Source organism: Pelagerythrobacter marinus (assembly GCF_034375205.1).
In the GTDB taxonomy this organism is placed as follows: Bacteria; Pseudomonadota; Alphaproteobacteria; order Sphingomonadales; family Sphingomonadaceae; genus Pelagerythrobacter; species Pelagerythrobacter marinus.
This window is the reverse complement of record NZ_CP139719.1, coordinates 1,234,713-1,345,102: the sequence shown is the minus strand read 5'-3', so window position 1 is coordinate 1,345,102 and position 110,390 is coordinate 1,234,713. Positions and strand designations below refer to the sequence as shown.

The 110,390-nt window shown below is 69.0% G+C and carries 109 protein-coding genes, 5 tRNA genes and 1 other RNA gene (2 of these 115 cut by a window edge); 31 read left to right on the top strand and 84 right to left on the bottom strand.

What is annotated here, in order from left to right:
* Positions 1–849: the 3' portion of a mechanosensitive ion channel family protein gene (locus T8T98_RS06505; protein WP_322295902.1), read on the top strand. Its footprint begins 15 nt before the window's first position; 849 of the gene's 864 nt are visible here — the last part of the coding sequence; the start codon falls outside the window, past its left edge; the stop codon is at positions 847–849.
* 62 nt (positions 850–911) lie between these two features.
* Here T8T98_RS06505 and T8T98_RS06500 read toward each other — a convergent pair.
* Positions 912–988 (bottom strand) — tRNA-Arg (locus tag T8T98_RS06500).
* 46 nt (positions 989–1,034) lie between these two features.
* Positions 1,035–1,469: a (deoxy)nucleoside triphosphate pyrophosphohydrolase gene (locus T8T98_RS06495; protein ID WP_251105711.1), complete on the bottom strand. Its 435-nt coding sequence runs from the start codon at positions 1,467–1,469 to the stop codon at positions 1,035–1,037.
* 76 nt (positions 1,470–1,545) lie between these two features.
* Between T8T98_RS06495 and T8T98_RS06490 the strand changes: the two genes are divergently transcribed.
* Both T8T98_RS06490 and T8T98_RS06485 read left to right on the top strand, forming a co-directional pair.
* Positions 1,546–1,728: a Flp family type IVb pilin gene (locus T8T98_RS06490; protein ID WP_160732815.1), complete on the top strand. Its 183-nt coding sequence runs from the start codon at positions 1,546–1,548 to the stop codon at positions 1,726–1,728.
* Between the two features lie 121 nt (positions 1,729–1,849).
* Positions 1,850–2,017: a Flp family type IVb pilin gene (locus tag T8T98_RS06485; RefSeq protein ID WP_160732814.1), complete on the top strand. Its 168-nt coding sequence runs from the start codon at positions 1,850–1,852 to the stop codon at positions 2,015–2,017.
* Between the two features lie 82 nt (positions 2,018–2,099).
* Here the strand turns inward: T8T98_RS06485 and T8T98_RS06480 are convergent, their stop codons facing one another.
* The 5 genes from T8T98_RS06480 to T8T98_RS06460 all read right to left on the bottom strand — a co-directional run bounded on the left by T8T98_RS06480 (position 2,100) and on the right by T8T98_RS06460 (position 7,511).
* Positions 2,100–3,575 (bottom strand): M48 family metalloprotease, encoded by a 1,476-nt coding sequence (locus tag T8T98_RS06480; RefSeq protein WP_251105712.1) that lies wholly within the window; start codon positions 3,573–3,575, stop codon positions 2,100–2,102.
* A 103-nt stretch (positions 3,576–3,678) separates the two neighbouring features.
* Positions 3,679–4,626: an acetyl-CoA carboxylase carboxyltransferase subunit alpha gene (locus T8T98_RS06475; RefSeq protein ID WP_160732812.1), complete on the bottom strand. Its 948-nt coding sequence runs from the start codon at positions 4,624–4,626 to the stop codon at positions 3,679–3,681.
* Between the two features lie 10 nt (positions 4,627–4,636).
* Positions 4,637–5,518, bottom strand: coding sequence for a tyrosine recombinase (locus T8T98_RS06470; RefSeq protein ID WP_251105713.1), 882 nt, complete (start codon positions 5,516–5,518; stop codon positions 4,637–4,639).
* Positions 5,518–7,380, bottom strand: coding sequence for a hypothetical protein (locus T8T98_RS06465; protein WP_251105714.1), 1,863 nt, complete (start codon positions 7,378–7,380; stop codon positions 5,518–5,520). Before T8T98_RS06465 ends, T8T98_RS06470 begins: the two co-directional genes overlap by 1 nt.
* On the bottom strand, positions 7,377–7,511 hold the full coding sequence (locus T8T98_RS06460) for a hypothetical protein (RefSeq protein ID WP_272916368.1): 135 nt from the start codon (positions 7,509–7,511) through the stop codon (positions 7,377–7,379). The genes T8T98_RS06465 and T8T98_RS06460 overlap by 4 nt, the downstream gene beginning before the upstream one ends.
* 75 nt (positions 7,512–7,586) lie before the next feature.
* Between T8T98_RS06460 and T8T98_RS06455 the strand changes: the two genes are divergently transcribed.
* Positions 7,587–8,156, top strand: a complete 570-nt coding sequence (locus T8T98_RS06455; protein ID WP_160732809.1) for a shikimate kinase — start codon at positions 7,587–7,589, stop codon at positions 8,154–8,156.
* On the top strand, positions 8,147–9,256 hold the full coding sequence (gene aroB / locus T8T98_RS06450; RefSeq protein ID WP_251105715.1) for a 3-dehydroquinate synthase: 1,110 nt from the start codon (positions 8,147–8,149) through the stop codon (positions 9,254–9,256). The genes T8T98_RS06455 and aroB overlap by 10 nt, the downstream gene beginning before the upstream one ends.
* Here aroB and T8T98_RS06445 read toward each other — a convergent pair.
* The 16 genes from T8T98_RS06445 to pgi form a co-directional block, all read right to left on the bottom strand.
* The gene (locus T8T98_RS06445; RefSeq protein ID WP_251105716.1) at positions 9,242–9,694 is read right to left on the bottom strand and encodes a DUF488 domain-containing protein; all 453 of its coding nucleotides are present in this window, start codon (positions 9,692–9,694) and stop codon (positions 9,242–9,244) included. The two genes, aroB and T8T98_RS06445, sit on opposite strands and share 15 nt — an antisense overlap.
* A complete protein-coding gene (locus tag T8T98_RS06440; RefSeq protein ID WP_251105717.1) occupies positions 9,694–10,065 on the bottom strand; it encodes a tRNA-binding protein in 372 nt (123 codons plus the stop codon). Before T8T98_RS06440 ends, T8T98_RS06445 begins: the two co-directional genes overlap by 1 nt.
* 4 nt (positions 10,066–10,069) lie before the next feature.
* Complete coding sequence (locus tag T8T98_RS06435) at positions 10,070–12,124, bottom strand: acetyl-CoA carboxylase biotin carboxylase subunit (RefSeq protein WP_251105718.1); 2,055 nt, start codon at positions 12,122–12,124, stop codon at positions 10,070–10,072.
* A gap of 19 nt (positions 12,125–12,143) precedes the next feature.
* Positions 12,144–13,430 (bottom strand): O-acetylhomoserine aminocarboxypropyltransferase, encoded by a 1,287-nt coding sequence (locus T8T98_RS06430; protein ID WP_251105719.1) that lies wholly within the window; start codon positions 13,428–13,430, stop codon positions 12,144–12,146.
* Positions 13,431–13,443: 13 nt separating this feature from the next.
* On the bottom strand, positions 13,444–14,463 hold the full coding sequence (gene bioB / locus T8T98_RS06425) for a biotin synthase BioB (RefSeq protein ID WP_251105720.1): 1,020 nt from the start codon (positions 14,461–14,463) through the stop codon (positions 13,444–13,446).
* On the bottom strand, positions 14,460–14,921 hold the full coding sequence (locus tag T8T98_RS06420) for a DMT family transporter (protein WP_237486798.1): 462 nt from the start codon (positions 14,919–14,921) through the stop codon (positions 14,460–14,462). Before T8T98_RS06420 ends, bioB begins: the two co-directional genes overlap by 4 nt.
* A complete protein-coding gene (locus T8T98_RS06415; RefSeq protein ID WP_322295871.1) occupies positions 14,918–15,049 on the bottom strand; it encodes a hypothetical protein in 132 nt (43 codons plus the stop codon). The genes T8T98_RS06420 and T8T98_RS06415 overlap by 4 nt, the downstream gene beginning before the upstream one ends.
* Positions 15,046–17,199 carry a methylmalonyl-CoA mutase gene (gene scpA, locus T8T98_RS06410; RefSeq protein ID WP_251105721.1) on the bottom strand — a complete coding sequence of 718 codons (2,154 nt, stop codon included), beginning with the start codon at positions 17,197–17,199 and terminating at the stop codon, positions 15,046–15,048. Before scpA ends, T8T98_RS06415 begins: the two co-directional genes overlap by 4 nt.
* An 82-nt stretch (positions 17,200–17,281) precedes the next feature.
* The gene (locus tag T8T98_RS06405) at positions 17,282–18,067 is read right to left on the bottom strand and encodes an enoyl-CoA hydratase-related protein (RefSeq protein ID WP_251105722.1); all 786 of its coding nucleotides are present in this window, start codon (positions 18,065–18,067) and stop codon (positions 17,282–17,284) included.
* A 109-nt stretch (positions 18,068–18,176) separates the two neighbouring features.
* Positions 18,177–18,623, bottom strand: coding sequence for a methylmalonyl-CoA epimerase (mce, locus tag T8T98_RS06400; RefSeq protein ID WP_251105723.1), 447 nt, complete (start codon positions 18,621–18,623; stop codon positions 18,177–18,179).
* Between the two features lie 69 nt (positions 18,624–18,692).
* Positions 18,693–18,986 carry a hypothetical protein gene (locus T8T98_RS06395; protein ID WP_251105724.1) on the bottom strand — a complete coding sequence of 98 codons (294 nt, stop codon included), beginning with the start codon at positions 18,984–18,986 and terminating at the stop codon, positions 18,693–18,695.
* Positions 18,983–20,515 carry an acyl-CoA carboxylase subunit beta gene (locus tag T8T98_RS06390; RefSeq protein ID WP_160732798.1) on the bottom strand — a complete coding sequence of 511 codons (1,533 nt, stop codon included), beginning with the start codon at positions 20,513–20,515 and terminating at the stop codon, positions 18,983–18,985. Before T8T98_RS06390 ends, T8T98_RS06395 begins: the two co-directional genes overlap by 4 nt.
* A gap of 138 nt (positions 20,516–20,653) precedes the next feature.
* Positions 20,654–22,018, bottom strand: a complete 1,365-nt coding sequence (gene gor, locus T8T98_RS06385; protein ID WP_160732797.1) for a glutathione-disulfide reductase — start codon at positions 22,016–22,018, stop codon at positions 20,654–20,656.
* A gap of 71 nt (positions 22,019–22,089) precedes the next feature.
* A complete protein-coding gene (locus T8T98_RS06380) occupies positions 22,090–23,526 on the bottom strand; it encodes a DEAD/DEAH box helicase (RefSeq protein ID WP_251105725.1) in 1,437 nt (478 codons plus the stop codon).
* 195 nt (positions 23,527–23,721) lie between these two features.
* Positions 23,722–25,110 (bottom strand): PAS domain S-box protein, encoded by a 1,389-nt coding sequence (locus tag T8T98_RS06375; protein ID WP_251105726.1) that lies wholly within the window; start codon positions 25,108–25,110, stop codon positions 23,722–23,724.
* A gap of 122 nt (positions 25,111–25,232) precedes the next feature.
* A complete protein-coding gene (pgi, locus tag T8T98_RS06370; RefSeq protein ID WP_251105727.1) occupies positions 25,233–26,759 on the bottom strand; it encodes a glucose-6-phosphate isomerase in 1,527 nt (508 codons plus the stop codon).
* A 207-nt stretch (positions 26,760–26,966) separates the two neighbouring features.
* Here pgi and lepB point away from each other — a divergent pair, with 207 nt between their 5' ends.
* The 4 genes from lepB to T8T98_RS06350 all read left to right on the top strand — a co-directional run bounded on the left by lepB (position 26,967) and on the right by T8T98_RS06350 (position 29,924).
* Entirely contained in the window at positions 26,967–27,809 is an 843-nt protein-coding gene (gene lepB / locus T8T98_RS06365) for a signal peptidase I (protein ID WP_160732794.1), read from the top strand.
* Complete coding sequence (rnc, locus tag T8T98_RS06360; protein ID WP_251105728.1) at positions 27,806–28,477, top strand: ribonuclease III; 672 nt, start codon at positions 27,806–27,808, stop codon at positions 28,475–28,477. Before lepB ends, rnc begins: the two co-directional genes overlap by 4 nt.
* Positions 28,474–29,394 (top strand): GTPase Era, encoded by a 921-nt coding sequence (gene era / locus T8T98_RS06355; protein ID WP_251105729.1) that lies wholly within the window; start codon positions 28,474–28,476, stop codon positions 29,392–29,394. The genes rnc and era overlap by 4 nt, the downstream gene beginning before the upstream one ends.
* 110 nt (positions 29,395–29,504) lie before the next feature.
* Positions 29,505–29,924, top strand: coding sequence for a hypothetical protein (locus tag T8T98_RS06350; protein ID WP_251105730.1), 420 nt, complete (start codon positions 29,505–29,507; stop codon positions 29,922–29,924).
* Here T8T98_RS06350 and T8T98_RS06345 read toward each other — a convergent pair whose 3' ends face one another.
* The 4 genes from T8T98_RS06345 to plsY all read right to left on the bottom strand — a co-directional run bounded on the left by T8T98_RS06345 (position 29,925) and on the right by plsY (position 35,542).
* Positions 29,925–31,085, bottom strand: a complete 1,161-nt coding sequence (locus T8T98_RS06345) for an alpha/beta fold hydrolase (RefSeq protein WP_251105731.1) — start codon at positions 31,083–31,085, stop codon at positions 29,925–29,927. It lies immediately after the preceding gene.
* A 38-nt stretch (positions 31,086–31,123) separates the two neighbouring features.
* Entirely contained in the window at positions 31,124–33,712 is a 2,589-nt protein-coding gene (gene topA, locus T8T98_RS06340; RefSeq protein ID WP_251105732.1) for a type I DNA topoisomerase, read from the bottom strand.
* A 106-nt stretch (positions 33,713–33,818) separates the two neighbouring features.
* The gene (dprA, locus tag T8T98_RS06335) at positions 33,819–34,916 is read right to left on the bottom strand and encodes a DNA-processing protein DprA (RefSeq protein ID WP_251105733.1); all 1,098 of its coding nucleotides are present in this window, start codon (positions 34,914–34,916) and stop codon (positions 33,819–33,821) included.
* The gene (gene plsY / locus T8T98_RS06330) at positions 34,913–35,542 is read right to left on the bottom strand and encodes a glycerol-3-phosphate 1-O-acyltransferase PlsY (RefSeq protein WP_251105734.1); all 630 of its coding nucleotides are present in this window, start codon (positions 35,540–35,542) and stop codon (positions 34,913–34,915) included. Before plsY ends, dprA begins: the two co-directional genes overlap by 4 nt.
* 113 nt (positions 35,543–35,655) lie before the next feature.
* Between plsY and murI the strand changes: the two genes are divergently transcribed.
* Entirely contained in the window at positions 35,656–36,450 is a 795-nt protein-coding gene (murI, locus tag T8T98_RS06325; protein WP_251105978.1) for a glutamate racemase, read from the top strand.
* Between the two features lie 101 nt (positions 36,451–36,551).
* Entirely contained in the window at positions 36,552–37,772 is a 1,221-nt protein-coding gene (gene hemA, locus T8T98_RS06320) for a 5-aminolevulinate synthase (RefSeq protein WP_160732787.1), read from the top strand.
* A 19-nt stretch (positions 37,773–37,791) separates the two neighbouring features.
* Here the strand turns inward: hemA and T8T98_RS06315 are convergent, their stop codons facing one another.
* From T8T98_RS06315 to T8T98_RS06305, 3 genes are all read right to left on the bottom strand, one after another.
* On the bottom strand, positions 37,792–38,526 hold the full coding sequence (locus tag T8T98_RS06315; RefSeq protein WP_251105735.1) for an extensin-like domain-containing protein: 735 nt from the start codon (positions 38,524–38,526) through the stop codon (positions 37,792–37,794).
* A 51-nt stretch (positions 38,527–38,577) separates the two neighbouring features.
* Positions 38,578–39,207, bottom strand: a complete 630-nt coding sequence (locus T8T98_RS06310; RefSeq protein ID WP_322295870.1) for a UdgX family uracil-DNA binding protein — start codon at positions 39,205–39,207, stop codon at positions 38,578–38,580.
* A gap of 178 nt (positions 39,208–39,385) precedes the next feature.
* Complete coding sequence (locus tag T8T98_RS06305; protein WP_251105736.1) at positions 39,386–40,819, bottom strand: sodium-dependent transporter; 1,434 nt, start codon at positions 40,817–40,819, stop codon at positions 39,386–39,388.
* 115 nt (positions 40,820–40,934) lie between these two features.
* On the opposite strand from T8T98_RS06305, the gene panB reads away from it, so the two are divergent.
* Together panB and T8T98_RS06295 are read left to right on the top strand one after the other, a co-directional pair.
* Positions 40,935–41,804, top strand: a complete 870-nt coding sequence (panB, locus tag T8T98_RS06300) for a 3-methyl-2-oxobutanoate hydroxymethyltransferase (RefSeq protein WP_251105737.1) — start codon at positions 40,935–40,937, stop codon at positions 41,802–41,804.
* Between the two features lie 97 nt (positions 41,805–41,901).
* Entirely contained in the window at positions 41,902–42,981 is a 1,080-nt protein-coding gene (locus tag T8T98_RS06295; protein WP_160732783.1) for a DUF475 domain-containing protein, read from the top strand.
* Here the strand turns inward: T8T98_RS06295 and T8T98_RS06290 are convergent.
* The 6 genes from T8T98_RS06290 to T8T98_RS06265 form a co-directional block, all read right to left on the bottom strand.
* Positions 42,944–43,930: a bile acid:sodium symporter gene (locus T8T98_RS06290; RefSeq protein ID WP_251105738.1), complete on the bottom strand. Its 987-nt coding sequence runs from the start codon at positions 43,928–43,930 to the stop codon at positions 42,944–42,946. The genes T8T98_RS06295 and T8T98_RS06290 overlap by 38 nt on opposite strands.
* Before the next feature lie 54 nt (positions 43,931–43,984).
* Positions 43,985–45,730 carry a tetratricopeptide repeat protein gene (locus tag T8T98_RS06285; protein ID WP_251105739.1) on the bottom strand — a complete coding sequence of 582 codons (1,746 nt, stop codon included), beginning with the start codon at positions 45,728–45,730 and terminating at the stop codon, positions 43,985–43,987.
* 4 nt (positions 45,731–45,734) lie between these two features.
* Entirely contained in the window at positions 45,735–47,099 is a 1,365-nt protein-coding gene (gene prsR, locus T8T98_RS06280; protein WP_160732780.1) for a PEP-CTERM-box response regulator transcription factor, read from the bottom strand.
* Positions 47,099–49,228, bottom strand: coding sequence for an XrtA/PEP-CTERM system histidine kinase PrsK (prsK, locus tag T8T98_RS06275; RefSeq protein ID WP_251105740.1), 2,130 nt, complete (start codon positions 49,226–49,228; stop codon positions 47,099–47,101). The genes prsR and prsK overlap by 1 nt, the downstream gene beginning before the upstream one ends.
* The gene (locus T8T98_RS06270) at positions 49,225–50,610 is read right to left on the bottom strand and encodes a TIGR03013 family XrtA/PEP-CTERM system glycosyltransferase (RefSeq protein ID WP_251105741.1); all 1,386 of its coding nucleotides are present in this window, start codon (positions 50,608–50,610) and stop codon (positions 49,225–49,227) included. Before T8T98_RS06270 ends, prsK begins: the two co-directional genes overlap by 4 nt.
* A gap of 93 nt (positions 50,611–50,703) precedes the next feature.
* Positions 50,704–52,119 (bottom strand): helix-turn-helix domain-containing protein, encoded by a 1,416-nt coding sequence (locus T8T98_RS06265; RefSeq protein ID WP_251105742.1) that lies wholly within the window; start codon positions 52,117–52,119, stop codon positions 50,704–50,706.
* 147 nt (positions 52,120–52,266) lie between these two features.
* On the opposite strand from T8T98_RS06265, the gene T8T98_RS06260 reads away from it, so the two are divergent.
* The 3 genes from T8T98_RS06260 to T8T98_RS06250 all read left to right on the top strand — a co-directional run bounded on the left by T8T98_RS06260 (position 52,267) and on the right by T8T98_RS06250 (position 54,779).
* On the top strand, positions 52,267–53,865 hold the full coding sequence (locus tag T8T98_RS06260) for an isocitrate lyase (RefSeq protein WP_160732776.1): 1,599 nt from the start codon (positions 52,267–52,269) through the stop codon (positions 53,863–53,865).
* Between the two features lie 70 nt (positions 53,866–53,935).
* Complete coding sequence (locus tag T8T98_RS06255; RefSeq protein ID WP_202388934.1) at positions 53,936–54,109, top strand: hypothetical protein; 174 nt, start codon at positions 53,936–53,938, stop codon at positions 54,107–54,109.
* Positions 54,110–54,245: 136 nt separating this feature from the next.
* Positions 54,246–54,779: a hypothetical protein gene (locus T8T98_RS06250; protein WP_251105743.1), complete on the top strand. Its 534-nt coding sequence runs from the start codon at positions 54,246–54,248 to the stop codon at positions 54,777–54,779.
* Positions 54,780–54,798: 19 nt separating this feature from the next.
* Here the strand turns inward: T8T98_RS06250 and T8T98_RS06245 are convergent, their stop codons facing one another.
* The 8 genes from T8T98_RS06245 to efp all read right to left on the bottom strand — a co-directional run bounded on the left by T8T98_RS06245 (position 54,799) and on the right by efp (position 61,399).
* On the bottom strand, positions 54,799–56,088 hold the full coding sequence (locus T8T98_RS06245; protein ID WP_237486795.1) for an amidohydrolase: 1,290 nt from the start codon (positions 56,086–56,088) through the stop codon (positions 54,799–54,801).
* Positions 56,089–56,323: 235 nt separating this feature from the next.
* Complete coding sequence (locus T8T98_RS06240) at positions 56,324–58,087, bottom strand: SLC13 family permease (RefSeq protein ID WP_160732773.1); 1,764 nt, start codon at positions 58,085–58,087, stop codon at positions 56,324–56,326.
* Positions 58,088–58,215: 128 nt separating this feature from the next.
* A complete protein-coding gene (locus T8T98_RS06235) occupies positions 58,216–58,797 on the bottom strand; it encodes a TetR family transcriptional regulator (protein ID WP_251105745.1) in 582 nt (193 codons plus the stop codon).
* Positions 58,798–59,241, bottom strand: a complete 444-nt coding sequence (locus T8T98_RS06230) for a methyltransferase family protein (RefSeq protein WP_251105746.1) — start codon at positions 59,239–59,241, stop codon at positions 58,798–58,800. It lies immediately after the preceding gene.
* Between the two features lie 202 nt (positions 59,242–59,443).
* Positions 59,444–59,528: transfer RNA gene (locus T8T98_RS06225), tRNA-Leu, on the bottom strand.
* Between the two features lie 102 nt (positions 59,529–59,630).
* Positions 59,631–60,464, bottom strand: coding sequence for an inositol monophosphatase family protein (locus T8T98_RS06220; RefSeq protein ID WP_251105747.1), 834 nt, complete (start codon positions 60,462–60,464; stop codon positions 59,631–59,633).
* 16 nt (positions 60,465–60,480) lie between these two features.
* Complete coding sequence (locus T8T98_RS06215) at positions 60,481–60,834, bottom strand: hypothetical protein (RefSeq protein ID WP_251105748.1); 354 nt, start codon at positions 60,832–60,834, stop codon at positions 60,481–60,483.
* A 1-nt stretch (position 60,835) separates the two neighbouring features.
* Positions 60,836–61,399: an elongation factor P gene (gene efp / locus T8T98_RS06210; protein WP_160732769.1), complete on the bottom strand. Its 564-nt coding sequence runs from the start codon at positions 61,397–61,399 to the stop codon at positions 60,836–60,838.
* A gap of 128 nt (positions 61,400–61,527) precedes the next feature.
* On the opposite strand from efp, the gene T8T98_RS06205 reads away from it, so the two are divergent.
* A complete protein-coding gene (locus T8T98_RS06205) occupies positions 61,528–61,929 on the top strand; it encodes an elongation factor P (protein ID WP_251105749.1) in 402 nt (133 codons plus the stop codon).
* A gap of 8 nt (positions 61,930–61,937) precedes the next feature.
* Here the strand turns inward: T8T98_RS06205 and T8T98_RS06200 are convergent, their stop codons facing one another.
* Positions 61,938–62,636, bottom strand: coding sequence for a M23 family metallopeptidase (locus T8T98_RS06200; protein ID WP_251105750.1), 699 nt, complete (start codon positions 62,634–62,636; stop codon positions 61,938–61,940).
* Positions 62,637–62,703: 67 nt separating this feature from the next.
* Entirely contained in the window at positions 62,704–63,345 is a 642-nt protein-coding gene (gene thiE, locus T8T98_RS06195; RefSeq protein WP_251105751.1) for a thiamine phosphate synthase, read from the bottom strand.
* Positions 63,346–63,424: 79 nt separating this feature from the next.
* On the opposite strand from thiE, the gene T8T98_RS06190 reads away from it, so the two are divergent.
* Positions 63,425–63,835 carry a hypothetical protein gene (locus tag T8T98_RS06190; protein WP_251105752.1) on the top strand — a complete coding sequence of 137 codons (411 nt, stop codon included), beginning with the start codon at positions 63,425–63,427 and terminating at the stop codon, positions 63,833–63,835.
* Between the two features lie 10 nt (positions 63,836–63,845).
* Here T8T98_RS06190 and T8T98_RS06185 read toward each other — a convergent pair whose 3' ends face one another.
* From T8T98_RS06185 to tkt, 5 genes are all read right to left on the bottom strand, one after another.
* Positions 63,846–64,748 carry a fructose bisphosphate aldolase gene (locus T8T98_RS06185; protein ID WP_407675103.1) on the bottom strand — a complete coding sequence of 301 codons (903 nt, stop codon included), beginning with the start codon at positions 64,746–64,748 and terminating at the stop codon, positions 63,846–63,848.
* An 85-nt stretch (positions 64,749–64,833) separates the two neighbouring features.
* Positions 64,834–65,295 (bottom strand): PaaI family thioesterase, encoded by a 462-nt coding sequence (locus T8T98_RS06180; protein WP_251105753.1) that lies wholly within the window; start codon positions 65,293–65,295, stop codon positions 64,834–64,836.
* A gap of 19 nt (positions 65,296–65,314) precedes the next feature.
* Positions 65,315–66,514: a phosphoglycerate kinase gene (locus T8T98_RS06175; RefSeq protein WP_251105754.1), complete on the bottom strand. Its 1,200-nt coding sequence runs from the start codon at positions 66,512–66,514 to the stop codon at positions 65,315–65,317.
* Between the two features lie 157 nt (positions 66,515–66,671).
* Positions 66,672–67,679, bottom strand: coding sequence for a type I glyceraldehyde-3-phosphate dehydrogenase (gene gap, locus T8T98_RS06170; protein WP_160732762.1), 1,008 nt, complete (start codon positions 67,677–67,679; stop codon positions 66,672–66,674).
* Positions 67,680–67,693: 14 nt separating this feature from the next.
* Complete coding sequence (gene tkt / locus T8T98_RS06165) at positions 67,694–69,679, bottom strand: transketolase (protein ID WP_251105755.1); 1,986 nt, start codon at positions 69,677–69,679, stop codon at positions 67,694–67,696.
* 213 nt (positions 69,680–69,892) lie between these two features.
* Here tkt and T8T98_RS06160 point away from each other — a divergent pair, with 213 nt between their 5' ends.
* The 5 genes from T8T98_RS06160 to T8T98_RS06140 all read left to right on the top strand — a co-directional run bounded on the left by T8T98_RS06160 (position 69,893) and on the right by T8T98_RS06140 (position 71,581).
* Positions 69,893–70,117 carry a hypothetical protein gene (locus T8T98_RS06160; RefSeq protein ID WP_251105756.1) on the top strand — a complete coding sequence of 75 codons (225 nt, stop codon included), beginning with the start codon at positions 69,893–69,895 and terminating at the stop codon, positions 70,115–70,117.
* Complete coding sequence (locus tag T8T98_RS06155; protein WP_251105757.1) at positions 70,114–70,587, top strand: cell division protein ZapA; 474 nt, start codon at positions 70,114–70,116, stop codon at positions 70,585–70,587. Before T8T98_RS06160 ends, T8T98_RS06155 begins: the two co-directional genes overlap by 4 nt.
* A 10-nt stretch (positions 70,588–70,597) precedes the next feature.
* Positions 70,598–70,768: non-coding RNA, 6S RNA (ssrS, locus tag T8T98_RS06150), on the top strand.
* A gap of 28 nt (positions 70,769–70,796) precedes the next feature.
* Entirely contained in the window at positions 70,797–71,366 is a 570-nt protein-coding gene (locus T8T98_RS06145; protein ID WP_251105758.1) for a 5-formyltetrahydrofolate cyclo-ligase, read from the top strand.
* Positions 71,366–71,581: a DUF2842 domain-containing protein gene (locus T8T98_RS06140; protein ID WP_251105759.1), complete on the top strand. Its 216-nt coding sequence runs from the start codon at positions 71,366–71,368 to the stop codon at positions 71,579–71,581. The genes T8T98_RS06145 and T8T98_RS06140 overlap by 1 nt, the downstream gene beginning before the upstream one ends.
* 158 nt (positions 71,582–71,739) lie before the next feature.
* Here T8T98_RS06140 and T8T98_RS06135 read toward each other — a convergent pair.
* Positions 71,740–71,816, bottom strand: a tRNA-Asp gene (locus tag T8T98_RS06135).
* A 249-nt stretch (positions 71,817–72,065) separates the two neighbouring features.
* Positions 72,066–72,461 (bottom strand): EVE domain-containing protein, encoded by a 396-nt coding sequence (locus T8T98_RS06130; protein WP_251105760.1) that lies wholly within the window; start codon positions 72,459–72,461, stop codon positions 72,066–72,068.
* Positions 72,462–72,666: 205 nt separating this feature from the next.
* On the opposite strand from T8T98_RS06130, the gene T8T98_RS06125 reads away from it, so the two are divergent.
* The 5 genes from T8T98_RS06125 to T8T98_RS06105 are packed head-to-tail and all read left to right on the top strand — an operon-like array spanning position 72,667 to position 77,917.
* Positions 72,667–74,322, top strand: coding sequence for a putative bifunctional diguanylate cyclase/phosphodiesterase (locus tag T8T98_RS06125; protein WP_160732755.1), 1,656 nt, complete (start codon positions 72,667–72,669; stop codon positions 74,320–74,322).
* Between the two features lie 52 nt (positions 74,323–74,374).
* Positions 74,375–75,184 (top strand): diaminopimelate epimerase, encoded by an 810-nt coding sequence (dapF, locus tag T8T98_RS06120; RefSeq protein WP_251105761.1) that lies wholly within the window; start codon positions 74,375–74,377, stop codon positions 75,182–75,184.
* Positions 75,166–76,359: a MiaB/RimO family radical SAM methylthiotransferase gene (locus T8T98_RS06115; protein WP_251105762.1), complete on the top strand. Its 1,194-nt coding sequence runs from the start codon at positions 75,166–75,168 to the stop codon at positions 76,357–76,359. Before dapF ends, T8T98_RS06115 begins: the two co-directional genes overlap by 19 nt.
* Positions 76,356–77,279, top strand: a complete 924-nt coding sequence (ftsY, locus tag T8T98_RS06110; protein ID WP_160732752.1) for a signal recognition particle-docking protein FtsY — start codon at positions 76,356–76,358, stop codon at positions 77,277–77,279. The genes T8T98_RS06115 and ftsY overlap by 4 nt, the downstream gene beginning before the upstream one ends.
* Positions 77,279–77,917: an inner membrane-spanning protein YciB gene (locus T8T98_RS06105; protein WP_160732751.1), complete on the top strand. Its 639-nt coding sequence runs from the start codon at positions 77,279–77,281 to the stop codon at positions 77,915–77,917. Before ftsY ends, T8T98_RS06105 begins: the two co-directional genes overlap by 1 nt.
* A gap of 64 nt (positions 77,918–77,981) precedes the next feature.
* Here T8T98_RS06105 and T8T98_RS06100 read toward each other — a convergent pair whose 3' ends face one another.
* The 24 genes from T8T98_RS06100 to T8T98_RS05985 all read right to left on the bottom strand — a co-directional run bounded on the left by T8T98_RS06100 (position 77,982) and on the right by T8T98_RS05985 (position 100,063).
* Positions 77,982–79,919, bottom strand: coding sequence for a potassium transporter Kup (locus T8T98_RS06100; RefSeq protein WP_160732750.1), 1,938 nt, complete (start codon positions 79,917–79,919; stop codon positions 77,982–77,984).
* A 108-nt stretch (positions 79,920–80,027) separates the two neighbouring features.
* Positions 80,028–80,660: a tetratricopeptide repeat protein gene (locus tag T8T98_RS06095; protein WP_160732749.1), complete on the bottom strand. Its 633-nt coding sequence runs from the start codon at positions 80,658–80,660 to the stop codon at positions 80,028–80,030.
* Entirely contained in the window at positions 80,657–81,082 is a 426-nt protein-coding gene (locus tag T8T98_RS06090; protein WP_251105763.1) for a cytochrome c-type biogenesis protein, read from the bottom strand. Before T8T98_RS06090 ends, T8T98_RS06095 begins: the two co-directional genes overlap by 4 nt.
* Positions 81,079–81,603 (bottom strand): DsbE family thiol:disulfide interchange protein, encoded by a 525-nt coding sequence (locus T8T98_RS06085; RefSeq protein ID WP_160732747.1) that lies wholly within the window; start codon positions 81,601–81,603, stop codon positions 81,079–81,081. The genes T8T98_RS06090 and T8T98_RS06085 overlap by 4 nt, the downstream gene beginning before the upstream one ends.
* Positions 81,603–83,573: a heme lyase CcmF/NrfE family subunit gene (locus tag T8T98_RS06080; RefSeq protein WP_251105764.1), complete on the bottom strand. Its 1,971-nt coding sequence runs from the start codon at positions 83,571–83,573 to the stop codon at positions 81,603–81,605. The genes T8T98_RS06085 and T8T98_RS06080 overlap by 1 nt, the downstream gene beginning before the upstream one ends.
* Complete coding sequence (gene ccmE / locus T8T98_RS06075) at positions 83,570–84,046, bottom strand: cytochrome c maturation protein CcmE (RefSeq protein WP_251105765.1); 477 nt, start codon at positions 84,044–84,046, stop codon at positions 83,570–83,572. The genes T8T98_RS06080 and ccmE overlap by 4 nt, the downstream gene beginning before the upstream one ends.
* A complete protein-coding gene (locus T8T98_RS06070) occupies positions 84,043–84,183 on the bottom strand; it encodes a hypothetical protein (RefSeq protein WP_251105766.1) in 141 nt (46 codons plus the stop codon). Before T8T98_RS06070 ends, ccmE begins: the two co-directional genes overlap by 4 nt.
* Positions 84,183–84,905 carry a heme ABC transporter permease CcmC gene (gene ccmC / locus T8T98_RS06065; protein ID WP_251105767.1) on the bottom strand — a complete coding sequence of 241 codons (723 nt, stop codon included), beginning with the start codon at positions 84,903–84,905 and terminating at the stop codon, positions 84,183–84,185. Before ccmC ends, T8T98_RS06070 begins: the two co-directional genes overlap by 1 nt.
* Positions 84,906–85,003: 98 nt before the next feature.
* Positions 85,004–86,071: a Leu/Phe/Val dehydrogenase gene (locus tag T8T98_RS06060; protein ID WP_251105768.1), complete on the bottom strand. Its 1,068-nt coding sequence runs from the start codon at positions 86,069–86,071 to the stop codon at positions 85,004–85,006.
* Between the two features lie 47 nt (positions 86,072–86,118).
* Positions 86,119–86,195: transfer RNA gene (locus T8T98_RS06055), tRNA-His, on the bottom strand.
* Between the two features lie 333 nt (positions 86,196–86,528).
* The gene (rpmE, locus tag T8T98_RS06050) at positions 86,529–86,756 is read right to left on the bottom strand and encodes a 50S ribosomal protein L31 (protein WP_047805932.1); all 228 of its coding nucleotides are present in this window, start codon (positions 86,754–86,756) and stop codon (positions 86,529–86,531) included.
* Between the two features lie 144 nt (positions 86,757–86,900).
* A complete protein-coding gene (gene fabZ / locus T8T98_RS06045; RefSeq protein ID WP_251105769.1) occupies positions 86,901–87,371 on the bottom strand; it encodes a 3-hydroxyacyl-ACP dehydratase FabZ in 471 nt (156 codons plus the stop codon).
* Positions 87,372–87,409: 38 nt separating this feature from the next.
* Positions 87,410–88,090, bottom strand: a complete 681-nt coding sequence (locus T8T98_RS06040; protein ID WP_160732741.1) for an OmpH family outer membrane protein — start codon at positions 88,088–88,090, stop codon at positions 87,410–87,412.
* On the bottom strand, positions 88,090–90,780 hold the full coding sequence (gene bamA / locus T8T98_RS06035) for an outer membrane protein assembly factor BamA (RefSeq protein WP_407675116.1): 2,691 nt from the start codon (positions 90,778–90,780) through the stop codon (positions 88,090–88,092). The genes T8T98_RS06040 and bamA overlap by 1 nt, the downstream gene beginning before the upstream one ends.
* Positions 90,781–90,935: 155 nt before the next feature.
* Positions 90,936–92,075 (bottom strand): RIP metalloprotease RseP, encoded by a 1,140-nt coding sequence (rseP, locus tag T8T98_RS06030; RefSeq protein ID WP_251105770.1) that lies wholly within the window; start codon positions 92,073–92,075, stop codon positions 90,936–90,938.
* Positions 92,065–93,231, bottom strand: a complete 1,167-nt coding sequence (locus T8T98_RS06025; RefSeq protein WP_251105771.1) for a 1-deoxy-D-xylulose-5-phosphate reductoisomerase — start codon at positions 93,229–93,231, stop codon at positions 92,065–92,067. The genes rseP and T8T98_RS06025 overlap by 11 nt, the downstream gene beginning before the upstream one ends.
* On the bottom strand, positions 93,228–93,965 hold the full coding sequence (locus T8T98_RS06020) for a phosphatidate cytidylyltransferase (RefSeq protein ID WP_251105772.1): 738 nt from the start codon (positions 93,963–93,965) through the stop codon (positions 93,228–93,230). Before T8T98_RS06020 ends, T8T98_RS06025 begins: the two co-directional genes overlap by 4 nt.
* Complete coding sequence (gene uppS / locus T8T98_RS06015) at positions 93,952–94,623, bottom strand: polyprenyl diphosphate synthase (protein ID WP_251105773.1); 672 nt, start codon at positions 94,621–94,623, stop codon at positions 93,952–93,954. Before uppS ends, T8T98_RS06020 begins: the two co-directional genes overlap by 14 nt.
* Positions 94,624–94,711: 88 nt before the next feature.
* A complete protein-coding gene (gene frr / locus T8T98_RS06010) occupies positions 94,712–95,269 on the bottom strand; it encodes a ribosome recycling factor (RefSeq protein ID WP_160732737.1) in 558 nt (185 codons plus the stop codon).
* Between the two features lie 2 nt (positions 95,270–95,271).
* Complete coding sequence (gene pyrH / locus T8T98_RS06005; protein ID WP_160732736.1) at positions 95,272–95,994, bottom strand: UMP kinase; 723 nt, start codon at positions 95,992–95,994, stop codon at positions 95,272–95,274.
* Positions 95,995–96,147: 153 nt separating this feature from the next.
* Positions 96,148–97,074, bottom strand: a complete 927-nt coding sequence (gene tsf / locus T8T98_RS06000; protein WP_160732735.1) for a translation elongation factor Ts — start codon at positions 97,072–97,074, stop codon at positions 96,148–96,150.
* Between the two features lie 84 nt (positions 97,075–97,158).
* Positions 97,159–97,908 (bottom strand): 30S ribosomal protein S2, encoded by a 750-nt coding sequence (gene rpsB, locus T8T98_RS05995; RefSeq protein ID WP_160732734.1) that lies wholly within the window; start codon positions 97,906–97,908, stop codon positions 97,159–97,161.
* Positions 97,909–98,459: 551 nt separating this feature from the next.
* A complete protein-coding gene (locus tag T8T98_RS05990) occupies positions 98,460–99,317 on the bottom strand; it encodes a CDP-alcohol phosphatidyltransferase family protein (RefSeq protein WP_160732733.1) in 858 nt (285 codons plus the stop codon).
* Positions 99,314–100,063 (bottom strand): phosphatidylserine decarboxylase, encoded by a 750-nt coding sequence (locus T8T98_RS05985; RefSeq protein ID WP_251105981.1) that lies wholly within the window; start codon positions 100,061–100,063, stop codon positions 99,314–99,316. The genes T8T98_RS05990 and T8T98_RS05985 overlap by 4 nt, the downstream gene beginning before the upstream one ends.
* Positions 100,064–100,161: 98 nt before the next feature.
* Here T8T98_RS05985 and T8T98_RS05980 point away from each other — a divergent pair, with 98 nt between their 5' ends.
* Positions 100,162–101,244, top strand: coding sequence for a phosphatase PAP2 family protein (locus T8T98_RS05980; RefSeq protein ID WP_251105774.1), 1,083 nt, complete (start codon positions 100,162–100,164; stop codon positions 101,242–101,244).
* On the opposite strand, the gene T8T98_RS05975 is transcribed toward T8T98_RS05980, so the two are convergent.
* Entirely contained in the window at positions 101,205–102,335 is a 1,131-nt protein-coding gene (locus tag T8T98_RS05975) for a beta-ketoacyl-ACP synthase III (RefSeq protein ID WP_251105775.1), read from the bottom strand. The two genes, T8T98_RS05980 and T8T98_RS05975, sit on opposite strands and share 40 nt — an antisense overlap.
* A 76-nt stretch (positions 102,336–102,411) precedes the next feature.
* Positions 102,412–102,497: transfer RNA gene (locus tag T8T98_RS05970), tRNA-Tyr, on the bottom strand.
* A gap of 150 nt (positions 102,498–102,647) precedes the next feature.
* Between T8T98_RS05970 and rlmB the strand changes: the two genes are divergently transcribed.
* Together rlmB and T8T98_RS05960 are read left to right on the top strand one after the other, a co-directional pair.
* A complete protein-coding gene (gene rlmB / locus T8T98_RS05965; protein WP_322295869.1) occupies positions 102,648–103,436 on the top strand; it encodes a 23S rRNA (guanosine(2251)-2'-O)-methyltransferase RlmB in 789 nt (262 codons plus the stop codon).
* A 31-nt stretch (positions 103,437–103,467) separates the two neighbouring features.
* A complete protein-coding gene (locus tag T8T98_RS05960; protein ID WP_322295868.1) occupies positions 103,468–104,343 on the top strand; it encodes a hypothetical protein in 876 nt (291 codons plus the stop codon).
* A 135-nt stretch (positions 104,344–104,478) separates the two neighbouring features.
* Here the strand turns inward: T8T98_RS05960 and T8T98_RS05955 are convergent, their stop codons facing one another.
* The 5 genes from T8T98_RS05955 to T8T98_RS05935 form a co-directional block, all read right to left on the bottom strand.
* Positions 104,479–104,751 carry an HU family DNA-binding protein gene (locus T8T98_RS05955; protein WP_160732729.1) on the bottom strand — a complete coding sequence of 91 codons (273 nt, stop codon included), beginning with the start codon at positions 104,749–104,751 and terminating at the stop codon, positions 104,479–104,481.
* 202 nt (positions 104,752–104,953) lie between these two features.
* Positions 104,954–107,380 carry an endopeptidase La gene (gene lon, locus T8T98_RS05950; RefSeq protein WP_251105778.1) on the bottom strand — a complete coding sequence of 809 codons (2,427 nt, stop codon included), beginning with the start codon at positions 107,378–107,380 and terminating at the stop codon, positions 104,954–104,956.
* 383 nt (positions 107,381–107,763) lie between these two features.
* Positions 107,764–108,546: a class II aldolase/adducin family protein gene (locus T8T98_RS05945; protein WP_237486790.1), complete on the bottom strand. Its 783-nt coding sequence runs from the start codon at positions 108,544–108,546 to the stop codon at positions 107,764–107,766.
* Between the two features lie 99 nt (positions 108,547–108,645).
* Positions 108,646–108,987, bottom strand: coding sequence for a YbaB/EbfC family nucleoid-associated protein (locus tag T8T98_RS05940; RefSeq protein ID WP_160732726.1), 342 nt, complete (start codon positions 108,985–108,987; stop codon positions 108,646–108,648).
* A gap of 28 nt (positions 108,988–109,015) precedes the next feature.
* A protein-coding gene (locus tag T8T98_RS05935; RefSeq protein ID WP_251105779.1) for a DNA polymerase III subunit gamma/tau crosses the window boundary here: on the bottom strand, positions 109,016–110,390 show its 3' portion. 446 nt of this gene lie beyond the right edge of the window; only the last 1,375 of its 1,821 coding nucleotides appear in the window; its start codon lies beyond the right edge, outside the window; the stop codon is at positions 109,016–109,018.

The window sequence follows — 110,390 nt, the reverse complement described above, 5'->3', positions numbered from 1 at the left end:
GACGAACTGCAGGAAATGGCCCGGGGCGCGGTCGAACTTCTGCCAAACCTGGCCATCGCGGCCGTCGTCCTGGTGGCGACGGCCTTTCTCGCCCGCCTGGCGGTTTCGATCAGCCGGCGGATCGCCGAGCGGTCCAGCGTCCGCAACGACCTGAAGGAGCTGCTCAAGACGCTGAGCAAGCTCGCCGTGTGGATCGTCGGCATACTGCTTGCGCTGACGATCCTGGTACCGGGCTTCACCTTCGGGGGCGTGGTAGCCGGCCTGGGGATCGGCGCCGTCGCGATCGGCTTCGCCTTCCAGGACATCTTCGAGAATTTCCTTGCCGGCGTGCTGATCATGCTGCGCGAGAAAATGCAGCTGGGCGACACGATCGAGGCCGAAGGTATCAGTGGCACGGTGGAGAAGATCACCCTGCGCGAAACCCACGTTCGCCAGTTCTCGGGCGAGCTGACCATCCTGCCCAACTCGATGATCTTCAAGAACGCGGTGAAGATCTTCACCGATCAGGCCCAGCGCCGGTTCGATCTCACGGTCGGCGTCTCCTACGACAGCGACCTCGCCGCCGTGCAGGACATTCTCACCCGGGCCGTGTCGACGGTCGAAGGGATCGATCGCGAGCGCGGGGCCGAAGTCTATGCCCGCGAGTTCGGCGGCAGCTCGATCGACTTCCTCGTCCGCTGGTGGATCGACACGACCGAGCACAGCCTGTTCGCGGTCCACAACGACGTCGTCTTCACGATCAAGAAGGCGCTGGACGAAGCCGGGGTCGAAATCCCCTACCCCCATGTCACGCACACTTTCGCAGAGCCGGTCCCCCTGCCCGCCGGCGGAAAGGACAGCGGCGCGTGAATCGCCCGGCGACGGCGTCCGTGACGGGCGCCGCTGCTGCGATCCTTGGCGAAAAGGGAAAATGGCGCGCCCGAAAGGATTCGAACCTCTGACCCCCAGATTCGTAGTCTGGTGCTCTATCCAGCTGAGCTACGGGCGCGCTTGGAGGGCGCCACATAGGGGCGGCATTCGGCCTTGGCAATCCCCTATTGTCGGGAAAGTTCGGTTCCCGGGGAAAAGAGCCTGTCGCAAAGCGCCACGTCGAGCGGGGGGCGATCGAGCATCGCGATTTCCCCTGCCGCGAACCAGGCGACCTCGCCGCCTTCCAGAGCCGCCGGCTCCCCGCGCCAGCGCTTGGCGGTGTAAAGAAGAATGACAATGGCCGGCCCGGCCCCGCCGGCCGGGCCCTGGGCGAAGGCGGCAGGGGCCAGCGCAGCCCGATCGACCGCGATGCCCAGCTCCTCGCGAATCTCGCGCACGAGGGCGGCGTCGGGCATCTCGCCGGGTTCGACCTTGCCCCCCGGGAATTCCCACAGGCCGCCGTGGTGCTTGTCGGCCGGGCGCCGGTGCATCAGCCAGCGCCCGTCGTCCCGCTGCAGGGCAAGCGCGGCGACCGCGATCCATGTCGGGGAATTTTCCATCTCGGGCCCGCCTGAAAACCTTTTCTTAACACCTGGGGCCCAAAAGCCCTTCCAGGGACCGTATCGGGGGCGACCAATGCAGTCGAAGCATTTTCTGACACGCATCGGTCGCGACACCCGCGGGGCGACCGCAGTTGAATACGGCCTGATCGTGACCTTGATCGTCGTCGCCTGCATCGGCGCGTTCACGACCGTTGCCGATGAAAGCATCGCGTTGTGGAGCACGGTTTCGACCGAAGTCACGAAGGAAAGAGGCTAGGAGAATATCGGGCCCGCCAGCCCTTAGCATTTTGTCAATTCTCCCCGCGTATTTCCAACAATTGCTCGTTCCGCGTTTTGGAAAGAGTTCGGGTATCGAAGACTGGACCAGGAGACTATACATGAAGTTCATCAACAAGCTGCTCCGCGACGAGCAGGGCGCCACCGCCATCGAATACGGCCTGATCGCCGCCCTGATCGCGGTTGCCGCGATCACCGCCATGTCGACGCTGGGCGACAACCTCTCGGCCACTTTCTCGGCCGTTTCGGACGACCTCGTCGCGGCCTGATCGGCGACGAACCTAGACACGCGAAGGGCGGCGGGAGCGATCCCGCCGCCCTTTTCGCGTCGGCTTGCGGCGCGGCGCGAGGTCAGGTGCCGCGAACGACGATCTTGACCTTCTGCCCGGCACGCAGCGTATCGCGCGAGCCGAGGCCGTTCAGGACGCGGAAGCGCTGTTCCTTCGCGTTGTCGTAGGCCATGCGGTTCGCCAGCGACGCCACCGTCTCGCCGGGGCGCACGGTCACCACGTCGATCCGCCGCGGAACGACCCGGCTTGCCTCGGCCTGGCTGATTCGCCGCATCGAGTTGAACATCGGCGTGAACACGCCCGACCGGCCCGCCTGGCTGATCGTGGCGAAGTGATAGGCCTGGCCGTTCGAGAACTCGTAAGCGAAGACGACCACGTCGACCTGGCCATTGCCGCTGTTGACCCGCGCCGTGCCATAGGCGGCCGGCAGGCCGTTCACGGTCGTGCGCTGCAGGCTCGCCGGGGCCAGGGCCTGGCCGCTGCCGCCCAGCGCGCGGAAGACGTTCCGGACGTAGTTGGAAAGGTTCCCGTCATAGGGCCCGGTGCTCAGCTGGCCCTGCCCGCTCTGGCCGTTGATCGACACCGCGCGCGTGCCGTTGACCATGTAGAAGCCCTGCGGCGCGGTGAATGCCAGCCGCAGCTCGGGATGGATGAACTGCCGGCCCTCGATAATGCCCTGTTCCGGGTCGTCGCCATAGACCAGCCCGTCGATCCGCGCGAGGAAGGTGTCGCGGTTGGTCACGCCGGTGCGGTCGCCCGCCATCTGCCGCGCGGTCTGCACCCGGCTGGCCGGGTCGGGGTGGGTCGAAGCCCATTCGGGCAAAGTCGCGTCTCCGCGCCCTTGCAGCGAGGCATCGAGAGCGTTCTGGGCCGCGAGGCTCTGCAGCACCGTCGCCATTGCGTGCGGATCGTAGCCGGCCCGGGTCAGGTAGGTTACGCCGAGCTGGTCGGCCTCCAGCTCCTGGCTGCGCGAGAAGCGCAGCGTGAGGAGTTGCGAACCCTGAAGGAACCCGCGCGAGAGCTGCTGCCCGATCCCGCTGTCGCCCAGGAAAATGCCCGAGAGGATCGCGCCTGCCGCGCCGAGCAGCGTGTTGCGCTGCGCGCGCGCCTGGCGCCGCTGCGAATGGCGCGCGGCGACATGGCCGACCTCGTGCCCGAGCACGCCGGCCAGTTCCGCCTCGTTGTTCATCAGCGTGACCAGCTGGCGCGTCGTGTAGACATAGCCGCCCGGAATCGCGAAGGCGTTGTTCACCGAGCTGTTGAGCAGGGTGACGGTGAAATCGGATGCCGCGTTGCCGAGGCCGGACTGGACCGCGATGTTGCGCCCGACCTGCTGGACGTATTGCGCGTGCGAGCCGGTCATCGCGCCGCCGAATTCGGCGAGGAGCTTGGGATGCGCCTCGGCCCCGGTCTGGGCTTCGGACTGGGTGATCGGCGTCGATGCGCTGGGGATATTGCCCCCCGCCCCCATGCAGGAGGCCAGGACGAGCGGCAGGGCCGCGGTGCAACCGAGTGCGATCTTCTTCAGGCGGGGCATGGGATCTCGTCTCCTCCGGGCAGGCGCGGCATGCTTGCGGCCGCTGCAATCCATCCTGCGGAACGAACCCCTTCGGCGAGCCCTTGGTTCCCGCCTGCCCCGATCAGGCGCCGCCGATCCGCAGGAAGCGTTCCTCGCGCGCGCGGCGCAGCTCGTCGGCGGAGCGGCCGGCCAGGGCGTCGAGTTCCTCGCCGATCGCCTGCGCCAGGCTGCCCGCAGCGGTCGCGGGATCGCGGTGCGCGCCGCCGACAGGCTCGGGCACGATGCGATCGATCACGCCCAGCTTCTCGAGGTGCTGCGCGGTCACTTTCATCGCTTCGGCCGCGTCGGGCGCCTTTTCCGCCGTGCGCCAGAGGATCGACGCGCAGCCTTCGGGCGAAATGACCGAGTAGATCGCGTGCTCGAACATCAGGACCCGCTCGGCACTGGCGAGCGCGACCGCGCCGCCCGATCCGCCTTCGCCGACGATCGTCGCGACCATCGGCACCGGAAGCGCGAGGCACGCCTCGGTCGAGCGGGCAATGGCCTCCGCCTGGCCGCGCTCCTCCGCCTCGACCCCGGGAAAGGCGCCCGAGGTATCGACCAGCGTCACGACCGGCAGGCCGAAGCGCCCGGCCATTTCCATCAGGCGGATCGCCTTGCGGTAACCTTCGGGCTTGCCCATGCCGAAGTTGTGCCGCAGCCGGCTCTCGGTATCGTTGCCCTTCTCGTGCCCGATCAGCATGACGCGCCGGCCGCCGAGACGGGCAAACCCGCCCAGGATCGCTTCGTCCTCGCCGTAATAACGGTCGCCGCCGAGCGGGATGAACTCGTCGAACGCGTGGTGGACGAGGTCGCGGAAATGCGGCCGCGCCGGATGACGGGCGACTTGCGTCTTCTGCCACGGCGTCAGCGCGGCATACGTGCTGGCGAGCAGGTCGGCGCTCTTGCGCTCGAGCCGCCGGAGCTCGGCCGAGATATCGACGTCGTCGCCTTCGGCTGCGGATCGAAGCTCGGCAATGCGTGCTTCCAGCTGCGCGACAGGCTTCTCGAATTCGAGGTAGGAAATCATGGCTCTGCGCCTAGTCGCGGCGGCCGCGATCGGCAAGGGGATGGCGCTGGTTTACCAGCGCGACCAGGCGCGCGCTGTCGACGTGGGTATAGATCTGCGTCGTCGCGATATCGGCGTGCCCGAGCAGCGACTGGAGAACCCGGAGGTCCGCCCCACCCTCCAGCAAGTGGGTGGCGAAGGCATGCCGCAGGACATGGGGGCTGACCTTTTCCGGGGCCAGGCCGGCGCGGGCGGCGAGGGCCTTCAGGATCTGGAACAGCCGGACCCGCGTCAGGTGCGCGCCCCCTCGCGAGGGGAAGAGGTAACGCCCGCCCGCCGGGCGCAGGGCCAGCCAGCGCGACAGCGCCTGCCGCGCCCGGCCGCCGACCGGCACCATGCGCGCCTGCCCCCCCTTGCCGCTCACGGTCAGGAACGGCGCATCGCGCGGAACGGCCGCCAGCGGCAGCGACACGAGCTCGCTGGCCCGCAGGCCGGAGCCGTAGAGCAGCTCGAGCAGGGCCAGCTGGCGGACGGCGAGCGGCTCGTCGCCGGAAGCTTCCTCCTCCGCGCGCCGGAACAGCGCCTCCACCTCGCCATGGTCGAGAACCCTGGGCAGCGGGCGGCGCGTCGCAGGGCGCGGCAGCGCGGGCGAGGGATCGTCTTCGCGCAGGCCCTCGTCCACCAGGAAGCCGTAGAACTGGCGCAGGGCCGATACCTTGCGCGCGACCGTGGACGGCGCGAGGTCCGCCCAGATCCGGCCCAGGCGGGCGAGATCGTCGCGCCTGGCGCTGTCGAGCGGGCCGACGGCCTCGCTTGCCCCTTCGAGATCGCGCCGATAGGCGGCCAGGGTATTGGCGGCCGCGCCCCGCTGGGCCGCGAGCATGGCGAGGAAATCCTCGACCGCGGCGGTCATCAGGCCCGCGCCACGGCCTCCGCCGCGATCATGCGCGCCTCCGCCGAGAGGCCGACGCGGTTGAGCGAATCGACGATGCGGAACAGGTGGCGCGCGGTCATCCGGTCCCACCCGTCGCCCTGCATCCCCAGGCCCGCGAGCAGCGCGACGAGCGCGGCATTGTCCACTTCGGCCGCGCGGTCGATCGTGCGGGTCCAGCGAGTATGGCGATCGAGGTCGAGCGCGAGGCGATCGGCGAACGATCGCCGCGTGTCGCCATCGATCCGGCCCAGCCCGGCGAGCGCGGCGACGAGAAAGCGCGACTTGCGCTGGCCCGCGCTGTCGTCGTCATCGACGAAGGCGTCGAGCGCACCGCTCGAGACCGCGCTTTCGCCCGGTTCCGCGAGGGCGAGAAGGGCCCAGGCCTGGCTGCCTTCCTCGACCACGCCCGACCATTCCATCGCGTCGCGATCGAGCCCGGCGGTGAGCATCGAGGCGATCAGCGCCGGTGCATCCGCGGCCCACTGGCTCGACGGCGCGAGCCGCGCGGCGGCATAGGCGGTCAGGACCTGCAGGCCGTGATCGCCCTCGTCCATGCCCCAGATCGTCCGCATTGCCTCGACCCGTTCGGCGGCCGTCGGCGCGGCATAGGCCGTGCGCAGGGTGGCGGCCGTTTCCGCGGCCTCGCCCTCGGCGCCGTCGGCCAGGACCTGACTGTAGAGGCTGACGATCGCGGAAGCGGACAGGATGCCCTCCCCCGCGGCCACCCGCGCGCCGGGTGCCCGCTGCGCGGGTGCCAGCATCGGCGAGATCGCGGAGACGCGCTGGTAATAGGGCGCCGGTTCGGCCAGCAGCGATTCGGGGATCTCGGCACCGACGGCCGTGGCCAGCGCGTAACGCCAGGGGGTGATGTCCTCCACCTCGTCCCATTCGAGGTGAACCGCCCGCCGCCCGGCCCCGGCCGCGCCGGCATGGCGCTGGGCCAGGAGCACGTCGATCGCAGGCGCCGTCCCGCGCGAGAGCGCGCGGCTCAGCTCGGTGCCGGCGCGCACCCCCTGCCCGGCGTAGGCGGAACAGATCGAGCGCCAGAGCTGCCATTGCCCGTCCTCGCGCGCATTGCCCTGCAGCTGGATCGCCGGGCAGGCGCCGACGATGTCGGCCGTGGCGATATAGGCATCCAGCGCGGCATCGGTCAGCGCATCGTTCCAGTTGGCCGTGTCGATATCCTGCACGATCGCGCGCGCGGCGGTGTATTCGCCCAGCGCATTGAGCGTCGCGGCCCTCAGCGCGGCGAACTCCACCGGGTCCATCCCCCCGGGCGCGGCGAGGCGGCTGGCGAGGGCCCGGCGCACGAGGATATGGCCCCAGCGCGAAACCAGCGGGCCGCGCGTCCCGGCCAGGACCGCGCGCACCAGCGATTCGGGCTGCGCCGCGAGCGAGGCGGTCGCGAAGCCGCCTTCGCGCGGGCCGATCACGCCGATCCTTTCGAGCGAGCGGCGCGCGGCAGGCGGGATGTCGAACCGCGGCTTCAGCCCCAGCAGCTCGTCGAGCGCATCGGTGTCCATCGCCTCCAGTTCCTCCAGCGAGGGGAGTTCCTCGGGCAGGTCGATCGACGGCGCGGGGGCCGGTGCGGAAGGGCCGTCCTGCGGCAGGGGCTGGACGACCGGCGAACTCGTGCCGGGCGCCGAAGGCGTCGGGGCGGCGGTGGGGGTTGCCGTCGGGCGCGCGGTCGGGGTCGGGCTTGGCTGGGCTGGGCTTGGCTGGGCCGGGGGCGGAGGGTCGTCGAACCCGGGCGGCAGCAGCGATTCCGGCGCGTCCTGTGCCAGGACGAGCGTGGAGCTGAGCGCCAGCAGGGCCGCGCCTGTCGCGAGCGCGCCCTTCATCGCGCAGCCCCGGGCAACGCGACCGGCTGTGCAATGGGGCGCAGCGGCTCTTCCCCGCCGTCGATCCATGCATAGAGCACCAGCGCGGCAACCAGCACCACGATCGCCCCCACGGCACGCCTACCCGTCATTGCCAATCCAGCGGACCTTTCCTGCACACCCTGCATGGTTGCGCGGCATCTAGCCCATCTATAGGCGAAGCGGCAATGACCCATGCCGCCGAAAAGCTCAGCGATGCAGAGATTGCGCGGATCGCCCACCGGATCGATCGGCCGGTGGCGCTGGTCGGGCTGATGGGCGTGGGCAAGTCCACCGTCGGGCGCAAGCTCGCCGCCCTGCTGGGCAAGGACTTCGTCGATGCGGACGAGGAGATAGAGGCCGCGGCGCAGATGAGCGTGTCCGACATCTTCGACCGTTTCGGCGAACCCTATTTCCGCGACGGAGAGCGCCGGGTGATCGCCCGCCTGATCGAGGATCGCCGCGGCGTGATCGCGACCGGCGGCGGCGCGTTCGTGAACGGGGAAACGCGCGCCCTCCTGCTGGACCAAGCGGCCGTGGTGTGGATCGACTGCGATATCGATACCCTGGTGGAACGCACCACGCGCCGCGACGTGCGCCCCCTCTTGCGCGAAGGCGACCCGCACGAGATCCTTTCGCGCCTGCACCGCGAACGCGAACCGTTCTACTCGCAGGCCCATATCCGAATCACTGGCGAAAACGGCCCGCACGTCGATACGGCGATGGCCATTATCGGAGCACTCGACCGATGGCTGTAGTCCCCGTCGAACTGGGCGGACGATCCTACGACGTGCATATCGGGCCCGGCCTCCTGGCCGATGCCGCGGCCCATTGCGCGCCGCTGCTGCGCAAGCGGGCCGTCTCGATCGTCACCGACGCCAATGTCGCCGGCCACTGGCGCGAGCCGGTGGAACGGTCGTTCGCGGCGCGCGGGATCGCGACGCGCTGGCTCGTCCTCGATCCCGGCGAATCGGCCAAGAGCTGGCAGGGGCTGGCGACGGTGGTGGACTGGCTGCTCGCCGGCCAGGTCGAGCGGGGCGATCACGTCGTCGCGCTGGGCGGCGGGGTCATCGGGGACCTGGTGGGCTTCGCCGCCGCGATCCTCAAGCGTGGATGCCATTTCATCCAGCTCCCGACCTCGCTCCTCGCGCAAGTGGACAGCTCGGTCGGCGGCAAGACCGCGATCAATACCGGCGCGGGGAAGAACCTGGTCGGCGCCTTTCACCAGCCCTCGCTGGTGCTGGCGGACCTTTCCGCCCTCGCCACCCTGCCCGGCCGGCAGGTGCGCGCCGGCTACGCCGAAGTGCTGAAATACGGCGTTCTCGGCGATCGCGCGTTCTTCGACTGGCTGGCCGACAACGGCCCGCGCGTGATCGCGGGGGAGAGCGAGGCGCTGGAACATGCCGTCGCCACCAGCGTCGCGGCCAAGGCCCGGATCGTCGCCGAGGACGAACGCGAGACGGCCGACCGGCGCGCGCTGTTGAACCTCGGCCATACTTTCGGCCACGCGCTGGAGGCCGAAACGGGCTTTTCCGATCGCCTGCTGCACGGGGAGGCGGTGGCGCTGGGAATGGTGCTGGCCGCGCGCTATTCAGCGCGCATCGGGCTCATGTCCGCGGACGAGGCGGCGCGCGTGACCGCGGCCGTCGATGCCGCGGGCTTGCCGGGAGAGATCGCCGCGCTCGGCCTCGACTGCGACGGGCAGCGCCTTGCCGACCACATGCTGCACGACAAGAAGATGGACGCCGGCACCCTGCCCTTCATCCTGCTGAAGGGGATCGGCGCGGCCTTCGTGGACCGCGATGTCGCGCTGGCCGACGTGGCCGCCTTCCTCGACGAACAGCTACGCGCGCACTAGCTCAGGCTGGAGATCGACCTGCTCGAAATCGGAGAACAGCGCCGCGACCAGCAGGTTGCGATGGCATTCGCAGGCCTGGCGTTCGTAACACAGCAGCGCCACCCGGCGGGTTTCGGCCAGGGCGCGCAGCTCGGCCATCTGGGCCAGCGCCTCGGGCAGTTCGAGCTGGCCGGAATAGATCCGATCGAGCGCGGCGAGGTCGCCCCGCCGCGCCGCCGCGCGCCCTTCGGACGGGGTGCCGAGATGGCGGAAATGGCGATAGCCGATCCCCGCCTCCTCCACCGCGGCGCGCAGGCTGTTCTTGGAGAAGCCCGGCCTGCGCGACAGCGGCAGGTACCGCACGTCGGCGAGAACCTCGACCCCCGCCTTGGCCAGGCATTCGACCAGCGCGGCCTGGGTGACCTGCTCGTAGCCGATCGTCCAGACGCGCCGGGCCATCAGAACAGGCGCGACCCGTTCGGCACCGGCCTGTCCGGCTGGAACAGCACGACTTCGCCGTTCTCGTCGGCGAATCCCAGCGTCAGGACTTCGGACATCATCGGCCCGATCTGCCGCGGCGGAAAGTTGACCACCGCCGCGACCTGGCGGCCCTCCAGGTCCTCCGGCGCGTAGTTCGCGACGATCTGGGCGGAACTCTTCTTCTCGCCTATCGCCGGCCCGAAATCGATCCGCAGCCGGTAACTCGGCTTGCGCGCCTCGGGAAAAGGCTCGACCGAAACGATCGTGCCGACGCGGATGTCGGCCTTCAGGAAAGTCGCGAAATCGGTCTGCTCCGCTGCGGGGGCGTCGGGCGCATGGCTGAGATGCATCGTCCTATTCCAGCTCCAGTATGACCTCGTCCACCGCGAGGCTGTCGCCCTCGCCCGCGTTGATCCTGCCGACGGTGGCCTGCTTCTCGGCGCGCAGGATGTTTTCCATCTTCATCGCCTCGACCGTCGCCAGCGGCTGGCCGGGCTGGACCTCGTCGCCTTCCGCCACGTGCAGCTTCACCAGGAGGCCCGGCATCGGGCAGATCAGCATCTTCGAAAGGTCGGGCGGCTCCTTCTCGATCATGTGGCCGGCGAGATGCGCGATCCGGCTCTGCAGGATCCGCAGGTGATGGGTGGCGCCGCGCGTGGTCACGGCATAGCCGGTGCGCGTCGGCCGCAACTGCAGGGTCAGCCACTCGCCGTCCCCCTCCTCGCTCCCGCCGTATTCGACCGAGACCGTCGCGTCGCCGGGGGTGTATTCCATCTCCAGCATGACCGGCTCGCCATCGACGGTGATCGCGTCCTCGCCCAGGCGCACCTCGTAAGTGGAGGAGCCTTCCTCGCGCTCGCCGATCCGCACTGTCCAGTCGCCGGGGGCGTAGAACGCGCTGTCGAGCTGCTGGTCGATCCGGCGCGCGCGGTCGGCATCGGCGGTGGCGATCACCCCGCCCACCGCGGCCAGCACGCGCTTGAGCGCGTCCGAAGCGGGCGCGCCGGCGAAGCCTTCCGGATATTCCTCGGCGATGAAGCCGGTCGTCAGTTCGCCCGAGCGGAACCGCGGGTGCTGCATGATCGCGTTGAGGAAATCGACGTTGTGGCCCAGCCCCTCGATCCGGAAGGCGTCGAGCGCGGCGACCTGCAGGTCGGCCGCTTCGTCGCGCGTCGCGCCCCAGGTGACGAGCTTGGCGATCATCGGGTCGTAGAACATCGAGACTTCGCCGCCTTCGAACACGCCGTCGTCCACGCGCACGCCGTCCACGCCGCGGCGGCCGTTCGCCTGCCCGTCGTCGGCCCAGGGCTCGACCGGCGGCTGGTAACGCACGAGGCGCCCGGTGGACGGGAGGAAGCCGCGATAGGGGTCTTCGGCATAGACGCGGTTCTCGATCGCCCAGCCGTCGATTTTCACGTCGTCCTGCGCGATCGCCAGCTTCTCGCCCGCGGCGACGCGGATCATCTGTTCGACCAGGTCCACGCCGGTGATCGCCTCGGTGACCGGATGCTCCACCTGCAGGCGCGTGTTCATCTCGAGGAAGTAGAAGCTTTCCCCGGTCTTGTCGGCGCCGCTGACGATCAGTTCGACCGTGCCCGCGCTGTAATAGCCGACGGCCTTCGACAGCGCGACGCACTGTTCGCCCATCGCCTTGCGCATCTTCGGCGTCACGAACGGCGACGGCGCCTCTTCGACCACCTTCTGGTGGCGCCGCTGGATCGAGCATTCGCGTTCGTTCAGGTAGATCACGTTGCCGTGCTGGTCGCCGAGGATCTGGATCTCGATATGGCGCGGATCCTCGATAAACTTCTCGATGAAGACGCGGTCGTCGCCGAAGGAATTGAGCCCTTCGCGCTTCACGCTCTCGAAGCCCTCGCGTACGTCCTTCTCGCTATAGGCGAGGCGCATGCCCTTGCCCCCGCCGCCGGCGCTGGCCTTCATCATCACCGGGTAACCGATGTCGTTGGCGATCTCGACCGCGTGATCGGTATCGCGGATCTCGCCGACGAAGCCGGGGACGACGTTCACCCCCGCCTCGCGCGCGATCTTCTTCGATTCGATCTTGTCGCCCATCGCCGCGATCGCCTCGGCCGGCGGCCCGATGAAGGCGATGCCCTCCTTCGCCAGCGCCTCGACGAAGCTCGCGCGTTCGGACAGGAAGCCGTAGCCCGGGTGCACCGCCTCCGCCCCGGTCTGCTTGCAGGCGGCGATGATCCTGTCGGCGACGAGATAGCTCTCGGATGCCTGCGCCGGGCCGATATGCACGGCCTCGTCGGCCATGCGGACGAAGGGCGCGCGGGCATCGGCGTCTGAATAGACGGCCACGGTGGCAATGCCCATGCGCCGGGCGGTCTTGATGACCCGGCAGGCGATTTCGCCGCGATTGGCAATGAGGATCTTCTTGAACATCGTCGGTCTTCCCGTGCGCTTAGATCTGGGCCAGGGCCTGGTCGAGGTCGGCAATGATATCGTCCACGTGCTCGACACCTACCGAAAGGCGGACGACGTCGGGGCCTGCGCCCGCCGCCTCCAGCTCGTCGGCCGAAAGCTGGCTGTGGGTGGTCGAGGCCGGGTGGATGATCAGGCTGCGCGTATCGCCGATATTGGCGAGGTGGCTGAACATCCCGACTCCGGAGACGAGCGCCTTACCCGCTTCGAACCCGCCCTTCAGCCCGAAAGTGAAGACCGCGCCGCCGTGCCCGCCGAGATAGCGGTCGGCCAGCGGCTTGTACCGGTCGCCGTCCAGCCCGGCGTAGGAAACCCACGCCACTTTCGCATGGTCCCGCAGCCATTGCGCAACCGCCAGCGCGTTGCTGCAATGCCGCTCCATGCGCAGCGCCAGCGTCTCCATGCCGGTGAGCGCGAGGAAGGCGTTCATCGGGGCCATCGCGGGGCCGAGATCGCGCAGCCCGAGCACGCGGCAGGCGGTGATGAAGGCGATCGGCCCGATCGGTTCGAGCGCGTCGGCGAGCACCGCCCCGTGATAGGAACCGTTGGGCTGGGTCAGGCTGGGGAACTTGTCGCTCGCCTTCCAGTCGAACCTGCCCGAATCGACGATCAGCCCGCCGACCGCATTGCCGTGGCCGTTGAGGAACTTGGTGCAGGAATGGACGACGATGTCGGCGCCGTGATCGAACGGGCGGCACAGCGCGGGCGTTGCCAGGGTATTGTCGACGATCAGCGGCACGCCGGCATCGTGCGCGGCCCCGGCGATCGCCGCGATATCGCTGACCACGCCGCCGGGGTTCGCCAGGCTTTCGATGAAGACGCAGCGCGTCTTGTCATCGATCGCCGCAGCGACATTGGCGGGATCGTCGGCATCGACGAAACGCGTTTCCCAGCCGAACTTGCGGAAGCTTTCGCCGAGCTGGTTGAGCGAGCCGCCGTAGAGCTTCTTCGCGGCGACGATGTTGCAGCCCGGCTCCATCAGCGTGTGAAACGCAATCAGTTGCGCGGCATGGCCCGACGCCACGCCGAGAGCCCCGACCCCGCCTTCGAGCGCGGCAATCTTCTTTTCCAGCGCATCGTTGGTAGGGTTCATGATGCGCGAATAGATATTGCCGAATTCCTGCAGGCCGAACAGCCGCGCGGCGTGGTCGGGATCGTCGAAAACATAGCTTGCCGTCTGGTAGATCGGCGTGATCCGCGCCTTCGTCGTCGGATCGGGCTCCTGCCCGGCATGGATCGTCAGCGTTTCCAGCTTCTGTTCGGTCATCGTCTCCCTTTCCTTACTCGGCCGGCTCGCAGGCGCCCTGGCAGGAAGCCGTACGCATCGGTTCATCCTGCTGCAGGGCCGTCAGCCCGAGCTTGGCGAAGAGCGCGGCGTCGGTATCGTCGCCGGCATTGGGGGCGGTCAGCAGCTTGTCGCCGGTGAAGATCGAATTCGCCCCTGCCATGAAGCACAGCGCCTGCGTCGCTTCGCTCATGCTCTCGCGCCCGGCCGAAAGGCGCACCATGCTCATCGGCATGCAGATCCGCACCACCGCCACGGTACGGACGAACTCGATATCGTCGATCTTCGCAAGCGGCGTATCGGCGAGCATGTCGCCCAGCACCGTGCCCTTGACCGGCACCAGCGCGTTGACCGGCACGCTTTCGGGATGGCGTTCGAGCGTGGCGAGCGTGTGGACGAAGCCGACGCGGTCGTCGCGCGTCTCGCCCATGCCGACGATCCCGCCGCTGCAAACGTTGATCCCCGCATCGCGCACGTTCTGCAGCGTATCGAGCCGGTCCTGGTAATTGCGGGTCGAGATCACGCGCTCGTAATATTCCGGGCCCGTGTCGACATTGTGGTTGTAATAATCGAGCCCGGCTTCCTTGAGCATCTCGGCCTGCTTGGGCGTCAGCATGCCCAGCGTCATGCAGGTCTCCATCCCCATGGCGCGCACGCCCTTCACGATCTCGACGATCGCGGGCATGTCGCGGTCCTTGGGGTTGCGCCACGCAGCGCCCATGCAGAACCGCTGGCTGCCCGCATCCTTGGCCTGTGCCGCCGATTGCAGCACGCGCTGGACGTCCATCAGCTTGGTCGCCTCGACCCCGCTGTCGGCCTTCACGCTTTGCGAACAATAGCCGCAATCCTCCGGACACCCGCCGGTCTTGATCGACAGCAGCGTGCAGAGCTGCACCTGCTCGGGCGGATGGAACTCGCGGTGGACGGTGGCGGCCTGGAACAGCAATTCCGTAAAAGGAAGATCGAACAGCGCCGCGATCTCGTCACGGGTCCAATCGGTGCGGATATTGGTCATACGGGTTTCCTGGCTAGGTAGAGGCCGACTGCCATGACTACCAGGCCCAGCGCGCGCTTGGGGGTGATCGCGCTCTGGATGGAGCCAAGCAGGCCGAAATGGTCGATGATCGCCGCAGCGACGATCTGGCCGAGCAGCACGAAAAAGATCGCGTTGCCCAGGCCGATACGCGGGGCGGAGAATGCCACCGAAGTGGCGTAGAACAACATCACGAGCGCCCCGATCCACAACCAGGGCCGCTCGAAGGTGAAGGCACTGGCAGCGGGAAAGCCGGTAAAGGCCAGCATCGCGCTGGCGATCACGAATCCAACCGCGAAAGTCACCGCGGTCGCGGCGACGGGGCCGCCGAGCTGCTGGCCCAGTGCGGCATTCAGCGCGGCGAACACGGGAATGCCGAGCCCCGCGGCGAACATCATTGCCGCGATCGGCACGAAGGCGCTGGAGGTCGGCGCGCTCATCTGGGCAGAGCCGTGTCATGCAGCGTTTCGTCGATCGTGATCGGCAACGCCACGGGCGCATCCTGCACCTTGGCAGGCGCCGCCAAGGCAAGCGCCCAGGCAGCATCCGCGACGGCGGAAGCCTTCATTCGGCCGCCTCGTCGAGGTCTTCGCCCGCAGGCGGCATGTTGTGGCCGAGGAGGCGCAGCACGTCCGCCGCGCATTCGACGACGTTGCTGCCCGGGCCGTAGATGCCCTGGACCCCGGCATCGCGCAGGAAATCGTAGTCCTTCTGCGGGATCACGCCGCCGGCGACGACCTTGATATCCGCGCGGCCGGCGTCCTTCAGGTGGCCGATCAGTTCGGGGATCAGCGTCTTGTGCCCGGCCGCGAGGCTGCTCGCCCCCACGGCATCGACGTCGTTCTCCAGCGCCATCGCCGCTGTCTCGCGCGGGGTCTGGAACAGCGGGCCGGAGAGCACCTCGAACCCCATGTCGGCGAAGGCGCTGGCGATGACGTTGGCCCCGCGATCGTGGCCGTCCTGCCCCATCTTCGCGACCATGACCTTCGGCTTGCGCCCCAGCCTGCGGGCGACCGCGTCCACCCCCCGCAGGACCTGTTCGTAGCGTTCATCGCCGGCATAGGCGCGCGAATAGACGCCCTTCACCGGCGTCGGCATCGTGTCGTAACGGCCGAAGGCACGCTCCATCGCGGCCGAGATTTCGCCCAGCGTCGCGTCGTGACGCGCGGCCTCGACCGCCAGCGCCAGCAGGTTCTCGTCCCCCTCGGCACCGTGCGCCAGCGCATCCAGCGCGCGCTGGCAGGCCTGCTCGTCGCGCGCCGCGCGCACCTGCTCGATCCGGGCGATCTGGCTCTGGCGGACCTTGTGGTTGTCGATATCGAGCGTGTCGATCTCGTCTTCCTGGTCGCGGCGATACTTGTTGACGCCGACGATCACGGTCTCGCCGCGGTCGACGCTCGCCTGCTTGGCTGCCGCGGCCTCCTCGATCTGCGCCTTGGGTTTGCCGCTCGCGACGTACTCGGTCATCCCGCCCGCCGCCTCGACCTCGTCGAGCATCGCCTTGGCCTGATCGACCAGCGCGGCGGTGAGGCTCTCGATGTAATAGCTGCCGCCCAGCGGATCGGCGACATTGGTGATCCCGGTCTCTTCCTGGATCACCAGCTGCGTGTTGCGCGCGATGCGGGCGGAGAAATCGGTCGGCAGCGCGATCGCCTCGTCCAGCGCGTTGGTGTGGAGCGACTGCGTGCCGCCCAGCACCGCCGCCATCGCCTCGATCGTCGTGCGGATGACGTTGTTGTACGGGTCCTGCTCCTGCAGCGAGACGCCGCTGGTCTGGCAATGGGTGCGCAGCATCTTCGACTTGGGGTTCTGCGCGCCCAGTTCGGTCATGACATCGTGCCACAGATGGCGCGCGGCGCGCATCTTGGCGATCTCCATGAAGAAGTTCATGCCGATGCCCCAGAAGAAGGACAGGCGCGGCGCGAAGGCATCGATATCGAGCCCGGCCTCCATCGCGCGCTTCGCATATTCCTTGCCGTCGGCGATGGTGAAGGCGAGTTCCTGCACCGCCGTCGCCCCGGCTTCGTGCATGTGATAGCCGCTGATCGAGATGCTGTTGAACCGCGGCATGTTGGCCGAAGTATAGGCAATGATGTCGGAGACGATCCGCATGCTCGGTTCGGGCGGGTAGATATAGGTGTTGCGGACCATGAACTCCTTGAGGATGTCGTTCTGGATGGTCCCCGAAAGCTTCTCCTGCGCCACGCCCTGCCGCTCGCCCGCGACGATGTAGAACGCCATGACCGGGATCACCGCGCCGTTCATCGTCATCGACACGCTCATCTGGTCGAGCGGGATCTGGTCGAACAGGATTTCCATGTCGCGCACGGTGTCGATCGCGACGCCCGCCTTGCCGACATCGCCGACGACGCGCGGATGGTCGCTGTCGTAGCCGCGGTGGGTGGCGAGGTCGAAGGCGACCGACAGGCCCTTCTGCCCGGCGGCGAGATTGCGGCGATAGAAGGCGTTCGATTCCTCGGCCGTGGAGAAGCCGGCGTACTGGCGGATCGTCCACGGGCGCCCGGTGTACATCGAGGCGTAGGGGCCGCGCGTGAACGGCGCGATGCCCGGCACGCCCGGGTCCAGATCGGCGGTATCCTGCGAGGTGTAGAGCGGCTTTACCGCGATCCCTTCGGGCGTATGCCAGGTCAGGTCGCGCCCCTTGACCTCCTTGTCGGCAAGGGGCTTCCAGTCTTCGTAAGTCGGCTTGTCGGTCATGCGCTTCCCCTAAACACAATCGTATGCACAGGGGAAGAGCGGGCCGCGCGGCTTGCCCCGCTGCCCCGGGCGGCCCGGCCGGTCACTCGCCCTTGAAGGCGGGCTTTCGCTTCTGGAGGAAGGCCATGCCGCCTTCCATCGCGTCCTGCGTCGCGGCGGCGCGCCGCTGCCCCTCGGCCTCGGCCAGGAGGACCTGGTTGACCGTGCCGTCGAGCGCGGCGGCGATATTCGCCTTCATCGTGGCGTAGGCGACCGTGGGCCCGTTGGCGAGCCGCTCGGCCAGGCCCCGCGCCTCGGCCATCAGGGCATCGTCGTCCACCGCCTTGTAGATCAGGCCCCAGTCCTCCGCCTGCTCGGCGCCGATCTTCTCGCCGAGCATCATCATCCGCGTCGCCCGCGCCCGCCCGATCGCGCGGCTGAGCAGCCAGGTCGATCCGCCATCGGGCACGAGGCCGATATTGACGAAGGCCTGGAGGAAATAGGCGCTCCTGCCCGCGAGCACGAAGTCGCCCGCCAGCGCGAGCGAGCAGCCGATCCCCGCCGCCGGGCCGTTGACCGCGCAGACCACCGGCACCGGCGCGCGCAGGATCTGGCTGATCGCGGGGTTGTAATGGTTCTGCAGCGCGCGATGGCTGCCGCCGCTGGCCTGGAGCGCGCTGCCCTCCCCCCGCGCGGACAAGTCGGCGCCGGAACAGAACCCCTTGCCCGCGCCGGTGATCAGGACCGCGCGCGCATCGCCCAGGTCGTAGAACGCGCTGCCGATCTCGTCCGCCATCTGCGGCGGCATCGCGTTCAGCCGGTCGGGCCGGTTGAGCGTGATGGTGACCAGCGGCCCTTCGTTCTCGACGATGATGGTTTCGTAGCGCACGCGTCTCTCCCAAGCGTTTCGTTTCGCAACCGAGAGTGGCGGCGAAGTCCGCCGCGCGCAAGCCCGTTGGCCGCCAGGCCCGGGGCTGCGAGCGGCCCGGCCGCGCCGGTCAGTGGCCGGCGGCTTTCGGCGTTTCCATGATTTCGGTGAGCTGGCCCATCATGTCCTTGGGATGGAGGAAGAAGATCGGCGTGCCATGCGCGCCGATCCGCGTGGGGCCGAGGATGCGCTTGCCCTTCCCTTCGAACCAGGAACGCGCCTGCTCGATGTCCTCGACCTCGTAACAGAGGTGATGCTGCCCGCCCTGCGGGTTCTTCTGGAGGAATCCGGTCAACGGGCTTTCGGGTCCGAGCGGCTCGATCAGCTCGATCTGCGTGCCCTTCCCGACCTCGCCCTGCGCGTCGGGCGTATCGACGAAGCAGACCTTCACCCCCTGCTCGGCAAGGTCGAACGGTTCATGCGCGATCGTAGCGCCCATGACGTCGCGGTAATAGCGCAGCGATTCCTCGATGCTCGGGGTGGCGACCCCGATATGGTTCAACCGTCCCAGTTTCACGCGCCATCTCCCATCAAGTCGTCAGGCCGAGCCTGCCCCGGCATGGATCGCCGCCGCTGCCGCACCGGTTCACTGTGCCCCGTCGAAGAAAAGCGCAAGCGCCCCGACGATCGCGCAAACCCCGATCAGGGCCGTCACCGCCACCTGCAAGGCGAACAGCATCGGCTCGCTATCGCGGTCGGCGCGGAGGCCCTTCCAGTCATACGTGCCGGTTTGCAGCGAACGGGCGACGGTCCAGGCGCAGAAGATCGATCCGGCGAAGAACACCAGCGCCACGAAGTCCAGCGACAGGGTCACTTCCTGCCCCCACATCGTGGCGGTGATGCCATCCGCGTCCGCGATAGGCTTCTCGGCAGGCGTCACAACGGAATATTGTCGTGCTTCTTCCACGGGTTCTCGAGCTGCTTGCCTCGCAGCTTCCTCAGGCCCAGCGCGATCCGGCGGCGGGTCGAGTGCGGGTAGATCACCTCGTCGATATAGCCGCGGCTTGCCGCCACGAAGGGGTTGGCGAAGCGGTCTTCGTATTCCTTCGTCTTCTCGGCGATCTTGTCGGGATCGTCGCGGTCCTGGCGGAAGATGATCTCCACCGCGCCCTTCGCGCCCATCACCGCGATTTCCGCCGTGGGCCAGGCATAGTTCAGGTCGCCGCGCAAATGCTTCGACGCCATCACGTCGTAGGCCCCGCCGTAGGCCTTGCGGGTGATCACGGTGATCTTGGGCACGGTCGCCTCGGCATAGGCGAACAGCAGCTTGGCGCCGTGCTTGATGATCCCGCCCAGTTCCTGGCTCGTGCCGGGCAGGAAGCCGGGCACGTCGACGAACGTCAGGATCGGGATGTCGAAGGCATCGCAGAACCGCACGAAGCGCGCGGCCTTCTTGCTCGAATTGATGTCGAGCACGCCCGCGAGCACCATCGGCTGGTTCGCCACAACGCCCACCGTGCGCCCTTCCACCCGGCCGAAACCGCAGATGATATTGGCCGCGTGGGCCGGCTGGATCTCGAAGAAATCCCCTTCGTCCAGCGTCTTGCGGATGACTTCGTGCATGTCGTAGGGCTGGTTGGCATTGTCGGGCACCAGCGTATCGAGCGAAGGTTCCTCGCGGTCCCACGGGTCGGCGGTCGGCCGTTCGGGCACGTCCTCGCGGTTCGACAGCGGCAGGTAGTCGAAGAAATTGCGCGTCTGCAGCAGCGTCTCGATATCGTTCTCGAACGCGAGGTCGGCCACGCTGGTCTTGGTCGTGTGGGTGACCGCGCCGCCCAGTTCCTCCTGCGAGACGACTTCGTTGGTGACGGTCTTCACCACGTCGGGCCCGGTGACGAACATGTAGCTGGAATCCTTCACCATGAAGATGAAGTCGGTCATCGCCGGGGAATAGACCGCCCCGCCCGCGCATGGCCCCATGATCAGGCTGATCTGGGGAATGACGCCGCTCGCCAGCACGTTGCGCTGAAAGACCTCGGCATAGCCGCCCAGCGAGGCGACGCCTTCCTGGATGCGCGCGCCGCCGCTGTCGTTGAGGCCGATGACCGGGGCGCCGACCTTCATCGCGGTATCCATCACCTTGCAGATCTTCTCCGCGTGGCGCTTGGACAGGCTGCCGCCGAAGACGGTGAAATCCTGGCTGAAGACATAGACCAGCCGCCCGTTGATCGTGCCCGATCCGGTGACCACGCCGTCGCCGGTGATCTTCTGGTCCTGCATCCCGAAATCGACGCAGTCATGCTCGACGTAAGTGTCGAGTTCCTCGAAGCTGCCTTCGTCGAGCAGCACGTCGAGCCGTTCGCGGGCGGTGAGCTTGCCCTTGGCGTGCTGCGCATCGATGCGCTTCTGCCCGCCGCCCATGCGGGCGGCTTCGCGGCGGCGTTCCATTTCGGCGATATTGGCTGACATCGGCATCCCTGCAGTTGTTCTCCGGCCGGCCTAGCGGGCGGTGCAAGCGAGCGTCAATCTCTCATGGCGGCCGCCGCGCGCCGCCCGGGGGCTTTCATGGCCGGCCGCCGCGCACCGCATCCCCTGGGGGCTGGCGGACTAGCGCAGCAGGACCAGCTCTTCCGCCATCGTCGGGTGGATCGCCACGGTCGCGTCGAAATCGGCCTTGGTCAGCCCGGCCTTCACCGCGACCGCCGCCGCCTGCATGATCTCGGCCGCTTCGGGCCCGATCATGTGAATGCCGAGGATGCGGCCCGAATCCTCGTCGCACACCATCTTGTAGAGGCTGCGCTCGTTGCGCCCGGCGAGGACGTTCTTCATCGGCCGGAAATCGGACTGGTAGACGCGCACCGAGCCGTAAGTGTTGCGCGCCTGCCCCTCGGTCAGGCCGACCCCGGCGAGGGGCGGGTGGCTGAAGACCGCGCTGGGGATGCAGGTGTGGTCCACCGCCACCGGGTCGCCGCCGCCGAACACGGTATCGGCGAAGGCCTGGCCTTCGCGGATCGCGACGGGCGTCAACTGCACGCGGTCGGTCACGTCGCCGACGGCGTGGATGTGATCGACGCTGGTCTTGCTGAACCGGTCGACCACGATCTCGCCCTTGTCGCCGGTCTTCACGCCGGCCTTGTCGAGGCCGAGCCCCTCGGTATTGGGCACGCGCCCGGTGGCGAAGAGGACGCAATCGACCTCCAGGTCGTCGTGATTGGTCATCGAAACGCGCAAGGTGCCGTCGTCGGTCTTCTCGATTCCGCGGAATTCGGCGTGGAAGCGGAAATCGATGCCCTTCATCATGCTGATCTGCAGCAGCCGGTCGCGCAGCGCCTCGTCGTAGCCGCGCAGCAGCTGGTCGCTGCGGTTGATGATCGTGACGTGGCTGCCGAACTCGTTGAAGATGCCGGCGAACTCGTTGGCGATATAGCCGCCGCCGGCGATCAGGATGCGCCTGGGCAGGGTTTCGAGGTGGAACGCCTCGTTGCTGGTGATGCCCAGCTCGTTGCCCGGGCAGTCGGGCACGTGGGGCCGGGCGCCGGTCGCGATCAGGATATGCCTCGCGGTGACCGTCCTTCCGCCCGAAAGGCGGATCTCGTGCGGGCCGGCCAGTTCGGCGCGCTCGTTGATCACCTCGACCCCGTGGTTGTCGAGCGTCTCGGTATAGAGGCCGTTCAGGCGATCGACGTCGCGCAGCACGTTGTCGCGCAGCGTTTCCCAGTCGAAGCGCGCGTTCTCGATCGTCCAGCCGAAAGCCTGCGCGTCTTCCAGGTCTTCGGCGAAATGGGCGCCGTAGACCAGCATCTTCTTGGGCACGCAGCCGCGGATGACGCAGGTCCCGCCGACGCGGTGCTCCTCCGCCACGGCGACGCGCGCGCCATGCGAGGCGGCGACGCGGCTGGCGCGAACGCCCCCCGAACCCGCGCCGATCGTGAACAGGTCGTAATCGTATTCGGGGGAAGTCTTGCTCGCCATCGCTGCGCTCCTGTTGCCGGGAGCGCGCGATATGGCGACGCGGCGGCGGCAGGGCAACCGCCGCCCGCCGGTCAGCGCCCCTGGCGCCGCCGGTTACGGTTGCGCGAAGGGCGCTTGCCCCCGCCGTGGCCCTGACCCCTGCCCTGGCCCTGGGCCCGCTCGGCCGAAGCCGAGCCGCCGTGGGCCGGCTTGCCCCCGTCGCGCCGCGGCTTGCCCGCGCGCCCCGGGTGCTTCTTGCCCGGCTGCGCCTGGCCTGCCTGGGCAGAGCGCGGCGCCCCCTCGCCGCCGCGCGGCTTGGGCTGGACGCGCTGGCGCGGCTGGCGCGCGGCCGGCTTGGTCGGCCCGACGCCTTCGACCACGGCCCGGAAATTGTCCGGCAGGGCGAGCCGTTCGAATTCCGCATCGGTGGTCTTGCGGATATCCTTCAGATAGGCGCGCTCGTCCTCGGCGCAGAAGGCGATGGCAATGCCGTCGCGCCCGGCGCGCGCGGTGCGGCCGATCCGGTGGACGTATTGTTCCGGCACGTTCGGCAGCTCGTAGTTCACGACGTGGCTGACGCCGGGAATGTCGATCCCGCGCGCGGCGACGTCGGTCGCCACCAGCACCGGCGTTTTCGCCGAGCGGAACTCGCCCAGCGCGCGTTCGCGCTGCGGCTGGCTCTTGTTGCCGTGGATCGCGTTGGCAGGCACGCCCGCCTGGGCGAGCTTCTTCACCACGCGATCCGCGCCATGCTTGGTCCGGGTGAAGACCAGGACCCGCTCGATCTTGCCCGGGACCGCGTGACGCCCGCGCAGGATCATCTCCAGCAGGGCCTGCTTCTCGTCCTGCTGGACCATGAACAGGTACTGGTCGATCCGTTCCGCGGTCGTGCTCTCGGGCGTGACCGAAACGTGGACCGGCTCGTGGCAGTACTTGCCCACCAGCTCCTTGATCTGGCCCGGCATCGTGGCGCTGAAGAACAGCGTCTGCCGGTCTTCGGGCACGAGCTGGCTGATCTTGCGCAGCGCGTGGATGAAGCCGAGGTCGAGCATCTGGTCCGCCTCGTCGAGGACGAGGATCTCGACCGCGCCGAGGCCGAAGGCCTTCTGGTCGATCAGGTCGAGCAGGCGGCCCGGCGTGGCGACGAGGATGTCGGTCCCGCGGTGCAGCTTGTTGCGGTCCTTGTTGACCGAAGTGCCGCCGACGATCGACTGCACCTTGAGGCCCGCGAGCGCGCCGTAGTCCTTGGCCGACTGGGCGATCTGCCCGGCCAGCTCGCGCGTCGGCGCGAGCACGAGCATGCGGCACGACTTGAACGGCGTCTGCCGCCCCGCCTCGCGCAGCCGGTCGATGCTGGGCAGCATGAAGGCCGCCGTCTTGCCGGTGCCGGTCTGGGCGATGCCCAGCAGGTCGCGCCCTTCGAGCACGGGGGGAATGGCCTGCGCCTGGATCGGCGTGGGCGTGTTGTAACCCTTCAGGTCGAGCGCCTGGAGGACGGGCTGCGACAGCCCGAGTTGATCGAATGTCATGGGTAAAAAACTCGCAATCGATGCGGCGCGCAGCCGGATCGGCGCGCGGCGCGGGGGTTGAAACCGCCCGCGTGAAAAGGGAAGTCTGTGAGAAAAACCGAAACGCGGCCGGGGCGCCCCCTGTCTCGGGATCGCCGCTTCACGCTGGCACGCGCGCTTCGCTGGTCAGGCAGATGGGGGCTGGACGGGGAAAAGTCAATCGCCGGTTTCGCCGGCGGGCGATTTCCTCGCTTCCGCCAGGACGTCGGACGGGGCGCGCACGTGCCAGCGCAGGCCGTCGGGCAGGTAATCGAGCGTCACGTCGGCGCGCATCGCCATTTCCGGGTTGCGCTTGATGATGACCGTGCCGAAGCCTGTGCGGGTCGGCTTCTTCACCGGCGGGCCGTCGCGCTCGCGCCATTCCAGGTCGAGCACGTCGGCCCCGTCCTCGCGCTCCAGCCGCCAGCGCAGGGCGATGCAGCCTTCCGCGCTGGAAAGCGCGCCGTACTTGGCCGCGTTGGTCGCAAGCTCGTGGATCGCGAGGCCCAGCGCCTCCGCCGCCGGCGGCTTGAGCCGCACGTCCGCCGGCCCGTCGAACGCCACCCGCCCTTCGGAAACGTCGCTGACGTGGAGGACCTGCGATTTCGCGATGTCTTCCACCGTCGCTCCGGCCCAGGCCCCCTCGGTCAGCAGGTCCTGGTTGGCCGAAAGCGCGGCGATCCGGCGGGTCAGCGCCTCGACCAGTTCCGGGTCCCGCCCGTCCACCGTGCGCTGGATGATCGCCTGGATCGTCGCGAGGATATTGCGCGAGCGGTGGTTGACCTCGTTCATCAACAGGCGGATGCGCTCGTTCGTCTCGCGTTCCTCGGTAATGTCGGTGTTGGTCCCGCACCACAGGACGACGTTCCCCGCCTCGTCGCGCAGCGGCTGCGCATGGGTGAGGAACCAGCGATATTCGCCGTCCTTGCGGCGCAGGGGGAAGGTATCCTTCCACGGTTCGCCGGTGTCCCAGGCACGCTGGACGCTGCGCACGACGCGATCGACGTGGTCGGGATGGTGCACCGCGCGCCAGCCCCAGCCTTCCATCTCCTCCAGCGTGGTGCCGGTGTATTCGTACCAGCGTTCGTTATACCAGAAGATCCACCCTTCGCTGTCGGCCATCCAGGCCAGCTGCGGGATATTGTTGGCCAGTGCCTTGAACTGCTGCTGGCTGCGCAGCAGCTCGGCCCGCAGGCTCGCCTGTTCGCGCAGGTCGTTCGCGATCTTCGATGCGCCGACGATCCGCCCGTCGCCATCGCGAATGGGCGAAACGGTGATCGCGACCGGGATCTCGGTGCCGTCCGCGCCCAGGCGCATCGTCTCGAACTTGGGAACGAGCTCGCCGTTGCGAACGCGCGCGAGGATCGAGTCTTCCTCGTCCTGGCGTTCGGCGGGAATGATCCGGCGAATCGACTGGCCGATCATTTCCTCCGCCGGGATGCCGAACAGCCGCTCCGCCGCGGCGTTCCAGCTCATCACGATACCGTCGAGGTCCTTCGACACGATCGCGTCGGAGGAGTGATTGACGATCGCCGCGAGATGCGCGTCGCGAAAGGCGTCTGGCAAGGCTGGCACCAGCAGGAACTAGCACAGCCCCCGGCAAAAACAACGGCCTTATCAAGGGCCTGCCCCTGCCTTCCAAGAAAGCCCCCGAAGCGCGCGCGAAGGCCGGCCGCCGCCGCCGCCGGTCAGCCGAGGCCCGCCGCGTCGAGCAGCGCGCGCGTGCCGGGGTCGAAAGTGCCGCCGCCCGCCTCGATATCGCGGGCCATGCGCTTGCCCAGCTCCACCCCGAACTGGTCGAACGGGTTGATGCCCATCAGCACGGCATTGGCGAAAGTGCGGTGTTCGTGGAACGCGATCAGCGCGCCGAAGGTCGCCGGGTCGATATCGTCGCACAGGATCGTCGCGCTCGGCCGGTCGCCGGGGAAATGGCGCGCCGGATCCTCCCCCTTGTCGCCCGCCATCAGCGCGGCGCCCTGGGCGAAACAGTTGGTGAGCAGGATGCGGTGATGCGCGGGATCGAGCGTGTCGCCGGGCGCGATGCTGGCGATGAAATCGACCGGCACGAGGTGGGTGCCCTGGTGCAGCAACTGGAACACCGCGTGCTGGGCGTCGGTCCCCACCCCGCCCCAGGTGATCGGCGCGGTCGGGCCGGAGACCGGTTCCTGCCCCGCGGTCACCCGCTTGCCGTTCGATTCCATCTCCAGCTGCTGCAGGTAGTCGGGCAGAAGCGCCAGCCGCTCGTCGTAGGCGAAGACCGCGCGCGTCTGGCATTCGCGTATACGCGCGTAGTAGAGATCGGAAAATGCCGCCCGCAGCGGCAGGTTGTCGCGCCCGTCGGCCGCCTGGAAATGGGCATCCACCGCCTGCGCGCCGGCCAGCATCTCGCGGAATTCCTCCATCCCGATGGCCAGCGCGACGGGAAAACCGATGCTGGACCACAGCGAATAGCGGCCGCCGACCGTTTCCGGGAACGGCAGGACGCGGGTTTCGTCGACGCCCCATTCCACGGCCTTCCCGGGGCTGGCGGTCAGCGCAACGACGCGGCCGGACGGGTCCGCCACGCCGTTGTCCGCCAGCCAGGCCAGCGCGCTGGCGGCATTCGTCATCGTCTCGATCGTGGTGAAGGTCTTGCTCGCCACCGCGATCAGCGTGGTCGCCGGGTCGCAGGCGGCAAACGCGCGTTCGAGCGCAAGCCCGTCGATGTTCGACACGACGTGGACATCCACCCGCGCGCCGTCGCGGGTCAGCGCGTCGACCGCCAGCGCCGGGCCCAGCGCGCTGCCGCCGATGCCGATGTGGATCAGGTGCTGCACGTTGCCCAGCGCGCCGTCGTGGATCGCATCGACCAGCATTTCCATCCGGCGCAGCAGGGCCGCGGCCTCTTCCGCCTTAGCGGCATCGCCCGATCCGCGCATCGCGGCGTGGGTCGCGGCGCGCCCCTCGGTCGGGTTGACGACTTCGCCGTCGAACATCGCGCGGCGCATGGCGGCGAAGCCGGCGGCATCGGCCAGCGCCTCGAACGCGGTGCACAAGTCGTCGTCGAGGTGGGTCTTGGACCAGTCGAAGCGGACCTGGCCCGCGTCTTCCCCCGGCAGGTCCAGGCTGCCGGAAAAGCGCGCGGCCCGTCCCTCGTCCGCATGGAACAGTTCCCCCAGCGTCCGCCGCGGCACTGCCGCGATTGCATCCCAGGCGGCCGAAACTGCGTCGCTCATGCGAAAATCCCTTTCCTACTTCGTCCTCTCCCGACTAGGGCTTGTGGCCATGTTTTCAAGCATCGCGATGCCGCTGGCGGCGCCCCGGCCGAAAGTCACACCCCGCCCCGCCCGCGCGGTCCGGAAAGTCACACGCACCCGTGCGAACGCGGCCGGGCGCGCGGGCTGCGCGCGATTCAACACGTTGCACGAACGTAACGCGTCGGCATGACCCGGACCGCCCCCGCCGCACCCCGATCCGACGCGTCCGGGCAGGACCAGGGCGAAACCCCGGCCAGCTTCACCTGGTTCCTGATCAAGCTCGCCCTCGCGGTGCTGATCTTCCGCAGCTTCGTCTTCTCGCCCTTCTCGATCCCCAGCGAATCGATGCTGCCGCGGCTGATGAACGGCGACTACCTGATCGCGGCCAAGTGGCCTTACGGCTTCTCCAGCCACTCGCTGCCCTTCTCGCTCCCGCTGATCCCCGGGCGCGTGCTGGCCAGCGCGCCGGAGCGCGGCGACGTGGTGATCTTCAAGCACCCGGTTGACGGCGCCGACTACATCAAGCGCGCGATCGCCCTGCCCGGCGACACGGTCGAGCTGCGCGGCGGCCAGCTCGTGCTGAACGGCGAACCGGTGCGCAAGGAACGGATCGAGGACTTCGTCGTCCCCGTGTCGCCCAACACCGGCTGCGCCTGGGGCGGCGTGCGCGAGGAAACCGGCCCGGCGGGCGACGCGGACGGCGCGGCCTGCCGCTATGCCCGGTTCCGCGAGACCCTGCCCACCGGGCGCAGTTACGAGGTGCTCGACTTCGGCCGCACGCCGCAGGACGACTTCGGCCCGCTGATCGTGCCCGAAGGCCATGTCTTCGTGCTCGGCGACAACCGCGACAACTCGCAGGACAGCCGCTTCCCCCCCACGATCGGCGGGGGCGTGGGCCTGGTGCCGCAGCAGAACCTGGTCGGGCGCGCGACGATGCTGATGTGGTCCACCGACGGCAGCGCCGAATGGCTCCTGCCGTGGACCTGGTTCACCGCCGCGCGGTGGGACCGGATCGGAGACGGCCTGTGAGCGCGCTGCCCCCCGCGACCCGCGAATGGCTCGCCGCCTCCGGCTTCACCGTCGCGGACGAGGGGCGCTGGCACGAGGCGCTGACCCACGGCAGCACCGGCGAGACGCGCCATTACCAGCGGCTCGAGTTCCTCGGCGACCGGGTGCTGGGCCTCGCGATCGCGGGCTGGCTGTTCGAGCTTTCGGGGGACGAGGAAGGCAAGCTGGCGCAGCGGCTGAACGCGCTCGTCAGCAAGCGCGCCTGCGCCCACGTCGCGCGGCGGATCGGCGTGCCCGACCACGTCCGCCTGGGCAAGCAGGCGCGCGACGACGGCGCGGCCGACAGCGAGAACGTGCTGGGCGACGTGATGGAGGCCCTGCTCGGCGCCAACCACATCGACGGCGGCTTCGACGCGACCCGCGACCTCGTGCGCAGGCTCTGGCGCGAACAGGTCGAAGGCAAGGCGGGCCGGGCCAAGCACCCGAAGAGCGCGCTGCAGGAATGGGCCGCCGGCAACCGGCGCCGCGCGCCCGAATACACGCTGCTCGACCGGTCGGGCCCCGATCACGCGGCGCGCTTCACCGTTCGCGTCGCCGTGCACAACGTGGGCGAGGCGGAAGCGACCGCCGGCAGCAAGCAGGACGCCGAAACCGCCGCCGCGCGGGCATTCATGGAGAAGTTCGGATGAACGGCGAGAGCCAGACCCGTTGCGGCCTCGTGGCCGTGATCGGCGCGCCCAACGCGGGCAAGTCCACCCTGGTCAACCAGCTGGTGGGTCAGAAAGTGGCGATCACCAGCGCCAAGGCGCAGACCACGCGCGCCCGAATGCTGGGCATTGCCCTGGGGGAGGCGGGCGACGGCGCGCCGACGCAGATGATCCTGGTCGATACCCCGGGGATCTTCGCGCCCCGGCGGCGGCTCGACCGGGCGATGGTCTCGGCCGCCTGGGAAGGGGCCGAGGCGGCCGACGCGGTCCTGCTGATGGTCGATCCGGTCAAGCAGCGCCGGCACGAGCTGGAGCCGCTGCTCGAGGCGCTGGCCCAGCGGCCGGAGCGCCGGATACTGGTCCTGAACAAGGTGGACGTGGCGAAGAAGGAGCCGCTGCTCGCGCTCGCCCAGGAACTGACCGGCAAGGTCGATTTCGCCGAGGTGTTCTTCGTCTCCGCGCTCACCGGCGACGGGGTGGCGGACCTGAAGACCGCGCTGGCCGGGATGATGCCGGTGGCCGAATGGATGTATCCCGAAGACCAGGTGAGCGACGCGAGCGAACGCCTGCTGGCAGCGGAGATCACGCGCGAGCAGCTCTATCGCCAGCTGCACGAGGAACTGCCCTACGACAGCGCGGTCCGGCCCGAGCTCTATCGCACCCGTCCCGACGGCAGCCTGGAGATCCACCAGCAGATCGTCGTCGCGCGCGACAACCAGCGCGCGATCGTGCTCGGCAAGGGCGGCAGCCGGATCAAGTCGATCGGCGAGGCCGCGCGCAAGGAACTGTCCGGGCTGCTCGGCGTGAAGGTCCACCTGTTCCTCCACGTCAAGGTGGAGGAGAACTGGAGCGAGAGCCGCGAGGTCTACGAGGAGATGGGGCTGGATTGGGTCCGCTAGGGGGTATAGCCTCGCCCGCGTTCGCGTGAACACTGAGCATGAACGACAAGGGGAGAATTGCGATGCGTAATGCCTGTCCCGGCCCCGTGGGAACGACCGCGAGAAACGCCGTGAGAACCGCGGCCGGCACCGCCATGGCCGCCGCCCTGCTCGCCGGCTGCGTGCCGGTGGACGATGCCCCGCCGCCTGCCTCCGACTGCCCGGTTTCCGACAGCCGCAACTGGCATGCCTGGATCGACCGGATGCCCGGGCCCGGCAGCAAGCCCACGCTCCACATCAGCGGCGAAGTGGACCTGCCGACGCCGGGATACCAGGTCTCGCTCAAGCCCGGGCCCGCGGACCGCGCGATGCCGCCGGGGCAGCGCTTCACGCTGGAAACCCGCGCGCCCGACGGGATGGTCGCGCAAGTCATCACGCCGACCGAGGTGCGCTATCGCGGCCCCGCGACTTATCCGCGCTATCGCGAGATCATCATCGGGTGCGGCGGATCGACGCTGGTGACGATCCCCGACGTCATGGTCACCGAGTGATCACAGCCGCCGGCAGTTGCTGGCGGGCCTCTCGCCGGCGAAGCGCCGGGCGATCCAGTCGAGGGTCGCCCGCGCGCTGTTCGCCGCGGTCCGGGCATGGTCGCCGCCGGCCAGCGGTTCGTACCACACCGCCCTGCCCCGCCGGCACAGCGCCTGCGCGAAATCGCGGGTGACGGCGGCGGAAACGATCGGGTCCTGCGCGCTCTGCGCGATCAGCACCGGCCCGGGCACGCGCCCCGCCGCGATGCTGTTGCGCCGGGCGAGCCCGGACCAACCGTCGATCTCGGCAATGTCCTTGTTCCGCAAGGCACTGCGGATCGCGAGAATGCCGACGATCGTGCCCAGCCGCGGCTTGGCGTCCAGCTCGATGCAGTTGTTGCGCGCCAGGCGCGAGGCCACGCCGCGATCGATGCGGTTGAACACCTTGTCCATCGGCGCGCCGTAGCGCTGCGACCAGCTATAGGTGAGATAGGCCAGGAGCATGGCCTGCACGTTCTTGTCGCCCATGCCCTCGAGGTTGCGCGGCAGGTCGGTCGGCGGCGCAGCGGCGGCGGTGCCGACCAGCCGCAGTTCGCGGGCATAGGCGCGCGCCTCGGCCGCGGTCCAGAGCGCGGCATGGCCACCCTGCGATTCGCCCCAGACCGCGAAGTCGCGCCCGGCGGCCGCGCCCGGGATCTGCCGCGCGGCACGCACGGCATCGAGCACCGACCGCGCAGTCTCCCGCCCGGCGAGATAGCCATGCGGCATCGGGCTGCCGAGCCCCGGATAGTCCGGCGCCACGACGACGTACCCGGCCGCGATCATCTCGCCCAGCGCGGGCGTCACCGCGAAGAAAGCCGGGTTGCTCGACAGCGCGCACCGCTCGACCACGCCCGAGGTCCCGTGCGCCCAGGCCACGACCTTGCGCGCCCGCCCGGGCGCGGCCTCGCGCGGGGCGACGACCATGCCGGTGACGCGCAGCGGCCGGTCGTCGTCGCTGCGGGTCCAGTAGACGATCCGCCAGGCCTGCGCGCCGGGCGGCGCGGCAACGACCGGGTCGGCGGACACGAGCGTGCCGGGCCGCTGCAGCGTCGCGACCGTCGCCGCTTCCTGCGCCAGCGCGGGCGGCCCCGCGGTGGCGATCGCCAGGGCAATGGCCCCCAGAAGACGCTTCAGTACCATCGGCCGCTCTCCCCTCGGTTTCGCGGCCCGGCACTGGATCAAGAGCCTGCCGCTTCCTCCTTCTTCGCCGCAGAACCTTTCTTACCGGTTGATTTGCGGCCGGTCGACTTCTTCGCCGTTGCCTTCTTGGCGGGCGCCTTCTTGCGCGTCTTCTTCTTGGCCGGACCCTTCGCGGCGCGTGCGTCGATCAGCTCGATCGCCTGGGCTTCGGTCACGTCTTCGGGCTTCACGTCCTTGGGGATCGTGGCATTGGTCGTCCCGTCGGTGACATAGGGGCCGTAGCGGCCCGGCATCACCCTGATCTCCCCGCCCGAGGTGGGATGCGCGCCGAGCGTCTTGATCGGTTCCGCCTTCGCCCGGCCGCGCCCGCCCCTCTGCGCGGCCTCGGCCAGGAGCGCGACCGCCGCGTTCATCCCGGTGTCGAACACGTCGCGGGTGGAGGCGAGCTTGGCGTACTTGCCATCGTGGCGCAGATAGGGGCCGTAGCGCCCGATGCTGGCCTCGATATCCTCCCCCGTTTCCGGGTGCTTGCCGACGATCCGGGGCAGCGAGAGGAGCTTCACCGCCCATTCGAGGTCGAAATCGGGCAGGTCCTTGGGAATGCTGGCCCGCTTCGCCTCCTTGCCTTCACCCATCTGGACGTAGGGGCCGAACCGGCCGGTCTTGCGGAGGATCTCCTCCCCGGTTTCCGGGTGCTGGCCGAGAATGCCGTCTTCGGCCGCCGCTTCGCCGTCCGCGCCCGGCTGGGCGAAACGGCGGGTGTACTTGCATTCGGGATAGTTCGCGCAGGCGACGAAGGCCCCGTAGCGGCCGCCGCGCAGCGCCAGCCGGCCACCCTCGCGCCCTTCCTGTTCGCACAGCGGGCAGGTGCGCGGGTCCTTGCCGTCCTCGCGCGGGGGGAAGAGGAAGTCGGACAGGAACTCGTCCAGCGCCTCGGTCACTTCCGAGGGCTTGCGCTCCATCACTTCCTCGGTCTTCGGCTTGAAGTCGCGCCAGAACTGGTTGAGCAGCGTCTTCCATTCCTCGCGGCCGCCCGAAACCTCGTCCAGCTCGTCTTCCATGCCGGCGGTGAAGTCGTAGGCGACGTAGCGATCGAAGAACCGTTCGAGGAACGCGGTCAGCAGGCGGCCCGATTCCTCGGCGAAGAAGCGGTTCTTCTCCATCCGCACATAGGCCCGGTCGCGCAGGGTCTGAATGGTCGAGGCGTAAGTGGAAGGCCGCCCGATGCCCAGCTCCTCCAGCCGCTTGACCAGCGAGGCTTCGGAGAAGCGCGGCGGCGGCTGGGTGAAGTGCTGGTTCGCCTCGACCCCCTTCTTCACCGGGCTGTCGCCCTTGTTCATCACCGGCAGGAGGCCGTCGTCGTCATCGCTGTCGCGATCGTCGAGCCCCTCCTGGTACACGGCGAAGAAGCCGGGGAATTTCACGACCTGGCCGGTCGCGCGCAGTTCGTGGCGGCCGGTCCCCTCGCGCAGGGTGACCGTGGTCCGTTCCAGCCGGGCGGGCGCCATCTGGCTGGCCATGGCCCGCTTGAACACCAGGTCGTAGAGTTTGGCCTCGTCGCCCGAACCGGCCCGGTCGCGGCTGAAATCGGTCGGCCGGATGGCCTCGTGCGCTTCCTGCGCGTTCTTCGCCTTGGTGCTGTAGTGGCGCGGCTTCTCCGGCAGGTAGTGCCCGTCGTAACGGTCGGCGATCGCCTTGCGGCAGGCGCTGATCGCGCCACCGTCCATCTGCACGCCGTCGGTACGCATGTACGTGATCGCGCCCGCTTCGTAGAGCGACTGCGCGAGGCGCATCGTGTGGCTGGCCGAGAAACCGAGCTTGCGCGCGGCCTCCTGCTGCAGCGTGGAGGTGGTGAACGGCGGCGCGGGATTGCGCGTCAGCGGCCGGGTCTCGATTTCCTCGACCGTGAAGCGGCCCTGCTCGACCGCCGATTTCGCGGCCTGCGCGGCCCCTTCGTCGCCCAGCGAGAGCTTGTCCAGCTTGGCCCCGTCGTAGCGGACGAGGCGCGCATCGAACTCGGTGCCGTCCTGTTCGAGGCGCGCGACGACCGACCAGTACTCCTGCGGCCGGAAAGCCTCGATCTCGCGCTCGCGATCGACGATCAGGCGCAGCGCGACCGACTGCACGCGCCCTGCGCTCTTGGCCCCGGGAAGGCGGCGCCAGAGGACCGGGGAGAGCGTGAAGCCGTAGAGGTAATCGAGCGCGCGCCGGGCGAGATAGGCATCGATCAGGTCGCTATCGAGCTCGCGCGGGCGGCCCATCGCCTCGGTCACCGCGGGCTTGGTGATCGCGTTGAACGTCACCCTGTCCACCTTGGCCGGCAGCGCCTTGCGCTTGGCGAGCAGCTCGCGCACGTGCCACGAAATCGCCTCTCCCTCGCGATCGGGGTCGGTCGCGAGCACGAGGCGATCGGCCTTCTTCGCCGCGTCGGCGATTTCCTTGAAGCGGCTCTGCTTGTCGCGATAGAGTTCCCAGTCCATCGCGAAATCCTCGTCCGGGCGAACGCTGCCGTCCTTCGGCGGCAGGTCGCGGACATGGCCGTAGGATGCGAGGACCCTGAAGTCCTTGCCCAGGTATTTCTCGATGGTTTTCGCCTTGGCCGGCGACTCGACGATGACAAGCTGCATGGAGGTAACGGCAGTCCCTTACGTGTGTACGTGCGCGAGGGTGGCGAGATGTGGCCGCGTTCGTCAATCCATCAATTCGCCTCCGATGACGCCGCGAGCCCGCCCTTCACCCCCCGGCTAGGCTGACGCGCCCTGCCGAGTGCCGCTGGAGACGGCCGGCGATCTCCAGCTCCAGCAGGGCCAGGTGCACCGCGGCCGGCGTTTCCCCCGACTGGCGGATCACCTCGTCCACGCTGACAGGCACGCTGGACAGCAGGCTGTCGACCGCGGCCGGCCGGGCATCGGCCAGCTCCGCGGCCTCGAAAGCGAAATCCGCCGGCGCTTCGGCCAGGGCGGTGCGCGGCGTGCCGTCGAACCCGGTCAGCAGCTCGATCACCTCCTCGGGCGATTGCACCAGGACGGCGCCGTCGCGGATGAGCTGGTTGCATCCCTGCGACCGGGCATCGAGCGGGCTGCCCGGGATCGCCATGACCTCGCGCCCGGCCTCGGCCGCCAGGCGGGCGGTGATCAGCGAGCCCGAACGCGGCGCGGCCTCGACCACCAGCGTCCCGGCGGCGAGCCCGGCGATGATCCTGTTGCGACTGGGGAAGTGGCTGCCGCGCGGCTCGGTCCCCGGCGGCTGCTCGGCCAGCAGCAGGCCCTGCGCCGCGATCCCGGCCTGCAGTTCGGCGTGTTGCCGGGGGTAGGCGATGTCGATTCCGCTGGCGATCACGCCGATCGTGGCCGGCATGGCCCCGCAGTGCGCGGCCCCGTCGATCCCGCGGGCAAGCCCGGACACGACGGTCATGCCGGCACCCGCCAGCGCGGCGGCGAAATCGCGCGCCAGCTTCGACGAGGCGGCCGAGGCATTGCGCGCGCCGACAATCGCGACGCAGGGCCGCTCCGCCAACGAGAGGTCGCCGCGATAGAGCAGGATCGGCGGCGCGCCCTCGATCCGGCTCAGGAGCCGCGGATAGCCGGGCTGGTCGTGGAACAGGTATCGCGCGCCGTGATCGCGGGCTGCCTCGACCTCGCGGGCGATGGTCTGCACCGGGGCCGCGCGCCCCGCACGCCCGGCCCGCGCGCCCACTTCGGGCAAAGCCTCGATCGCCGCCTCCGCCGTGCCGAATCGGGCCAGCAACTGGGCGTAGGAGACCGGGCCGATGTTGGGCGAACGCAGCAGCCTGATGCGGGCGAAGGCTTCCGGCTGCGAGAGGCCGCTCACTTGCCGGTGCCGACCTTCGGCTCGGTCCCGGCGGCAAGGCGGCGAATGTTCGCGCGGTGCAGCCACAGTACCAGCACGGCGATCAGCGCGAGGGCCGGCACGAAGGGCAGGTAGCCCATGACGGCCGCGACGATCGCCGCCGCGCAGACCGCGCTCATCCCCGCGAGCGAGCTGATCCGCGTCAGGCCGAGAATGCCGAGCCAGACGAGCGCATAGGCAAGCCCGATCGGCCAGGCGAGGCCGAAGCTGACCCCGGCATTGGTCGCCACCCCCTTGCCCCCGCGAAAGCCGAGCCAGACCGGGAAGCAATGGCCGAGCACGGCGAAGAGCGCCGCGACGGGCACGGGGCCGATGGCAGCTTCCGGCATCGCCCCGGGCATGGCGAACAGGCGCCCGGCGAGCATGACCGGGACGAAGCCCTTGGCCAGGTCGAGCAGGAGCGTCGCCGCCGCCAGCCCCTTGTTCCCGGTGCGCAGCACGTTGGTCGCGCCGATATTGCCGCTGCCGATCTTGCGAACGTCGCCCATCCCGGCGATCCGCGTCAGCAGCAGGCCGAACGGGATCGACCCGCAGGCATAGCCCAGCGCCGCCGCCAGCACGATCGCAGTTGTCAGACCCGTTTCCACGCCACCTCCCGGCCCAGCGCCAATCGCTTGTCGAAGCGGGTTACTTCCAATAGGCGCAGCGGCAAAGCAATAGCGGACCTTCACGTCCCCGCGCGAACGGAGCGAGTTTGGACATTTCTGCACATTCCCCCGTCCTGCTGTTCGATTCGGGCGTCGGCGGACTGACGGTGCTGGACGCGCTGCGGCGGGTGCGGCCCGAAGTGCCCGTCATCTATGCCGCCGACCTTGCCGGCCTGCCCTACGGCGCGAAAAGCGAGGCGGAGATCGCGGCCCGGGTCTGCGGCCTTCTCGGCCGGATGGCCGAACGGTGGCATCCGCGCCTCGTCTGCATCGCCTGCAACACCGCCAGCACGATCGCGCTGGGGATGGTCCGCGAGGTGCTGGAGATCCCCGTCGTCGGCACGGTTCCCGCGATCAAGCCGGCGGCGGCGCTCACCCGCACCGGGGTGATCGGGCTGCTCGGGACCGAGGCGACGATCCGCCAGGCCTATGTCGACAAGCTGGAGGAGGCCTTCGCCGCCGGACGGACCCTGCTGCGTCATCCGGCCCCCGGCCTCGTGGGGGCGGCAGAGGCCAAGCTGCGCGGACACGCGGTCGATCCGGCGGCAATCGCGGCGGCGACCGCGGGCTTGCGCGAACAGGCCGGCGGGGACCGGATCGACACGCTCGTGCTCGCCTGCACGCATTTCCCGTTGCTGCGCGACGAGTTGCAGGCGGCCTTCGGCGCCGCGACCCGTCTCGTCGACGGGGCGGAAGGGATCGCCCGGCGAATCGCGCATCTCGTCGAAGGGCAGCCGATGGCGCGCGCCGAACCCGACCGCGCGGTCACGACCGGCGGCCTGGAAGACTTCACCGGGCTCGCCCCGGCCTTCGCCGCGCGCGGGATCGAGCGGCTCGACCGGTTCTAAATGCGAACCTTTCGCAAAGATCGCGGTGGAAATGGCGGGCACAGGGGCCTAAATGCCGGCCCGGAGCGGCCGCTGTTGCAGCGACGAAGACCGAGCGAGCGATGAATTACGACCAGATCTTCGACCAGGCGATCGACCGCCTGCATTCCGAGGGCCGCTATCGCGTCTTCATCGATATCCTGCGCAACAAGGGCGCCTATCCCAACGCGCGCTGCTTCGCCGGGCACAACGGGCCGAAGCCGATCACCGTCTGGTGTTCGAACGATTACCTCGCGATGGGGCAGCACCCCAAGGTGATCGAGGCGATGGAAAACGCCCTGCACGATGTCGGCGCGGGCAGCGGCGGCACGCGCAATATCGGGGGCAACACCCATTTCCACATCGAGCTGGAGCGCGAGCTGGCCGACCTGCACGGCAAGGAAGGCGCCCTGCTGTTCACCAGCGGCTACGTCTCCAACGACGCCACGCTCTCCACGCTGGCCAAGCTCCTGCCGGGCTGCGTGATCTTTTCCGACGAGCTGAACCACGCGAGCATGATCGCCGGCATCCGCAATTCCGGCTGCGAGAAGCGCGTGTTTCGCCACAACGACATCGCCCATCTCGAGGAACTGCTGGCTGCCGAAGCGCCGGAAACGCCCAAGGTCATCGCCTTCGAAAGCGTCTATTCGATGGACGGCGACGTCGCGCCGATCCACGCGATCTGCGACCTGGCCGAAAAGTACAACGCGCTGACCTATATCGACGAAGTCCACGCGGTGGGCATGTACGGGGAACGCGGCGGCGGCATCTCCGAACGCGACGAGGCCGCGCACCGGATCGACATTATCGAAGGGACGCTGGGCAAGGCGTTCGGCGTGATGGGCGGTTACATCGCGGCCGACACCAAGGTGATCGACTGCATCCGGTCCTATGCCCCGGGGTTCATCTTCACCACCTCGCTCAGCCCCGTGCTCGTCGCCGGCGTCCTGGCCGCGGTTCGCCACCTGAAGGATTCGAGCGAGGAGCGCGAGGCGCAGCAGCGCAACGCCGCGACGCTGAAGGCCAAGTTCGCCGCCGCCGGCCTGCCCGTCATGGCGAGCGAGACGCATATCGTCCCGCTGATGGTCGGCGACCCGGTCCGCGCGAAGAAGATCAGCGACATCCTGCTCGCCGAATACGGCGCCTACGTGCAGCCGATCAATTTCCCCACCGTTCCGCGCGGCACGGAGCGGCTGCGCTTCACCCCCGGCCCCGCCCATACCGAGGCGATGATGGACGAGTTGACCGCCGCGCTGGTCGAGATCTGGGACCGGCTCGAACTGCAGCTCGCCCAGGCCGCCTGATCGCCCACCGCGCGAACCTTCACCGACAGACCCCGGTGTAGCGGCCCGACTGGTCGAAGTGGAAATGGTTGGCGTGGGCCGCGTTGTAATCGGGCGAAAGGACCGTCGCGAACAGCGGGCAGGCACCATTGCGCACCTCGCGCAGGAACTGCGCCGCCTCCCCCTCCCCCGGCCAGTCGCCGAGCACGCTGATCCGGCGTCCGTCCTCCAGCACGAAACCGCCAATGTCGATCGCGTTGCCGGTCGCATGTTCGCTCCACCGCCCTTCGGATCGGCCGTAGAGCCGGCGGCAGCTATAGGCGCCCATGTGCTCGATCCGGCTGACCTCGGCGCCGAAGTGGCGGCGCGCGGCTGGCTGGACGATATCGCGCAGCCATAGCTCCAGCCCGACCGCCACCGGGCAGGTCGTGGGCGGTACGCGCGGCGCAAGCGGCAGCGTTTCGATCACGGTGCGGTCGGGGCGGTGGCAGGCGCCCTCTCCCTGGCTCTCCAGCGCGCGAAAGGAAACATCGCTGCGCTCCAGCACCGCGCGGCATTCGGCCAGGTCGTCCTTCAGCGCGAGCAGCTTCGTGCGCGTCGTCCATCCCGGCGGGTCGTCGAGGTCGAGCGGCGCCCAGGGATTGTGCTGCGGGTGGTCCGCCAGCCAGCCGCGCCCCGCCAGCAGGATGCCGGCCACGATCAGCAGGGCAGCCAAGCGCAAGTCGCCGCGAAAACGACCGATGCGGCGCGAGATGCCGGCGCCCCGCTCAGCCAAGGGCGCCCCCGGGCGGCCGGGAGTGGAAAAGGCGCGGGCCGGCGCGGTGGCTCATCGGGTCAGTTCCTCCAGGCGATCCTTCACCGCGGCCAGGTCGGCATCGAAAAGCCGCTCCTGCTCCGCCTTCTTCCCGCCGCTCAACCGCAGGAGGTACGACGGATGGGCCGTGACCCAGGCTTCCGCCCCGTCGCCGAGCGCGATCCCCTCCCCCCGCGAGCGGGAGATGCGGACCGTCTTGCCCAGCACCCCGCGCGCCGCGCTGACGCCCAGCGCCAGGACGAGGCGCGGCGCGACGATCGCGCGTTCGCGTTCGAGCCACCAGCGGCAGGTGTCGATCTCTCCGGTCGTGGGCGACTTGTGCAGCCGCCGCTTGCCCCGGCGGACGAACTTGAAATGCTTCACGGCGTTGGTGAGATAGGCCCGCTCGCGCTCGATGCCGGCCTTTGCAAGCCGCTGGTCGAGCAGGCGCCCGGCCGGCCCGACGAAGGGCCGGCCCGCGCGATCCTCTACATCGCCCGGCTGTTCGCCGACGATCATCAGCGGCGCGTCGCGCGGGCCCTCGCCCATGACGGCTCGGTTGTCGAGCGCCCCGATGGGGCAGGCGCGGCAATTGCAGATGGCCTCGCCGACCCCGGGCAATGTCTCGGGGGCTTCCATCTCGGAACTGTCGGGCTCTCGCATTGCGGCTCCGTTCGTCCAGGGGAGAAACCGGCCTCGGTCCCGGCCTTTCGGCCGGCCACCTGGCCGCCAGCGGCGGGCATTTCCCACCGGGGGTCCCCCCTGCAACGCACGAGGCCGCGATTCGATGCATGTTTCCCGCATCGCCGCCGCGCGCGGCGGAGACGACAGCGGCGTGAAGCTATACCAGCAGTTCGGGGAACAGGCCGAAGACCAGGATCAGGGCCACCGCGATCGGGCACACCCAGGCGACCAGGAAGCGCCAGGCGAGGAACAGCCCCCCGCTCAGGCCGCTCTGCATCTCGACCAGCCGGCGATCGGCCTTCCACCCGACGAAGATCGACATCAGCAGGCCGGCCAGCGGCAGCATGAGCTTGCCGGTAAAGCCGTCCAGCGTATCGAGAATGTCGGCCTCGGCAAAAATGCTCCAGAAGCCGAGCGGGCGCACGTCGGACCAGACGTTGTATCCCAGCGCGCAGGCAATGCCGATGACGAAGGCCCCGCCGCCGATCATGATCGCGGCCGCGGGACGGCGCAGGCCGAAGCGGTCGATCGCCCAGGCGGTGGGCCCTTCGAGCAGCGAGATCGAGCTGGTCAGGGCGGCGAAGAAGATCAGGACGAAGAAGAGCAGCCCGATCAGCGAGCCGCCGGGCATCGTCTGGAACGCGACCGGCAGCGACTGGAAGATCAGCGCCGGGCCGGCCGAAGGGTCCAGGCCGACGGCAAAGACGATCGGGAAGATCATCAGGCCCGCGATCAGCGCCACGCCGGTATCGGCAACGCTGATCGTGGCCGCGGTGGGCGCCAGGTTCACCTCGCGCCCGACATAGGCGCCGTAAGTGATCAGCGCGCCCGAGGCGAGGCTGAGCGAGAAGAACGCCTGGCCCAGCGCCTCGTTGATCGCGGGGGCCGTGAGCTTGGAGAAATCGGGGGTGAACATGAAGGCCAGCGCCCGTTCGAAGTCGCCGGTGAACGCGCCGTAGATCGTGATGCCGAGCAGAAGGAAGAAGAACGCAGGCATGAGCCAGGTGGCCGCCTTCTCGATTCCGTCGTGCACCCCGCTGGCGACGATGGTGATGGTCGCGACCATGAACAGGGCGTGGACCCCGATCAGGCGGCCGGGGCTCGCGAACAGCTCGCCCATCATCCCGCTGACGGCATCCTGCCCCACGTCGGAGAACGCGCCCCGCAGCGGTTCGCCCGCGAAGAGGTTGCCGAAGAAATCGCCGCCCGAGAGCCAGATGTAATAGAGGACCCAGCCGGCGACGACCGAGTAGAACGAGAGGATCAGGAACCCGGCGAGGATCTCGATCCCGCCGAAAAGGCGCCACTTGCGCGAAACGCGCGATTCCTCCGCCACGCGGGTGACCGAGCCGATCGCGTCGGACTGTCCCGCCCGGCCGACCACGAATTCGGACAGCATCAGGGGCAGGCCGATCAGGAGGACGCAGACCAGGTAGACAAGGACGAAGGCCCCGCCCCCGTTTTCGCCCGCAAGCGTCGGGAAACGCCAGATGTTGCCGAGACCCACGGCGGCGCCGACGGCCGCCAGGATGAATGCCGTGCGCGAGGACCAGCCCTGCTCACCTGCTTGCGCACCTGCACTTGCGACCATCCCGGTATCTCTCCCTCTCACCGATTCTGCCCCTGTTGAAAGCCCTGTTGCAAGTTTTCGACCAAAGGCCAAGGGCGCGGTTGGCGCTTGCCCCCAACGCCGCTAGAACCGGGGCATGTCCACGACCTTCCAGCTCGATACCGCGACCAGCCGCGCCACGCCCACGCCGCAGCCGATGCGCCGGCTGACCGTGCCGAAGATACGCCAGCGCAAGAAAGACGGCGTGACCGAGCGGCCGCTCGTCATGCTGACCGCCTATACCGCCCGCCAGGCCCAGCTGCTCGACGAGCATTGCGACCTGCTGCTGGTCGGCGATTCGCTGGCCCAGGTAATCTACGGCCTGCCCTCCACGATCCCGGTGACGCTGGAAATGATGGCCAACCACGCCGCCGCGGTCGTGCGCGGCAGCTACCACTCGGTCGTCATCGTCGACATGCCTTTCGGCAGCTACGAGGCATCGCCCCGGCAAGCGTTCGAGAGCGCATCGCGCCTGCTGAAGGAAAGCGGCGCTGCCGGGGTCAAGCTGGAGGGCGGCGCAGCCATGGCCGAGACGGTCGCCTTCCTGACCGAGCGCGGCATTCCCGTGATGGGCCACGTCGGACTGACGCCGCAGGCGGTCAACGTCCTCGGCGGGTATGCCGCCCGCGGGCGCAGCGATGCGGAGGCGGAGAAGATCGTCGGCGATGCCAAGGCGCTGGACGAGGCCGGGGCCTTCGCGATCGTGGTCGAAGGCGTCGTCGAACCGATCGCGATCTCGGTGACCGAGGGCGTCTCTTGCCCGACGATCGGGATCGGGGCCTCGGCCCAGTGCGACGGCCAGGTCCTCGTCTGCGAAGACATGCTGGGCATGTTCGAACGCGTGCCGCGCTTCGTGAAACGCTACGAGGAGATGGCCGAGGTGATTTCCCGGGCCGCCGCGACCTATGCCGCGGAAGTCCGCGACCGATCGTTCCCCGGCGAGGCGCAGACCTACCAGCCGAAGTAGCCCGCACGGGAACTTGCGCTCCGGCGCCGGATTTCCTAGCCGGCGCGGTGACCGGTCCGCCGCCTCGTTCCAGCCGTCCATTTCACGGGATCGCCGCATGGCCACGCTGCTTCGCTTCTACAAGTTCTCGCTGGTCTTCACCGCGACCTGCTTCGCGCTGGGGATCTGGTACGGCTGGTCCAGCACCGGCACGCTCGCCGGCACGCTGTCGATGCTGTGGATCATCCTGGTCCTCTCGATCCTCGAGATTTCGCTCAGCTTCGACAACGCCGTGGTCAACGCCACTGTGCTGCGGCACATGGACCCGGTCTGGCAACGGCGCTTCCTGATCTGGGGCATCGCGATCGCGGTGTTCGGCACCCGCATCGTCTTCCCGCTCGCCATCGTCGCGATCGCGGCGGGGCTGGGGCCGATCGACACGATCGACCTCTCGCTCAACCGGCCGCAGGAGTACGAGGCTATCGTGAGCTCGGCCCACGTCGGCATCGCCGGTTTCGGCGGGGCTTTCCTGGCCATGGTGGGCCTGAAGTTCTTCTTCGACAACGAGAAGGACATTCACTGGATCGCGGTGATAGAGCGGCACCTGTCGCGCTTCGCCGCGCTCCCGGCGGCGGAGATCGCGTTCCTGCTGCTGGTCCTGTGGGGCATTTCCGCGATGCTGGAGCCGGAAGAGGCCCTGACCTTCCTCGTCGCCGGCATCCTGGGCCTCGTCACCTTCATCGCCGTGCAGGGCGTCAACAAGATCCTCGAGATCCACGAAGAGAAACAGCGACTGGCCGGCGCGGCGGTGCGCAGCGGCCTGGGCGGGTTCCTCTACCTCGAGGTGCTCGACGCCTCCTTCAGCTTCGACGGCGTGATCGGCGCATTCGCCCTGTCGAACAACATGATCGTGATCGCGCTCGGCCTGTCGATCGGCGCGATGTTCGTGCGCTCGATGACGATCCACCTGGTGGAGAAAGGCACGCTGGCGCAGTACCGTTTCCTCGAACACGGGGCTTTCTGGGCGATCATCGCGCTGGGCGGGATCATGCTGTTCTCTGCCCGCTTCCACGTTCCGGAAACGATCACCGGCCTGATCGGGGCGACGCTGATCCTGATCTCGCTGGCCTGGTCGGTGCGCCACAACCGCCGTCAGCCGGTCACTCCGACGGGCGGGAACGCATCGCCAGACGCGTAGCGAGCGGCGCCGAAACGATCAGCTGGAACAGGTGATAGGCGAGCAGCGGCACGAGGATCAGGCCCGCCCGCTCCGCGCCGAACAGGATCAGCGCGATCGGCGCGCCGCTCACCACGCTCTTGTGCGCGCCGGCGAACATGAAGGAAATGCGGGTCGCCCGGGGCAGCCGCAGCGCGCCCCCGAGCAGCCAGCCCCCGCCGAACGCGAACAGCAGCAGGCCGGCCAGCGCGGCGCCGACGACGATCCATTGCCAGGCGCCCAGCGCCTGCCAGATGCCCTGTTCGACCGCGGCCGAGAAGGCGACATAGACGGCGATCGCGATGGCCGCGCGGTCCAGCCAGGTCACGAGCCGCGGATGCCCCGTCACCCAGGCGCGGCCCAGCCCCTGGAGCGCCTGGCCGAGCACGAAGGGCAGGACCAGCAGCGCCAGTATCCGTCCGAGCGCGCCCCAGCCCACGTCGACCGTCGCGAACCCGCCCAGCAGGGCGAAGAGCGGGGCCGTGACGAAGACGCCGAGAATGTTCAGCAGCGCGGCCGCGACGACCGAGGCGGCGACGTTGCCCCCGGCGAGCGAGGTATAGGCCGTGGCGGATTGCACGGTGGACGCCAGCGTGCCGAGAAAGAGGAACCCGATCGCGATTTCGCCCGGCACGTGGCCATCGACGAGGCGCGAGAGCGCGAGCCCGGCCAGCGCCATCGCGCCGAAGCACCAGGCCACCAGCGGCAGCAGGAACCGCCCCTGCCCCAGACCCTTGAGGACATCGCCGCGCGCCAGCCGCAGCCCGTTGAGGAAGAACAGCAGGAAGATCGCGAGGCTCGAAACCGCCTGCGCGACCGCCTTTCCAGCCCCGACCGCGGGCAAGAGGGTGGCCAGCAGGATGGCGACCACCAGCAGCCTGACCATCGGATCGATGCGGGGGAGGATCGAAGCGCGCACGGCGCAGGCCATGCCGCCTTGCCAGCGCCTTGTCGAGCCGCCCCGGGCATTGGGTCTGCCGCGCGCCTAGGGGGCGCTCGCCAGCGCTTCCACCGCCGCCTGCGCCGGTGCGCCGTCACCGCGCAGGACCTGCACGAGCGCCGCGCGCGCGCCGCGGTGCCGGCGTTGCAGGCGGAATGCGCGCATGGCCAGTTCCCTCGCCTCTTCCTGCCGCCCCGCGCGCGCCGCGGTCCGCGCGGAGAGCGACAACAGCCCGGGGTCCTGCGCGCCGCCCAGGGCGAGCGCGCGGCGCAGCAGGGCCTCGGCGCCATCGAGCCAGTCGTCCTCGAAGGCAAGCCGGGCGGCCAGCGCCAGCGCCTCGCGATTGGCCGGCTCGCTCGCGAGCTGGTTGGCCAGGAGCCACTCCGCCCCGGCGCGATCGTCGATGGCCGCGTGGGCTGCGAGCATTCGGCGCGCCAGCGGCCAGGGCCGGCGAATGGCCGCCGCCGCGCGATAGCTTTCGATCGCCTCGCGCGGCCGGCCGGCAGCGAGGTGCACGTCGCCGGCAAGGCTCCGCGCATCGGCCGAGCCGGGGAAGCGGTCGAGGAAGCTCCTGGCCGCGGCCATGGCCTGTGCGGACCTGCCGTCCGCCAGCGCCGCGCGGATATAGGCCTGTGTCTCGATCCCGCTGGGCGCTTCGCCCAGTGCGAGCGGACCGCCGGGCCTGCCGCTTGCCAGCAGGACCGGGCTGTCAGGCATGGGCGCGGCCGCCCGCTCCAGGAAAGGCGCGGCCTGCTCGCGTTCGCCCAGCGCCTCGTAAGCCCGGCCCACGGTCTGCACCAGGTAGCGGTCGGCATCCTCGGCCCGCGCGGCCGCGGCGAAGCGATAGACCAGTTCGCGGTTGTTGCCCGCGAGGTGGAGCGCGCGCACCAGAAGTTGCCGGACGCGCCGGTTGTCCGGCTGTTCGCGCAGCAGACGATCGAGCACCTGCGCCGCGCTGGCAGGGTTGCCCGTTTCGAGATCGACGACGGCACCGGTCAAACGGGCCGCGGCGTCGATCCGCCGGGCAGAGCCCCCGCGCGCGAGGAGGTCGCGCGCCAGGCCGAATTCGCCCGCCCGCGCCGCCAGCACCGCCTGGTAGAGCAGGACGCGCGGATCGCGCGGCGCCAGCCCGGCCATCTCGCGGACCTGCGCGAGCATTTCCGGCGCGCGGCCAAGCTCGCCCAGCGTGGCGGCATTATCCGCGAGGAGATCGACGTTCGCCGGCTCCACCTCCAGCGCGGCCTCGAACCACGGCAGCGCCGCCTCCATTCCGTGCGCATCGCGCACGAGCTGTCCGCGCAGGTGCAGCGCCTCGGCATTGCGCGGCGCCAGTTCCACCGCGCGCTCGCTCGCCGCGATCGCTTGCGCCTGCTCTCCGCCGAGATAGCGCAGGCGGCCGATATCGCTCCACAGGCGGGGATCGTCGGGCGCGATCCGCAGCGCGCGGTCGAACGCCGCGCCCGCGGCGGCGAGGTTGCCCTCGCGCATTTCCAGCCTGCCCAGGATGCGGAAACCCCGCGCCCGCGTGCCTGGCGAGAACTGGCCGCCTCCCAGCCAGGCCCGCGCCGCCACCAGGTCGCCCTGGAGCAGCTCGGCCTCGCCGAGATAGGCGGCCAGCTCCTCGCGCGCAGTGCCGCGGTCGAGCTGGCGCCGCAGCGCGATCTCGGCCCCCAGCGGATCGCCCCGCTCCATCGCGGCGACCGCGGCGTCGACCGGGTCGGATGCCGGCTGTGGCTGCGAACAGGCAGCCATTGCCAGCGCCAGCAGCGCGATCGTGCCCCTGCCCGCCATCGGCTCAGCCCTGCAGATCGTATTGCTTGAGCAGGTCGTAGAGGGTCGGCCGGCTGATCCCGAGCAGCTTTGCCGCCTTCGAGATATTGCCTTCGCTGCGCGACAGTGCCTGCCGGATCACGCGCCGGTCGGCCCGCTCGCGCGCGCTCTTGATATTGAGCGGCAGCGCCTCTTCCTCCAGCGCGTCCTCGAGGTCGAGGTCGGCCGCGCCGACCAGCTTTCCATCGGCCATGATGACCGCGCGCTTGACCCGGTTTTCCAGCTCGCGGACATTGCCGGGCCAGTTCCAGGCGTCGATCGCGGCGAGGGCGTCGGGTGCGAAACCCTTGATCGCCGGGTTCATTTCCGCCGCCATGCGCTTGAGGAAGGCCTTTGCAAGGAGGACGGGATCGCCCGGCCGCTGGGACAGGGGGGGGATCTTGATCACGATTTCCGCCAGCCGGTAGAACAGGTCCTCGCGGAAGCGCCCCTCGCGCGTCATCGCCTCGAGATCCTGGTGCGTCGCGCAGACGATCCGCGTGTCCACGTCGATCGCGCTGCGTCCGCCGAGGCGCTCGATCTGCCGTTCCTGGAGGAAGCGCAGCAGCTTGACCTGGAGGGGCAGCGGAATGTCGCCCACTTCGTCGAGAAACAGCGTGCCGCCATGGGCCTGCTCGATCTTCCCCTCGGTCGTTTTCACCGCCCCGGTGAAGGCCCCTTTCTCGTGTCCGAACAGTTCCGCCTCGAGCAGGGTTTCGGGAATCGCGGCGCAGTTGATCGCGACGAAGCGCCCCGCCGCACGGCCGCTGGCATCGTGCAGACCGCGGGCGAGCAGTTCCTTGCCCGTGCCGCTCGCGCCGAGGAGCATGACCGAGACGTCGGTATTCGCGACCCGTTCGATCGTACGCGCGACCTTCATCATTTCGGGCGCCGCGGTGATCAGGCTGCCGAGCACGGTCTTGCCTTCCGGGCTGCGCAGCGCGAGACGCGCGTTTTCCTGCTCCATCTCCCACAAGTTGAACGCGCGGCGCACGATCAGGCCCAGCTCGTCGATATCGACCGGCTTGCGGTAGAAGTCGTAAGCCCCGCGCGAGATCGCCTCGAGCGCGCTCTCGCGGGCCGAGTGGCCCGATGCGACGATGACCTTCGTATCGGGCTTGAGCGCCATGATCGCGTCGAGCACCGCGAACCCTTCGCTCACCCCGTCCGGATCGGGCGGCAGGCCAAGGTCGAGCGTGACGACCGGCGGCGCATCGGACCGCAGCGCGGCGAGCGCCGATTCGCGGTCGCGGGCCGCGACGATCTCGAAATCCTCGTAAGCCCACTTGAGCTGCGCCTGCAGGCCCTCGTCGTCCTCGACCACCAGCAGCCGGGGTTTGTCCTGCGCCATCAGGCCGCCTCCGATCCGTCGCCGCGCGAGTCATCGTGGCCGCCCGCGCGCGCAATCCGGGCGGCGGCGAACATCGGCAGGGTGACCGAGAAGCGCGTGCCGATGCCGGGCCGCGAATCGACGTCGATCCGCCCGCCCATCGCGCGCACCAGTTCGCGCGCCTCGTAGGCGCCGATGCCGAAGCCGTTGGATTTCGACGATACGAAAGGCTTGAACAGGCCGTCGCGAACGAAGTCCGCCGACATGCCGGGGCCCGAATCGACGATGTCGATCCGACCGCGCACGCCGTCGCTGGAAACGTCGAGATAGACCGGCATCCCCTCTTCGCTGGCATCGAGCGCGTTCTGGACGAGGTGTCCGATCGCCTGCTCCAGCGCGTCCCCGTCGGCGAGGACCTCGACCCCGGCGGTGCCGATCACCGACAGCGCGCCGCGATCGCCGAGCGAGGACCGGACCCGCTGCGCCAGCGCGCCCAGCGAGACACGGTCGAGCGAGGAACTTCCGGCCGACTGGTAACGGCCCAGCCGGTTCATCAGCGCGGTCAGCTTTTCCGCGCTGTTGCGCAGGGTCACCAGCATGTCCGCCCGGAAGTCCGGGTTGTCCGCATGGCGCTCCGCGTTGCGCGCCAGCAGCGAAAGCTGGCTGGCGAGGTTCTTCACATCGTGCATGACGAAGGCGATCCGGCGCGAGAATTCGTCGAACTGGCGCGCTTCGAGCAGGGCCTGGTGGCTCGCCCGTTCGGCGAGGTAGCTGGCGAGCTGCCGGCCGACGAGGCGCAGCAGGTCGAAGTCCTCCCAGTCCAGCTTGCGCGCGATCGGCGGCCTCGCCAGGACGACGAGCCCGCGGAGCTGGTCGAAGTGAAGCAGCGGCACCACGGCCCAGGCGCGCGGCAGGTCGCGCAGCCAGGGGGGCAGGTCGATCGGCGGATCGCACGCCTCGGGCCGGGCGCGCTGCGCCTCTACGTCGACGATGTGGGCCGCTTTCTCCACTGCGGCCGCGAAACGGGCGGGGATCGCGCGCGGCGGAACCTCGATCTCGGCCCAGTTCCAGCGCGCGGCCAGGACCATCGCACCATCCTCGTCCGGGACGAAGAGCAGTCCGGAAGGGCTCTCCGCCACTTCCGCCATGGCGCGGGTCGCGCGCTCGTAGAGGTCGCTGCCGTCCTGAGCCGGCCCGGCCTGTCCCATTGTCTGGGCCAGGCGAAGCCACTCGGTGCGATAGTCGTAACGGTGTTCGAACAGGTGCTTGATCACCGTCACCTTCCACCAGCCGCGCAGCTTGCGCGACGGCAGCCAGTAGAGCGCGGCCACGACTGCCGCGAACAGCAGGCCGACCTGGGTAAGGCGCTGCACCCCGTCGCCGAGGAGATCGAGCGACTGCGCGAGGATCGCCATCGCCACGAGATAGGCCCCGATCAGCACCAGCGAGAGCGTGCGGAAAGCCACCGCGTGCGACGGGCTGAGCCGCCGCCCCTGCACCTCGGCACTGCCGCCGAAGACGACGATCGCCCCGACCAGCCCCGCGACGATGCCGTGGAAAGCCGCCAGCCCGTCGAGCGTGCCGCCGAGATAGGCGATCGTGTAGAAGTTGAGATCGTAAGCCCAGAACGCCGCCAGGCCGCCCGCAGGCCAGCGCAGCAGCGTCCGCGTCGCGGGCCCCGCCCCGGCATAGAGATTGTGAACCAGCATCAGCGCGCCGACCGCCACCAGCACGTTCAGAAGGGCGGAAATGTCGAAGGCAGGCGAATCCGGGTTGGCCAGCGTGCCGCGTGCCGCCAGGGCAATCGCCAGTTGCAACCCGGTCACGAACACGAGTGAGAAGACCAGCGGGCGAACCGGCTGCATCAGGTGGTGGCGGCCGTCCGCGGCGAAGAGGCGGTAGAGGACCGCGATCCAGGCGACGTCGCGCGCGGCGGCCAGGGCCACGCCCAGCCCGTGCCCCGCCCCGAGCGCGGCGACCGCCAGGCACCAGGCACCGGTCGCCGCCAGCGCGCCGAGCGTCCACCCGCGGTGCGGGATCGCCACGCGCCGGTTGCGCAGCAGCCAGCCGGCAGAGACCGTGCAGGCCAGCGCCCCCGCCAGGTGCAGGAAGAAGCCGACGAACTGCCAGCCTGCGGCGAGCCCCGTCATCGGGCCCCCTCGTGCCACAGCACGACGCGCAGGGTCTGGAGCAGGATCAGCAGGTCGAGGAAGGGCGTGTAGTTCTTGGCGTAATAGAGATCGTATTCCAGCTTGTGCCGCGCGTCCTCGATCGACGCGCCGTAGGGGTAGTTGATCTGCGCCCAGCCGGTGATCCCGGGCTTCACCATGTGCCGCTCTGCATAATAGGGCAGCTTCTCCTCCAGGTCGGCGACGAACTTGGGCACTTCGGGGCGCGGGCCGACGAAGCTCATCTTCCCCGTCAGCACGGTCCAGACCTGCGGCAGTTCGTCGATCCGGGTCTTGCGTATGAACCGGCCGACGCGGGTGATCCGGCTATCGTTCCGCTCGGCCCATTTCGCCCCGTCCTTTTCCGCATCGACACGCATCGAGCGCAGCTTCACCAGGTCGAACGGCTGCCCGTAGAGGCCCACGCGGGTCTGGCGAAAGAACGCCGGCCCCTTGCTGTCGAGCTTCACCAGCAGGGCGAACAGCGCGATCACGGGGAAAGTCAGCAGCAGCAGCAGGCCGCTGGCGACGATGTCGAACACCCGCTTGAAAGCGCTGGAGAACATCCGGCCGGACGAAAAGCCGTCGGAAAAGATCAGCCAGCTGGGATTGAGCGTGTCGAGATCGACGCGGCCCGTCTCGCGTTCCAGGAAGCTGGAGAAATCGTTGACGTGAACGCCCATCGTCTTGATCCGCAGCAGGTCCTTGAGCGGCAGGGCGTTGCGCCGTTCCTCCAGCGCCAGGACGACTTCGCTCGCCCCCAGGTTCTCGACGAACCGGCCGAGGTCGTGAATGGCAGAGCGGGCGATCGCTTCCTCCACCTCGCGCTCGCCATCGGACATGGCGATGTAGGAAACGATCGCGAAGCCGCTTTCGGGGCGGTCGCCCAGTTCGCGCAGGCGCTGCGCGCGCCGGCCCGCGCCGAGCACGAGGATGCGCCGCCGAAAGGCCGAGGCACCGAGGAACGAGCCGAGCAGGAGGCGATTGAGCAGCAGGAAGGCCGCCGACAGCACCATCGCGAAGAGCAGGGTCGAACGCCAGAAGGTCAGGCCCGGGATCAGGAAATCGAGCAGCGACAGGGCGATGATCGCCAGGCTGATTGCGACCAGCAAGCGGGCGCAGGCATAGCGCATCGAACGCAGCGCCTCGCTGCCGTACACCCCGACCGAGATCATCGCGATCCAGACCGTGATCGCGAACCCGGCCAGCGGGGCCACCCTTTCGCCCAGCGGGCCGGTGTCGATCCCCGCCTGCGACGCGCGCAGGATCCAGCCGAGCTCGCCGGCGGCGACGAGCAGCAGCAGATCGACCAGGCCCAGCAGCAAGACCGCGTGGGGGATATAGTGCTTGAAGAGGCGGATCATTCCCGTCCGGTCCGGAAAATTGCGAATACCGGGCCGGCATAGGCGCCAGAGGTGAAATGTCGGTAAACTTTACAGCCTGCCCCCGCGCGCCGTTCACCCGCGCGTGCGCGAAGGCGGAGCGTCGCCGGCCGCATGGGCGCTGAAACGATAGGGGCTGAACCCGCGCTGGTGGCTGTCGAACGCCAGCTGCGCGTTGCGCGGCGGCAGCGAGCGCTGTCGGCAATCGACGGCGTGGCAGGCCTGGCATCCCGGGCCGATGCGCTGGGCCTGTTCGCGCCGCAGGGCCAGCCCGCGCGCGGCCGCGAGTTCGCCGGCGAAGCGCGCCTCGATCCCGACGACGACCGAGAACTGCGCCTCGTCGCCCGCACCCACGCCTTCCGACATGCGCGCGACGGTCAGCCAGTGGTCGTGCGCCTCGACCCCTTCGACCGCGATTTCCTGCACGCACCACTCGCCCGCGCGGTCGAAGGCCCGGTGCAGGTGCCACAGCGGGCACGTCGCGTCGCCCTCGAAGAACGTCGCCCCGCTCGCCCCGGCGAAGCGCTTGGAAAACTGGCCGGCGCGGTCGACCCGGGCCATGAAGAACGGCAGGCCCCGCTGGCCGACCCGCTGCAAGGTGGTCAGCCGGTGCGCGAGCTGTTCGAAGCTGACCCCGAAGCGGCGCATGAGGACGGGAAAGTCGTAGCCGGTCGCGTCGCAGGCGCGCAGGAACCGGCCATAGGGCATAATCAGCGCGGCGGCGAAATAGCTCTGCAGGTGCCGCTCGAACAGCCGCCGCGCCTGCTCGCTCGCCAGGTCCGCCCCCGCCGCGAGCGCCCGGATCGCGTCGCGCTGTTCCAGCAGGGCGAGCTGGGCCGCGATCTGGAAATTGCGCGATGCCGGGTCGAGCATTTCCGAAAGCTGCAGCTGCCGGGCGTGGAGGTCGAGCCGGCGGACGAGGTCCGGCATGACGTCGCGCGGCAGAATGCGGAGCGCGATCTGGTGCCGTTCGCGCAGCCGCTCGGTCAGCGCCGCGCCCAGGTCGGCACGCGACAGGCGCAGCTCGTCGGCCAGTTCCTCCGCCGCCGTGTCGAGATCGGCGAAGTGGTTGCGCCAGCGCTCGATCTCGCGCCGGCAGGCGGCCAGGGGGTCTTCCCCGCTCGCGGTCCCCTGCCCGGCATTGTCGTAGAGCGTGGCGAAGGCGCTGGCAAAATGCGGGGCCACGGCCAGGATCTCGGCCATCTCGTCGCGGTCGATCGCGAAAGGGGCGAAGCGTTCGTCGGCAAGGCGCCGCGCGAGGCCGTCCACCCCGCCGACATTCTCCGCCTCGCGCAAGCTGCGCGGATCGAAATCGAACCGCTCGACCACCTGCATCATGACGCGCGCGGTCAGCGGGCGCTGGTTGCGTTCGATCAGGTTGAGGTAACTGGGCGATATGCCCAGCTGCCCGGCCATGGCCGCCTGGGTCAGCCCCTCGCGCCGCCGCAAACGGCGCAGGGCCGGGCCGGCAAAGACCGCTTCATCCGCCATATGTAAATACCTTTACAACTTTACACGGCACATTGCCACATTCGGCGCAGTTGGACAACAAAGTATGTAAGTTTTCCTGTCCGCTCCGCTTGTCGGCTGCCATCAAGGGTCCCGAGGCGACCGCCGACATTTTCAGGAGACCTAGACGTGACGTACCAGGGCAAGATCGACGAGTTTCGCAGCACCATCGGCAGCCGCGGCGCCCCGTGGGATGCGATCGATCCCGAGTCGGCGGCCCGGATGAAGATCCAGAACCGCTTCCCCACCGGGCTCGACATCGCGCGCCACACCGCGCGGATCATGCGCGAGGACATGGCGGCCTACGACGCCGATCCCGCCGCCTACACCCAGTCGCTGGGTTGCTGGCACGGGTTCATCGGCCAGCAGAAGATGATCTCGATCAAGAAGCACTTCGGCAGCACCAAGGGCCGTTACCTCTACCTGTCGGGCTGGATGGTCGCCGCGCTGCGCAGCGAGTTCGGGCCCCTGCCCGACCAGTCGATGCACGAGAAGACGAGCGTGCCCGCGCTGATCGAGGAGCTCTATACCTTCCTGCGCCAGGCCGACGCGCGCGAACTGGGCATGATGTTCCGCGATCTCGATGCCGCGCGCGAACGCGGCGACGCGGTCGAAACCAAGCGGCTCGAACACGCGATCGAGAACCACGAGACGCATGTCGTGCCGATCATCGCCGACATCGACGCCGGCTTCGGCAATGCCGAGGCGACTTACCTGCTCGCCCGCAAGATGATCGAGGCCGGGGCCTGCGCGCTCCAGATCGAGAACCAGGTGAGCGACGAGAAGCAATGCGGCCACCAGGACGGCAAGGTCACCGTCCCGCACGAGGACTTCCTGCAGAAGATCCGCGCGATCCGCTATGCCTTCCTCGAACTCGGCGTCGAAGACGGGATCATCGTCGCCCGCACCGACAGCCTCGGCGCCGGCCTGACCAAGCAGATCGCCTATAGCAGCGAGCCGGGCGACCTGGGCGACCAGTACAACGCCTTCCTCGATTGCGACGAGGTGGAACCGGGCTCGATCGGCAACGGCGAGGTCCTGATCACGCGCGACGGCAAGCTCATGCGGCCCAAGCGCCTGCCGAGCAACCTCTACCAGTTCCGCCAGGGAACCGGCGAAGACCGCTGCGTGCTGGACTGCATCACCGCGCTTCAGAACGGGGCCGACCTGCTGTGGATCGAGACCGAGAAGCCCCACATCGGCCAGATCGGCGGGATGGTCAGCCGGATCCGCGAGGTGATCCCCGATGCGAAGCTGGTCTACAACAACTCGCCCAGCTTCAACTGGACGCTCAACTTCCGCCAGCAGGTTTACGACGCCTGGGCGGAGGAAGGCCGCGATCTCTCGGCCTACGACCGGGACAAGCTGATGAGCGTGGATTACGACGGCACCGACCTGGCTGCCGAGGCCGACGAGCGCATCCGCACGTTCCAGAAGGACGCATCGCGCGAGGCAGGCATCTTCCACCACCTGATCACCCTGCCGACCTATCACACGGCGGCGCTGAGCACGGACAACCTCGCCAAGCGTTACTTCGGCGAAGAAGGGATGCTCGGCTACGTCCGCCAGGTCCAGCGCGAGGAGATCCGCCAGGGCATCGCCTGCGTGAAGCACCAGAACATGGCCGGCAGCGACATCGGCGACGACCACAAGGAGTACTTCGCCGGCGAAGCCGCCCTGAAAGCCGGCGGCGAACACAACACGATGAACCAGTTCGCGGCCGCCTGACCGGCGTTCGCAACCCGATCGCGGCGGCACCGTCCCCCGCCGCCGCGACACCGCCTGAAGGAGAGGCACGATGACGACCACCGAAGCCCCGCCCCGCGAACCGGGCCGCGCCCGCGCCCTGTTCTCGACCGCCGATTTCAAGCTCCTGCGCGCCGCGCTGGCCAGCCACGCCCGCACGGTCGAGGATCGCGACGAGCTCGCCCGCATCAACGCATTGCACCACCGGCTCGGCACCTACAGCTGAGCCTGCTCACAGTCTCCTGGGGAGGAGAGCACGGCCGTCGGGGTCCTTCGGGGCTTCGGCGGTCGTCTTGTATCGGCGGCGGGTGGCGGCGGCCCGCGTTGCGGCGATCTTAACCTTTCCCCCCTAGGCGGGCGCAATGGCACGTCGCGCAAGCCCGACCGGACTGAATGCCAAGGTATACAGGCACTTCGCGGTGATCACCGTGTGCCTGACGGGCACCCTGGCGATCTTCGCCGACGGGGAGAACCGCGCCGCGGTCGCCGAGACGATCGACGACCGCGAGGAGCAGACCCGCCTGGCCGAGGCCGAGGCCCGCAAGTACGGCAAGCCCCGCCTGATCAACGCCGCCGGGGCCCGGCCGCGCCAGCGCCCCGCGCGTTTCGACCACGGCGATGCCGGCGGCGAGTTCGGCGCGCCGATGGACCGGGTCGCGGTGACCGAGCTGGGCAGCGGCCGGCAGCCTGCCCGCGGCGGCGGCGCGGTGGGCGGCGCGGGGGCCGGCCCGGTCGTCGATTACACCGCGCTGGGCATGACGCGCGCGGAGTTCGAGAGCCTCTCGCCGAGCCAGCAGCGCGCCCTGCTGGAGCAGCTGCGGGACCGCCGCGCGCGCCAGGCGCGTGCCCTGCTCGAACGCTCGGCCGAACGCAGCGGAACCCGGCTGGAGCTCTAGCGCCCCGCCCCGGCGCCGCTCAGCCCCCCGCTGCCGGCATCAGGTCGAGCGTCGCCGCGGTCAGCGCCTCGGCCGCGGTCGCGATCACTTTCTCCGCGTCGGGCGCCCAGAACGGGCTGTGCAGCGAAGGCAGCGTGGCCTCGCCCCGCTGCGCGGCATCGAACTGTTCCTGCGGCACGCCGCCGACCCAGAAGATCAGCGACTTCACCCCCTCGGGATCGGCGCGCAGGTACTGGCTGAAGTCCTCCCCGCCCATGACCGAGGGCACCTGTTGCACCCGGTCCTGGCCGAAGCGTTCGCGGAAGGCGGCCATCACGTCCTCGGTGAAGTCGGGCGAGTTGTAGGTCGCCGGGGTATAGGGTTCCTGCACCGTCACCTCCGGCATCCGGTCTTCCGGCATCCCGGCGGCGATCGCTTCCCCGCGCGCGATCCGCGCGATCCCGTCGAGCAGCAGCTTGCGCGATTCGTCGGTGTAGGAGCGCACGGTGAGCTGGAGCCGCGCCTCGTCGGAGATGATGTTGTGCTTCGCGCCCGAGTGGAAGCTGCCGACCGTCACCACCGCCGGTTCGAGCGGGCTCGATTCGCGGCTGACCAGCGTCTGCAGCTTCATCACGATCGCGCTGGCGAGCACGATCGGGTCGCGCGTCGTGTGCGGATAGGCGCCGTGGCCGCCGACGCCGGGGATGACGACGTCCACGCTGTCCACGTTGGCCAGGGCGAAGCCGGGGGAATAGCCGATCATCCCGGCGGGGAACTGCGCCGCGTCGTGGAAGGCGATCACGTAATCGGGCTTGGGGAAGCGGGTGTAGAGGCCGTCCTCGATCATCGCGAGCGCGCCTTCGCCCAGTTCCTCGGCCGGCTGGAGGATCATGACCAGCGTGCCCGACCAGCTATCGCGCCGTTCGACCAGTTGCATCGCCGCGCCGTACCAGGCCGCCATGTGGGTATCGTGCCCGCAGGCATGCATGACCCCGGTCTCCACGCCCGAGGCCGGCACCGCGACCTCTTTCGAAGCGAAGGGCAGGCCCGTCTGTTCGACCACCGGCAGCCCGTCCATGTCCGCGCGCAGCATGACGGTGGGGCCTTCGCCGTTCTCCAGCACGGCGACGACGCCGGTGCGGCCGACCTGCTCGGTCACGGTAAAGCCCAGTTCGCGCATGCGCGCCGCCAGCTTGGCCGCGGTCTTCACTTCCTGGAAGCTGAGTTCGGGGTGGGCGTGGAGATCGCGGTACAGTTCCATCAGGCCCGGCATGTCGGCCGCGACCGCGTCGCGCAGTTCGTCGGCCTGGGCCGGGACAGCCATCATCATGGCCCCGGCAAAGAGCGAGACCCGTGACGCAAAACGCCTTGCACGTTTGCTGGAAATGCCTGCGATCATTGAACGATTCCCTCCTGCTCGTGACCTTTCGCCCGGCCTGCCGCGCGCGCCGTGACCTTTCGTCCCCGCCGCGCCTGCCGCCGCACCGCCCCCGGGGGCGACCCCCGCGGGCAACCCCGGAGCTGCAACCATTGCAGATCGCGCGCCTGTAGGAAAGCGGTCGCGCTTACATGCCGTAAGTCGTCACCAGCAGGACCGAGAGCGTCGCCACCATCAGCAGGACGAGCGGCACGCCGGTGCGGATGTAGTCTTTGAACTCGTAGTTCCCCTCCGCCATGATCAGCATGTTCGTCTGGTAGGCGATCGGCGTGGCGTAACACAGGTTGCACCCGAACAGGACCGCCAGGATCAGCGGTTCGGGCGGCAGGCCGAGCTGCTGCGCGATGCTGAAGGCGATCGGGGTGCCGACCGTCGCCGCGGTGGCGTTGGAGGCGAAATTGGTCAGGAACGTCACGAAGAGCATGATCGTGGCGAGAACCGCGGCGGGCGGCAGGAACTGCAGCCCCGATGCCAGCGCCTCGCCCAGCCAGGCCGCCGCCCCGCTTTCGAGCACGATCCGGCCGACCGCGATGCTGGCCGCGACCAGCACGATGACCTTGGCCGACAGCGCGCGGCCCACGCGGTCGAACTTCACGCAGCCGGTCACGAACATCAGGATCGCCCCGGCCAGCGCCGAGATGGCGATCGGCAGGAGCCCGATCGACGCCAGCCCGACCGAACCGAGCATGATCGCGCCCGCCAGCACCGCCTTCGAGCGGCGCGGAAGCTCGCGCATGCCCTCCAGCGTCAGGAGGCTGTCGGCGCGGGCGAAATCGTTGAGATCCTCCCCCAGTCCCATGACCAGCAGGACGTCGCCTTCGGCGATCCGCAGGTCGCCCCCTTCGCTGTAACGGTCTTTCTCCCCCACCAGCCGGTCGGGCCGGTGGATGCCGAGCACCGCGACGCCGTAGAGATCGGCAATGCCCGATGTCGGCAGGGTGCGGTTGATGAGGCGCGAATCGGCCGTGACCGTCATTTCGACGACCGCGATATCGGCCCCGGTTTCCGAGGAGCGCCGCCGGATCCGGTCGAGCACCCAGGCCGGGGCGACTTCGCCCTTGAGCGTGCGCATCGCCTCTTCCAGCGCCTCGTGCGTGCCCGAGATCGTCAACTGCTGCTGCGGCTGGATCGGCCCGGCGGGCGCGTCGTGGAAGGCGATGTCCGCCGGCAGCCGCGGGAGGATGGAGGCGAGGACCTGGCCGTTCAGCGCGCTGTCGTCGCCGATCCGCAGGCGGGTCTGGAACCGGCGGGGGACATAGGCCTCGGCCACCGTGTTGTCGCGCAGGAGGCGCGGCATGACGAGCCAGAGATAGGGCAGCGCGATCAGCGAGGCGGCGAGGACGATCGGCGTGTAGTGGAACACGCCCATCGGCGGCATTCCCAGGTCGCGCGCGATCGAGACGACGAGGATGTTGGTCGACGTGCCGATCGTGGTCGCCATGCCGCCGATCAGCACGGCGGCGTTGAGCGGGATCAGCGTCTTCGATGCCGGCATCGCCCCGCGCGCGGCGAGGCTGACGAAGATCGGCAGGAGGAGGACGAGAACCGGCGTGTCGTTGACGCCCATCGACAGGGCGAAAGCGATCAGCAGCGATACCAGCAGGCCGAGCTGGACGTTGAGCTTGAACACGCGTTCGAGGAACCGGGCCGCCGGCTCCAGCGCGCCGGTGACCACCAGCCCGCGGCCCATGATCATCAGCGCGCAGATCGTTATCAGCGCGTAGTGGCCGAAGCCCGAGAAGGCGAGTTGCAGCCCGTCGGTCGGGCCCGTCCCCTCGAGCGGGAAGAAGTAGAGACCGACCGCGATCACCGCGATCGTCAACAGCGAGATGATCTCCACCGGCATGCGCCCGCGCGCGAAGGCGACGAACATGACGACCGTGATCGCCATCGCCGCAATCGCGTGGAAAGAAGGAACCCCCGGCAACATTCGCTGCCGAATTCCCAGAGGTGCGCCGCAATATCAAGCGAATATCGCCGCCCCGCCCGCGCCCGGCGGGAAACCGCGCGACCGGGCGGTCAGCCCGGGGCGAGCGCGCGCACCAGCGCGGCGACGACCGCCCGCGCCCGTGCGTCGGTCGCCCGCGCGCGGAAGCGGGCGATGGCGAAGGGCACGCGGAAGGGCATCGTCGCGTCTTCCACCACTTGCACCGCCTGCTCCACCTCGTCCGCGGGGACGAAGGCGGCGACGATCCGCGCCAGGTCGTCGGTCAGCCGCGCGGTATGCGCGCCGACCAGGTCCATGTGATCGGCGGCGAGCGCAAGGTAGGCTTCGAACACCGCCGGGTCGGCGTCATGGCGCTCGCGCTTCAGCGCCAGCAGCGCCAGCACCCAGCGTTCGAGCCGCTCGGGGCCGGGCAGGTCGAGCGCGGCGATCTCGGCCGAACGCGCCTCGACCTCGCGGAACCAGCGCCCGGCCAGCGCGCGGACGAGATCGGCCTTGGTCGGGAAGAACCGGTGGGCATAGGATTGCGACATTCCCACGCGCCGCGCCAGATCGGACAGGACGAGCCGCCGCCCGCCGCTTTCCACCAGCATCCGTTCCGCCTCGTCCACCATGCGCGCGCGCACGGCCGCGACATCGGCCGGGGGCCGCGGCACCTAGAGCCACCTTCGCACGCGCGCGGCATAGGCATCGTACTGCGCGCCGAAACCGGCCCGCAGCGCGCGCTCTTCGTGCGGGATGTACCAGGTGGAAGCCGCGAGGAAGAACAGCGCCGGGGCAACCAGCGCACACCAGTGGTTCACGAACAGTCCGGCCGCGAGCAGCAGCAGCAGGAAACCGAGATACATCGGGTTGCGCGAAAAGCGGAACAGCCCGTCGGTCACCAGCGAGCGCGGATCGCGGAACGTGTGGATTTCCGCCGCGCGGGCGCGGAACTGTAGGCGTGCCCAGACGAGGATCGCGAGCCCGGCGACGAGCGGAACGTCCCACGGCAGCGCGCGGCCGGCGCGGATCGCGTAGGCATCCGAATGGAACAGCGCCAGCCCGGCCTGGGCGGCGAGCAGGAGCAGGAAGAGGACGGGGGGTATCACGCGCTGCACGGGCTTTCTCCTCGGTAACGATAAACGATAGATTTCATCTTTTATCGTTTTTGGCAAGCGCGAAGCCGCCGGCCGCAACGGCGCCGAACCGCGGGCCGAGGCACGCGACCTGCACCGGGTATCGGCAGAAGTGCGAGGAGGGCAATGTGCGAAGATGCGAATGTGCGAAGGGGGTGGCGACGGCCTTCGCGCGCCCTGCCCCTGGTGCCCCTGGCCGGACTCGAACCGGCACTTCCGTGGAAATTCGATTTTGAGTCGAACGCGTCTACCAATTCCGCCACAGGGGCACAGGTGCGGGAGAGCGGCGGATAGCCGCGCGCGGGCCGGGGTTCAAGCGGCAGCGACGCGCACGCCCCGCGGCGCCGCCCCTGCCCGGGCGGCGCGGATCGTCAGGCCTTGAGCGCGCCCGCCAGCAGCTTGTGGAGCTTGGAATGGAGCGTGTCGTTCGCGGCCAGGACCTGCTTCGCGTGGATCGGCTGCGTGCGCCCGCGATAGTCGCTGACGAAGCCGCCCGCCTCGCGCACCAGCAGGCAGCCGGCGGCGGTGTCCCACAGCGCGAGGTCGCTTTCCCAGAAGCCGTCGAACCGGCCCGCGGCCAGCCAGGCGAGGTCGAGCGAGGCCGCGCCGTAGCGGCGGATGCCGGCGACCTGCGGCCCGATCGCGGCGAAGATCCGGCCCCATTCGCCGAAATCGCCGTGGCCGCCATAGGGAATGCCGGTCGCGATCAGCGATTCGGGCAGGCGCGAGCGCGACGAGACCCGCAGGCGCGCGTCCTGCAGCCAGGCGCCGCGCGATTTCTCGGCCCAGAACGTCTCGTCGGTGATCGGCTGGTAGACGACCCCGGCCGTCACCTCGCCCCAGCCCGAACCGTCCGGCCCCTTCCCGTCCAGCGCAGGCTCCTGCACTGCGATCGAGATCGCGAAGTGGGGAATGCCGTGGAGGAAGTTGCTGGTGCCGTCGAGCGGATCGACGATCCAGCGCGGCTTGCCCGGATCGCCCTCGATCGTGCCGGCCTCCTCCATCACGAAGCCCCAGTCGGGGCGGGCATGGATCAGTTCGTCGTAGATCGTGCGTTCGGCCGCGCGGTCGGCCTTGGAAACGAAGTCCGAAGGCCCCTTGCGGCTGACCTGGAGGTGCTCGATCTCGCCGAAGTCGCGGCGCAGGCGGCCGCCGGCCTTGCGCGCGGCGCGCTCCATTACGCGGATCAGTCCGGAAAGGGCCATCGTCTTGTCAGTCCTGTCAGTCGAGCGCGATCTGGATCGATTGCGCGGTCAGTTCGATTTCGCCCCACCCGCTCGATATGTTGGCATAGTCGCCGTCGATCGCGGCCGAGTAGATATCGGAATAATCGACCTCGCGCCCGTCTTCGGGCCGGGCCTTGCGCAGGCGAAGGTCGTCGAGGTCGGCGAAACGGATGAAGCCCTTGCGATAGCAGCCGTCCTCGCCGTCGCCGGGCGCCTGGTAACGCGGGTGGGCGTCGAGCAGGTGGAAATCCATCTCCAGCGTGAGCGACTCGTCGTCGTAGATCACGCCGAGGATATAGCTGGTGGCCAGGTCGATCCCGGCCAGTCTCGGATCGCCCCCTTCGCCCATGTCAGCCCGCCTTGCCCACGTAAGTGCGTTCGTAGACGTCGACCACGATCCGCGTCCCGCTCTCGATATGGGGCGGCACCATCACGCGCACGCCGTTGTCGAGCACCGCGGGCTTGTAGCTGGAGGAAGCGGTCTGCCCCTTCACCACCGCGTCGGCTTCGACGATCGTCGCCTCGACCTGTTCGGGCAGCGCGACCGAGATCGGCTTCTCCTCCCACAGCTCCAGCGTCACCTGCATTCCGTCCTGCAGGAAGGCCTTGGCCTCGCCCAGCAGGTCCGACGGCAGGTGGATCTGTTCGTAGTTCTCCTGGTCCATGAAGACCAGCATGTCGCCGTCTTCGTAGAGGTACTGGAATTCCTTGGTGTCGAGCCGGACGCGCTCGACCGTGTCGGCGCTGCGGAAGCGGACGTTCGTCTTGCGGCCATCCTGCAGGTTCTTCATCTCGACCTGCATGTAGGCACCGCCCTTGCCGGGCTGCGTGTGCTGGATCTTGGCGACTTTCCAGATGCCGCCTTCGTATTCGAGGATGTTGCCGGGACGGATGTCCACGCCGCTGATTTTCATGGTTCAAGGAGCCTTCGTCTGATGGGCGGAGCAGCCCGCCCGCAATCGCGCGCCGCGCCTTAACCCAGCGGCCCTGTTCGGGCAAGGTCGCTGGCGCGCGGGCGGCGCGAATGCTAAGGGGCGCGCCGATGCCCCGTTCCTCCGCCATTTCCCGCGCCCCGCGCGCGGTCGCCGCCGGCCTGGCGATCGCCGCCGGCGCGCCTGCCGTCGGGCCGGCAGCCGCCGCGCCGGGGGGCAAGCTCGGCACGCTGCCGCACGGCATCTACCGCTGCGCCACGCCCGGCGACGCGGCGGGCCAGCCCTGGCGCCCGATCGCGGGGGACGCGTTCGCGATCAACACCGCCTCCACCTACCGCGCGCAGGGCGACACCGGGACGTACCTGCTGACCGGCGACAGCGTGGTCTTCACGCGCGGGCCGTTGAAGGGGCGGCGCTTCGTGCGCACCGGCACCGGGACCCTGCGCGAACTGGGCGCCGACGGCGTGCCGGGGCGCGTGCGCTGCGTGCGCGGCGGGGTCGGCCGGCCCTGAAACCCGCGCTAGCGCGCGCCGGTCAGCAGCGGATAGGGATTGATCGCATTGGCCGGCTCCCACCACTCGGCATCGGCGGTGGTCCGCAGCATCGCGAAATGCAGGTGCGGCGTCTCGCCCGAGGCGCTGCCCGTGCTGCCGACCGCGCCCAGCCGCTGGCCGCGCCGGATGCGCTGCCCCTCGGTCAGGCCGGGCGCATATTGCTGGAGATGGGCGTAGTAATAGATCGTCTCCCCGTCGGTGGAGCGGACGTAGATCGTGTTGCCCCCGGCCTCGGAGCGGAACAGCTTCTCGATCGTGCCCGGCGCGGCCGCGACCACGCTGGTGCCTTCCGGGGCCATGATGTCGATCGCCTCGTGCAGCCCTGCGCCCTCGTCGCGGCTGTCGGTGAACGTGTCGCTGAGGTCGCGCGCGCGCACGTTGAGCACGGGAATGATCAGGTCGCGCGTCGACGTGCCGGGCGTCGCCGCCGGGGCCGGTTCCAGCGGCGCGGCGCGCAAGGCGCCGCCGGCCGGGCCCGCCGGATCGTCGGTCGCGACCGGTGTCGGGATGGGGCTCGGCGCGGCCTCGGCCGGCCGGGTCGTCTCGCGCTGCCCCTCGCTGTCGGCGAGTTCGATCAGGCTGCCCCCCGCGACGATCCACACGGCGGACGTCAGCGTGGCGGTGACCACCACGGTGAGGGTGCGATCGATGAAGTCGAGGGCCATAGCCGCTTGGAATAGCACGCTTTCGGTTCGGCAGCCATAGACCTGGCACGCCCCGCCCGCGGGCCGATCAGTCCCCGCCGGCCGCCGCGATCGCGCGGTGGAAGTCGCCGACGGCCGCGCCCGGGTCCGCCGCGCCCCAGACCGCGTGGCTCACGGCGAGGAAATCGGCCCCCGCGGCGACCAGCGGGGCGCAGTTGTCCGGCGTGATGCCGCCGATCGCGACGCAGGGGATCTCGAACAGCGATTGCCACCAGGCCAGCAGTTCCGGCCCGGGCCGGTGCTCGCTCGCCTTTGTCTCGCTGGGGAAGAAGCTGCCGAAGGCGACGTAGTCGGCCCCGGCCTCCCCCGCCTCCATCGCCAGGTGCTTCGACGCATGGCACGTCACCCCGATCTGCGCCTCGCGCCCCAGCGCCTCGCGCGCCTCGCGCGGGGAGCCGTCGGCCTGCCCCAGGTGCACGCCGTCGGCGCCCAGGCGCCTGGCCAGGGGAACCGAATCGTTGACGATGAAGGCGCATTCGCGCGCGGCGCAGATCTCCTGCAAGGGCGCGGCGAGGCGCGCGGCCTCGTGCTGGTCGATGCCTTTCACGCGCAGCTGGAACGCGGCCACCGGGCCGCCGGCGAGCGCGGTTTCGAGCCGGGCCGGAAAATCTCCCCCCACGTCGAGGGGGGAGATCAGGTAGAGCTGCGTGGGCGGGTTGGTTGCTGTCATGAGGCGGCTAGGTAATGGCCCGGCGCGGATTCGTCACGCGTTCAGGCACCCGAAAGGGCGGCTGCGCGTTATGGCCGGCATGGCTGCCGCAATCTCGCCCTTCGCCGCCGCACCATTCGCCCTCGTCGCCTTGGCGCTGGGCGGGTGCGTGCTCGTGCCCGATGCGCCGAACGTCGAAGGCACCCCCGCGCCCGAAGGGCACGGCGTGCCGATCGACCGGCCGGTGCGCGTCGGCGAGCTCGTCGTCACGCCCAGGGCCGTGGTCGAGGACAGCCGCTGTCCCGAAAACGCGCGCTGCGTCTGGCCGGGGCGGCTGATCGTGCGGACGCGGATCGACGGGGCGGGCTGGCGCGACACGGCCGACCTGACGCTGGGGCAGACATACGGCACGCACGGGCGCGTCATCGCGCTCGTTTCCGCGACCCCCGGGCGCCAGGCCGAAAGCGAGATCGAAACCCGCGCGTACCGCTTCGTCTACGCGGCGCGCTAGCCCGCGCGGATCAGGCCATGCTGGCGGCGTGGATCCGGTCGATCGCCGCGCCCAGCGTCGCGTCGAATTCCTCGTCGCTCTGCGTCGCGCGCAGATCCTGCAGCAGGCCGCGGCTGAAGCTGGCGATCATGCCCGGGTTCTGCGCCAGCTTCTCGCACGCCTCGTCGGTCGAATAGCCGCCCGACAGCGCGACGACGCGCAGGACGCGCGGATGATCGACGAGCCCGGAGTAGAGCCCCGCCTCGGCCGGGATCGAGAGCTTGAGCATGACCTTCTGGTCCGCCGGCAGGGCGTCGAGCCCCTCCTCGATCGCTTCGAGCAGGATCTTTTCGCCCTCGGCACGGTCTTCGGCCTTGATGTCGTATTCGGGCTCGATGATCGGGACCAGCCCGGCGGCGAGAATGCGCGCGCCCTCGGCGAACTGCTGGCGCACGATCGCCTTGATCCCCGCAGGTTCGTTGCGCTTGATGACCGAACGCATCTTGGTGCCGAAGACGCCCTTGGCCTTCGCGCGTTCGAGCAGGCTTTCGAGGTCGGGCATCGGCTTCATCATCTGGACGCCGTTCGCTTCGTCCTCCAGCCCCTTGTCGACCTTGAGGAAAGGCACGATGCCGCGTTCCTTCAGCCGGTCGGGCACTGGCTTGCCGCCGCTTTCGCCGTCCATCGTCTTCTCGAACAAGATTGCGCCCAGCACCTTGCCGCAGCCGAAGCACGGGCTTTCGACGATCCGGCTGCGCATGGCGTGAATCCGGGCAAACATCTCGTCCTCGTTCGACCAGGAATCGTCGGAAACCCCGTATCCGCGCAGGGCCTTCGGCGTGGAGCCGCCGGACTGGTCCAGCGCGGCGATAAAGCCCTGCCCGTTGGCAATGCGGTCGGTCATTTCCTGGTGGTTCATCGACAGTGTCCTCATGTCCGGTGCATACGAATGCGTCGGGCGGGCTTTAGCCAGCCCGCCGGGCCGCCGCAACCGCGCGCGGACCGGCGGCCGGCCGGCGTCAGTCGCGTCGCCCCGAAACCTTGCGAATAATGCCGTCGAGCCGCAGGACCGGCTGGCCGTCGGCCGTGACCAGCCCCTGGACGAAGACGGTCTTTCCCCCCGCCCGCACGACTTCGCCGCGCGCTTCGATCAGCTGGCCCACGCGCGCGGGATCGAGGAAATCGGCCCCGAGATGCAGCGTGACCCCGTGGCTGCCGCCCATCGCCTTGCGCGCGATGGTGAAGATCGCCGAATCGGCGAATGTCATCAGGCAGCCGCCGTGCATGAAGCCCGCGCCGTTCATGTGCCGCCGCTCGGCGCGGAAGGCGGTGACCATCGTCCCGTCTTCCAGTTCCTTTTCGTAGAACGGGCCGGTCCGCTCCTCGAAAGGATCGCCCTGCCAGCGCCACCACCCGGCCCACTCGCCTTCGGTCACCTCGACCAGGCCGTTATCGTCGCCGACAACCGGTGCTTCGCTCATCGCGTCTATCCCCGCCGGCTCAGCGCGCCAGGGCCGCCACGCCGGGCAGTTCCTTGCCTTCCATCCATTCGAGGAAGGCACCGCCGGCGGTGGAAACGTAGCTGAAGCCGTCGGCGACGCCGGCGTGGTTCAGCGCCGCGACCGTGTCGCCGCCCCCGGCGACCGAGGTCAGCGAGCCGTCCTGCGTCAGCGCTGCAGCGGTCTTCGCCAGGGCGACGGTGGCGGTGTCGAACGGCTCGGTCTCGAACGCGCCCAGCGGCCCGTTCCACACCAGCGTGCGGCAGGTCTTGAGCACGTCGGCCAGGGCCTCGGTCGCCTGCGGGCCGATGTCGAGGATCATCTCGTCCGACCCCACCTCGTGCACGTTGCAGGTGCGCAGCGAAGGCGGATTGGCGGCGAACTCGGTCGCCACGACCACGTCGTAGGGCAGGTGAATCGTGCAGCCGGCATGGTCGGCCTTGTCCATGATCGCATTGGCGGTGGCGGTCAGGTCGTGCTCGCACAGCGACTTGCCGACATCGACGCCCCGCGCGGCGAGGAAGGTGTTGGCCATCCCCCCGCCGATGATCAGGTGCTGGACCCGCCCGACGAGGTTTTCCAGCACGTCGAGCTTGGTCGAGACTTTCGCCCCGCCGACGACCGCGGCCACCGGGGTTTCCGGGTTGCCGAGCGCCTTGTCGAGCGCGGTCAGTTCCTTTTCCATGGCCCGCCCGGCATAGGCGGGCAGCAGGTGCGCCAGCCCCTCGGTCGAGGCATGGGCGCGGTGCGCGGCGGAAAAGGCGTCGTTGACGTAGAAATCGCCGAGCGTCGCGATCGCGCGGGCGAAATCGGGATCGTTGGCCTCTTCCCCCGGCCAGAAGCGGACGTTGTCGAGCAGGCCGATGTCGCCGTTGCGCAGGATCGACAGCGACTGTTCGACCACCGGGCCGGCGACTTCGGAAATGAACATGATCTCGCGGCCCAGCACCCGCTCGACGTCGCCCTGGACGAAGCTCGTGCTCAGGGTCGAGTGGCGTTCCCCCTTCGGGCGGCCGAAATGGGCGAGCAGAAGGACTTTCGCGCCCGCGTCCGCCAGTTCGAGGATCGTCGGCATGCTGGCTTCCACCCGCGTCACGTCGGTCGCGGAGCCATCCTTCATCGGCAGGTTGAGATCGACCCGCACCAGCGCGACCTTGCCGGTCACGTCTCCCAGGTCGTCGAGCGTCTTGAATTCGGGCATTCGGCGAACTCCGGTCCTTGCCCCCGGTTGCGGACAGGGGCTCGCGCACGGCGGCGCGGGGTGGAAGGGCACTGGTGAAACGTTGCGGGCGGCGGCGGGTGCCCTTCCGCCGGCCGCCGGCCGGCCCCTCCCCCGCGATCGGGGGAGGGATCGTGCCTTACAGCAGGCCCGCCATGACGCCGGCGGTGTCGATCATGCGGTTGGAGAAGCCCCACTCGTTGTCGTACCAGCTGACCACGCGCGCCAGCTTGCCTTCCATGACCGAAGTCTCGAGGCTGTCGACGGTCGAGCTGGCGGGGTAGTGGTTGAAGTCGCTCGAGACCAGCGGCTGGTCGGTATAGTCGAGCACGCCCTTCATCGCCCCGTCGGCCGCGGCCTTGAGCGCGGCGTTCAGCTCCTCCGCGCTGGTGTCGCGGCCCGGCGTGAACACCAGATCGACGAGGCTGACGTTCGGCGTCGGCACGCGGACCGAAGACCCGTCGAGCTTGCCCTTCAGCTCGGGCAGGACCAGGCCGACCGCGCGCGCGGCGCCGGTCGTCGTCGGGATCATGTTCTGCGCGCCGGCGCGGGCGCGGCGCAGGTCCTTGTGGATCTGGTCCAGCATCCGCTGGTCGTTGGTGTAGCTGTGGATCGTGGTCATGAAACCACGCTCGATCCCCACCGCGTCGTTCAGAACCTTGGCCACCGGGGCCAGACAGTTGGTGGTGCAGCTGGCGTTGGAAACGATGTCGTCGTCGGCGGTCAGCGTGTCCTGGTTGACGCCGAACACGATCGTCTTCGAGACGCCGCTGGCCGGGGCGGAGATCAATACGCGCTTGGCGCCCGCCTCGATATGGGGGCGGCTGGCCTCGTCCGACTGGAAGAAGCCGGTGCATTCCAGAACGATGTCGATCCCGTTCTCGCGGTGCGGCAGCTTGCCCGGCTCGCGCTCGGCCGTGACGTGGATCCGCTTGCCGTTGACGACCAGGTCGTTGCCCTCGGTCTCCACCGTGCCGGGGAAGCGGCCGTGCGTGCTGTCGAAACCGAACAGCAGGGCGTTGGACGCGGTGTCGGCCAGGTCGTTGATCGAGACAAGTTCGAGATCGTGGTCGTCACGCTCCAGGATGGCCCGCGCGACGAGGCGCCCGATACGTCCGAATCCATTGATCGCAACCTTGGTCGCCATATGACAAGCTCCTGCTAGCGGCCCAGGCGGGCCTTGATTTGGGGGACAATGGCTTCTGCGGTGAAGCCGAACTTTTCGAACAGGTCGGCCGCGGGGGCCGAGGCGCCGAACCGGTCGAGCCCGATCTGCAGCCCGTCGGTCCCGGTATAGCGCTCCCAGCCCAGCGTCGATCCGGCCTCGATCGAGACTTTCAGCGCATCGGCGGGGAGGAGATCGCTGCGATAGCTCTCGTCCTGCTCGGCGAAGAGTTCCATGCACGGCATCGAGACGACGTCGGCGCCAATCCCTTCCGCCTCCAGCGCATCGGCAGTGGCGCAGGCGACCTGGACTTCCGACCCGGTCGCGACCAGCACGACCTTGCGCCCGGCCTGCGCCGCGCGCAGGCGGTAGGCGCCGCGCGCGCTGAGCATCCCTTCGCCCGAATTTTCGGCGTTGCGCAGCTGCGGCAGGCCCTGGCGGGTGAGCGCGAGGACCGAAGGCGTTTCCTTCGCCTGGAGCGCGAGCTTCCAGCACTCGGCCGTCTCGATCACGTCTGCCGGGCGGAAGACGTTGAGGTTCGGGATCAGCCGCAGGCTCATCAGCTGTTCCACCGGCTGGTGGGTCGGCCCGTCTTCGCCCAGCCCGATCGAATCGTGGGTGAAGACATAGATCGCGCGCGTCTGCTGCAGCGCCGACAGGCGCACCGCGTTGCGGCAATAGTCGCTGAAGATCAGGAACGTCCCGCCATAGGGGATCACCCCGCCGTGCAGCGCCATGCCGTTCATCGCCGCGGCCATGCCGAATTCGCGAATGCCGTAATAGAGATAGCGCCCGCCGTAATCGTCGGCGGTCAGCGGCTGCATGGCCTTGGTCTTGGTGTTGTTCGATCCCGTGAGGTCGGCCGATCCGCCGATCATTTCCGGCACAAGCGGGGTCAGGACTTCCAGCGTCATCTCCGACGCCTTGCGGGTCGCGACGGTCAGGTCCTGCGCGAGCCATTCGGTGAAGGCCTGCCCGGCCTTGTCGCCCTCGGGCAGGTCGCCGGCCATGCGCCGCACGAATTCCGCCTTGCAGTCGGATGCCTCCAGCCGGGCGTTCCATTCGTTGCGCGCGGCCGCGCCGCGTTCGCCGGTGGCGCGCCAGTCTTCGAGGATGTCGTCCGGCACCTCGAACGGGGCGGCGGCCCAGCCCATGGCCTCGCGCGCGGCGGCCACTTCCTCGGGCCCGAGCGGCGCGCCGTGGACCGCGCTGGTGCCTTCCTTGTTCGGCGCACCCTTGCCGATCACCGTGCGGCAGGCGACGAGCGAGGGCCGCTCGTCGGCCAGCGCCTCGTCGATCGCGCGCTCGATATCTTCCGGGTCGTGCCCGTCGCAGGTCACCGTGTGCCAGCCGGTCGCGGAATAGCGGGCGCGGATATCCTCGCTGGTGGAAAGGTCGGTAGAGCCGTCGATGGTGATCGCGTTATCGTCCCACAGCACGATCATCCGGCCCAGCTTCAGGTGGCCGGCAATACCGATCGCCTCGTGGTTGATGCCTTCCATCAGGCACCCGTCGCCGGCGACCACCCAGGTGCGGTGATCGACCAGGTCGTTGCCGAATTCGGCATTCAGGTGCCGTTCGGCGATCGCCATGCCGACCGCCATGGCCAGCCCCTGGCCGAGCGGCCCGGTCGTGCATTCGACGCCGTCGAGCAGGAAGTTTTCCGGGTGGCCTGCGCAGGGGCTGCCCAGCTGCCGGAACTTGGAAATGTCTTCCATCGTCGGCTTGGCATAGCCCGACAGGTGCAGCAGCGAATAGAGCAGCATCGAGCCATGCCCCGCGCTCAGCACGAAGCGGTCGCGGTCGGCCCAGTCGGGCGCGGCGGGATCGAAGCGCAGGTATTTCGACCACAGCACGGCGGCGACGTCGGCCATGCCCATCGGCATTCCCGGGTGCCCCGACTTGGCTGCCTGCACCGCGTCCATGGACAGGGCGCGGATGGCATTGGCCATCGGCGCGAGGCGGGTCGGGTCGAGGCTCATGCGGGGTGGGCTCCTGCGGGCAAGTATTGTCGGTCTGCGCCCGTGACGATTCGGGCGCGAAACCCTTTGCGGACGCGGGGGCGCAGGTCAACAGCGGCCCGGCCGGCACACGCCGGGCCGGCCGCGCCCGCAGCCCGGCCCGCAGGCGCGGCGAGTTATCAACAGGCAGCGCCAAGGCTTTGCGCGGTCACGCATTTGCGATATTTTGGTCTTATGGCCGACCCGCGGATCGAAAGCGCCGTGCAGCGAATTGAAGCCGCCCTGGCGCGGATCGCCGCCGTGGCCGAAGGCGGGCCTTTATCCAGTTCCGAACCGGCCTGTTCCGAACCGGCCGATCCCGAAGGCACCGATCTCGCCGCGCGCCACGAACGGCTGACCGGTGCGGCGACGCGCGCGCTGGCGGAGCTCGATTCGATCATCGGGGCACTCGAACGATGAGCGAGGTGACGCTCACGATCGGCGGGCGCGACTACGCGGTGTCGTGCGCCGACGGGGAAGAAGCGCACGTCGCTCGCCTGGGCGCGGAAATAGACCGGAAATTTCAACAACTTGGCAGGAATGTCTCGACCAAGGACGCGCAGAACATGCTGTTCGCCGCGCTCCTGCTGGCCGACGAACTCCACGAAGCGCGCAAGGAGGGTGAGGCGCTTCGTTCGCAGGTGGAAGAAGCCGGGGCCGAGCGCGAGACCCTCGCCGCGCAAGTCGCCGAGGCCCGGCGTGCGGTCGAGGCGGCGCGGGTTGAGGCGGCGCGGGTCGAGGCTGCGGGGACCCAGCCGGCCGCGGCCCCACCGGCAGACGCCGCGCCCACCCTGTTCGACGACCCGGAGCTGGGCCCGGCCCTCGAACGTTTCGCCGACCTGCTCGAAACATGCGCCGACAAGCTTGAGGGCAAGGGGCCGAGCACCTAGATAGGCCCCGGCGGGACTGCCCGGCACGAGCCGTTTGAATATCCCTGAGGCTATAAGCAATCCAACGGGAGCTGTCCCTGCCCTGGTTCACTGGTTCGTCCGGGGGGCCGGGGCATACGGCGCCCACCTGACGTTTAGGCGTCAGAGGATTTCCCGGAAAACGACCCATGGTGGTTCCGCCACCCCGTTTCCCCGTTATGAGGCGAGGCATGACGAAGGCCGAACTCAGAAAGGCGCTGCGCGCCGCCCGGCGCGATCATGTCGCGGCCCTGCCCGAACAGGTCCGCGCGCTGGTGTTCCACCGGCCGCCCGCGCCCCTGCTGGACATGATCGCCGACCACGCCGTGATCGGCCTCTACCACGCCCGCGAGGCGGAAGCGCCGGCAGCATCATACGCCCGTTTCTTCGCCGAACGCGGGCACCGGATCGCCCTGCCCCGTTTCGGCGGCGAGACGGCGGCGATGGAATTCGCGCTGCATGGCGACCCTTTCGGCGAAAGCGATCTCGTCACCGGGCCGTTCGGCCTGCAGCAACCGGAAGAAGGCGCCGAGATCGTCGAACCGGACGTGCTGTTCATGCCGCTGGTGGGCTTTACCGCGCAGGGCCAGCGCCTCGGCCAGGGCGGCGGCCATTACGACCGCTGGCTCGCCTCGCGGCCCGCGACTGTGCGCATCGGCCTGGCGTGGGATGCCCAGTTGGTCGAAGAGCTGCCGGTCGAGCCGCACGATATGGCCTTGAACGCGATCGTCACGCCGACCCGCCTCCACGGGCCGTTCTGATGCGCGACCAACCGAGCTGGCGCCTCCCGGTCGGCATTCTCGCGCTCCTGGCCGGGCTGACCGTCTATGGCCTGCTGATCGCGCGCTACGTCCCCGACCTGATCGGCCACTGGCCGGCCTGGGGGCAGGCGCCCGTCTACCTGGCGCTGGGTGTTGCCTGGCTCCTGCCGCTGCGCCGCTTTCTCATCTGGATGGAAACCGGGCGCTGGGGATAGCGCCGGCGGGCATCGTCGCCTGACCGCGCCGGCGGGCATCGTCGCCTGATCGCGCCGGCGGGCATCGCCCCCTGACCACGACGTGCGTCGGCACGCGCGGGTCCGCGCGCCAGGGCGGCGGCGGTTGCGAGCGTCGATGTGCAAGAGAAAATCCCAAGTGGCGCGAGTGACGGGACTCGAACCCGCGACCTCCGGCGTGACAGGCCGGCGCTCTAACCAACTGAGCTACACCCGCGCATTCTCGGGCGGTGCGCCGCTTGGGAGCCGCGCCACTAGGGCAGGCCGCGGGGGCTGTCAATGCACTTGCGCGCGCCTTTTTCACAAGCGCGAAAAATGCCCTCGACAGCGCCCCCGAACCGCCGCCTGTGGCGACGCGGACGGCCCCGGCAGGAACGGATCGTCCGCCCGGGGGAGGCCGCCGGTGCGCCCGGCGCACCCCGAATCGCAGCCCCGGCGGCGTGGCCGCGATTCGCCTGCGCCGGGCCTATTGCGCGCCGGCCATGGCCAGGATCTTCGCCCATTCGTCGGGCCGGACCTCGGAAACCGACAGGCGCGACAGCCGCACCAGTTCCATCTCCTCCAGCGCGGGTTCGGCCTTCACTTCCTTCAGCGTCACCGGGCGCGGCAGCTTCTCGACCGGCTTGACCTTCACCGCCGCCCACTTGCCTTCCGGGTCGGTCGGGTCGGTAATGCCGGCCACGCTGATCTCGACGATGCCGACGATCTCCAGCCCGATGTTCGAATGGTAGAAGAAGGCCTTGTCGCCCACTTCCATCGCGGCGAGGTTGTTCTTGGCCCGGTGGTTGCGCACCCCGTCCCAGGTGCCCTCCCCCTCGGCCAGGAGATCGTCCCAGCTATAGACGTCGGGTTCGGATTTCATCAGCCAATAACGCGGCACCTCGTGCGCTCCTGTCCTTGTTTCGTGAAAGCAGTCGGCCTGCGGCGATAGCGGACCGGCCCTGTCGAGGCCAGCCGGCCGCCGCGTGGCGCCGCCCCGGCGTGGTTAACCGATATTTCAGCCCCTGCGGCCATAAGCCATCGGCAGGAACAACGAGGGGCTGGAGCGGCCGGGTGCCGCTGACACTATGGCGGCACGAGAGAACAACCGGCAGAACAGCCCGCGGGCGGAACGCGATCTGATAGCGATCGGCATCGCCGCGGCGGCCATCATCATGTTCGTCGGCACCGGCGGATCGGTCTTTCCCCAGGCGCTGCGCTCGTGGCTCGGATCGGGCGAGGCGCCCGACGTGCTGCTGGTCAACGCCCTGCTGCTCAACATCGCGCTGATCATCTTCGGCTGGCGCCGCTACAACGAGCTGATGGCCGAGATCCGCCAGCGTCGGGCGGCGGAGGAGAAAGCCCGCCAGCTGGCCCAGACCGACCCGCTGACCGGATGCCTCAACCGCCGCAGCCTGCCCCCGGCGACCGACGCGCTTGTCGCGCGGCATCATTCGGACGACCAGGCCGTCGCCTTCACGATGATCGACCTCGACAATTTCAAGCGGATCAACGACGTCAACGGGCACCTCGCCGGCGACGAGGTCCTGCGCGAGACCGCCCGCCGGATCGTCGCCCTGGCCCCGGCCGAGGCGCTGGTCGCGCGGCTGGGTGGGGACGAGTTCGCCTGCGTCGTGCCTTACGACGCGGCGCAGCCCGAGCGGCTCGACCGGCTGGTGCAGCGCATGATCGAGACGATCGCGGAGCCGATCGCGGTTTCGGAGCACGAAGTGGAGGCGACCGTTTCGGTGGGGATAGCGACCACCCGCGCCGGCCACCCCGACGCCGCGGAGGCGCTGGACGGGCAGGAGCTGATGCACCGCGCCGACATCGCGATGTACAATGCCAAGAAATGCGGCAAGAACGGCTATTGCTGGTTCGAACCGCAGATGGAAAACGAGCTGCAGTTCCGCAACGCGCTGGAAACCGGCATCCGCGAAGGCCTCGTGAACGGGGAATTCGTCCCCTATTACGAACAGCAGATCGACCTCGAGAACGGCGAGCTGACCGGTTTCGAGATGCTGGCCCGCTGGCACTCCCCCCGCCTCGGCGTGGTCGCGCCCGACGTGTTCATCCCGATCGCCGAGAGCATGGGCCTGATCGCCGAGCTTTCCGAACAGCTGATCGAACAGGCGCTGGAAGACGCGAAGGAATGGGACGCGGACCTGACCCTGTCGGTCAACATCTCCCCGCTCCAGTTCAACGACCCCTGGTTCCCGCAGCGGCTGCTGAAGCTGCTGGTCAAGGCGAACTTCCCGCCCCAGCGGTTCGAGATCGAGATTACCGAGAGCTGCCTGCACGACAATGTCGCGCTGGTGCGTTCGATGATCGTCAGCCTCCGCAACCAGGGCATCAAGGTCAACCTCGACGATTTCGGCACCGGCTATTCCAGCTTCGCCCAGCTGCGTTCGCTGCCGTTCGACCGGATCAAGATCGATCGCAGTTTCGTGTCGGCGATCGGCCGCGAAGGCGGGGCCTCGCAGATCGTCAACGCCATCGTCTCGCTCGGCCAGGGGCTGGGAATGCCGATCACGGCCGAGGGGATCGAGGACGACGAGACGCTCGACAACCTGCGCGCGCTGGGCCAGCTCAAGGGCCAGGGCTATATCTACGGCCGGCCCGAGACGATCGAGCAGGTGCGCGAGCGCCTGGAAGGCCTCGGCCGCCTGGCCCGGCCGGCCGAGCCGGTCGATGGCGCGGGCGCCGCCGAACTGGCCAGGGAGGCCGCGCGCAAGAAGGCCTGACCGGGCCCATGGCACTGGACGCGCCCCCGCGCGGCGCATAGATGCGCGGGAAATGCGCGTACCGTTCATCAAGATGCATGGCCTGGGCAACGATTTCGTCGTGCTCGACGCGCGGCGCGATACCCTGCCGGCGATGACGGGCGCGCTGGCCGCGCGCATCGCGGACCGGCGCACCGGGATCGGCTGCGACCAGCTCATCCTGCTCGAACCTTCCGATTGCGCCGATTTCCGGATGCGGATCGTCAATGCCGACGGCAGCGAAGTCGGCGCCTGCGGCAATGCGACCCGCGCGGTTGCCCTGCTCCACGGCGCCCCGGCACGGATCGAGACCGACGGGGGCCTGCTCGCGGCCGAGCCGCGCGAGGGCGGGGCCACGGTGGACATGGGCCGGCCCCGGTTCGGCTGGGACGAGATTCCCCTCGCCTACGCGATGGACACCCTGTCGATGCCGGTCGGCTGGGACGGGCTGGAAACGCCCGCCGCGGTGAACGTGGGCAACCCCCACGCGGTCTTCTTCGTCCCCGATTGTGACGCGGTGGTGCTGGAATCGCTTGGCCCCCGGATCGAGAACGACCCGCTGTTTCCCGAGCGAGTCAACGTCAACGTCGCCACGGTCGAATCGCGCAGCCGCATTCGCCTGCGGGTGTGGGAACGCGGCGCGGGGCTGACGCGGGCCTGCGGCACCGGCGCCTGCGCCACCGCGGTCGCGGCGATGCGCCGGGGGCTGGCCGACCGCGCGGTCGAGGTGGTCCTGCCCGGCGGCCCGCTGGATATCCGCTGGGGCGAAGACGGCCGCATCGCGATGACCGGGCCGGCGCGCGAGGCCTATCGCGGCACGTTCGAATGGGACGATTTCGCATGACGGGCGGCGCGCAGGTCATCTCGCTCGGTTGCCGGCTGAACATTGCCGAGAGCGAGCGCATCCGCGCCATGCTGTCGGGCGAGCGCGACGTCGTGGTGGTCAACAGCTGCGCCGTCACGGCAGAGGCGGTCCGCACGACCCGGCAGGCGATCCGGCGCGCCCGGCGCGAGCGGCCCGACGCCCGGCTGCTGGTGACCGGCTGCGCCGCCGATGTCGAGCGCGACCAGCTTTCCGCCATGCCCGAGGTGGACGGGCTGGTGGCGAACCGCAGCAAGCTGGACCCGCGGGCCTGGAACGCGCCCGAACGCACCGAACCGGTGCCTGCGCGCCGCACGCGCGCCTTCGTCGCCGTCCAGAACGGCTGCGACCATGCCTGCACGTTCTGCATCATCCCGCAGGGCCGCGGGCCAAGCCGCTCGCTCACCGTGCCCCAGGTCCTGCGCGAGGTGGAACGCCACGTCGAACAGGGCGCGCCCGAAGTGGTCCTGACCGGGGTGGACGTCACGTCGTGGGGCCACGACCTGCCCGACCGGCCGCCGCTGGGCCGGCTCGTGGCGGCGATCCTCGAGGCTTTTCCCGAGCTGCCGCGCCTGCGCATGTCCTCGCTCGACGGGGTCGAAATCGACGCGGAACTGTTCGACCTCTTCGCCGGCGAGCCGCGGTTGATGCCGCACCTGCACCTCTCGCTCCAGCACGGAAACGACCTGATCCTCAAGCGCATGAAACGCCGCCACTTGCGCGCCGACGCACTGGCCCTGGTCGGCCGGCTGAAGCGCGCGCGGCCCGAGATCGCGATCGGGGCGGACCTGATCGCCGGCTTCCCGACCGAGACGCAGGCCGCGCACGAAGACAACCTGTCGATCGTGCGCGAGCTGGAGATCGTGCACGGCCACGTCTTCCCCTATTCGCCCCGCCCGGGCACCCCGGCCGCGCGAATGCCGCAAGTCGCGCGCGAGACCGTGAAGCAGCGCGCGGCGCAGTTGCGCGCACAAGTCGCCGCGGTGCGCGATGCCTGGCTGGACCGGCTGGTCGGCACCGAACAGGTCGTCCTGGCCGAGAGCGACGGCACCGGCCACGCCGCCAATTTCGCGCGCCATGCCCTGCCCGCCGGAACGGCCGGCGGCGAGATCGTAACCCTGACACCCCGGCATCACGAGAAAGGCCTGCTCCTATGAGCGAGACGAGCTGGAGCGAGCGGCTCTTCGCGGGTTTCCGCAAGACATCCGACCGCCTTTCCACCAACTTGACCGGCGCGGTCGGCACGGCCCGGCTCGACGATGCGACGCTCGACGACGTCGAGGACGCGCTGATCCTGTCGGACCTCGGCCCCTCGGCCGCGGCGCGCATCCGCGCCCGCCTGGCGGACAAGCGTTTCGGGCTGGAGATTTCCGAGCGCGAACTGAAGGAAGCCGTGGCGGAGGAGATCGCCGCCATCCTGCGCCCCGTGGCGCGGCCGCTGGAAGTCGTGGCCTTTCCGCGCCCGCAGGTGATCCTGGTGATCGGCGTCAACGGCAGCGGCAAGACGACCACGATCGCCAAGCTGGCGCACTGGTTCCAGGAAGACGATTACGAGGTCATGCTGGCCGCCGGCGACACTTTCCGCGCCGCCGCGATCGGGCAGCTGGCCACCTGGGCCGAGCGGATCGACGCGCCGATCGTGCGCGGACCGGAAGGCGGCGATCCGGCATCGGTCGTGTTCGACGGGGTCAAGGCGGCAACCGATCGGGGGACCGACGCCCTGATCGTCGACACCGCCGGCCGCCTGCAGAACAAGCGCGAGCTGATGGACGAGCTGAGCAAGATCCGCCGCGTGCTCGGCCGCCTCAACCCCGAGGCGCCGCACGACGTCGTCCTCGTGCTCGATGCGACCAACGGCCAGAACGCGCTGAGCCAGATCGACGTGTTCAAGGAAGTCGCCGGCGTCACCGGCCTGATCATGACCAAGCTCGACGGGACGGCGCGCGGCGGCGTGCTGGTCGCGGCGGCCGAACAATATGGCCTGCCGATCCACGCGATCGGCGTGGGCGAGAAGATATCCGACCTGAGGCCGTTCGATCCCGACCTGGTCGCGCGGGTCATTGCAGGAGTGGCCTGATGGGCGAACAGAAACAGAAATCCGGCTGGCTCAACATCCTGGTCGATTACGGCCCGCTGCTGGTGTTCCTCGGCGTCTACAAGTTCAATGCCCCCGCGGAATCGAGCGCGCTGGGCGAAATCGCGGCGGTGATCCGCGGCACGATCGCCTTCATGGTCGCGGCGGTCGTGGCGCTCGCGTTCTCGAAATGGAAATTCGGCCGCGTCTCGCCGATGCTCTGGCTCTCGACCGCGCTGATCGTCGGCTTCGGCGCGCTCACCATCTGGCTGCGCGATGAAAGCTTCATCCAGATCAAGCCGACGGTGATCTACCTGCTGTTCGGGACCGCGCTGCTCATCGGCTGGCTGCGGGGCAAGGCCTTGCTCGAGATCCTGCTCGGCGCCGCGTTCGAGGGGCTCGACGCGCAGGGCTGGCTCAAGCTGTCGCGCAACTGGGCGTTCTTCTTCTTCGCCCTTGCCGGCCTGAACGAAGTGCTCCGCGCCAGCCTGTCGTTCGAATCCTGGCTCTGGGCCAAGCTCTGGGTGTTCCTGCCTCTGACGTTCCTGTTCACCTTCACCCAGATCCCGATGCTGCTGCGCCACGGGCTGGCGGCCGAGGGAGTAAAGGAAGAGGAACGGACCCCGCCACCGACCGCCTGACCGGGGCCATCGCCGGGCTGCGCCGCAACGGCCGCCCCCGGGGATCGGATCTCGTCCCCGGCGATCAGATCTCGACCTGGCTGCCCAGTTCAACCACGCGGTTGGTCGGCAGGCGGAAGAACTCCATCGCCGTCGCCGCGTTGCGCAGCATCCACGAGAAGATCTTCTCGCGCCAGATCATCATGCTCGGGTTCTTCGACGGCAGCAGCGTCTGCCGGCTGAGGAAGAAGCTGGTGTTCATCATGTCGAAGGCGCCGCCGCAGCCGTTCACCTGCTTCAGCGCGGCCGGCACGTCGGTTTCTTCCATGAAGCCGTAATGCAGCACCATGCGGTAGAACCCGTCGCCCAGGTCGTGAAACTCGATCCGACGTTCCGGATCGACGTAGGGTTCCTCGGCGATCTCGACCGTCAGGATCACGACCCGTTCGTGCAGGACCCGGTTGTGCTTGATGTTGTGCAGCAGGGCCGATGGCACGCCCGCCGTGCTCGACGCCATGAAGATCGCCGTGCCCGGCACGCGGATGGCGCTGTTCTTGGCCGACTTGGCGAAGATCTCGATCGGCAGGGCGACTTCGCTCATCCGCTCGCGCATCAGCTTGCGCCCGCGCGACCAGGTGGTGAGGAAGGTGAAGGCGATTGCGCCCACCAGCAGCGGGAACCACCCGCCATCGGGCACCTTCGTCAGGTTCGCCCCGAAGAACGCCCCGTCGAACACGAAGAACAGCGCGGCGGCGGGGATCACGATCCACATCTTCCACCGCCAGACCGCGATGAACAGGACCGCCATCAGGCAGGTATCGATCAGCATCGCGCCGGTCACCGCGATGCCGTAGGCGCTGGCGAGGTTCGACGAGTTGCGGAACGTCAGCACCAGCAGGATGACGGCGATCATCAGCACCCAGTTGACGAAGGGGATGTAGATCTGGCCGTGCTCGGTCTCGCTCGTGTGCAGGATCGACAGGCGCGGGACGTAGCCGAGCTGGATCGCCTGGTGCGTGACCGAGAAGGCCCCGGTGATGACCGCCTGGCTGGCAATGAAGGTCGCGCATGTCGCCAGCAGGACGAGCGGAAGGCGATAGGCGTCGGGCGCCATCAGGAAGAACGGGTTGCGGATAGCGTCGGCCGCCGCGGCCGCTTCCAGCCCCATGATCATCGCCGCCTGCCCGAAATAGTTGAGCAGGAGGCACGGCATGACGAACCCGAACCACCCGATCCGCAGCGCGCCGCGGCCGAAATGGCCCATGTCGGCATAGAGCGCCTCCGCCCCCGTCACCGCCAGCACGACCGAACCGAGCGCCAGGAAGGCCAGGAGCTTGTCGGTCAGGAAGAACTGGACCGCGTACCACGGGTTGAGCGCGGCCAGCACGCCCGGGTTCTGGACGATCTGGATCAGGCCGAGGATTGCGAGAACGCTGAAATAGACCAGCATGACCGGTGCGAAGAGCCGCCCGACCTTGGCCGTGCCGCGCCGTTGCAGCAGGAACAGCCCGATCAGAAGGACCAGCGCGATCGGCACGACGAAAGGTTCGAAGCTGTCTTCCACCGTCGTCAGCCCTTCCACCGCGGAAAGGACCGAGATGGCCGGCGTGATCATGCTGTCGCCGTAGAACAGCGCGGTCGCGAAGACCCCCAGCATGACGGCGACCCAGCCATAGCCGGTTCGCCCCACCCGTCCGGAAATCAGCGCGACGAGGGCCAGGGTGCCGCCCTGCCCCTTGTTGTCGGCCCGCATCATGATCGTGACGTACTGGATCGAGACGATGATCGTCATCGACCAGAAGATCAGGCTGAGCACGCCGAGAAGATGGAGCGTGTCGAGCGCCAGCGGGTGCGGACCGACGAAAGTTTCGCGAAAGGCGTAGATCGGGCTGGTGCCGATATCGCCGAAGACGACGCCGATCGCGCCAACGGCCAGCGCGGCCTTGGACGAGGATGCGCCGTGGGCGCCCGCCTGCCTGCCGCCCGAAGGCACAGGATCCTGTGAAACGGAAGTCTCGCTCATAAAATCGGCGTTCCCGAATCTACCCGGTGCTGCCTTCGACGCGCCATGTAAAGGCGGCGGCGCTTAGCACCGTCCCTTCGCGCCTGCAACATGGCCCGGGAACGGCCATTACCGTGCGGAGAGCGCGGCGATCAGCGCGTCGAGCCGTTCGAGCCGCTGCTGCATCGCAGGCAGCCACTCGGCCCCTTCCGGCGCGTTCTCCACCGCCTGCGCCCAGAGCCTGCGCGTTTCGTCGGGCTCGCCGGCGCGCAGCAGGGCCAGCCCGTGGAAATAGGGTGCGGCAGGGTGGCCGGGCGCGGCGCGCGCTGCGCGGTCGTAGGCGTAAGTCGCCGCCGGGGTCAGGTTGCCCTGCGCGTGCTCGACCAGGGCATTGCCCAGCGCCACCCATGCCTCCGCATTGCCCGGGTCCTTGCGGACTTCGCCGCGCAGGATCTTGGCCGCGTCGGCATATTGCCCCCGCCGGGCGAAACCGTCGGCCACGATCACGAAATTGCTGGGCGGAACGAGGGCATCGAACATCGTGCGCCGCGCCTCGATCATCGCCTCGCCCGCCTCGCTCGGCCGGGGGACGGCAGCGCGCGGGGCCGACGCGATATCGGGGCGCGCCTGGAAGGCATAGCCAGCCAGGCCGAACAGCAGGGCCGATCCGAAGGCCGCCCAGCCCGCGCGCGGCAGGCGCAGCGCGAAAGCTGCGACCAGGAACAGCGCGAGCGCCAGTGCTAGGGCGGGCAGCCAGGTCACCGGGCGCCCCTCAGCCGCCGCCAGAGGATCGCCCCGGCCACCAGCAGCAACGCCAGCGGCACGGCGAAAAGCGGCCATGTCGTCTCGCCGATCACCGGTGCGTAGCTGACGTAATCGCCATAACGCCGGACCAGCCAGGCGCGGATCTCCTCCGGCTCCTCGCCCGCGGCGATGCGGGTGCGCACCTGGTGGCGCATGTCGCCCGCCATCGGCGCATCGCTGTCGGCGATCGACTGGCTCTGGCACTTGAGGCAGCGCAGCGTCTCCATCAGCGCCTGTGCCTCGGCCTCCTGCGCCGGGTCGTCGAGCTGGCGGTAGGCATAGGGCGCGGGCGGCATGTCCTGCTGCGCCGCCGCCGGCACAGGCACCAGCGCGAGCGCCGCGAGGGCCGCGAGGGCCGCGAGGATGCCGCCGCCCCTCATCGACCGGCCTTCCGCAATTCCTCCAGCAGGCGCGGGACATGCTCTGCACGAATGTCGCCGATATGCTGGTGGGTGATCCGCCCTTCGCCGTCGATCACGAACGTCTCGGGCACGCCGGAAGAACCGATGGCGAGCTGGACCTGCGACAGGTCGTCCGCGCCGATCCGCGTATAGGGATTGCCGTAACGGTCGAGGAAGGCGGCGACGTCTTCCGGCCGGTCGCGAATCGCGACGCCGACGATCTCCGCCCCTTCCTCGCGCAGCCGCTCGAGCTGCGGTGCCTCGGCAATGCAGGGCACGCACCAGCTCGCCCAGATGTTCAGCAGGCGCGGCTTGCCGTCGCGGAAATCGGCGCTTGAAACGCCCGGCACGCCGTCCAGCGCGGGCGGCAGGTCGAACGCCGGCAAGGGTTCGCCGATCATCGCGCTGGGGACGAAATCGTCCTTCGGCTGGTTCAGCTGATAGGCGGCAACGCCCAGGAACAGCGCGAAAAGCAGCAAGGGAATCCACCACCAGCGCATCACTCGATCACCTCCGCCCGGCGCTCTGCGGCCCGCGCGCGGACCGTCCGGCGTTTCACGTCCGCCGCAACCCGCCCGACCAGCGCCAGCGCGCCGCCCAGCGCGACCAGGATGCCGCCGTACCAGATGAAGGTCACGAACGGTTTCCACCATAGCCGGAGCTGCCAGCGCCGCACGTCGCCCTCGGTCACGGCGCCGACATCGCCGGCCGTGCCGACGACGGCATAGAGCTGCCCGTTCCAGCGGGTGGCCAGCGCGCTTTCGGTCGTCTCCTGCACCGGGGCCCAGAAACTGCGCGACTGCGGATCGAGCGCGACCGGATCCCCGTCGCGGTAACTGGCGAGGAGGTGGCCTTCGATCGCGGTCCAGTTCGGCCCGGCATTGGGCAGGACCTCGGCCAGGGTGACCGACCAGGGGCCGACCCGCACGGTCTCGCCGGGCGCGATAGCGGCCAGGTGTTCGTCGGAAAAGGCCGTCTCGCTCGCCATGCCGAACACCGCGACGGCCAGCCCGAAATGAGCCACGACCATGCCCCAGACCGACAGCGGGACCCGGTGAAGCCGGCGCCGGCGCAGCGGCATGAGGCTGGCGAGAGCGAGCGCGGCCGAAAGCGCCAGGCCCAGCAGCGGCAGAAGATCGACGCCGCCGATCGCCAGCGCCGCGGCGGCCGCCGCGAGCAGGATCACGCCGATCAGCACGACCGGCCGCTGAATGCGGGCGAGGCTGTCGCGCCGCCAGCGCAGCAGCGGGCCGACCGCCATGACCAGCAGCATCGGCACGGCGAAGATCGCGCCGACCGGGTTGAAGTAAGGCGGCCCGACCGAGACGCGCACGTCGAAGGCTTCGGTCAGCAGCGGGTAGAGCGTGCCCAGCAGGACGATGGCCAGGATCGCGCTCAGCATCACGTTGTTGAACACCAGCGCGCCCTCGCGGCTCGTCGCGGCGAAGCGCTGGCCTTCGCTGACCGATCCGGCGCGCAGCGCGAACAGCGCCAGCGCCCCGCCGATATAGAGCGCGAGCAGGACCAGGATGAACGCCCCGCGCTGGGGATCGACGGCGAAAGCGTGGACGCTGGTGAGAATGCCCGAGCGGACGAGGAACGTGCCGAGCATCGACATCGAGAATGCAACGACGCCGAGCATGATCGTCCATGCGCGCAAGGCGTCGCGCGCGGCCAGCACGCTGGCCGAGTGAAGCAGCGCGGTCGCCGCCAGCCAGGGCATCAGCGAGGCGTTCTCCACCGGGTCCCAGAACCACCAGCCGCCCCAGCCGAGCTCGTAATAGGCCCAGTACGACCCGGCCGTGATGCCGAGCGTCAGGAAGACCCAGGCACCCAGGACCCAGGGCCGCATGACGCGCGCGAACTCGGGCGTGACCTGCCGCGTCAACAGCGCGCCGACGGCGAAGCTGAAGGCGACCGAGAGGCCGACATAGCCGAAATAGAGCGTCGGCGGGTGGAGCGCGAGGCCGATGTCCTGCAGCAGCGGGTTGAGGCCGAGCCCCTCGGCCGGAGGCTGGGGCAGGCGCTCGAACGGGTTGGAGCTGAAGATCAGGAAGGCATAGAAGCCGAGCCCGACGAAGGCCTGCGCGGCGAGCGTCGCCAGCATCGTGCGTTCGGGCAGGCGCCGTTCGACCAGTGCGATCAGGCTGCCGGAAAGCGCCATCACGGCGACCCACAGCAGCATCGAGCCTTCGTGGTTGCCCCAGGCACCGGTCAGCTTGTAGATCAAGGGCTTGGCCGAATGCGAATTGGTCGCCACCAGCTTGACCGAGAGGTCGGTCACCGCGAACAGCCACAGCAGCATGACGAAGGCGAAGGCGCAGGCCAGCCCCTGCACCACCGCCGCCGGCCGGACCAGCGCGGCCGCCGCGCCGCCGCCGTCGTGCTGCGCCATCGCGCCGGCATAGAGCTGCAGGGCGGCGAGCGCCGCTGCCAGCCACAGTGCCGCCAGGCCGAGCCCGGCGATCAAGCGCCGTCCTCCGCCTCGGCCACGAGGTCGCGCCGCTGGTGCTCGGTCATTTCCTGCAGCTCGCGCGGGACGTAGTTCTCGTCGTGCTTGGCCAGGAGGCTGTCGGCCACGAAAGTCCCGTCACCGCCGAGGCGCCCCTCGGCCACGACGCCCGATCCCTCGACGAAAAGGTCGGGCAGGATGCCGGAAAAGCGCACCGGGACGCGCGCCTTGCCGTCGCCGACGACGAAGGCGATCGTCACCCCGTCGGGCATCGTGCGGATCGATCCTTCCTCCACCATTCCGCCCAGGCGGACTGCGCGGCCCGGCTCCGGCGGTTCGGAGACGAATTGTTCGGGAACGTAGAAATAGCTCGCCTGGCTGCGCAGGGCCCACGCGGCGAGCAGGCCCGCGCCGACGAGCGCGACCAGCGCGATGACCACGAGCACGAGGCGCTGGTGCTTGGCCTTGATCCGGTCGGCAGGGGCGGTCACTTGCGGCGTGCCTCTTCCCGCCGCCGCTCGGCCCGGCGCATGTCCCACCATGCCCAGGCGACGAGCGCCAGGGTGGCGGCAATGCCCAGGGCATAGGCCGCGACCACGAAAGTCCACTGGTCCAGCGCCTCGCGCATCAGGCCGCCTCCCCCGCCTTGCGCCGCAGCCGCGCATCGGCCTGGATGTCGCCCAGCAGCGCGCGCATCCGGGCGAGGACGACCCCGCCGAAGACCAGCGAGAAGCCGAGCACCGCGACCAGCAGCGGGGCGAGGAACTGCGAATCGATCGCGCTTTTGCCCACGGTGATGCTGGGCGGCTGGTGGAGCGAGTTCCACCACACGACCGAGCGGTTGATGATCGGGATGTTGATAGCCCCGACGAGGCCGAAGATCGCCGGGATGCGGCTCGACCCGCCTTCGCGCGCCACGGCCTGGGCCAGCGCGAGATAGCCGAAATAGAGGAACAGCAGGACCAGCATCGACGTCAGCCGCCCGTCCCATACCCACCAGGTGCCCCAGGTCGGCCGGCCCCAGATCGATCCCGTCGCCACGCACACGGCGGTAAAGACCATGCCCGGCACCGCCGCGGCGCGCGCGGCCAGGGCGGCCAGCGGATGGCGCCATACCAGGAAGGCGGCGCTGGCGACGGCGATCGCCGCCCATCCCCCCATGCCGAGCCAGGCGGCGGGAACGTGCAGGAAGAGGATGCGCACCGTCTCGCCCATCAGGCGGTCGGGCGGCACGAACCACAGCCCCCAGGCGAGGGCGACGGCGGCCAGCACCAGCCCGCTCGCGAGCATCGTCGGGGTCAGCCAGCGCGCGAGGGAGAGGAACCGCTTGGGATTGGCGAAGCCATGCATCGATCAGGTCCGTTCGCGAGGCGCAATGGCAGGAGAGCCCGCGCGGGGCAAGCGTTTCGCGCCCTGCCCCGCCCGCGAGCGATCGCGTCGCCGGACGGTCAGCCGCGCCCGATCAGTTCCTGCGCCATGCGATCGGCCACGACGTCGGGCGACTGCCCGCTTTCGTCGCTCTTGCGCCAGACTTCCTCGAGCCGCTCGGGGATCCGCGCGATCCGCTTGCGCACTTCGTTGATGTCGCTCGGCGTGCCGTTGCGGCGGGCCAGGTATTCCAGCGTCACGCTGATGATGCCGCCGGCGTTGATAACGTAATCGGGGGCGTAGAGAATGCCGCGTTCCGCCAGCATCCGGCCGTGGTGGGCACAGGCGAGCTGGTTGTTCGCCCCGCCCGCCACGATCGGCGTGTCGAGCCGCGCGATCCCGTCTTCGTCGAGGATGGCGCCGAGGGCATTGGGGCTGAAGACGTCGCAGGCGACGCCCATGATCGCATCGGGCGCGGCCGTCTGCGCGCCCAGTTCTTCCGCCAGTTCGGCGGCGCGGGCCTGGTTGATGTCCGACAGGGTCAGGCGCGCGCCGTCCTTCGCCAGCAGGCGGGCAACGCCGCCGCCCACGCTGCCGGTGCCCTGGATCGCGACATGGACGCCCTCGACGCTGTCCTTGCCCAGCTTGTACCGCACGGCGGCCTTGATGCCGTGATAGATGCCCATCGCGGTGAACGGCCCGGGATCGCCCCCTGCCGCCCCTTCGCCGCTGACCGGCAGGCCGGATACGTAATCGGTCCGCTGCGACACGGCGACCATGTCGCTTTCGCCGATTCCCACGTCTTCGGCCGTGACGTAGCGGCCGCCCAGTGCCTCCACCGCGTCGCCGAAGGCCGCCAGCATGTCGGGCGTCTTCGCCTTGTCCTCACCGGCCAGGATCACCGCCTTGCCGCCGCCCATCGGCAGGCCGGCCATGGCGTTCTTGTAGCTCATCCCGCGGCTGAGGCGCAGGGCATCGCGCATGGCCTCCCCCGCATCGGCATAGTGCCAGAAGCGCGTGCCGCCCGCTGCCGGGCCGAGATGGGTCGAATGAAGCGCGATGATCGCGGTCAGGCCCGACCGGCGATCCCTGACAAGCTGCACCAGTTCGTGATCGTCGAAGTCCGCTTCGGTCCAGAAAGCCGTCATGTCCGTGAGAAAGCCCCGCTGTGATCAACGGCAAGAAACTGGGAAAATGGGGCGATCGACGGGGTTCGAACCCGCGACCTCCGGTACCACAAACCGGCGCTCTAACCAACTGAGCTACGATCGCCACATGCCCGGCCCGACCTGGGCCTGCCGTGTTAAAGCGGGGCTGATACGCCCCTGCGCCACGCGGTCAAGCCGCGAACCGCCAAGGCGCGCGCCTGTTGCACAAGCGCGCCGGTTTGCAAAGCGAAAACTGCGCCCCGCCCTTGCCGGCGCAAGAAAATTTCGCCTGCCTCCGAAGGCATGGCCCCGAGACAGGGAAATGGCACGCCCTCGCCCCGAATCCGCGCGAATGGTGCGTGCGTGAGCGAGCCGGACAAACGAAAAAGGGCGGCCCATGCGGACCGCCCCGATTCTTCCGGCGCGGCGCGATCGGCGCCGCCGATCGCCGGCGAAATCAGCCCTTCTTGAGCGAGAGGCCGCCGAAACGCTTGTTGAACGCAGCCACGCGGCCGCCTTCCTGGATCTGCTGCTTGCCGCCCGTCCAGGCCGGGTGGCTGGTGGGATCGATATCGAGCGTCAGCGTGTCGCCTTCGCTGCCCCAGGTCGAGCGGGTCTGGAATTCGGTGCCATCGGTCATCTTGACCGTGATGGTGTGGTAATCGGGATGTGCGTCGGCCTTCATGGCTCAAAGATCCTTGTGCATATGACCGGTTCCGACCGGTCGGCAGTGTCGGGAAAGGCGCGCGCCTAGGCGTGTTTCGTGCGAAAAGCAAGCCCGCTCGCGCCCGGGTGGTTCGCCGGGCGGGTGGCCGGCCCCGGCGTGCCCTCAGCCAGCTGGCGGATCGGCGATCATCGCGGTGAATTCCGCTTCCGAGGTCGTCTTGCCTTCCACGCTGGCCCGGCCCTTGAACTTGTAGACCCGGCTGCGTTTCTGGAGGAACTCCACTTCCAGATCGAGCAGGCACCCCGGGGTCACCGGTGCGCGGAACTTCGCGTTGTCTATCCCCATGAAATAGACCAGCTTTCCGCTCCCGGCCAGCTCGAGCGTCTCGATCCCCAGGATAGCGGCCGCCTGGGCCATCGCCTCGACCTGCAGGACCCCGGGCATGATCGGCGCGCCGGGAAAGTGGCCCTGGAAGAAATCCTCGTTGAAGGTGACCGCCTTCACCGCGTGAATGCGCTCGCCCAGATCGATCGAGCGGACCCTGTCCACCAGCAGGAGGGGGTAACGGTGCGGCAGGGCGGCCAGCACCTTGCGGATATCGTAATCGGACCGTGCGCCCGTGTCGTCGCTCATCGCCCTGCCTTCTTCACCCTGTGCTTCTTGCCGTTCGATCAGCGGCCGGTCGGCTGCTGCGGCTGCGCGGCCTGCTGGGCCTGGGCCGCCTGCGCGGCGGCCTGCTGCTGCTGCCGGATCTCGCGCGGAACCCAGCCTTCGGGCGGGGTGATCTGCACGCTGGGCACCAGCGTGTTGAGCTCGTTCAGCACGTCCTGCGTCAGATTGTGCTGCGCGCCGGCGAAGATGACCTGGCCCGAGGTTGCATCGAGGATCAGCGTGACGTTGCGCTTGGCAGCGGCGGCCTGCACGGCCTCATCCAGGCGGTCTTCGATCTGCTCGGTCACGTAGGCGCGGCTGAGCGCGACCGGTGCGAGGATCGTCTGCAGTTCGCGCTGGCCCGCCTGCTCGATCTGCTGGATCTGCGCGGCCTGCTGCTGCAGCGCCTGCTGGTCCGGATTGGCGCCCTGGCGCGCGGTGTTGAACGCCTGGATCATCGGGGTCAGCTGCGCCTCGATCTGCTGCCGGCGCGATTCGGCCTGGCTGATCTGCGCCTGGTAGGTCGTCTGGCGCTGCTGTTCCGCGGTGCGATAGGCGTTGGAATTGGCGATCACGGCCGGCAGGCTGACGACGCCGATACCGCGCGCATCCTGGGCCACGGCCGGCGCGGCGAGCATGGGCGCCGCCGAAGCGGTCAGCATGAGGCCGGCAGCGAGAACCGGCTTGAAAAGCGTTTTCATCAGAACTGTGTCCCTACGTTGAAGGTGAATTTCTTGGTGTCGTCGCCCGGCTCCTTCCTGAGCACGTGGGCGAAGTCGATGCGAAACGGCCCGAAGGGCGAGTTCCAGTTGACGCCTATACCCACGGAAACGCGCGGGCTGGCGGAATCACCCAGGAAGACTTCCTGGAAAGGCGCGGCCACCTGGTACATCCACGGATCGTTCGGGTTGCCCGAACCGTCGGCCGGGTCGGTGGTCCACTGCGTCGGATCGTCGGGGTCGACGTAGAGCGGGTTGCCGTCGTTATCGAACAGCTGCCTCTGGATACCGTCGGGGAACGGCGAACTCTGCAGCACCGGCCGGGTCACGTTGAACAGCGCCCCGACGTCGACGAAGATCGAGGGGCGCAGCCCCATTTCGCGCGCGCCCGAGCCCAGCGGGATCTCCAGCTCGGCACGGCCGAGGTAATAGGCATTGCCGCCCAGGGCGTCGTCGCCCACCTGGTCGCGATCGGTGATCAGTTCGCCGACCCCGTCGCCGTCGGTATCGCGGATCGGCTGGCGCAGGACGCGCGGGCCCACGCCGCGGATGTCGAAGCCGCGGAACTGCGGCTCGCCGAGGAAGAAGCGGTCGGTCAGGCGCACGTCGTCCACCCCCGGGCCGCGATCTTCCAGTCCCTTGATCACGCCGCCTTCGCCCTGGAGCGAGAAGATGAAGCCGCCGAACACCGGCCAGTACTTCGCCCCCTTGGCCCGCAGCCGCAGGTATTTCACGTCGCCACCGAGCCCGGCGAACTCGGTGCTGAGCGAAAGCGTGTGCCCGCGCGTCGGGCGATAGGGATTGTCGATCGTCCGCATCGACACGGTGAGCCCGAGGATCGAGCTGAGCCGCGTCCCGACCGCCTCGCACAAGTAACGCCCCGCGAGCACCGGGTCGCATTCCGCCACACCGTCGCCGTCGATGTCGCTGTAATAGGTGAACTCGTCGAGCGACACGTCGTCGTAGTTCAGCGTATAGCTGCCGATGGCCGAGATATATTCGGTCAGCGGCACGCCGAGGCGCAGCGAGAAACCGGTGGTCGATTGCTCGAACGTCCGGTTCCGGTCGTTGTTGGTGAAATTGAAGCTGTTGTAGTCCTTGCGGTAGATATCGATCCCGGTCGAGATGTTGCGATCGAAGACGTAAGGCTCGGTGAAGCTCAGCGCCGCGGACCGCGAATAACGCGAGTAATTGACCGATGCGCCGACCGTCTGGCCGCGCCCGCGGAAATTGTTCTGCTTGATCGAGCCGGCGAGGATGAAGTTCTCGATCGACGAGAAGCCCGCCGAAAGCTGCAGCTCGCCGGTCGGCTGCTCTTCCACGTTCGCTTCCAGCACGATGCGGTCGGGGGCGCTGCCCTCCTTCTGCTCGATCTCGAAGTTTTCCTGGAAATAACCGAGCGACTTGATCCGGTTGGTCGAACGCTTGACCTGCAGCGAGTTGAACGCATCGCCTTCGGCCACGCGGAACTCGCGACGAATGACCTTGTCCTGCGTCAGCGTATTGCCGTTGACATCGACCCGCTCGACATAGACGCGTGGCGCCTCGCGCAGGACGAACGTCACGTCCATCGTCAGGTCTTCGGGGTTGCGCACGAACTGCGGCTGCGTGTCGGCGAAGGCATAGCCGAACGTGCCGGCCAGCTCGTTCATCTGCTCGACCGTATCCTCGACCAGCTTGGCGTTGTACCAGTCCCCGCTCTTGATCGCGAGGTTGCTGGTCATGCGTTCGCTGTCGAAGTCGCGGATCTGGCTGTCCACTTCGACATCGCCGAAGCGGTAACGATCGCCTTCCTCGACCACGTACGTGATGATGAAGTCGCGCTTGTCGGGGGTAAGCTCCGCGACGGCGGACACCACCCGAAAATCGGTGTAGCCTTCGGTGAGATAGAACTGGCGCAGCTTCTGCTGGTCGAAGGCCAGCCGGTCCGGGTCGTAGCTGGTGTTGGAGCTGAAGAAGCGGAAGAAGCGCGCTTCCTTGGTCACCATCTCGCTCTTCAGCTCGCCGTCATCGAATTCCTCGTTGCCGAGAATATTGATCTGGCGGACTTTCGACTTCGGCCCTTCGCTGATCTCGAACACGATGTCGACACGGTTCTGGCTCAGCTCGACCGTCTTCGGCTCCACCGAAGCGGCGAACCGGCCCTGGCGCTTGTACAGCTCGATGATCCGCGCCGTGTCGGCCCGGACCTTGGAACGGGTGAAGATCTGCCGGGGCGCGAGGCGGATTTCGGGCAGGATCTTGTCGTTCTTGATCCGCTTGTTGCCCTCCAGGATGATCCGGTTGATCACCGGGTTCTCGGTCACCGAGATGACCACGGTGCCGGCGTCGTTGCGGATGCTGGCGTCGGAGAACAGCTCGGTCGCGTAGAGATCCTTCAGCGCCTGGTCGGCGAGAGCCTGCGTGTACGTATCGCCCGCGCGCATTTCGATATAGGACAGGATCGTTCCCGCCTCCAGCCGCTGGGCCCCGACCACGGTGATCGACTGGATCGTGTCGCCGCTGGGCGCCGGCTGCGGCTGCTGCGCGGCGGCAGGCTGCGCCGCGGCCCCCGCGTCCTGTGCCAGCGAAGGCGCCGGCACGCCGGCCAGCATGGTGCCCCCCAGGAGGGCTAGCGCGAAACGTGCGCCGGTCTTGCCGAATGCGCCGGCGGCTTTCTCGCGTTCTGTCATCGCCACGGTGATCCCGTCCATCCTTATCCATTGCACCAATGGGCCGCAGCCCATCATCGGGCGCTGCGGCAAATGCCGCCCTTGCCCGATGCAGTGCCCCCGATCAAGCAAAGGAAGGAACGAGTCCCCCGCGCTCTATAGTCCCCCCGGATCGGTCAGCTGCCGAATATCGGCAGCGAAACCAGGTCGTTGATCGTGACGAACACCATCAATCCCAGCACCAGCGCCAGGCCGGTGCGAAAAGCCAGTTCCTGCCCCCGCGATCCCAGCGGCTTCCGGCGAACCGCCTCCAGCGCGTAGAACGCCAGGTGGCCGCCGTCGAGCGCCGGGATTGGCAAGAGGTTGATGAATGCCAAATTAAGCGAGATCAGCGCGATGAAGTTGATGAAGGCCAGCGGGCCCAGGCTGAACTGCTCGCCGGAAAACTTGGCGATCTTGATCGGGCCGCCCAGTTCCTGGACCGAGCGTTCGCCCGACAGGATCTGCCCCACCCCGGTGATCATCATCCGCCCGATGTCGATGCTGTGATCCACTGCCAGGCCGAGCGAGGCCAGCGGACCCTGGCGGACGAAATCGTGTTCGACCGCCGCGGGGGCGATGCCGATCAGGCCGATCGTCGACACGTTGCCGAAATTGTCCTCGATCTCCAGCGGGCGGGCGGTCACCTCCAGTTCGAGTGCCCGGCCGCCGCGGTCCACCGCGATCTCGAACGTGCGCCCGGGATAGAGCATGACGGCATCCTGCACGTCGCGAAAACCGTTCATCGGCTCGCCGTCGATGGCCACGATGCGATCGCCGATCTTCATCCCCGCCGACCGGGCGGCCGATTCCTCGGAGAAACCGGCGACCGTCAGCTGGCTTTCCGCCTCCACCGGAACCGGTTTGCCGACCACCATGAAGAAGGCGGCAAAGATGCCGAGGGCGACGATCACGTTGGTCGCCGGCCCGGCGAAGACGATCAGCGCCCGTTGCCACAATGGCTTGAAGTGGAAGGCCCCGGCCCGGTCGCGCTCGGGGATCGCGGCCAGCCCCTCGTCGTCGGGAATGCTGGCGGGGTTCATGTCGCCGCGAAACTGGACATAGCCGCCCAGCGGCAGGGCCGAGAGCTTCCAGCGAGTCCCCCGGCGGTCGGTCCAGCCGGCGATTTCCTTGCCGAAACCGATCGAGAAAGCCTCCGCGTGAACGCCGAACAGGCGCCCGACCAGGTAGTGGCCGAACTCGTGGATCGTGATCAGCGGCCCCAGCACTAGCAGGAAGCCGACGACGTACATCCAGAATGAAGGGCTATCGGCCACTTGCGGCGTTCTCCATGATTTCGCGGGCACGGCGCCGCGCCTCGGCATCGACGGCGAGCACGTCGTCGAGAGTCGCGGGCGGCGGCGGGGCAAGGCGTTCGAGGGTCTGCTCCACCACTAGGGCAATCCGGGTGAACGCGATCTGACCGGCCAGGAAAGCTTCCACGGCGGTTTCGTTCGCCGCGTTGAGCACGGCGGCCGCGGCCCCGCCGGCATGGGCGGCCTCGCGCGCCAGCCGCGTGGCGGGGAAGCGCCCCTCGTCAGGGCGTTCGAACGTCAGCGCCCCGATCGCCGCGAGGTCCAGCGGGTCGCAAGGGGTGTCCATCCGTTCCGGCCAGGCGAGGCACGAGGCGATCGGCACGCGCATGTCCGACGGACCGAGCTGGGCCAGCGTCGATCCGTCGCGGTATTCGACCATCGAATGGACTACGCTTTGCGGATGAACGACGATGCGCAGCGCCTTCAGCCCCACGGGGAACAGGTGGTGCGCCTCGATGAATTCGAGGCCCTTGTTCATCATCGTCGCCGAATCGACGCTGATCTTCGCGCCCATGTCCCAGTTGGGATGGGCGACCGCCTCGGCCGGGGTGGCGCGGGCCAGCCGCTCCGCGCTCCAGGTGCGGAACGGGCCGCCGCTGGCGGTCAGCGTGATCGAGCGGACATCGGCCAGGCGGCCGCCCTGCAGGCACTGGAATATCGCGTTGTGTTCCGAATCGACCGGCAGCAGGGTCGCGCCGTGCTCCGCCACGGCCGCGGTCATCACCGGGCCGGCGGACACGAGCGCTTCCTTGTTGGCGAGCGCGATCGCCCCGCCCCGGCGGATTGCCGTCATCGTCGGGCGCAGCCCGGCGCAGCCGACGATCGCGGCCACCGTGATATCGGCCGCGCGGGCAGCCGCATCGCACAGCGCCGGCCTGCCGCCGGCCGCCTCGACGGTCGACCCGGCCAGCGCGGCGCGCAAGTCGCCGAGGCACGATTCGTCGGCCACGACGGCGATTTCCGCGTCGAATTCGCGGGCCAGCGCGGCGAGTTCTCCGGCGCTGCAGTTCGCGGTCAGCGCGACCACGCGCCATTGCTCGCGGTTGCGGCGCACGAGGTCCAGCGTCGAGGCCCCGACCGAACCGGTCGCGCCGAGGATCGAGATCGCGCGCGTCACGCAGCCACCGACGCGGCCATGCCGCCCATGGCGAGCGCGACGGGCAGGAGGCCGTCGACGCGGTCGAACACGCCGCCGTGGCCGGGGATCAGCCGCGAGCTGTCCTTCACCCCGGCACGGCGCTTGAGCCAGCTTTCGAGGAAATCGCCCGCCTGGGCGAGCACGGCCAGGCCGGCCCCCAGCGCGACATAGGCCGGCAGCGCGTCGTCCCACGGCAGCGCGGGCGGCGCCCCGGGGCCGAGGCCGGCAAAGCCGCGCTCGATCGCCCAGGCCCAGGCACCGGTCCATAGCGCGGAAGCGACCATCCCCCCGCCGAGCCCCGCCCAGGTCTTGGACGGGCTGATCCGCGGCGCGATGCGCGGCCCGCCGATCGCGCGGCCGGCGAAATAGGCGCCGCTGTCGGTGAAGATCGTGACCCCCAGGATCAGCACCAGTATCGGCTCGCTCGCGCCGACGAGCACCGCGGCTGCCCCGCCGATGTAGAGCGCGCCGGCAATCAGCGCGGCCAGGCGATAGGGGATATTGGCGGTCGCGCGCGCGACGAGCACCGTGAACTCGGCAAGGCAGGCGAAGGCGACGAGGCCGATGAACAGGTCGAGCACCCGCCCGCCCTGCCACAGGGCGAGCCCGGCCAGCACGAGCATGACTGCCGCCGACGCCAGCCGGATCGGCAGGTCGGAGCGCCCGGCCCCGGGCGCCGCGCCCGCCGGGGCACGCTTGTCACCGTCCGCCATATCGCCTCTCCCGCCGGGCGAATTCCTCCAGCGCATCGGCCAGGTGGCCGAGGGTAAAATCGGGCCACAGCGTGTCGACGAAGATCATCTCGGCATAGGCGCATTGCCAGAGGAGGAAATTGGACAGGCGCACTTCCCCGCTGGTGCGGATCAGCAGGTCGAGCGGAGGCAGGTCCGCGGTGTCGAGATGGGCGGCGATCGTCTCGGTCGTCACCTCCCCTTCCCGCGCGGCCCGGGCGGCGGCACGGGCGATTTCCTGCTGCGACCCGTAGTTGAGCGCCACCGCCAGGGTGCGCGTGCCCTCGCGCGTGCGGGCCAGCGCATCTTCGAGCATCTCGACGATGTCGGGAGCGAGCGAGCGCCAGTCGCCGATGATCTTCAGCCTGACGTCGTTGGCGATGAACTCGGGCAGGTCCGATTTCACGAACTTGCGCATCAGGTTCATCAGGTCGTCGACTTCCTCGCCCGGCCGCTTCCAGTTCTCCGAGCTGAAAGCGTAGAGCGTGAGGCACTCGATCCCCGTGCCGGCCAGGCCCCGCACCAGCGCGCGCACGGCCTCCACGCCGCGCTGGTGGCCCATCGCGCGCGGCAGGTGGCGGCGCTTGGCCCAGCGGCCATTGCCGTCCATGATGATGGCCACGTGGCGGGGGGTCGTCATCGCGCGGCTTTCGGGCGGCAGCGGCCTGACATGACAGCGGCGGGCACGACAGTGGCGGGCACGAACGCCTTTCCTGAGCCCGGGTCGATCACTGGGTCAGGATTTCCTTTTCCTTCTGCGCGGCGGCGGCATCGGCTTCGGCGACGTACTTGTCGGTCAGCTTCTGGACCTCCTCCTCGCTGCGCTTGCGGTCGTCCTCGGAAATTTCCTTCTTCTTCTCGTCTTCCTTCAGGGCTTCCATCCCGTCGCGGCGGACGTTGCGGATCGCGATCTTCGCGTTCTCCGCGTACTTCCCGGCGAGCTTGGCCAGTTCGCGGCGACGCTCTTCGGTCAGGTCGGGCATCGGCAGGCGAATCGTCTGCCCGTCGGTCATCGGGTTGAGGCCCAGGTTGGCATGGGCGATGCCCTTCTCGACCGCGGTCACGTTCGCCTTGTCCCACACCTGCACCGCGAGCATCCGCGGTTCGGGCGCGTTGACCGTCGCCACCTGGTTGAGCGGCATCATCGCGCCGTAGACTTCGACCTGGACCGGGTCGAGCAGGCTGGTGTTGGCGCGCCCGGTCCGCAGCCCCGACAGGTCGCCCTTCAGGCTTTCCACCGCGCCCTGCATCCGGCGCTCGATATCGCTCTTGTCGTATTTGGCCATTGTCAGGCTTCCTCTTTCACTACCGTCTGGACGCCCTGGCCGGCGAGCACGCGCGCGAGATTGCCCTTTTCGCGGATCGAGAAGACCACGATCGGGATCCCGTTATCGCGGCAGAGCGCGACGGCCGATGCATCCATAACCTTGAGGTTGTTCGCCAGCACCTTGTCGTAGCTGACGGTTTCGAAACGTTTTGCGGCGGGATTCTTCTTCGGGTCGCTGTCATAGACCCCGTCCACGCTCGTCCCCTTGAACAGCGCGTCGCAGCGCATCTCGGCCGCGCGCAGCGCCGCGCCGCTGTCGGTGGTGAAATAAGGCGCGCCGACACCGGCGGCGAAGATCACCACGCGCCCTTTTTCCAGGTGGCGTTCGGCGCGGCGCCGGATCACCGGCTCGCACACCTGGTCCATCTGTACCGCCGACTGGACGCGGGTCTGCACGCCGAGCTGTTCGAGCGCGTTCTGCATCGCCAGCGCGTTCATCACCGTCGCCAGCATTCCCATGTAGTCGGCCTGCGCCCGGTCCATCCCCTGCGCCGCGCCGGCCATGCCGCGGAAGATATTGCCGCCCCCGATCACCAGGCAGATTTCCAGCCCGGTATCCTTGGCCGCCTTCACTTCCTGCGCCAGTTCCGCGACGAAGGCGGGGTCGATCCCGAACTGCTGGTCGCCCATCAGCACCTCGCCCGAGAGTTTCAGGAGTATGCGCTTGTATTCCGGGGAAGACATGGACTGGCTGGTTTCCGAGAAAGTTGCGAGGGTTGCCGGCGTCCTTAGCCGCCCCGCCCCTTGCGCGCAAAGGGAAAGCCGGGGCCGGGCCGCCGAACGAAAACGGCCGCCGAACCGGGGTTCGACGGCCGCATGTTCGTGCGCTGCGAAAAGTCAGCCGGCGACGGCCGCGGCAACCTCTGCCGCGAAGTCGCTTTCTTCCTTCTCGATGCCTTCGCCGAGCTGGAAGCGGACATAGTCCTTCAGGACGATCGGCGTGCCTGCGTCCTTGCCCGCCTTGGCAACGACGTCCGCCACCGGGGTCTTGTTGTCCATCACGAAGACCTGGCTCAGCAGCGCGTTTTCCTTGGCGAACTTCTTCACCGCGCCTTCGACCATCTTTTCCTGGACCTCGGCCGGCTTGCCGCTTTCGGCGGCCTTTTCCGCGGCGACCTTGCGCTCGCGCTCGATCACCTCGGGGTCGAGCCCTTCGGCATCGAGGGCCTGCGGGAAGGCGGCGGCGATGTGCATCGCCAGCTGCTTGCCCAGCCCTTCGAGCGTCGCCTTGTCGGCTTCGCTCTCGAGCGCGACGAGCACGCCGATCTTGCCCAGGTTGGGCGCGGCGGCGTTGTGGACGTAAGGAACGACGACGCCGTTCTCGACCGAGACGGTCTTCATCCGGCGAACCTGCTGGTTCTCGCCGATGGTCGCGACGTTGTCGGTCAGCTTGTCGGCCACGGTCCCGCCCTCGGGATAGGCGGCGGCCTTGAGCGCCTCGACGTCGTCGCTTTCGACCGACAGCGCGGCCTCGGTGGTCTTGCGGACGAAGTCCTGGAACTTGTCGTTCTTGGCCACGAAGTCGGTTTCGGAGTTCACCTCGACCGCCACGCCGCGAGTCCCCGCGACGGCAACGCCGACGAGGCCTTCGGCCGCGGTGCGGCTGGATTTCTTCTGCGCGGTGGCCAGGCCCTTGGCGCGCAGCGCGTCGACCGCGGCCTCGATATCGCCGTCTGCGGCCTCGAGCGCCTTCTTGGCGTCCATCATGCCCGCGCCGGTCTTCTCGCGCAGGGTCTTCACGTCAGCGGCAGTGAATGCAGCCATGATCGTTTCCTCTGTAAATCTGGGGCGCCGGGCCCGAGGGTCAGGCCCGGCGCGCTAGGTCATGTTTGTGACAGTCGCCTGAAATCAGGCCGCGGTTTCGACCGGCGGCTGTTCCATCGCGCCGACGTCGTCACCGCTTTCGGCGACCTTGCCGCCGCGGCCGGCGGCTGCCGCATCGCGCACGGCCTCGCAATAGAGGCGCACGGCGCGGCTGGCGTCGTCGTTGCCCGGAACCGGGAAGGCGATGCCGCTGGGATCGACATTGGTGTCGAGCACGGCGACGACCGGGATGCCGAGCACGTTGGCTTCCTTGATCGCCAGGTCTTCCTTGTTCGCGTCGATCACGAACATCACGTCGGGAATGCCGCCCATGTCGCGGATACCGCCGAGCGAAAGCTCCAGCTTGTCCCGCTCGCGCGTGAGCTGGAGGACTTCCTTCTTGGTCAGGCCCGAGGTGTCGCCCGAAAGCTGCTCTTCCAGCGACTTGAGGCGCTTGATCGACTGGGAGATCGTCTTCCAGTTGGTCAGCATCCCGCCCAGCCAGCGGTGGTTGACGAAGTGCTGGCCGGCGGCGCGGGCCGCCTCGGCGATCGGTTCCTGGGCCTGGCGCTTGGTGCCGACGAACAGGACCTTGCCGCCCGAACGCACGGTCTGCTCGATGAAGTCGAGCGCGCGCGAGAACAGCGGAACGGTCTGCGACAGGTCGATGATGTGCACACCGTTGCGGGCGCCGAAGATGTACGGCTTCATCCGCGGGTTCCAGCGGTGGGTCTGGTGGCCGAAGTGCGCGCCGGCCTCGATCAATTGCTGCATGGTGACGGTGGAAGCCGCCATAGGTATTTCCTTTCCGGTTGAGCCTCTGGAGAGCTGGAACCCGTGCGGAGATCCCGCGGCAGGCACCGGTATGTGGCGCTCTCCATGTGGATTTGCGTGGGGTTCGAACCCGGCGGAAATGCCCGCGGATTCGCCACGCGGCCGCGCCCCTAGACCGGTTCTGACCGAAAATCCAGCCCCCGTTTGCCGCAGGAAAAACGCCGCTCGCCCCATTCGGCGCTTGACAGGCAGGAACAAATAGGGAACACATGGCTCGTCACCCGGAACAAAGGGGCGACAAAGGGTTTATCCACTTCTCATCCACAGGCTGTCAACAGCCGGGATCGGCAACGGAAGGATTCGCGTCATGCTCGGCATTGCACTGGTGGGATTGTTCGTCCTCGCGGCAACGGCTTCCGCGCTCGTGCTGGCAGACAGCTTCGTGCGCGGACGCGCTGCATGGCGCCGCCTTCGGCGCGAAAGGTCCGCGCCCGCGGGGCCGGCCGGGGTCAGGGTAACGATCGTCGCGGGGCCGCGGGCCATCTGCCCGCGGGACGGCGGCTCTCGCCCGGTCAGCCGACCGGGTCGTGCGGCGCGTCGTCCGGCTCCGGCCGCATCCCGCCCGCACCCGCTTCCCGTAGCCGCCTGACGCGGGCGTAACGGACCAGCGCATAAGGCATCAGGGCGAGATAACCGGCGCAGATCGCGACCAGCGTCCACCAGGGTTCGAGGAGGAGCGCGGCGAACAGGATGCCCACGCCGGCAATGAGTTCGAGGCGCACGGTCCGCCGCGGCCGGATCGAGGTCCAGCTGAGCGTTGCGATGTTGGAAATCATCAGGAAGGCCATGGCGACCATCCAGATCGCGCAGACGATCGGCTCGCGGAATTCTTCCCACCCGGTGGCCATCCACAGGTAGAACGGAAGGAAAGCCAGCCCGGCACCGACCGGGGCCGGCACGCCGGTGAGGAAGCCGGCCGACTTGTGCGGCTGGTCGTCCACGTCGATCTGCGCGTTGAACCGCGCCAGTCGCAGCGCGCAGCAGATCGCGAAGGCCAGCGCGGCGAACCAGCCCAGCCGGGGCAGGTCCTGCAGTGTCCAGAGATAGAAGATGATCGCCGGCGCCATGCCGAACGAAAGCGAATCGGCCAGGCTGTCCAGCTCCGCCCCGAAGCGCGACTGCGCCTTCAGCAGGCGCGCGATGCGGCCGTCGATCCCGTCGAGCAGGCCGGCCAGGATCACCGCAAAGATCGCGAGGCTCCAGTTCTCGGCGATCGCGAACCGAATCCCGGTCAGGCCCGAACAGAGCGCGGCCGCCGTGATCGCATTGGGCAGGACGGCGCGCAGCGACAGCCCCCTCACCCGCCCTGCAGGCAGCGGAACCTCGTCTTCCGCGGCCTTCGGCCCCAGGCGGGGATAATCGTCGTTCACTGGGCAATGCCCTCGATCAGGCGGCGTTCGCCCACTTCGGCGAGGATCGTTTCACCCGCGACGACCTTCTGCCCGACCAGGACTTTCGGATCGGTGCCTGCCGGCAGGTAGACATCGACCCGGCTGCCGAAACGGATCAGGCCGACGCGTGCGCCGGCCGCCACGGTGTCGCCCGGCTTGACGAAAGGCACGATCCGGCGCGCGACCAGCCCGGCGATCTGCGTGAAGCCGAGCATCAGGCCGTCGTGCCGCTCGATCAGGATATGCTGCCGCTCGTTGTCCTCGCTCGCCTTGTCGAGATCGGCGTTCATGAACTTGCCCGGGATATAGACCAGGCGCCGCACGGTGCCGGCGATCGGCGCGCGGTTGATGTGCACGTCGAACACGCTCATGAAAATCGACACCCGCGTCACCGGCTCGCGCGCGAGCGAGGGCGTGCCGCTGCCGTCGTCCATCGTCAGCTCGGCCGGCGGCTCGACTTGCGCGATCAGCGAGACGAGGCCGTCGGCGGGCGAGACGATGAAGGCATCGTCCTGCGGCACGACCCGTTCCGGGTCGCGGAAGAAAGCGAACACGCCGAGCGAGAGGAACGCCATCGGCCAGGCGATCGTCTCCCACGCCATGAACGCCGCCGCCAGGCTGATGCCCACGGCGATCAGCCCGAATTTGCGCCCTTCGGGATGGATCGGCGGCCAATGCCAACCGACATCGCCGCGTCCCTTGTTATCGACCAGTTCGCCTGCCATGCCTGCCATCTAGGGCCTCGGCGCAAAGCAAACAAGCGGATCGCGACATGCGCCGCGCGTTAGGGCGATCCTTACCATACCGCCTTATCCGCCCCGGCGTGGACACCCGCGGTTCCCTCCTGCGGCGCTGGACCGGCGAAATGCCGGTCTACGGCGTGACGCTGGCGCTCTTCGCGCTCTGCACCGCCCTGCTCGCGAGCCGCGGGGTCGGGCTCGACGCCGGGCCGGTGCTCGCCAATATGCGGATCTACCTCGTTTCGATCGTCGCCTGGATGGCGCTCGACGCCGGCCTGCACCTCGCCCGCCACCGCCCGCGCGAACCCTTCGCGGCGCTCCACCGGCGTTACGCCGGCCCGGGCGCGATCCGGCGCTGGATCGCCGGCGCGCCTCTGCTGGCGCTGTGCATCCTGCTGATGCCGTTCTTCTCCAAGATGAAGGCGGCGATCCCGCTGTTCAACGCCTATACCTGGGATGCGACCTTCATCGCCTGGGACCGGGCGATCTTCTTCGGGTACGACGCCTGGCAGGTGCTCCAGCCGCTGGTCGGCTATCCGCCGGTCACCGCACTGCTCGGCCTGCTATACCAGGCCTGGTTCCTGCTGCTCTACGCCGGCTGTCTCTACATGGCTTTCGCCGCGATCGACCCGGCGCTGCGGCGGCAGTTCTTCCTCGGCTATGCCCTGTCGTGGTCGGTCATCGGTGGCGGCGCGGCCACGCTGCTGGCTTCGGTCGGGCCGTGTTTCCTCGGCCCGCTGATGGGCGATCCCACTTTCGACGCGCAGATGGCCTACCTGCGGGCCGCCGATGCCCAGATACCGGTCATGCCCCTGGCGGTTCAGCAGATGCTGCTCGACTGGCACGCCGCCGATGCCGACGGGCTCGGCAGCGGGATAACCGCGATGCCGAGCATGCATGTCGCGATCGCGTTCCTCTACTGGCTCGCCGTGCGCCGCATATCGGCGCGTGCCGGGCGCTGGATGTTCGCCTTCTTCGTCGTCACCTGGATCGGCTCGGTCCACCTTGCCTATCACTACGCCGTCGACGGGCTGGTCTCGATCGTCATGGTCGCGCTGCTCTGGCGTCTTTCGGGCGCGGTCATCGCGTGGTGGGACGCGCGCCTGGCCGGCAGCGCCCCGCGCCTTCAGCCCGCCTTGCGAACGAAGACCGTCCCCGCCGAATAGCCCGCCCCGAAGCTGCAGATCAGCCCGGTGTCGCCTTCGCGCAGGTCCGCGCTGTGCAGGTGGAAGGCGATGATCGATCCGGCGCTCGACGTATTGCCATAAGTGTCGAGGACCGTCGGGCTCTCGTCCGCGCTGGCCTCGTGCCCCAGCACGCGCTGGGCGATCAGGCGGTTCATCCCCGCATTGGCCTGGTGCAGCCATAGCCGGCGCAGCGCCTGCGGATCGATCCCCAGCCGCCCCGCCTCGTCCACGATCATCTGCGCCACCATCGGCACGACTTCCTTGAAGACCTTGCGCCCTTCCTGGACGAAAAGCTTGTCCGGCGTGTCGGCGGTGTCCGGGTGCGCGCGGTTGAGAAAGCCGAAATTGTTGCGGATGTTGTTGGAGAAAACCGTCTTCAGCCGGGTGCCGAGAATATCCCAGTGGGCGGTCGGGGCCAGGTCCGCCTCCTCCACCAGCACGGCGGTGGCGACGTCGCCGAAGATGAAATGGCTGGCGCGGTCGCGCCAGTTCAGGTGGCCGCTGGTGATTTCCGGGCTGACGACCAGGACCGAGCGCGCATGGCCGGCGCGGATATAGTCGGCCGCGGTCTGGATCCCGAAGGTTGCGGACGAGCAGGCGACATTCATGTCGAAGGCGAACCCGTCGATGCCCAGCGCCTGCTGGATCTCGATCGCCATCGCCGGATAGGGGCGCTGCATGTTCGATGCGGCGCACAGGACGGCATCGACATCGCGTGCCTCGCGCCCCGCGCGCGCCAGTGCATCGCGCGCCGCGGCCACGCCGATCTCGGCCAGGATCGACAGGTCTTCGTCGGCGCGCTCTTCCCAGCGCGGGGCCATGATCTCGGGATCGAGCACCGGCGCCTTGGCCATGACATGGCGCGACTTGATCCCGCTCGCCTTCTCGATGAACTCGACCGAGCTGGGCTCGAGCGGGCGAACCTCGCCCGCCTCGATCGCGGCGGCGTTCGCGGCATTGAAGCGCTCGACGTAAGCGTTGAAGCTGGCGACCAGCTCCTCGTTGGAAATGCTCTCTTCCGGCGTGAACAGGCCGGTCGCGGAAATCACGGGGCGCGGTGCAGTGTCCATCGCCGCCGATTAGAGCGGCCGAACCGACAGGGCAAGTTTGCCGGGAACGACGGCGCCGATGAGAAGGGATGGCAGGTGGTGGACAGGGCTGGATTCGAACCAGCGTACGCTTGCGCGGGCAGATTTACAGTCTGCTGCCTTTAACCACTCGGCCACCTGTCCACATGCCTTGGCCTGCGTGAAACGGCGCCGCCAACCGGGGCACCCCTTGCCGAGAGGCGCCCCTTTGGCGAAGCGGCGCTTGCCTGTCAATGGGGCCGCTGGCATGGGCGGGGCAACGAAGGTGGCACATGACCACAAGGGGATTTTCGATTGGCCAAGGGTGATCGCAAGCGGGCACTGCGCGGGCGCGCCGGGCGGATGCAGGGCGGGCGCGGCAGCGGCCGGGCCAGCACCGGCCAGGTGCGCCTCTGGGGCCGCCACGCGGTGGAGGCTGCGCTACGCAATCCCGCGCGCAGCCATCGCAAGCTGTGGGCGACGCGCGAAGGCATCGAATCGCTGGACGGGGAGCTGCCGCCCGATTTCCCGGTCGAATATGCGGACGTGCAGGACCTGGCCCGGCTGGTGGCGCGCGACGCGCCGCACCAGGGCCTCGTGCTCGAATGCGCGCCGCTGGAGGATCTCCTGCTCGACGAAGTCCTGGCGCAGGACGGCGCGGGGCCGCTGGTCTTCCTCGACCAGGTGACCGACCCGCACAACGTCGGCGCGATCCTGCGCTCCGCCGCGGCGTTCGATGCGCGGGCCATCGTCACCCAGGATCGCCATGCCCCGCCCGAATCGGGGGTTATCGCCAAGTCGGCCTCGGGCGCGCTCGAGATCGTTCCCTGGGTCCGCGTGGTCAACCTGGCCCGCGCGCTCGAGAGCGCGGCCGAGGCGGGATACTGGCGCATCGGCCTCACCGGCGAAGCGGACGCGAGCCTGGCGGAGGCGCTGCCCGCGGGGCCGGTCGCGCTCCTGCTCGGCGCGGAAGGCGAAGGCATGCGGCCCAATATCGCCGCGCATTGCGATGCCCTCGCCCGGCTGCCGATCAGTCAGCGCATGGAAAGCCTCAATGTTTCAAACGCAGCTGCGATCGCGCTTTACGCGCTGGCATCGCGCTGACACGCATCGACGCAAGACGGGGGAAAACGACATGACGATCTTTACCAGGCCGCGCCGCGCGGCGGCAGGCCTTGCCGCGGCGCTCGCGCTCGTGCTGGGCGGCTGCATGCTCGCGCCGGGCACCTTCACCTCGCAGCTGGAACTGCGCCAGGGCGGCACGTTCAGCTACACCTACCAGGGCGAGATCTACATCCTCGCGATGGGCCAGCTGGCGGAAATGGGCGAGGCGCTGGAGGACGGGGACGAGACGTTCGAGGCCGCGTGCTTCGACGAAGACACCCTCGAAGGCCGCGACTGCACCGAGGAAGAACGCGCCGAGCAACTGGCCGCGTGGGAGGACGAGCAGGCCGAGAAGCGGCGCGACCGCGAACAGGGCGCGGAGATGATGCGCGCGATGGTGGGCGGGATCGATCCGAGCGACCCGGAAGCGGCCGCGGAATTCGCCAGCCGGCTGGAGCGCCAGGCCGGGTGGGAGCGCGTCGAGTACAAGGGCGACGGGCTGTTCGATGTCGATTTCCGCATCGCCGGCCGGCTCGACCACGATTTCCTGTTCCCGACGATGGAACGGATGCAGATGGCCAACTTCTTCCTCCTCGCCGCCAACCGCGACGACGGGACGGTGCGGGTCGAAGCCCCCGGCTTCACGAAGGCGGCGACCGCCAACCCGTTCCAGGGCATGATCTCGGGCTTTGCCGAGGGCATGGCCAGCGCCGGAGACGGCGAAGCCGCCCCCGCGCCCGGCGTGCCCGAGCTCAACGGCACCTTCCGCATCGTGACCGACGGGGAGATCCTGGCCAACAACACCGACGAAGGGGCGGTGGAAACGGCCGATGGCAAAGTGCTGGAGTGGGAAGTCAACAGCCGGACCCAGGCGGCGCCGACCGCGCTGGTGCGGATCGGCGACTGACGAGGCCCGCCGGGCCGGCCCGGCCGGCCTGCTGCCCCGGAAAAGCGAAACGCCGCGCCTGCCCCCCGGCAGACGCGGCGTTTTCGCGTGGGCCGCCTGCGCCGTATGCGGCAGGCGGCCCCCGGTGAACCGGCTTCAGTTGACGCTGTCCTTCAGGCCCTTGCCGGCCTTGAACTTCGGCTGGTTCGACGCCTTGATCGTCATCGGCTCGCCGGTGCGCGGGTTGCGCCCGGTCGAGGCCTTGCGCCGCGCCACGGAGAAAGTCCCGAACCCGACCAGCCGCACTTCGTCGCCCTTCGACAGCGCCTTGGTAATGGCATCGAAAACACCCTCGACCGCGTTGGCGCTATCGCTCTTGGAAAGCCCGCTGGAATCCGCGACGGCGCTGATCAGATCGTTCTTGTTCATTCTGGGAACCCCCTAAAAGTTCGCGTTTGAGACCGGTTTCGGTGAATCGCCTCTCCGAAAGGGCGGGATTTGAACGCCTTTTTGCCCGGGCTGTCAAAGGCAAATCCGGCCGGAGCGGCCCGGCCGGTAACCTTCCGGCAAGATTTGCCCGCGCCGGCCGCCCGCCCCCCGGGCCGTAGCGGCACGCGCGCGGCGGCGGCGATCAGTGCGCGGTCGGCGCCTGTTCGCCCAGCGCCTGCGCGGGATGGCCCGGCTGGCTGGCAATATCGTCCGCCTCGGTCCACTCGATCGGGTCGGGCTGCGAAACCAGTGCCTTTTCAAGCACCTGATCGACATGGCTGACCGGCACGATCTCCAGCCCATCCTTCACGTTCGCGGGGATTTCGGCCAGGTCCTTCACGTTCTCTTCCGGGATCAGCACGGTCTCGATCCCGCCGCGCAGCGCCGCCAGCAGCTTCTCCTTCAGTCCGCCGATCGCCAGAACCCGCCCGCGCAGCGTGACCTCGCCGGTCATCGCCACGTCGGGCCGCACCGCGATCCCGGTCAGGGTCGAAACGATCGAGGTGACCATGCCGATGCCCGCGCTCGGCCCGTCCTTGGGCACCGCGCCTTCGGGCAGGTGGATGTGGATGTTCTTGCGCTGGAAGATGCTCGGCTTGATGCCATAGGCCGGCGCGCGCGCCTTGACGAAGCTGAAGGCCGCGGCGACCGATTCGTTCATCACCTCGCCCAGCTTGCCGGTCGTCTTGATCTCTCCCCGCCCCCCGCCGACGGCGGGCGTGGTCACGCTCTCGATCGTCAGCAGTTCGCCGCCCACCTCGGTCCAGGCGAGGCCGGTGACGGCGCCGACCTGCGGCTCCTCTTCCGACATGCCGTGCTTGAACTTGCGCACCCCGGCGAAGTCGCCGAGATTGTCGGGCGTGATCTGCACGCTCCCGGCCTTGTTCTCGAGGATGCGGCGCAGCGACTTGCGCGCCAGCCGCGCGATCTCGCGCTCCAGCGTGCGCACGCCCGCCTCGCGCGTGTAGTGGCGGATCAGGGCGCGCAGCCCGTCCTCGGTCAGTTCGAACTCGCCTTCCTTCAGGCCGTGCGCCTCGATCTGCTTGGGGATCAGGTGCCGCTGGGCGATCTCGACCTTCTCATCCTCCGTATAGCCTTCGAGCCGGATGATCTCCATCCGGTCCAGCAGCGGCTGCGGCAGGTTGAGGCTGTTCGCCGTAGTGACGAACATGATGTCCGACAGGTCGATGTCCAGTTCCAGGTAGTGGTCCTGGAACTTGCTGTTCTGTTCCGGGTCGAGCACCTCGAGCAGGGCCGAGGCCGGGTCGCCGCGGAAGTCCTGCCCCAGCTTGTCGATCTCGTCGAGCAGGAAGAGCGGGTTGCTGGCCCCTGCCTTCTTGAGGTTGGTGACGATCTTGCCCGGCAGCGAGCCGATGTAGGTGCGCCGGTGGCCGCGGATCTCGGCCTCGTCGCGCACGCCGCCCAGGCTCTGGCGGATGAACTCGCGCCCCGTGGCGCGCGCGATCGACTTGCCGAGCGAGGTCTTGCCGACCCCGGGCGGGCCGACGAGGCACAGGATCGGCCCCTTCAGCTTGTCGGTCCGCGCCTGGACCGCGAGGTACTCGACGATCCGGTCCTTCACTTTCTCCAGCGCGTAGTGATCCTCGTCGAGGATCGCCTGCGCCTCGCCGATGTCCTTCTTCAGCTCCGATGCCTTGCCCCAGGGCAGGCCGAGCAGGACGTCGAGGTAGTTGCGGATGACGGTCGCCTCCGCGCTCATCGGCTGCATCGTCTTGAGCTTCTTCAGCTCGCTCTCGGCCTTGGCGCGGGCTTCGTCCGACAGTTCGAGGCTCTCGATCTTGGCCTGGAGCTCGGCAATCTCGTCACCGTCCTCGCCGTCGCCGCCGCCCAGCTCGCTCTGGATCGCCTTGAGCTGTTCGTTCAGGTAGTATTCGCGCTGGGTCTTCTCCATCTGCCGCTTCACGCGGCCGCGGATCTTGCGTTCGACCTGGAGGACCGAGAGCTCGCCTTCCATGAACGACATGACCATCTCGAGCCGCTTGAGCGGGTCGAGTTCGGTCAGCAGCGCCTGCTTGTCGGCCACTTTCGCGCCGATCGCGGCGGCGATCGTGTCGGCGAGCTGGCCGGCGTCGTCGATCTCGCCCAGTTCCTCGCCCGCGCCTTCGCCCAGCTTCTTGTTGAGCTTCGCATATTCGTCGAACTGCTCGATCACCTGGCGCATCATCGCCACGACTTCGTTGCCCGAGGCCGTGCCCGGTTCGCGCAGGGTCACTTCGGCCACGATGAAGTCGCCGTTGGGCTTCAGCCCTTCCAGCCGGGCGCGCGCCGTGCCCTCAACCAGCACGCGCACGGTGCCGTCGGGCAGCTTGAGCATCTGCAGCACCTGGGCGACGGTGCCGATGTCGTAGAGATCGTCTTCCCCCGGCTCGTCGCACCCGGGATCGAGCTGCGAGAGGAGGAAGATGTCCTTGCTGCCGTCTTCGCCGCTCGCCTCCATCGCCGCTTCGAGCGCGGCGACCGACTTGTCGCGCCCGACGAAGAGGGGCACGACCATGCCGGGGAAGACGACGATGTCGCGCAGGGGGAGAAGGGGGTAATGCTGGTTCATTGCGTCAATCCGTAGGTCTGGCGCGGCAACCGGTGCGCCGCGCCTGGCCCGGAGATATGGGAACCCGCCCCGCCCGCCGCAACGCCTGCCACCCGCGAAGCTGTGGATGCCGCCCCCGGCGGGGGAGACATGGACCGCCTGTTACACTGTCCTGGGGAAGAAAAACCGCGCTCCCTCAGCCCCCGCCGAACGCCGCCTGCGCGGCGCGCGCGAGGCTGCATGGCGGGTAACGGGATGACGCGTGACGAGCGGAGCATGGCCCCACGATGGCAGATTCGCGCCGTGTAGGAAAACCATGCGCGAACGATCTTCGCGGCGCCGGGACAAAGGGCCGCCGGCGCACCCGGCGGGCGGGACGCCCCGCCCCGCGCGCGGCCCCTGTTCTATTCGCGGAAGCCCGGGTCGATCCGGTCGAGCTTGCGCAGGAGCGCAGGCCAGGCGAGCGCATTGGCGACCATGCCGATGCCGGCGGGCGGGGTCTGCTCGCGCACTTTTTCCGGCGTGCCCTGGGGCGGGTTGTGCAGCCCGTCGCGCCCGGCGGAAAGCATCTTCACCTGGGCATCGCAGGCGCGCTCGAGGAAATAGAGGCGCAGGAAGCATTCGCCGACCGTGCGGCCGATCGCCAGGGTGCCGTGGTTGCGCAGGATCATCGCGTGCCTGTCGCCCATGTCCTCGACCAGGCGCTCGCGCTCTTCCAGGTCGGTCGCGATCCCCTCGTACTCGTGATAGGCGATGTCGCTGCGCGCGATCATCCCGGTCTGCGTATGCTCCATCAGCCCGTCGGCCATCGCGCTGACCGCCTGCCCCGCCGGGGTATGCAGGTGCATGACCGCATGGGCATCCTCGCAGTTCATGTGCAGCGCCGAATGGATCGTGAAGCCCGCCGGGTTGACCGGGTGGCTGGTGGGGATGACCGGCTGCCCCTCGACATCGATCTTCACCAGGCTGGAGGCCGTGATCTCCTCGAACATCATGTCGTAGGGATTGATCAGGAAATGGTGCTCCGGCCCCGGTACGCGGGCGGAAAGGTGGGTGAAGATCAGGTCGTCCCAGCCGTAGAGCGCGACGAGGCGGTAGGCGGCGGCGAGATCGACCCGCACCGCCCATTCCTCGTCCGAAACCTGCGCACGAACGTCCGCGTCGGACCCGGTCGCGTTATCGTTCATCACCGTTGCCATGCTGCCTCTCCGATTGGTTGTCTTTCGCCACCGGTAGCATGATTTGGCGGGCGGGCGCCATGGCCATGGCGCCAGGGCCGCCCCGGGTCACCCCATGCCGGGCAGGTTGAAGCCCGGGGGCAGGCCCATGCCGCCCTGCATCTTCTTCATTTCCTCGTTCGAAACGCGGTCCGCCTTGTCGCGCGCGTCGTTGAAGGCGGCGGTGACGAGGTCTTCCACCATCTGCTTTTCTTCGGGCTTCATCAGGCTCTCGTCGATCTCGACGCGCAGGATGCGGCCCTTCGCGCTGGCGCGGACCTTGACCATGCCGCCGCCGGCCACGCCCTCGACCTCGATCGCGTCGAGCTTGGCCTGCATCTCGCCCATCTGGGTCTGGATCTGCTCGGCCGCCTTCTGCGCGGCCTGGATCATCTCTTCCATCGATTGCATCGCTTGCGTCCTCGTTGTTCCGTTCGGGTCAGCGGCCCCAGGCCTGGCGGCCGGCGGGCTGGATCTCGGCATCCTCGACCAGCTCGGCCTCGGGGAAAGCCGCGAAGGCCGCCTCGACCAGCGGGTGCGCGCGCATTTTCGCCTGAGCTTCCGCTTTCGCCGCTTCCTCGCGCTCGCGCAAGCTCGGCTCGCCGCCGGTCTCGCGCTGTTCGACGTCCCACCGGCTGCCGGTGAGCTTGTAGAGCGTATCGCGGAAATCGGCCGCCGGATCGCCGACGAAGCCGGGCGCGAGGGCATAGACCAGCCGGCCCTGCGCCACCTCCACCGGGCGGACCCAGTCGCGCATCGTCTGCGCCACGCGCAGCGCGCCGGCGGCATCGACCTGCTCGACCAGCGCCTGCCAGTCGATCGCGCCGGCGGCGGCCGGGGCGGTGCCGGAGGGGGCGGCCGCGTCGCCGGCAGCAGGGGCGACGCCGCTGGCGGCCATGTCGTCCAGCTTCTTCGCCAGCTTGCCCGGATCGGGCAGGTCGGCGGCGTGGAGCACGCGCAGGAGCGCCATCTGCGCCGAGACCAGCGGATCGGGCGCCTGGCGCACTTCGTCGTAGCCCTTGAGCAGGAGCTGCCACAGGCGGTGAAGCTGGCCGGCGGAAAGGCGCGCCGCCCATTCGGCCAGCGCGGCCCGTTCCTCCGCGCTCGGCGCGTCGGGCTCCGCCTGGCCGATCTGGGCCACCGTGATCCGGTGGACAAGGTCCATCAGCCCGCGCATCAGCGCCAGCGGTTCGACGCCGAGCGCGTACTGGTCCGATACGCCGTCGAGCAGGGCCCGCGCATCGCCTTCCAGGATCGTGCCGAGCAGGCGGCGCTGCGCGCCCTTGTCGGCCAGGCCCAGCATGTCGCGCACCCGATCCGCCGTGACCTGCCCGTCTTCGCCCAGGTCGGCATGGGCGATCGCCTGGTCGAGGATCGAGAGCCCGTCGCGCACCGAGCCTTCGGCCGCGGCGGCGATCATCGCCAGGGCCTCGGCCTCGGCCGCGACCCCTTCCTGTTCGCAGACCCAGGCGAAATGCGCCTGGAGCAGTTCGGCCGGGATGCGGCGCAAGTCGAACCGCTGCGTCCGGCTGAGGACGGTGACCGGCAGCTTGTCCACTTCGGTCGTCGCGAAGAGGAACTTCACATGCGCGGGCGGTTCCTCAAGTGTCTTCAGCAAGGCATTGAAAGCATTGCGAGACAACATGTGAACTTCGTCGATGATATAGATCTTGTAGCGCGCGCTGACCGCGGCGTAGCGGACCGCCTCGATGATCTCGCGCACGTCGTCCACGCCGGTATGGCTCGCGGCGTCCATCTCGATCACGTCGATATGGCGCCCCTCGGCGATCGCGCGGCACGGCTCGCACACGCCG

What these genes read in the sequence shown, in the direction of transcription:
- T8T98_RS06285 (WP_251105739.1), bottom strand. Translation starts at nt 45,730, where the DNA reads ATGGCGGGCAGGGGCACGATCGCGCTGCTGGCGCTGGCAATGGCTGCC.
- T8T98_RS06040 (WP_160732741.1), bottom strand. Translation starts at nt 88,090, where the DNA reads ATGAAAACGCTTTTCAAGCCGGTTCTCGCTGCCGGCCTCATGCTGACC.
- T8T98_RS06455 (WP_160732809.1), top strand. Translation starts at nt 7,587, where the DNA reads ATGACCCATGCCGCCGAAAAGCTCAGCGATGCAGAGATTGCGCGGATC.
- tkt (WP_251105755.1), bottom strand. Translation starts at nt 69,679, where the DNA reads ATGAGCCTCGACCCGACCCGCCTCGCGCCGATGGCCAATGCCATCCGC.
- T8T98_RS06435 (WP_251105718.1), bottom strand. Translation starts at nt 12,124, where the DNA reads ATGTTCAAGAAGATCCTCATTGCCAATCGCGGCGAAATCGCCTGCCGG.
- T8T98_RS06465 (WP_251105714.1), bottom strand. Translation starts at nt 7,380, where the DNA reads ATGAAGGGCGCGCTCGCGACAGGCGCGGCCCTGCTGGCGCTCAGCTCC.
- T8T98_RS06090 (WP_251105763.1), bottom strand. Translation starts at nt 81,082, where the DNA reads ATGAGGGGCGGCGGCATCCTCGCGGCCCTCGCGGCCCTCGCGGCGCTC.
- T8T98_RS06310 (WP_322295870.1), bottom strand. Translation starts at nt 39,207, where the DNA reads ATGCGAGAGCCCGACAGTTCCGAGATGGAAGCCCCCGAGACATTGCCC.
- T8T98_RS06220 (WP_251105747.1), bottom strand. Translation starts at nt 60,464, where the DNA reads ATGGCCCTTTCCGGACTGATCCGCGTAATGGAGCGCGCCGCGCGCAAG.
- T8T98_RS06480 (WP_251105712.1), bottom strand. Translation starts at nt 3,575, where the DNA reads ATGCCCCGCCTGAAGAAGATCGCACTCGGTTGCACCGCGGCCCTGCCG.
- T8T98_RS06495 (WP_251105711.1), bottom strand. Translation starts at nt 1,469, where the DNA reads ATGGAAAATTCCCCGACATGGATCGCGGTCGCCGCGCTTGCCCTGCAG.
- pyrH (WP_160732736.1), bottom strand. Translation starts at nt 95,994, where the DNA reads ATGTCTTCCCCGGAATACAAGCGCATACTCCTGAAACTCTCGGGCGAG.
- T8T98_RS06475 (WP_160732812.1), bottom strand. Translation starts at nt 4,626, where the DNA reads ATGATTTCCTACCTCGAATTCGAGAAGCCTGTCGCGCAGCTGGAAGCA.
- T8T98_RS06440 (WP_251105717.1), bottom strand. Translation starts at nt 10,065, where the DNA reads ATGCATCTCAGCCATGCGCCCGACGCCCCCGCAGCGGAGCAGACCGAT.
- rpsB (WP_160732734.1), bottom strand. Translation starts at nt 97,908, where the DNA reads ATGGCGGCTTCCACCGTCACCATGCAGCAATTGATCGAGGCCGGCGCG.
- pgi (WP_251105727.1), bottom strand. Translation starts at nt 26,759, where the DNA reads ATGAGCGACGCAGTTTCGGCCGCCTGGGATGCAATCGCGGCAGTGCCG.
- prsR (WP_160732780.1), bottom strand. Translation starts at nt 47,099, where the DNA reads ATGGCGCAGGACAAACCCCGGCTGCTGGTGGTCGAGGACGACGAGGGC.
- topA (WP_251105732.1), bottom strand. Translation starts at nt 33,712, where the DNA reads ATGCAGCTTGTCATCGTCGAGTCGCCGGCCAAGGCGAAAACCATCGAG.
- T8T98_RS05945 (WP_237486790.1), bottom strand. Translation starts at nt 108,546, where the DNA reads ATGAACGATAACGCGACCGGGTCCGACGCGGACGTTCGTGCGCAGGTT.
- T8T98_RS06295 (WP_160732783.1), top strand. Translation starts at nt 41,902, where the DNA reads ATGGCCACGCTGCTTCGCTTCTACAAGTTCTCGCTGGTCTTCACCGCG.
- T8T98_RS06160 (WP_251105756.1), top strand. Translation starts at nt 69,893, where the DNA reads ATGGCCGACCCGCGGATCGAAAGCGCCGTGCAGCGAATTGAAGCCGCC.
- prsK (WP_251105740.1), bottom strand. Translation starts at nt 49,228, where the DNA reads ATGACGGGGCTCGCCGCAGGCTGGCAGTTCGTCGGCTTCTTCCTGCAC.
- T8T98_RS06415 (WP_322295871.1), bottom strand. Translation starts at nt 15,049, where the DNA reads ATGAAGGCTTCCGCCGTCGCGGATGCTGCCTGGGCGCTTGCCTTGGCG.
- scpA (WP_251105721.1), bottom strand. Translation starts at nt 17,199, where the DNA reads ATGACCGACAAGCCGACTTACGAAGACTGGAAGCCCCTTGCCGACAAG.
- T8T98_RS06290 (WP_251105738.1), bottom strand. Translation starts at nt 43,930, where the DNA reads ATGGCCTGCGCCGTGCGCGCTTCGATCCTCCCCCGCATCGATCCGATG.
- T8T98_RS06175 (WP_251105754.1), bottom strand. Translation starts at nt 66,514, where the DNA reads ATGCCCGAATTCAAGACGCTCGACGACCTGGGAGACGTGACCGGCAAG.
- T8T98_RS06470 (WP_251105713.1), bottom strand. Translation starts at nt 5,518, where the DNA reads ATGACCGCCGCGGTCGAGGATTTCCTCGCCATGCTCGCGGCCCAGCGG.
- ccmC (WP_251105767.1), bottom strand. Translation starts at nt 84,905, where the DNA reads ATGCATGGCTTCGCCAATCCCAAGCGGTTCCTCTCCCTCGCGCGCTGG.
- T8T98_RS06125 (WP_160732755.1), top strand. Translation starts at nt 72,667, where the DNA reads ATGGCGGCACGAGAGAACAACCGGCAGAACAGCCCGCGGGCGGAACGC.
- T8T98_RS06115 (WP_251105762.1), top strand. Translation starts at nt 75,166, where the DNA reads ATGGGACGATTTCGCATGACGGGCGGCGCGCAGGTCATCTCGCTCGGT.
- ftsY (WP_160732752.1), top strand. Translation starts at nt 76,356, where the DNA reads ATGAGCGAGACGAGCTGGAGCGAGCGGCTCTTCGCGGGTTTCCGCAAG.
- T8T98_RS06345 (WP_251105731.1), bottom strand. Translation starts at nt 31,085, where the DNA reads ATGGTACTGAAGCGTCTTCTGGGGGCCATTGCCCTGGCGATCGCCACC.
- fabZ (WP_251105769.1), bottom strand. Translation starts at nt 87,371, where the DNA reads ATGAGCGACGACACGGGCGCACGGTCCGATTACGATATCCGCAAGGTG.
- T8T98_RS06205 (WP_251105749.1), top strand. Translation starts at nt 61,528, where the DNA reads ATGCCCCGTTCCTCCGCCATTTCCCGCGCCCCGCGCGCGGTCGCCGCC.
- T8T98_RS06180 (WP_251105753.1), bottom strand. Translation starts at nt 65,295, where the DNA reads ATGAGCGAAGCACCGGTTGTCGGCGACGATAACGGCCTGGTCGAGGTG.
- T8T98_RS06185 (WP_407675103.1), bottom strand. Translation starts at nt 64,748, where the DNA reads ATGAGGACACTGTCGATGAACCACCAGGAAATGACCGACCGCATTGCC.
- T8T98_RS05955 (WP_160732729.1), bottom strand. Translation starts at nt 104,751, where the DNA reads ATGAACAAGAACGATCTGATCAGCGCCGTCGCGGATTCCAGCGGGCTT.
- T8T98_RS05975 (WP_251105775.1), bottom strand. Translation starts at nt 102,335, where the DNA reads ATGGACACTGCACCGCGCCCCGTGATTTCCGCGACCGGCCTGTTCACG.
- T8T98_RS06250 (WP_251105743.1), top strand. Translation starts at nt 54,246, where the DNA reads ATGGCACGTCGCGCAAGCCCGACCGGACTGAATGCCAAGGTATACAGG.
- rpmE (WP_047805932.1), bottom strand. Translation starts at nt 86,756, where the DNA reads ATGAAGGCCGACGCACATCCCGATTACCACACCATCACGGTCAAGATG.
- T8T98_RS06430 (WP_251105719.1), bottom strand. Translation starts at nt 13,430, where the DNA reads ATGACCGAACAGAAGCTGGAAACGCTGACGATCCATGCCGGGCAGGAG.
- T8T98_RS06390 (WP_160732798.1), bottom strand. Translation starts at nt 20,515, where the DNA reads ATGTCAGCCAATATCGCCGAAATGGAACGCCGCCGCGAAGCCGCCCGC.
- T8T98_RS06105 (WP_160732751.1), top strand. Translation starts at nt 77,279, where the DNA reads ATGGGCGAACAGAAACAGAAATCCGGCTGGCTCAACATCCTGGTCGAT.
- tsf (WP_160732735.1), bottom strand. Translation starts at nt 97,074, where the DNA reads ATGGCTGCATTCACTGCCGCTGACGTGAAGACCCTGCGCGAGAAGACC.
- aroB (WP_251105715.1), top strand. Translation starts at nt 8,147, where the DNA reads ATGGCTGTAGTCCCCGTCGAACTGGGCGGACGATCCTACGACGTGCAT.
- T8T98_RS06270 (WP_251105741.1), bottom strand. Translation starts at nt 50,610, where the DNA reads ATGATCCGCCTCTTCAAGCACTATATCCCCCACGCGGTCTTGCTGCTG.
- hemA (WP_160732787.1), top strand. Translation starts at nt 36,552, where the DNA reads ATGAATTACGACCAGATCTTCGACCAGGCGATCGACCGCCTGCATTCC.
- T8T98_RS06305 (WP_251105736.1), bottom strand. Translation starts at nt 40,819, where the DNA reads ATGGTCGCAAGTGCAGGTGCGCAAGCAGGTGAGCAGGGCTGGTCCTCG.
- T8T98_RS06100 (WP_160732750.1), bottom strand. Translation starts at nt 79,919, where the DNA reads ATGAGCGAGACTTCCGTTTCACAGGATCCTGTGCCTTCGGGCGGCAGG.
- T8T98_RS06200 (WP_251105750.1), bottom strand. Translation starts at nt 62,636, where the DNA reads ATGGCCCTCGACTTCATCGATCGCACCCTCACCGTGGTGGTCACCGCC.
- bamA (WP_407675116.1), bottom strand. Translation starts at nt 90,780, where the DNA reads ATGACAGAACGCGAGAAAGCCGCCGGCGCATTCGGCAAGACCGGCGCA.
- T8T98_RS06460 (WP_272916368.1), bottom strand. Translation starts at nt 7,511, where the DNA reads ATGACGGGTAGGCGTGCCGTGGGGGCGATCGTGGTGCTGGTTGCCGCG.
- T8T98_RS06085 (WP_160732747.1), bottom strand. Translation starts at nt 81,603, where the DNA reads ATGCGCTGGTGGTGGATTCCCTTGCTGCTTTTCGCGCTGTTCCTGGGC.
- T8T98_RS06445 (WP_251105716.1), bottom strand. Translation starts at nt 9,694, where the DNA reads ATGGCCCGGCGCGTCTGGACGATCGGCTACGAGCAGGTCACCCAGGCC.
- T8T98_RS06190 (WP_251105752.1), top strand. Translation starts at nt 63,425, where the DNA reads ATGGCTGCCGCAATCTCGCCCTTCGCCGCCGCACCATTCGCCCTCGTC.
- gor (WP_160732797.1), bottom strand. Translation starts at nt 22,018, where the DNA reads ATGGCGAGCAAGACTTCCCCCGAATACGATTACGACCTGTTCACGATC.
- lepB (WP_160732794.1), top strand. Translation starts at nt 26,967, where the DNA reads ATGACCCGGACCGCCCCCGCCGCACCCCGATCCGACGCGTCCGGGCAG.
- T8T98_RS06265 (WP_251105742.1), bottom strand. Translation starts at nt 52,119, where the DNA reads ATGGCGGATGAAGCGGTCTTTGCCGGCCCGGCCCTGCGCCGTTTGCGG.
- T8T98_RS05985 (WP_251105981.1), bottom strand. Translation starts at nt 100,063, where the DNA reads ATGGCAGGCGAACTGGTCGATAACAAGGGACGCGGCGATGTCGGTTGG.
- T8T98_RS06245 (WP_237486795.1), bottom strand. Translation starts at nt 56,088, where the DNA reads ATGATGATGGCTGTCCCGGCCCAGGCCGACGAACTGCGCGACGCGGTC.
- T8T98_RS06145 (WP_251105758.1), top strand. Translation starts at nt 70,797, where the DNA reads ATGACGAAGGCCGAACTCAGAAAGGCGCTGCGCGCCGCCCGGCGCGAT.
- T8T98_RS06240 (WP_160732773.1), bottom strand. Translation starts at nt 58,087, where the DNA reads ATGGCGATCACGGTCGTCATGTTCGTCGCCTTCGCGCGCGGGCGCATG.
- T8T98_RS06070 (WP_251105766.1), bottom strand. Translation starts at nt 84,183, where the DNA reads ATGCGCGAGGCGCTGGACCAGTGGACTTTCGTGGTCGCGGCCTATGCC.
- uppS (WP_251105773.1), bottom strand. Translation starts at nt 94,623, where the DNA reads ATGACGACCCCCCGCCACGTGGCCATCATCATGGACGGCAATGGCCGC.
- T8T98_RS06420 (WP_237486798.1), bottom strand. Translation starts at nt 14,921, where the DNA reads ATGAGCGCGCCGACCTCCAGCGCCTTCGTGCCGATCGCGGCAATGATG.
- T8T98_RS06155 (WP_251105757.1), top strand. Translation starts at nt 70,114, where the DNA reads ATGAGCGAGGTGACGCTCACGATCGGCGGGCGCGACTACGCGGTGTCG.
- T8T98_RS06020 (WP_251105772.1), bottom strand. Translation starts at nt 93,965, where the DNA reads ATGGCGGACGGTGACAAGCGTGCCCCGGCGGGCGCGGCGCCCGGGGCC.
- T8T98_RS06130 (WP_251105760.1), bottom strand. Translation starts at nt 72,461, where the DNA reads ATGAAATCCGAACCCGACGTCTATAGCTGGGACGATCTCCTGGCCGAG.
- era (WP_251105729.1), top strand. Translation starts at nt 28,474, where the DNA reads ATGAACGGCGAGAGCCAGACCCGTTGCGGCCTCGTGGCCGTGATCGGC.
- thiE (WP_251105751.1), bottom strand. Translation starts at nt 63,345, where the DNA reads ATGACAGCAACCAACCCGCCCACGCAGCTCTACCTGATCTCCCCCCTC.
- T8T98_RS06060 (WP_251105768.1), bottom strand. Translation starts at nt 86,071, where the DNA reads ATGACGGCTTTCTGGACCGAAGCGGACTTCGACGATCACGAACTGGTG.
- T8T98_RS05940 (WP_160732726.1), bottom strand. Translation starts at nt 108,987, where the DNA reads ATGCAATCGATGGAAGAGATGATCCAGGCCGCGCAGAAGGCGGCCGAG.
- frr (WP_160732737.1), bottom strand. Translation starts at nt 95,269, where the DNA reads ATGGCCAAATACGACAAGAGCGATATCGAGCGCCGGATGCAGGGCGCG.
- T8T98_RS06490 (WP_160732815.1), top strand. Translation starts at nt 1,546, where the DNA reads ATGCAGTCGAAGCATTTTCTGACACGCATCGGTCGCGACACCCGCGGG.
- panB (WP_251105737.1), top strand. Translation starts at nt 40,935, where the DNA reads ATGTCCACGACCTTCCAGCTCGATACCGCGACCAGCCGCGCCACGCCC.
- lon (WP_251105778.1), bottom strand. Translation starts at nt 107,380, where the DNA reads ATGAACCAGCATTACCCCCTTCTCCCCCTGCGCGACATCGTCGTCTTC.
- dapF (WP_251105761.1), top strand. Translation starts at nt 74,375, where the DNA reads ATGCGCGTACCGTTCATCAAGATGCATGGCCTGGGCAACGATTTCGTC.
- T8T98_RS06380 (WP_251105725.1), bottom strand. Translation starts at nt 23,526, where the DNA reads ATGACATTCGATCAACTCGGGCTGTCGCAGCCCGTCCTCCAGGCGCTC.
- T8T98_RS06255 (WP_202388934.1), top strand. Translation starts at nt 53,936, where the DNA reads ATGACGACCACCGAAGCCCCGCCCCGCGAACCGGGCCGCGCCCGCGCC.
- T8T98_RS06140 (WP_251105759.1), top strand. Translation starts at nt 71,366, where the DNA reads ATGCGCGACCAACCGAGCTGGCGCCTCCCGGTCGGCATTCTCGCGCTC.
- efp (WP_160732769.1), bottom strand. Translation starts at nt 61,399, where the DNA reads ATGAAAATCAGCGGCGTGGACATCCGTCCCGGCAACATCCTCGAATAC.
- bioB (WP_251105720.1), bottom strand. Translation starts at nt 14,463, where the DNA reads ATGACCAATATCCGCACCGATTGGACCCGTGACGAGATCGCGGCGCTG.
- T8T98_RS06485 (WP_160732814.1), top strand. Translation starts at nt 1,850, where the DNA reads ATGAAGTTCATCAACAAGCTGCTCCGCGACGAGCAGGGCGCCACCGCC.
- T8T98_RS06215 (WP_251105748.1), bottom strand. Translation starts at nt 60,834, where the DNA reads ATGGGCGAAGGGGGCGATCCGAGACTGGCCGGGATCGACCTGGCCACC.
- T8T98_RS05960 (WP_322295868.1), top strand. Translation starts at nt 103,468, where the DNA reads ATGACGATCTTTACCAGGCCGCGCCGCGCGGCGGCAGGCCTTGCCGCG.
- gap (WP_160732762.1), bottom strand. Translation starts at nt 67,679, where the DNA reads ATGGCGACCAAGGTTGCGATCAATGGATTCGGACGTATCGGGCGCCTC.